106 protein-coding genes and 1 pseudogene (2 of these 107 cut by a window edge) are annotated in these 113,691 nt (G+C 73.7%); 42 read left to right on the plus strand and 65 right to left on the minus strand.

Annotated elements, in window-relative coordinates:
- The 5 genes from GA0070560_RS02030 to GA0070560_RS02050 form a co-directional block, all read right to left on the minus strand.
- Positions 1–249: the 5' portion of a complex I subunit 4 family protein gene (locus GA0070560_RS02030; RefSeq protein WP_091290414.1), read on the minus strand. Its footprint begins 1,254 nt before the window's first position; the window shows 249 of its 1,503 coding nt (coding positions 1–249); it begins with the start codon at positions 247–249; the stop codon falls past the left edge of the window.
- A gap of 175 nt (positions 250–424) precedes the next feature.
- On the minus strand, positions 425–2,353 hold the full coding sequence (locus GA0070560_RS02035) for an NADH-quinone oxidoreductase subunit 5 family protein (RefSeq protein ID WP_091290417.1): 1,929 nt from the start codon (positions 2,351–2,353) through the stop codon (positions 425–427).
- Positions 2,350–2,763: an NADH-quinone oxidoreductase subunit NuoK gene (nuoK, locus tag GA0070560_RS02040; protein ID WP_245675311.1), complete on the minus strand. Its 414-nt coding sequence runs from the start codon at positions 2,761–2,763 to the stop codon at positions 2,350–2,352. The genes GA0070560_RS02035 and nuoK overlap by 4 nt, the downstream gene beginning before the upstream one ends.
- The gene (locus GA0070560_RS02045) at positions 2,760–3,296 is read right to left on the minus strand and encodes an NADH-quinone oxidoreductase subunit J family protein (protein WP_091290420.1); all 537 of its coding nucleotides are present in this window, start codon (positions 3,294–3,296) and stop codon (positions 2,760–2,762) included. Before GA0070560_RS02045 ends, nuoK begins: the two co-directional genes overlap by 4 nt.
- The gene (locus GA0070560_RS02050; protein ID WP_091290422.1) at positions 3,293–3,886 is read right to left on the minus strand and encodes a NuoI/complex I 23 kDa subunit family protein; all 594 of its coding nucleotides are present in this window, start codon (positions 3,884–3,886) and stop codon (positions 3,293–3,295) included. Before GA0070560_RS02050 ends, GA0070560_RS02045 begins: the two co-directional genes overlap by 4 nt.
- Before the next feature lie 185 nt (positions 3,887–4,071).
- Between GA0070560_RS02050 and GA0070560_RS02055 the strand changes: the two genes are divergently transcribed.
- Together GA0070560_RS02055 and GA0070560_RS02060 are read left to right on the plus strand one after the other, a co-directional pair.
- Positions 4,072–4,647 (plus strand): Uma2 family endonuclease, encoded by a 576-nt coding sequence (locus tag GA0070560_RS02055; RefSeq protein ID WP_091290425.1) that lies wholly within the window; start codon positions 4,072–4,074, stop codon positions 4,645–4,647.
- A gap of 112 nt (positions 4,648–4,759) precedes the next feature.
- Positions 4,760–5,758, plus strand: a complete 999-nt coding sequence (locus GA0070560_RS02060) for a glutathione S-transferase family protein (RefSeq protein WP_091290428.1) — start codon at positions 4,760–4,762, stop codon at positions 5,756–5,758.
- Positions 5,759–5,883: 125 nt separating this feature from the next.
- Here GA0070560_RS02060 and nuoH read toward each other — a convergent pair whose 3' ends face one another.
- Both nuoH and GA0070560_RS02070 read right to left on the minus strand, forming a co-directional pair.
- Positions 5,884–6,846 carry an NADH-quinone oxidoreductase subunit NuoH gene (nuoH, locus tag GA0070560_RS02065; RefSeq protein WP_091290430.1) on the minus strand — a complete coding sequence of 321 codons (963 nt, stop codon included), beginning with the start codon at positions 6,844–6,846 and terminating at the stop codon, positions 5,884–5,886.
- Positions 6,846–7,601, minus strand: coding sequence for an NADH-quinone oxidoreductase subunit C (locus GA0070560_RS02070; RefSeq protein ID WP_091290433.1), 756 nt, complete (start codon positions 7,599–7,601; stop codon positions 6,846–6,848). The genes nuoH and GA0070560_RS02070 overlap by 1 nt, the downstream gene beginning before the upstream one ends.
- A gap of 104 nt (positions 7,602–7,705) precedes the next feature.
- Between GA0070560_RS02070 and GA0070560_RS02075 the strand changes: the two genes are divergently transcribed.
- Positions 7,706–8,755, plus strand: coding sequence for a glucose 1-dehydrogenase (locus GA0070560_RS02075; protein ID WP_091290435.1), 1,050 nt, complete (start codon positions 7,706–7,708; stop codon positions 8,753–8,755).
- Between the two features lie 28 nt (positions 8,756–8,783).
- On the opposite strand, the gene GA0070560_RS02080 is transcribed toward GA0070560_RS02075, so the two are convergent.
- Together GA0070560_RS02080 and GA0070560_RS02090 are read right to left on the minus strand one after the other, a co-directional pair.
- On the minus strand, positions 8,784–10,100 hold the full coding sequence (locus tag GA0070560_RS02080; protein WP_091290437.1) for a DUF2252 domain-containing protein: 1,317 nt from the start codon (positions 10,098–10,100) through the stop codon (positions 8,784–8,786).
- Positions 10,101–11,072: 972 nt separating this feature from the next.
- Positions 11,073–11,675 carry an NADH-quinone oxidoreductase subunit B gene (locus GA0070560_RS02090; RefSeq protein ID WP_091290440.1) on the minus strand — a complete coding sequence of 201 codons (603 nt, stop codon included), beginning with the start codon at positions 11,673–11,675 and terminating at the stop codon, positions 11,073–11,075.
- Between the two features lie 238 nt (positions 11,676–11,913).
- On the opposite strand from GA0070560_RS02090, the gene GA0070560_RS02095 reads away from it, so the two are divergent.
- Complete coding sequence (locus GA0070560_RS02095) at positions 11,914–12,462, plus strand: SigE family RNA polymerase sigma factor (protein ID WP_091290442.1); 549 nt, start codon at positions 11,914–11,916, stop codon at positions 12,460–12,462.
- A complete protein-coding gene (locus GA0070560_RS02100) occupies positions 12,455–13,660 on the plus strand; it encodes a hypothetical protein (RefSeq protein WP_091290445.1) in 1,206 nt (401 codons plus the stop codon). Before GA0070560_RS02095 ends, GA0070560_RS02100 begins: the two co-directional genes overlap by 8 nt.
- A gap of 97 nt (positions 13,661–13,757) precedes the next feature.
- Here GA0070560_RS02100 and GA0070560_RS02105 read toward each other — a convergent pair whose 3' ends face one another.
- From GA0070560_RS02105 to GA0070560_RS02115, 3 genes are read right to left on the minus strand one after another with little or no spacing between them, the layout of a single operon-like run.
- Entirely contained in the window at positions 13,758–15,251 is a 1,494-nt protein-coding gene (locus GA0070560_RS02105) for a pyridoxal phosphate-dependent decarboxylase family protein (protein ID WP_091290448.1), read from the minus strand.
- On the minus strand, positions 15,248–16,672 hold the full coding sequence (locus GA0070560_RS02110; protein ID WP_091290450.1) for an MFS transporter: 1,425 nt from the start codon (positions 16,670–16,672) through the stop codon (positions 15,248–15,250). The genes GA0070560_RS02105 and GA0070560_RS02110 overlap by 4 nt, the downstream gene beginning before the upstream one ends.
- A gap of 32 nt (positions 16,673–16,704) precedes the next feature.
- Entirely contained in the window at positions 16,705–17,019 is a 315-nt protein-coding gene (locus GA0070560_RS02115; protein ID WP_091290888.1) for an MGMT family protein, read from the minus strand.
- A 13-nt stretch (positions 17,020–17,032) separates the two neighbouring features.
- Between GA0070560_RS02115 and proB the strand changes: the two genes are divergently transcribed.
- The 8 genes from proB (at position 17,033) to GA0070560_RS02155 (ending at position 22,643) form a co-directional block, all read left to right on the plus strand.
- The gene (gene proB / locus GA0070560_RS02120; RefSeq protein ID WP_091290452.1) at positions 17,033–18,190 is read left to right on the plus strand and encodes a glutamate 5-kinase; all 1,158 of its coding nucleotides are present in this window, start codon (positions 17,033–17,035) and stop codon (positions 18,188–18,190) included.
- Between the two features lie 96 nt (positions 18,191–18,286).
- Entirely contained in the window at positions 18,287–19,531 is a 1,245-nt protein-coding gene (locus GA0070560_RS02125; RefSeq protein ID WP_091290515.1) for a glutamate-5-semialdehyde dehydrogenase, read from the plus strand.
- 90 nt (positions 19,532–19,621) lie between these two features.
- A complete protein-coding gene (locus GA0070560_RS02130; RefSeq protein ID WP_091290516.1) occupies positions 19,622–20,020 on the plus strand; it encodes a YbaB/EbfC family nucleoid-associated protein in 399 nt (132 codons plus the stop codon).
- 2 nt (positions 20,021–20,022) lie between these two features.
- Complete coding sequence (locus GA0070560_RS02135) at positions 20,023–20,346, plus strand: WXG100 family type VII secretion target (RefSeq protein ID WP_091290518.1); 324 nt, start codon at positions 20,023–20,025, stop codon at positions 20,344–20,346.
- A gap of 22 nt (positions 20,347–20,368) precedes the next feature.
- Positions 20,369–20,863 carry a WXG100-like domain-containing protein gene (locus tag GA0070560_RS02140; protein ID WP_091290520.1) on the plus strand — a complete coding sequence of 165 codons (495 nt, stop codon included), beginning with the start codon at positions 20,369–20,371 and terminating at the stop codon, positions 20,861–20,863.
- Positions 20,856–21,485 (plus strand): hypothetical protein, encoded by a 630-nt coding sequence (locus GA0070560_RS02145; RefSeq protein ID WP_091290522.1) that lies wholly within the window; start codon positions 20,856–20,858, stop codon positions 21,483–21,485. The genes GA0070560_RS02140 and GA0070560_RS02145 overlap by 8 nt, the downstream gene beginning before the upstream one ends.
- The gene (locus GA0070560_RS02150) at positions 21,482–22,099 is read left to right on the plus strand and encodes a hypothetical protein (RefSeq protein WP_091290524.1); all 618 of its coding nucleotides are present in this window, start codon (positions 21,482–21,484) and stop codon (positions 22,097–22,099) included. Before GA0070560_RS02145 ends, GA0070560_RS02150 begins: the two co-directional genes overlap by 4 nt.
- A gap of 28 nt (positions 22,100–22,127) precedes the next feature.
- On the plus strand, positions 22,128–22,643 hold the full coding sequence (locus tag GA0070560_RS02155) for an SUKH-4 family immunity protein (protein WP_091290531.1): 516 nt from the start codon (positions 22,128–22,130) through the stop codon (positions 22,641–22,643).
- Here the strand turns inward: GA0070560_RS02155 and GA0070560_RS02160 are convergent.
- From GA0070560_RS02160 to GA0070560_RS02180, 5 genes are all read right to left on the minus strand, one after another.
- The gene (locus GA0070560_RS02160; RefSeq protein ID WP_091290891.1) at positions 22,636–23,460 is read right to left on the minus strand and encodes a prenyltransferase/squalene oxidase repeat-containing protein; all 825 of its coding nucleotides are present in this window, start codon (positions 23,458–23,460) and stop codon (positions 22,636–22,638) included. The two genes, GA0070560_RS02155 and GA0070560_RS02160, sit on opposite strands and share 8 nt — an antisense overlap.
- 174 nt (positions 23,461–23,634) lie before the next feature.
- The gene (moeZ, locus tag GA0070560_RS02165) at positions 23,635–24,816 is read right to left on the minus strand and encodes an adenylyltransferase/sulfurtransferase MoeZ (protein ID WP_091290533.1); all 1,182 of its coding nucleotides are present in this window, start codon (positions 24,814–24,816) and stop codon (positions 23,635–23,637) included.
- A gap of 111 nt (positions 24,817–24,927) precedes the next feature.
- A complete protein-coding gene (locus tag GA0070560_RS02170) occupies positions 24,928–25,665 on the minus strand; it encodes a DUF3152 domain-containing protein (RefSeq protein WP_091290537.1) in 738 nt (245 codons plus the stop codon).
- 259 nt (positions 25,666–25,924) lie between these two features.
- Positions 25,925–26,899 (minus strand): alpha/beta fold hydrolase, encoded by a 975-nt coding sequence (locus GA0070560_RS02175; RefSeq protein WP_091290540.1) that lies wholly within the window; start codon positions 26,897–26,899, stop codon positions 25,925–25,927.
- Between the two features lie 43 nt (positions 26,900–26,942).
- Positions 26,943–29,660, minus strand: coding sequence for a hypothetical protein (locus tag GA0070560_RS02180; RefSeq protein ID WP_091290542.1), 2,718 nt, complete (start codon positions 29,658–29,660; stop codon positions 26,943–26,945).
- A gap of 149 nt (positions 29,661–29,809) precedes the next feature.
- Here GA0070560_RS02180 and GA0070560_RS02185 point away from each other — a divergent pair, with 149 nt between their 5' ends.
- Complete coding sequence (locus GA0070560_RS02185; protein ID WP_091290545.1) at positions 29,810–30,448, plus strand: TetR/AcrR family transcriptional regulator; 639 nt, start codon at positions 29,810–29,812, stop codon at positions 30,446–30,448.
- Positions 30,449–30,513: 65 nt separating this feature from the next.
- Positions 30,514–30,741 (plus strand): DUF3107 domain-containing protein, encoded by a 228-nt coding sequence (locus GA0070560_RS02190; protein ID WP_088976183.1) that lies wholly within the window; start codon positions 30,514–30,516, stop codon positions 30,739–30,741.
- An 83-nt stretch (positions 30,742–30,824) separates the two neighbouring features.
- On the opposite strand, the gene GA0070560_RS02195 is transcribed toward GA0070560_RS02190, so the two are convergent.
- On the minus strand, positions 30,825–31,472 hold the full coding sequence (locus tag GA0070560_RS02195) for a ferritin-like fold-containing protein (RefSeq protein WP_091290548.1): 648 nt from the start codon (positions 31,470–31,472) through the stop codon (positions 30,825–30,827).
- A 286-nt stretch (positions 31,473–31,758) separates the two neighbouring features.
- On the opposite strand from GA0070560_RS02195, the gene GA0070560_RS02200 reads away from it, so the two are divergent.
- From GA0070560_RS02200 to GA0070560_RS02210, 3 genes are all read left to right on the plus strand, one after another.
- Positions 31,759–33,429, plus strand: a complete 1,671-nt coding sequence (locus GA0070560_RS02200; RefSeq protein ID WP_091290551.1) for a DEAD/DEAH box helicase — start codon at positions 31,759–31,761, stop codon at positions 33,427–33,429.
- A 217-nt stretch (positions 33,430–33,646) separates the two neighbouring features.
- Positions 33,647–34,804 carry a class I SAM-dependent methyltransferase gene (locus tag GA0070560_RS02205; RefSeq protein WP_091290554.1) on the plus strand — a complete coding sequence of 386 codons (1,158 nt, stop codon included), beginning with the start codon at positions 33,647–33,649 and terminating at the stop codon, positions 34,802–34,804.
- A 179-nt stretch (positions 34,805–34,983) separates the two neighbouring features.
- Positions 34,984–35,400: a helix-turn-helix domain-containing protein gene (locus GA0070560_RS02210; protein WP_091290556.1), complete on the plus strand. Its 417-nt coding sequence runs from the start codon at positions 34,984–34,986 to the stop codon at positions 35,398–35,400.
- A gap of 121 nt (positions 35,401–35,521) precedes the next feature.
- Here the strand turns inward: GA0070560_RS02210 and GA0070560_RS02215 are convergent, their stop codons facing one another.
- From GA0070560_RS02215 to GA0070560_RS02255, 9 genes are all read right to left on the minus strand, one after another.
- Entirely contained in the window at positions 35,522–36,499 is a 978-nt protein-coding gene (locus GA0070560_RS02215; RefSeq protein ID WP_245675313.1) for a hypothetical protein, read from the minus strand.
- A 232-nt stretch (positions 36,500–36,731) separates the two neighbouring features.
- On the minus strand, positions 36,732–38,870 hold the full coding sequence (locus GA0070560_RS02220; protein ID WP_091290560.1) for a RecQ family ATP-dependent DNA helicase: 2,139 nt from the start codon (positions 38,868–38,870) through the stop codon (positions 36,732–36,734).
- A 115-nt stretch (positions 38,871–38,985) separates the two neighbouring features.
- Positions 38,986–40,095, minus strand: coding sequence for a branched-chain amino acid ABC transporter permease (locus GA0070560_RS02225; protein WP_091290563.1), 1,110 nt, complete (start codon positions 40,093–40,095; stop codon positions 38,986–38,988).
- A complete protein-coding gene (locus tag GA0070560_RS02230; RefSeq protein WP_091290566.1) occupies positions 40,092–40,982 on the minus strand; it encodes a branched-chain amino acid ABC transporter permease in 891 nt (296 codons plus the stop codon). The genes GA0070560_RS02225 and GA0070560_RS02230 overlap by 4 nt, the downstream gene beginning before the upstream one ends.
- A complete protein-coding gene (locus GA0070560_RS02235) occupies positions 40,982–41,743 on the minus strand; it encodes an ABC transporter ATP-binding protein (protein ID WP_091290569.1) in 762 nt (253 codons plus the stop codon). The genes GA0070560_RS02230 and GA0070560_RS02235 overlap by 1 nt, the downstream gene beginning before the upstream one ends.
- A gap of 55 nt (positions 41,744–41,798) precedes the next feature.
- Positions 41,799–42,542 (minus strand): ABC transporter ATP-binding protein, encoded by a 744-nt coding sequence (locus GA0070560_RS02240; RefSeq protein ID WP_091290572.1) that lies wholly within the window; start codon positions 42,540–42,542, stop codon positions 41,799–41,801.
- 3 nt (positions 42,543–42,545) lie between these two features.
- Positions 42,546–43,745: a substrate-binding domain-containing protein gene (locus GA0070560_RS02245; protein WP_091290575.1), complete on the minus strand. Its 1,200-nt coding sequence runs from the start codon at positions 43,743–43,745 to the stop codon at positions 42,546–42,548.
- 217 nt (positions 43,746–43,962) lie between these two features.
- Positions 43,963–44,232: a hypothetical protein gene (locus GA0070560_RS02250; RefSeq protein WP_091290577.1), complete on the minus strand. Its 270-nt coding sequence runs from the start codon at positions 44,230–44,232 to the stop codon at positions 43,963–43,965.
- Positions 44,229–44,531 (minus strand): DivIVA domain-containing protein, encoded by a 303-nt coding sequence (locus GA0070560_RS02255; RefSeq protein WP_091290581.1) that lies wholly within the window; start codon positions 44,529–44,531, stop codon positions 44,229–44,231. Before GA0070560_RS02255 ends, GA0070560_RS02250 begins: the two co-directional genes overlap by 4 nt.
- Before the next feature lie 306 nt (positions 44,532–44,837).
- On the opposite strand from GA0070560_RS02255, the gene GA0070560_RS02260 reads away from it, so the two are divergent.
- On the plus strand, positions 44,838–45,068 hold the full coding sequence (locus tag GA0070560_RS02260) for a GntR family transcriptional regulator (RefSeq protein ID WP_091290585.1): 231 nt from the start codon (positions 44,838–44,840) through the stop codon (positions 45,066–45,068).
- Positions 45,069–45,442: 374 nt separating this feature from the next.
- Here GA0070560_RS02260 and GA0070560_RS02265 read toward each other — a convergent pair whose 3' ends face one another.
- Complete coding sequence (locus tag GA0070560_RS02265) at positions 45,443–46,573, minus strand: glycerophosphodiester phosphodiesterase (RefSeq protein ID WP_091290587.1); 1,131 nt, start codon at positions 46,571–46,573, stop codon at positions 45,443–45,445.
- Positions 46,574–46,715: 142 nt separating this feature from the next.
- Here GA0070560_RS02265 and GA0070560_RS02270 point away from each other — a divergent pair, with 142 nt between their 5' ends.
- Both GA0070560_RS02270 and GA0070560_RS02275 read left to right on the plus strand, forming a co-directional pair.
- On the plus strand, positions 46,716–48,050 hold the full coding sequence (locus tag GA0070560_RS02270) for a TrkH family potassium uptake protein (RefSeq protein WP_091290589.1): 1,335 nt from the start codon (positions 46,716–46,718) through the stop codon (positions 48,048–48,050).
- Positions 48,040–48,708: a potassium channel family protein gene (locus GA0070560_RS02275; RefSeq protein WP_091290591.1), complete on the plus strand. Its 669-nt coding sequence runs from the start codon at positions 48,040–48,042 to the stop codon at positions 48,706–48,708. Before GA0070560_RS02270 ends, GA0070560_RS02275 begins: the two co-directional genes overlap by 11 nt.
- A 9-nt stretch (positions 48,709–48,717) precedes the next feature.
- Here GA0070560_RS02275 and GA0070560_RS02280 read toward each other — a convergent pair whose 3' ends face one another.
- The 7 genes from GA0070560_RS02280 to GA0070560_RS02310 form a co-directional block, all read right to left on the minus strand.
- Positions 48,718–50,373 (minus strand): serine/threonine-protein kinase, encoded by a 1,656-nt coding sequence (locus tag GA0070560_RS02280; protein ID WP_091290593.1) that lies wholly within the window; start codon positions 50,371–50,373, stop codon positions 48,718–48,720.
- Between the two features lie 71 nt (positions 50,374–50,444).
- Complete coding sequence (locus GA0070560_RS02285) at positions 50,445–51,998, minus strand: fused MFS/spermidine synthase (RefSeq protein ID WP_091290595.1); 1,554 nt, start codon at positions 51,996–51,998, stop codon at positions 50,445–50,447.
- Positions 51,999–52,034: 36 nt separating this feature from the next.
- Positions 52,035–53,048, minus strand: coding sequence for a coiled-coil domain-containing protein (locus GA0070560_RS02290; RefSeq protein WP_091290598.1), 1,014 nt, complete (start codon positions 53,046–53,048; stop codon positions 52,035–52,037).
- A 216-nt stretch (positions 53,049–53,264) separates the two neighbouring features.
- Positions 53,265–54,074 (minus strand): inositol monophosphatase family protein, encoded by an 810-nt coding sequence (locus GA0070560_RS02295; protein ID WP_091290601.1) that lies wholly within the window; start codon positions 54,072–54,074, stop codon positions 53,265–53,267.
- Positions 54,067–54,519: a response regulator gene (locus GA0070560_RS02300; RefSeq protein WP_088976209.1), complete on the minus strand. Its 453-nt coding sequence runs from the start codon at positions 54,517–54,519 to the stop codon at positions 54,067–54,069. Before GA0070560_RS02300 ends, GA0070560_RS02295 begins: the two co-directional genes overlap by 8 nt.
- A complete protein-coding gene (locus GA0070560_RS02305) occupies positions 54,516–56,267 on the minus strand; it encodes a sensor histidine kinase (protein ID WP_091290604.1) in 1,752 nt (583 codons plus the stop codon). Before GA0070560_RS02305 ends, GA0070560_RS02300 begins: the two co-directional genes overlap by 4 nt.
- Positions 56,264–57,508: a PP2C family protein-serine/threonine phosphatase gene (locus tag GA0070560_RS02310; protein WP_170839242.1), complete on the minus strand. Its 1,245-nt coding sequence runs from the start codon at positions 57,506–57,508 to the stop codon at positions 56,264–56,266. The genes GA0070560_RS02305 and GA0070560_RS02310 overlap by 4 nt, the downstream gene beginning before the upstream one ends.
- Before the next feature lie 239 nt (positions 57,509–57,747).
- On the opposite strand from GA0070560_RS02310, the gene GA0070560_RS02315 reads away from it, so the two are divergent.
- A complete protein-coding gene (locus GA0070560_RS02315; protein ID WP_091290607.1) occupies positions 57,748–60,135 on the plus strand; it encodes a M28 family peptidase in 2,388 nt (795 codons plus the stop codon).
- Positions 60,136–60,341: 206 nt separating this feature from the next.
- Positions 60,342–61,268 carry a 5'/3'-nucleotidase SurE gene (gene surE, locus GA0070560_RS02320; protein WP_211565728.1) on the plus strand — a complete coding sequence of 309 codons (927 nt, stop codon included), beginning with the start codon at positions 60,342–60,344 and terminating at the stop codon, positions 61,266–61,268.
- 123 nt (positions 61,269–61,391) lie between these two features.
- Here the strand turns inward: surE and GA0070560_RS02325 are convergent, their stop codons facing one another.
- The 3 genes from GA0070560_RS02325 to GA0070560_RS02335 form a co-directional block, all read right to left on the minus strand.
- Positions 61,392–61,646: a Smr/MutS family protein gene (locus GA0070560_RS02325; RefSeq protein WP_013736060.1), complete on the minus strand. Its 255-nt coding sequence runs from the start codon at positions 61,644–61,646 to the stop codon at positions 61,392–61,394.
- 116 nt (positions 61,647–61,762) lie between these two features.
- Positions 61,763–62,131 (minus strand): tetratricopeptide repeat protein, encoded by a 369-nt coding sequence (locus GA0070560_RS02330; RefSeq protein WP_091290614.1) that lies wholly within the window; start codon positions 62,129–62,131, stop codon positions 61,763–61,765.
- A gap of 91 nt (positions 62,132–62,222) precedes the next feature.
- Positions 62,223–62,990: an ROK family protein gene (locus tag GA0070560_RS02335; protein ID WP_091290617.1), complete on the minus strand. Its 768-nt coding sequence runs from the start codon at positions 62,988–62,990 to the stop codon at positions 62,223–62,225.
- A gap of 92 nt (positions 62,991–63,082) precedes the next feature.
- On the opposite strand from GA0070560_RS02335, the gene GA0070560_RS02340 reads away from it, so the two are divergent.
- From GA0070560_RS02340 to GA0070560_RS02350, 3 genes are all read left to right on the plus strand, one after another.
- A complete protein-coding gene (locus GA0070560_RS02340; protein WP_091290901.1) occupies positions 63,083–64,720 on the plus strand; it encodes an ABC-F family ATP-binding cassette domain-containing protein in 1,638 nt (545 codons plus the stop codon).
- Between the two features lie 39 nt (positions 64,721–64,759).
- Positions 64,760–65,077 carry a hypothetical protein gene (locus GA0070560_RS02345; protein WP_091290620.1) on the plus strand — a complete coding sequence of 106 codons (318 nt, stop codon included), beginning with the start codon at positions 64,760–64,762 and terminating at the stop codon, positions 65,075–65,077.
- Positions 65,078–65,249: 172 nt separating this feature from the next.
- Entirely contained in the window at positions 65,250–65,975 is a 726-nt protein-coding gene (locus GA0070560_RS02350; protein WP_091290623.1) for a methyltransferase domain-containing protein, read from the plus strand.
- Between the two features lie 21 nt (positions 65,976–65,996).
- Here the strand turns inward: GA0070560_RS02350 and GA0070560_RS02355 are convergent, their stop codons facing one another.
- On the minus strand, positions 65,997–67,013 hold the full coding sequence (locus GA0070560_RS02355) for a LacI family DNA-binding transcriptional regulator (RefSeq protein WP_091290625.1): 1,017 nt from the start codon (positions 67,011–67,013) through the stop codon (positions 65,997–65,999).
- 144 nt (positions 67,014–67,157) lie between these two features.
- Between GA0070560_RS02355 and GA0070560_RS28980 the strand changes: the two are divergent.
- The 4 genes and pseudogenes from GA0070560_RS28980 to GA0070560_RS02370 all read left to right on the plus strand — a co-directional run.
- A pseudogene (locus GA0070560_RS28980) lies at positions 67,158–67,747 on the plus strand (alpha-L-arabinofuranosidase); the annotation flags it as partial.
- The gene (locus GA0070560_RS28985; RefSeq protein ID WP_245675328.1) at positions 67,742–68,245 is read left to right on the plus strand and encodes a family 43 glycosylhydrolase; all 504 of its coding nucleotides are present in this window, start codon (positions 67,742–67,744) and stop codon (positions 68,243–68,245) included. The pseudogene GA0070560_RS28980 and the gene GA0070560_RS28985, both read left to right, overlap by 6 nt.
- Before the next feature lie 217 nt (positions 68,246–68,462).
- A complete protein-coding gene (locus GA0070560_RS02365; protein WP_091290628.1) occupies positions 68,463–70,124 on the plus strand; it encodes a glycoside hydrolase family 10-like protein in 1,662 nt (553 codons plus the stop codon).
- A 176-nt stretch (positions 70,125–70,300) separates the two neighbouring features.
- A complete protein-coding gene (locus GA0070560_RS02370) occupies positions 70,301–70,843 on the plus strand; it encodes a phospholipase (protein ID WP_091290630.1) in 543 nt (180 codons plus the stop codon).
- 82 nt (positions 70,844–70,925) lie between these two features.
- Here GA0070560_RS02370 and GA0070560_RS02375 read toward each other — a convergent pair whose 3' ends face one another.
- Together GA0070560_RS02375 and GA0070560_RS02380 are read right to left on the minus strand one after the other, a co-directional pair.
- On the minus strand, positions 70,926–73,754 hold the full coding sequence (locus tag GA0070560_RS02375; RefSeq protein WP_091290633.1) for an ATP-binding protein: 2,829 nt from the start codon (positions 73,752–73,754) through the stop codon (positions 70,926–70,928).
- Positions 73,755–73,897: 143 nt separating this feature from the next.
- Entirely contained in the window at positions 73,898–74,122 is a 225-nt protein-coding gene (locus GA0070560_RS02380) for an FmdB family zinc ribbon protein (RefSeq protein ID WP_091290636.1), read from the minus strand.
- 38 nt (positions 74,123–74,160) lie between these two features.
- Here GA0070560_RS02380 and GA0070560_RS02385 point away from each other — a divergent pair, with 38 nt between their 5' ends.
- From GA0070560_RS02385 to GA0070560_RS02395, 3 genes are all read left to right on the plus strand, one after another.
- A complete protein-coding gene (locus tag GA0070560_RS02385) occupies positions 74,161–75,408 on the plus strand; it encodes a lytic transglycosylase domain-containing protein (RefSeq protein ID WP_091290639.1) in 1,248 nt (415 codons plus the stop codon).
- Positions 75,409–75,480: 72 nt separating this feature from the next.
- Positions 75,481–76,497 carry a GNAT family N-acetyltransferase gene (locus GA0070560_RS02390; protein ID WP_091290642.1) on the plus strand — a complete coding sequence of 339 codons (1,017 nt, stop codon included), beginning with the start codon at positions 75,481–75,483 and terminating at the stop codon, positions 76,495–76,497.
- Positions 76,498–76,592: 95 nt separating this feature from the next.
- On the plus strand, positions 76,593–79,862 hold the full coding sequence (locus GA0070560_RS02395; protein WP_091290644.1) for a lamin tail domain-containing protein: 3,270 nt from the start codon (positions 76,593–76,595) through the stop codon (positions 79,860–79,862).
- A gap of 60 nt (positions 79,863–79,922) precedes the next feature.
- On the opposite strand, the gene GA0070560_RS02400 is transcribed toward GA0070560_RS02395, so the two are convergent.
- The 9 genes from GA0070560_RS02400 to GA0070560_RS02440 form a co-directional block, all read right to left on the minus strand.
- On the minus strand, positions 79,923–80,558 hold the full coding sequence (locus tag GA0070560_RS02400) for a helix-turn-helix transcriptional regulator (RefSeq protein ID WP_091290646.1): 636 nt from the start codon (positions 80,556–80,558) through the stop codon (positions 79,923–79,925).
- A 610-nt stretch (positions 80,559–81,168) separates the two neighbouring features.
- Complete coding sequence (gene hemB / locus GA0070560_RS02405; protein ID WP_091290649.1) at positions 81,169–82,152, minus strand: porphobilinogen synthase; 984 nt, start codon at positions 82,150–82,152, stop codon at positions 81,169–81,171.
- An 18-nt stretch (positions 82,153–82,170) separates the two neighbouring features.
- Complete coding sequence (locus GA0070560_RS02410; RefSeq protein WP_091290652.1) at positions 82,171–83,751, minus strand: bifunctional uroporphyrinogen-III C-methyltransferase/uroporphyrinogen-III synthase; 1,581 nt, start codon at positions 83,749–83,751, stop codon at positions 82,171–82,173.
- On the minus strand, positions 83,748–84,743 hold the full coding sequence (hemC, locus tag GA0070560_RS02415) for a hydroxymethylbilane synthase (RefSeq protein ID WP_091290655.1): 996 nt from the start codon (positions 84,741–84,743) through the stop codon (positions 83,748–83,750). The genes GA0070560_RS02410 and hemC overlap by 4 nt, the downstream gene beginning before the upstream one ends.
- Entirely contained in the window at positions 84,740–86,083 is a 1,344-nt protein-coding gene (locus GA0070560_RS02420; protein ID WP_091290658.1) for a glutamyl-tRNA reductase, read from the minus strand. Before GA0070560_RS02420 ends, hemC begins: the two co-directional genes overlap by 4 nt.
- Complete coding sequence (locus GA0070560_RS02425) at positions 86,080–86,850, minus strand: redox-sensing transcriptional repressor Rex (protein WP_091290660.1); 771 nt, start codon at positions 86,848–86,850, stop codon at positions 86,080–86,082. Before GA0070560_RS02425 ends, GA0070560_RS02420 begins: the two co-directional genes overlap by 4 nt.
- Before the next feature lie 354 nt (positions 86,851–87,204).
- A complete protein-coding gene (locus GA0070560_RS02430) occupies positions 87,205–87,855 on the minus strand; it encodes an HAD family hydrolase (RefSeq protein ID WP_091290904.1) in 651 nt (216 codons plus the stop codon).
- A gap of 20 nt (positions 87,856–87,875) precedes the next feature.
- Positions 87,876–88,130: a glutaredoxin family protein gene (locus GA0070560_RS02435; protein WP_091290664.1), complete on the minus strand. Its 255-nt coding sequence runs from the start codon at positions 88,128–88,130 to the stop codon at positions 87,876–87,878.
- Positions 88,120–89,772 (minus strand): AMP-binding protein, encoded by a 1,653-nt coding sequence (locus GA0070560_RS02440; RefSeq protein ID WP_091290666.1) that lies wholly within the window; start codon positions 89,770–89,772, stop codon positions 88,120–88,122. The genes GA0070560_RS02435 and GA0070560_RS02440 overlap by 11 nt, the downstream gene beginning before the upstream one ends.
- A gap of 364 nt (positions 89,773–90,136) precedes the next feature.
- On the opposite strand from GA0070560_RS02440, the gene GA0070560_RS02445 reads away from it, so the two are divergent.
- From GA0070560_RS02445 to GA0070560_RS02455, 3 genes are all read left to right on the plus strand, one after another.
- Entirely contained in the window at positions 90,137–91,075 is a 939-nt protein-coding gene (locus GA0070560_RS02445; RefSeq protein WP_091290670.1) for an ECF subfamily RNA polymerase sigma factor, BldN family, read from the plus strand.
- A gap of 272 nt (positions 91,076–91,347) precedes the next feature.
- Positions 91,348–92,217 carry a DUF5667 domain-containing protein gene (locus tag GA0070560_RS02450; RefSeq protein ID WP_091290907.1) on the plus strand — a complete coding sequence of 290 codons (870 nt, stop codon included), beginning with the start codon at positions 91,348–91,350 and terminating at the stop codon, positions 92,215–92,217.
- 107 nt (positions 92,218–92,324) lie between these two features.
- Entirely contained in the window at positions 92,325–93,197 is an 873-nt protein-coding gene (locus GA0070560_RS02455; protein ID WP_091290673.1) for an HAD family hydrolase, read from the plus strand.
- 49 nt (positions 93,198–93,246) lie between these two features.
- Here GA0070560_RS02455 and GA0070560_RS02460 read toward each other — a convergent pair whose 3' ends face one another.
- The 9 genes from GA0070560_RS02460 to GA0070560_RS02500 all read right to left on the minus strand — a co-directional run bounded on the left by GA0070560_RS02460 (position 93,247) and on the right by GA0070560_RS02500 (position 102,401).
- The gene (locus tag GA0070560_RS02460; RefSeq protein ID WP_091290910.1) at positions 93,247–94,146 is read right to left on the minus strand and encodes a lysophospholipid acyltransferase family protein; all 900 of its coding nucleotides are present in this window, start codon (positions 94,144–94,146) and stop codon (positions 93,247–93,249) included.
- 281 nt (positions 94,147–94,427) lie between these two features.
- Complete coding sequence (locus tag GA0070560_RS02465) at positions 94,428–95,501, minus strand: NAD-dependent epimerase/dehydratase family protein (protein ID WP_091290675.1); 1,074 nt, start codon at positions 95,499–95,501, stop codon at positions 94,428–94,430.
- Positions 95,502–95,624: 123 nt separating this feature from the next.
- Positions 95,625–95,726 carry a 30S ribosomal protein bS22 gene (locus tag GA0070560_RS02470; RefSeq protein ID WP_007465623.1) on the minus strand — a complete coding sequence of 34 codons (102 nt, stop codon included), beginning with the start codon at positions 95,724–95,726 and terminating at the stop codon, positions 95,625–95,627.
- Between the two features lie 208 nt (positions 95,727–95,934).
- Positions 95,935–96,144 carry a helix-turn-helix domain-containing protein gene (locus tag GA0070560_RS02475; RefSeq protein WP_091290679.1) on the minus strand — a complete coding sequence of 70 codons (210 nt, stop codon included), beginning with the start codon at positions 96,142–96,144 and terminating at the stop codon, positions 95,935–95,937.
- A 217-nt stretch (positions 96,145–96,361) separates the two neighbouring features.
- Complete coding sequence (locus GA0070560_RS02480) at positions 96,362–97,546, minus strand: ABC transporter permease (protein ID WP_091290682.1); 1,185 nt, start codon at positions 97,544–97,546, stop codon at positions 96,362–96,364.
- Positions 97,543–98,502: an ABC transporter ATP-binding protein gene (locus GA0070560_RS02485; RefSeq protein ID WP_091290685.1), complete on the minus strand. Its 960-nt coding sequence runs from the start codon at positions 98,500–98,502 to the stop codon at positions 97,543–97,545. Before GA0070560_RS02485 ends, GA0070560_RS02480 begins: the two co-directional genes overlap by 4 nt.
- The gene (locus GA0070560_RS02490) at positions 98,499–99,878 is read right to left on the minus strand and encodes an efflux RND transporter periplasmic adaptor subunit (protein ID WP_091290687.1); all 1,380 of its coding nucleotides are present in this window, start codon (positions 99,876–99,878) and stop codon (positions 98,499–98,501) included. The genes GA0070560_RS02485 and GA0070560_RS02490 overlap by 4 nt, the downstream gene beginning before the upstream one ends.
- A gap of 50 nt (positions 99,879–99,928) precedes the next feature.
- On the minus strand, positions 99,929–101,365 hold the full coding sequence (locus tag GA0070560_RS02495) for a hypothetical protein (RefSeq protein ID WP_211565730.1): 1,437 nt from the start codon (positions 101,363–101,365) through the stop codon (positions 99,929–99,931).
- A 115-nt stretch (positions 101,366–101,480) separates the two neighbouring features.
- Entirely contained in the window at positions 101,481–102,401 is a 921-nt protein-coding gene (locus GA0070560_RS02500) for a proline dehydrogenase family protein (protein ID WP_091290690.1), read from the minus strand.
- Positions 102,402–102,533: 132 nt separating this feature from the next.
- Here GA0070560_RS02500 and GA0070560_RS02505 point away from each other — a divergent pair, with 132 nt between their 5' ends.
- Genes GA0070560_RS02505 through GA0070560_RS02515 form a run of 3 tightly spaced genes read left to right on the plus strand, consistent with a single transcriptional unit; the run spans position 102,534 to position 104,578 of the window.
- Positions 102,534–102,812, plus strand: a complete 279-nt coding sequence (locus tag GA0070560_RS02505) for a hypothetical protein (RefSeq protein ID WP_245675314.1) — start codon at positions 102,534–102,536, stop codon at positions 102,810–102,812.
- A 1-nt stretch (position 102,813) separates the two neighbouring features.
- Entirely contained in the window at positions 102,814–103,980 is a 1,167-nt protein-coding gene (locus GA0070560_RS02510; RefSeq protein WP_091290697.1) for a glutathionylspermidine synthase family protein, read from the plus strand.
- Between the two features lie 19 nt (positions 103,981–103,999).
- Positions 104,000–104,578, plus strand: a complete 579-nt coding sequence (locus GA0070560_RS02515; protein ID WP_091290700.1) for a CGNR zinc finger domain-containing protein — start codon at positions 104,000–104,002, stop codon at positions 104,576–104,578.
- Positions 104,579–104,705: 127 nt separating this feature from the next.
- Here GA0070560_RS02515 and GA0070560_RS02520 read toward each other — a convergent pair whose 3' ends face one another.
- Complete coding sequence (locus GA0070560_RS02520) at positions 104,706–105,512, minus strand: sugar phosphate isomerase/epimerase family protein (RefSeq protein ID WP_170839243.1); 807 nt, start codon at positions 105,510–105,512, stop codon at positions 104,706–104,708.
- Positions 105,513–105,588: 76 nt separating this feature from the next.
- The gene (locus GA0070560_RS02525) at positions 105,589–106,533 is read right to left on the minus strand and encodes a Ppx/GppA phosphatase family protein (protein WP_091290707.1); all 945 of its coding nucleotides are present in this window, start codon (positions 106,531–106,533) and stop codon (positions 105,589–105,591) included.
- Between the two features lie 74 nt (positions 106,534–106,607).
- Between GA0070560_RS02525 and GA0070560_RS02530 the strand changes: the two genes are divergently transcribed.
- On the plus strand, positions 106,608–107,417 hold the full coding sequence (locus GA0070560_RS02530; RefSeq protein WP_170839244.1) for a DUF3109 family protein: 810 nt from the start codon (positions 106,608–106,610) through the stop codon (positions 107,415–107,417).
- Between the two features lie 16 nt (positions 107,418–107,433).
- Here GA0070560_RS02530 and GA0070560_RS02535 read toward each other — a convergent pair whose 3' ends face one another.
- Positions 107,434–108,117 carry a response regulator transcription factor gene (locus GA0070560_RS02535; protein ID WP_091290711.1) on the minus strand — a complete coding sequence of 228 codons (684 nt, stop codon included), beginning with the start codon at positions 108,115–108,117 and terminating at the stop codon, positions 107,434–107,436.
- Between the two features lie 21 nt (positions 108,118–108,138).
- Entirely contained in the window at positions 108,139–109,431 is a 1,293-nt protein-coding gene (locus tag GA0070560_RS02540; RefSeq protein ID WP_170839245.1) for a sensor histidine kinase, read from the minus strand.
- A 200-nt stretch (positions 109,432–109,631) separates the two neighbouring features.
- Between GA0070560_RS02540 and phoU the strand changes: the two genes are divergently transcribed.
- On the plus strand, positions 109,632–110,285 hold the full coding sequence (gene phoU / locus GA0070560_RS02545; protein ID WP_091290714.1) for a phosphate signaling complex protein PhoU: 654 nt from the start codon (positions 109,632–109,634) through the stop codon (positions 110,283–110,285).
- Positions 110,286–110,333: 48 nt separating this feature from the next.
- Here the strand turns inward: phoU and GA0070560_RS02550 are convergent, their stop codons facing one another.
- The gene (locus GA0070560_RS02550; protein ID WP_091290922.1) at positions 110,334–111,101 is read right to left on the minus strand and encodes a phosphoglyceromutase; all 768 of its coding nucleotides are present in this window, start codon (positions 111,099–111,101) and stop codon (positions 110,334–110,336) included.
- Positions 111,102–111,252: 151 nt separating this feature from the next.
- Here GA0070560_RS02550 and GA0070560_RS02555 point away from each other — a divergent pair, with 151 nt between their 5' ends.
- Positions 111,253–112,545, plus strand: a complete 1,293-nt coding sequence (locus GA0070560_RS02555; RefSeq protein ID WP_091290716.1) for an MDR family MFS transporter — start codon at positions 111,253–111,255, stop codon at positions 112,543–112,545.
- A gap of 504 nt (positions 112,546–113,049) precedes the next feature.
- On the opposite strand, the gene GA0070560_RS02560 is transcribed toward GA0070560_RS02555, so the two are convergent.
- Positions 113,050–113,691 carry the 3' portion of a hypothetical protein gene (locus GA0070560_RS02560; protein WP_091290719.1) on the minus strand. It continues 282 nt past the right edge of the window, so the window shows 642 of its 924 coding nt (coding positions 283–924); its start codon lies off the right edge, out of view — the gene reads right to left on this strand; its stop codon occupies positions 113,050–113,052.

Here is a 113,691-nt window from a genome sequence, read left to right on the forward strand (position 1 = left end):
GAAGCGCAGGTCCAGGCCGGGCACCCAGGGCACGTCGAGCCGGTGCCACGGCTGCACCGCGGGGGCCGGGCCGTACCCGAACCAGCCGTGGTCGCCGAGCACCAGCAGCGCGGCACCGACCAGGGTCAGCCCGGCGACGACCGTGCCGACCACCCGGGCGGCCCGGTCCCGGGGCGTGGCCGCCACCGCGACGGCCCCCAGCGCCGGCAGGGCCAGCACCGCGACCAGCAGGAACTCCCCGAGCCTCACGACATCTCCTCGGTTCGTGACTGCGGGGCTCGCAACACCGGCTCACTCCTCGCGCTCACCGCCGCCACCTCAGCTCGCGACTGCGGGGCTCGCAACACCGGCTCACTCCTCGCGCTCACCGCCGCCACCTCAATTCGCGACTGCGGGGCTCGCAACACCGGCTCACTCCTCGCGCTCACGGTGCCCCTCCGATCAGCAGGACCGCGGCCAGCCCGACCAGCAGCGCGCCGGCCAGCACCGCTGCCGCCGCGCGGGGCAGCGCCGCGCGGTGCAGCGCGGCCAGCACGCCACCAAGGCCGACCGTGCCCCGGCCGACGCCCTTCACCACGCCGGCGACCACCATCTCGTCGCCCACCTGCGCCACCCAGGCCAGATCGATCGTGGGGTGCACGACCAGGGCCTGCTGCACGTCGTCGAGGCGGAACGCGGTGGTGAAGACCGGGCGGAGCGGACCCAGCGCGCGGGCCGGGTCGGCGGCCGGGTTCCGACGCCAGCCGGTCCAGGCCAGCGCGGCCCCGGCGAGCAGCAGCACGGTCGGCAGCAGCAGCGCCGGACCGAGGTGGACGAGCACCTGCTCCCCGGGGGCGGGCGCCGTCGGGAGGAACAGCCGGTGCGCGAAGAACTGGGTGAAGCCGGCCAGGCCGAGCAGCGCGGCCGGCACGGCGAGCAGCAGCACCGGCCACCGCATGGCGGCCGGCGGGTCGTGCGGATGCAGCAGCGGCATCCGGCGTTCCCCGAGGAAGGTACGCAGCAGCAGCCGGGTGGCGTACCAGGCGGTGACCACCACGCCGAGCAGCCCGGCCAGCCAGACCAGCCAGCCCACCCAGGCGGGCGCGGGACCGGCGCCGTCCAGCGCCGCCGCCTGGGCGACCGCGAGCACGCCGTCCTTGCTCCAGAAGCCGGACAGCGGCGGCACCCCGGCCAGCGCGCCGAGCCCGATCACCGTGCACCAGAAGGTGACCGGCATGTCGCGGCGCAACCCGCCCATCCGGGACATCAGCGTGGTGCCCACCGCGTGGATCACCGCCCCGGCCGCGAGGAAGAGCAACGCCTTGAAGGCGGCGTGGGTGAGCAGGTGGAACAGCGCGGCGGCAGGCGCGCCGACCGCCAGCGCCCCGGTCATGTAGCCGAGCTGGGAGACCGTCGACCAGGCGAGCACCCGCTTCAGGTCGTCCTGGGCGGTGGCCGCGAACGCGCCGAGCAGCAGGGTGACCGACGCCAGCACGCCGAGCACCGCCAGCACGGCCGGGGTCGCGACGAAGAGCGGCCAGAGCCGGGTCACCGCGTACACGCCGGCGGCGACCATGGTGGCCGCGTGGATCAGCGCCGAGATCGGGGTGGGGCCGGCCATCGCGTCGGGCAGCCAGGTGTGCAGCGGGAACTGGGCGCTCTTGCCGGCCACCCCGGCGAGCAGCAGCAGGCAGGCGGCGGTGAGGGTGCCCGTCGAGTGGTCGTGGGCGAGCACGTCGGCGATGGAGAAACTGCCCGCCGAGACGCCGAGCAGCGCGATGCCGAGCAGGAAGCCGACGTCACCCACCCGGGTGACCAGGAACGCCTTCATCGCGGCGGCCGGGGCCTCGGGCAGCCGCCGGTCGTGGGCGATGAGCAGGTAGGAGCAGAGCCCCATCACCTCCCAGCCGACCAGCAGCATGACCAGGTCACCGGCGACCACCACCACCAGCATCGCGGCGGTGAAGAGGCTGATCTGCGCCGCGTAGGGCGGGTAGCGGTGGTCCACCTCGACGTCATCGTGCGGGCCGCGCCGCAGGTAGGCGGTGGAGTAGACCTGCACGGCCAGGGCGACCGCCGCGACCGCCACCGCGACCAGCGCGGCGGCGCCGTCCAGCCGGACGCCCAGGGTGACCCGCAGGCCGCCGAGGTCGATCCAGGTGGTGGAGGTCTCCACCGGGTCGCCGACCCGGACGAGCAGGAGCACCGCGATCAGCAGCGCGCCGGCCGCGCCGGCCACCCCGAGGACGGTCGCCGCCCGACGTGCCCGGTCCTCCCCGGTGGTCGCACCCTTCGGCGACGGTGGCAGCAGCAACCCGGTCAGGCCCGCCACCAGGGGTACGGCCGGCAGCGCGGCCCCGAGCAGCCCGGTCACCTCTCCCCCTCCGGTCCGTCCACACCCGAGCCGGCCGACGGCCGGTCGACGCCGACCGTGGTGGCCGGCCGCTCGACCACGGTGGTGGCCGGCACCGGCACCGGCGGCTCGGTCAGCGGCACCTCGTCCACCGCGACGCTGGCCCGCAGCCGGTAGAGCTGGAGCACGATGGCCAGGCCGACACCGATCTCGGCGGCGGCGAGCACGATCACGAAGAGCGCGAAGACCTGCCCGCCGTGTGGCAGGGCCGCCTTCGCCGTGGTGTCGGCGGTGACCAGGATCAGGTTGACCGCGTTGAGCATCAACTCGACCGCCATCAGCACCAGTACGGCGTTACGCCGGCGCAGCACGCCGTAGACGCCGAGGCCGAACAGGAGCGCGGCGGTGACGTACGGGATGACCGGTCTCACGCGCGACCACCCTCGTCCGTGGACGCCGTGTCGGGGCGGCGGCCGATGTCGGGGCGGGACAGCACGATCGCGCCGACCAGGGCGGCCAGCAGCAGCACCGAGAGCACCTCGAACGGCAGCACCCAGGAGCGGAAGACCTGCTCGCCGAGGCGCTCGGCGGTGCCCGCCGCCGGCAGCTCCACCCGGGTCCAGCGGAAGGCGTCCACCAGCAGCACGGTCAGGCCCAGCCCGGCGCCCCCGCCGATCAGCGCGGCCGGCCAGCCGGGACGGTCCAGGTCGTCGGAGGCGCCGATCGGGGCGCGGGTCAGCATCACCGCGAAGAGCAGCAGCACCACCACCGCGCCCACGTAGATCAGCACCTGCACCCAGGCGACCAGCTCGGCGGTGAGCACCAGGTAGTCGCCGGCCAGCGCGCCCAGGCAGACGACCAGGTAGAGGCCGGCCCGGACCAGGTGCCGGGTGGCGACCACGAGCACACCCGCCCCGACCGCCACCGCGCCGAGGGCGAGCAGCAGCACGTCCGCACCGGTCATGCTGGCGTACCCCCGTCGGGGGCGGGGCCGGGCTCGGGGCGTACCACGGTGGGGCGGGCGGCGGAGCTGGACGGGGCGGCGGCCTTGCGCGCGGCGGTGGCCTCCTCCTTCGCCGGCTCGCCGTTGCGGTCGTGCGCCGGCGGCGGCGGGACGGTGGCCATCCACTCGCCCAGGTGGTCCTTGTCGTGCAGCAGGTCCTTGATGTCGTACTCGGCGTACTCGAACTCCGGCGACCAGTAGAGCGCGTCGAACGGGCAGACCTCGACGCAGATGCCGCAGTACATGCAGAGCGAGAAGTCGATGTCGAACTTGTCGAGCACGTTGCGCTGGCGGGGGCGGGCGGCGCCGGGCACCGCCACCTCTTCCTTGTGCGAGTCGATGTAGATGCACCAGTCCGGGCACTCGCGGGCGCAGAGCATGCAGACCGTGCAGTTCTCGGCCAGCAGCGCGATCACGCCCCGGGACCGGGGCGGCAGCTCGGGGGCGACGTCCGGATACTGCTGGGTGGTCGAACGGCGGGTCATCGTTTTGAGCGTGACCGCCAGCCCCTTCACCAGCCCTTCGCCGGGAATGCCGCTGCGCTCGCTCACGCCGTCGCCCCGCTTCGCTCGCCGACGCCGGGCGGCCCTTCCGCGCCGAGCCGGCCGATTCGCTCGCTGCGCTCGCTCATGCCGCTCATCCTGCCCTGTGCCCCCGGCGAGCGCGACCACCACCCGGCTCTTCCCGGCGGTACGGTGACCGGTGGGGAGGACGACGCACCGGAAAGGACCGACCGATGACCGCCGCGCTGCAGAGCGACTATCCGCCCGAGGGCGGGTGGACGACCGACGATCTGGACGCGCTGCCCGAGGACGGCCGCCGCCGCGAACTTCTCGATGGAGTGCTGATCGTGTCCCCCTCCCCCACTCGTGTGCACCAGACCATCGCCGGGCGTCTCATGGTCGCTCTGGAAGAGGTCTGCCCCGACGAGTACGACGTGACCCAGGCCGTCGAGGTGCGGATCAACCGCACCCGTTCCTTCTTCCCTGACGTGCTGGTGACCACGTCGGTCGCCGCGGCCCGGGAGCCGTCGAGGTACGAGCCGCACGAGGTGGTGCTGGCCGTCGAGATCGTCTCCCCCAGCACCCGCTCGATCGACCGGGTGCTGAAGCCGGCACTGTACGCGCAGGCCGGCATCCCCTTCCACTGGCGGATCGAGGTCGAGGACGGTACGCCGGTGGTGCACACCTACAAGATCGACCCGGTGGACGAGGTCTACACCGAGACGGGCCGGTGGGCCAAGTTCGTGGACACCGGGGAGCCCTTCCCGGTCAACCTGTCGATCAGCCGGCTCACGCCACGCCACCGCTGACCGGTCTGGCCCTCCGCCGCCCGCCCGACACTCTGTCGCCCGCCCCACTCACTCCGCCGGCTCGCCGGGCCGACCGGCCGGTGATCGGCCAGGATAGGACGGAGAGCGACGGATCCGAGGGGGCGACGTGGGCGGGACGACAGGCGGGAAGTACGTGGAGCCGGGCGGGGAGTTCACCCGCGATCAGCGCTACATCGCCACCCGGATCACCGCCGACGGTCGGGACGGCTGGCCGGTGGAGCCCGGGCGGTACCGGCTCGCGGTCAGCCGGGCCTGCCCGTGGGCGAACCGGCTGATCATCGTCCGGCGGCTGCTCGGCCTGGAGGACGCCATCTCGATGGCCGTGGCCGGCCCCACCCACGACGCCCGGAGCTGGACGTTCGACCTGGACCCGGGCGGGCGCGACCCGGTGCTCGGCATCGAGCGCCTCCAGGAGGCGTACCTGCGGCGCTTCCCCGGCTACGAGCGGGGCATCACCGTGCCGGCGTTGGTGGACGTGCCGACCGGGCAGGTGGTCACCAACGACTACGCGCAGATGAGCCTGGACCTGTCGACCGAGTGGACGGCGTACCACCGGCCGGGTGCGCCGCAGCTCTACCCGGAGCACCTGCGCGCGCAGATCGACGAGGTCAACGCCCTGGTGTTCCGGGACGTCAACAACGGCGTCTACCGGTGCGGTTTCGCCGGCTCCCAGGAGGCGTACGAGAAGGCGTTCGGGCGGCTCTTCGACCGGCTCGACCGGCTGAGCGAGCGGCTGGCCGGGCAGCGTTACCTGGTGGGCGACACGATCACCGAGGCGGACGTGCGGCTGTTCACCACGCTGGTCCGCTTCGACCCGGTCTACCACGGCCACTTCAAGTGCAACCGGCAGAAGCTGACCGAGATGCCGGTGCTCTGGGCGTACGCCCGGGACCTGTTCCAGACCCCCGGTTTCGGGGACACGATCGACTTCGACCACATCAAGCGGCACTACTACCAGGTGCACCGGGACATCAACCCGACCGGCGTGGTGCCGCTCGGCCCCGACCTGTCGGGCTGGCTCACCCCGCACGGCCGGGAGGAGCTGGGCGGCCGCCCGTTCGGCGACGGCACCCCGCCGCCCCGGCCCTGACCCACCCCCACGCGGCGATCTCCGGCCCTGACCCACCCCCCCATGCGCGGCGATCTTGCACTTACGGCCCTCAAAGAGGGTGACATGTCGCGTTTGTCGAGGCCGCAAGTGCAAGATCGCGGCGATCAGAGGGCGAGGCGGACGGCGGCGGTGAGGACGAGCTGGGCCAGGGCGACAGGGACAAGGACCAGCCAGCAGAGGCGCTGGAGCTGGTCCTCGCGCAGGCGGGGGTAGCTCACCCGCAGCCAGATGATCACGAAGGAGACCGCGAAGACCTTCACCAGCGTCCAGAGCCAGCCGAGCTGCGCGTCGGCGAACGGGCCCTGCCAGCCACCGAGGAAGAGCACGGTGGTCAGCGCGGCGATCACCACGATGCCGACGTACTCGGCGAGCAGGAAGAACGCGAACCGCAGGCCGGTGTACTCGGTCAGGTAGCCGAAGACCAGCTCGGAGTCGGCGATCGGCATGTCGAACGGGGGCCGCCGGATCTCGGCCAACCCGGCGACGAAGAACACGATCATCGCGGGGGCCTGCCAGAGCAGCCACCACGGCCGCCACGCCTCCACGATGCCGCCGAGGCTGAGCGTCCCGGCCGCCATCGCCACCGACGCGGCGGCCAGCACCAGCGGCAGCTCGTAGCCGAGCAGCTGGGCCGCACCCCGCAGGCCGCCGAGGAGGCTGTACTTGTTGGCCGAGGCCCAGGCCGACATCAGCACCGCCACCACGCCCACCCCGACCACGGCGAGGACGAAGAAGAGGCCGATGTCCAGCGGCTGCCCGACCAGGTCGTCCGGGCCCAGCGGGATGACCAGCAGCACCAGCAGGTAGGGCACGAGCGCCACCACCGGGGCGAGCCGGAACACCGCCCGGTCCGCCTCACGCGGGGTGACGTCCTCCTTCTGCACGAACTTGATCCCGTCGGCGACGAGCTGCGCCCAGCCGTGGAAGCCGCCCGCGTACATCGGGCCGAGCCGGCCCTGCATGTGCGCCATCACCTTGTGCTCGGCCTGGCCGACCACGAGCGGCAGGGTGAGGAAGGCGACCAGCACGCCGCCGACCCGGATCACCAGCTCCAACCAGGTCGGCATCAGGCCGTACCCCCCTCGTCGTCGCCACGGCCCGCCGCCGGGTCGTCGCCGGCCGCGCCGGCCCGGGGGGTACGCGCCGGACGCGTGCCCGGGGCCGGGCGGGCCGGACGCTCCCGGGCCGGGCGGGCCGGCGTACCCCCGCGCGGTCCCTCGCCCACCCCGGCCGCGCCGGCGGGCGTGGGCGTCGTCCCCCACTCCCCCGGCGCGGGCACGCCCGGCGGGCGGACCGCCCGACGACCGCCACCGGCCTCGGACTCGCCCGGTTCCTTCGCGCCCGGCCACGGCTTCGCCACCCGGGAGGCGAGCACGAACTCCTTGCGCAGCGGGTGCCCCTCGAACTCCGGCGGCAGCAGCAGCGGAGCCAACCCGTGGTGGCCGGCGAAGTCGATGCCGAACATCTCGTGGGTCTCCCGCTCGTGCCAGGCCGCGCCGGGGTAGAGGTCGACCACGGAGGCCACGACGGGCGTCTCGCGGGGTACCCGGGTACGCAGCAGCACCCCGTGCCGGTGCCGGGTGGACCAGAGGTGGACCACCACGTCGAAACCGGCGGCCAGCTCGTCCACCGCCGACAGCCAGTCGAAGAAGTCGCAGGCCAGCTCGGCGTCGTCCCGGGCCGCCCGCAGCGCGTCGGCCCAGCTCGACAGCGGTACGTCGACGGTCGCGCGGGCATGCGACCGGCCGTCGGAGACCGACGCGGTGGCCTCGACCGGCGCGAGCAGCGCGACCACCCGCCGGCCGACCTCTTCCGGAGTCATGCCGCTGATCCTATGGCCGACGGCCGCCGGCCGTGTCGGGCCGCCCGTGCGGGCATCTGCCGCTTTGCCCGGCACGGGGCGGCGCAGCGGGGAAAGATGAAGCCGTGCGCGCTGTGACTGTGGCTCCCGGGGTCCCCGATTCGCTGCGCCTGGACCAGGACTGGCCCGAACCCGCCGCCGAGGAGGGCGCGATCCTGGTCGAGGCGCTCGCGGTGGGCATCTGCGGCACCGACCAGGAGATCATCGAGGGGCACTACGGCGAGGCGCCGCCCGGGCAGCAGCGGCTAGTGCTCGGCCACGAGTCCCTCGGCCGGGTGTTGGAGGACCCGACCGGCACCCTGCAGGCCGGTGATCTGGTGGCCGGCATCGTCCGGCATCCTGACCCGCTGCCCTGCCCCAACTGCTCGGTGGACGAGTGGGACATGTGCCGCAACGGGCAGTACACCGAACACGGCATCAAGGCGCTGCCCGGCTTCGCCCGGGACCGGTGGCGGGTGCAGCCGAAGTTCGCCGTGGGGCTGGACCCGGTCCTCGCCCCGGTCGGCATGCTGCTGGAACCGGCCAGCGTGGTGGCCAAGGCGTGGGACCACATCGAGCGGATCGGCGCCCGCTCGGAGTGGAAGCCGCAGAGCGTGCTCATCACCGGCGCCGGCCCGATCGGCCTGCTGGCGGCGCTGCTCGCCACCCAGCGCGGGCTGTCCGTGCACGTACTGGACCGCAACACCACCGGCCCGAAGCCGGACCTGGTCCGGGCGCTCGGCGCGACGTACCACACGGAGACGGTGGGCGAGCTGGACCTGGAGCCGGACGTGGTGGTCGAGTGCACCGGCGCGCCGGGGGTGGTGCTGGACGTCATGTGCAAGGTCGGGCCGAACGGGATCGTCTGCCTGACCGGGGTGTCCAGCGGCGGCCGGACGATCGACTTCGACGCGGGCGCGCTCAACCGGGCCCTGGTGCTGGAGAACAACGTCGTCTTCGGCTCGGTCAACGCCAACCGGCGGCACTGGGACCAGGCCGCCGAGGCCCTCGCCCGGGCCGACCAGTCCTGGCTGGGCTCGCTGATCACCCGCCGGGTGCCGGTGGCGGAGTACGCCCGGGCGTACTCCTCGGGCGGCGGCGAGGACATCAAGGTGGTGCTCGACTTCACCGCCTGATCCGACGCGGTCGGGCCGGGCCGGCCGGTCAGATCCCGGGCAGCCGGCCGTTGCGGAACAGGTCGACGAAGAGCTGGTGGTCCTCTCGCGCCCGCACCCCGTACGCGTGGGCGAAGTCGACCAGGTGCGCGACGAAGCCGTCGACGTCGTCCCCCACCGCCGCGACGATCGACTCCTCGGTCGAGTAGTCGACCAGGTCGTGGCTGGACTCGTCGTCGGCGACCGAGTGCATCCGGGCCACCGCCCGGCCCAGGTCGGTGAGCACCCCGGCCAGTTCCTCCGGCTCGTTGACGTCGGCCCAGTCCAGGTCGGCGGCGTACGGGGAGACCTCCGCGACGAGCTGGCCCGCCCCGTCCAGCTCGGTGAAGCCCAGCCACGGGTCGGCGTGCGCCTGCAACGCCCGCTGCGACTCGGCCGTCCGGTGCCCCTGGTGCCGGAAGTAGCCGCGGACCCGCTCGTCGTCGATGTGCCGGGCCACCGCCGGCACCTGCGCCTGCTTCATGTAGATGACGACGTCGTTCTCCAACGCCTGGGTGTGCCCCTCCAGCAGCAGGTTGTACGAGGGCAGCCCGGCCGAGCCGATCCCCACGCCCTTGCGCAGCACCACGTCCTTGACGTGGGCGGCGACCGGACGGAGCCGGGTGGTGGGTTCGGGGAGCGTGCCGAGGTAGTCCTCGAAGGCGGCGCAGACCTTCGCCCGGGTCTCCGGGTCGACCTGGTACACGCCGTCGCCGAGGGAGAACCGCCGCTCGTAGTTGTCGACGGTGGTCTGCGTGGCGAGCAGGTCGACCCGGGTGTTGAGCCGGGCCTGCTGGAGCACCCGGCGCAGCACCCCGTCGGCGTTGTCCAGGGTGATCGAGCCGATCGCGTCGTCCCCACCGGCGGCGATGGCCCGCAGCTCGGTCAGGTACGACCGGGCGAACCCGTCGACCAGGTCGCTGATCACCCGGTCGGAGAGGGCCTTGGCGTAGCAGAGCAGGGCCACGCTGGCCGCGAAACGCTTCAGGTCCCAGGAGAACGGCCCGACGTACGCCTCGTCGAAGTCGTTGACGTTGAACACCAGCTGCCCGGAGGCGTTCATGTAGGTGCCGAAGTTCTCCGCGTGCAGGTCGCCGTGGATCCACACCCGGCTGGTCCGCTCGTCCAGGAAGCGGTCGTCGGCGAAGTCCCCGAGCTGGTCGGCGTAGAAGAGCGACGCGCTGCCCCGGTAGAAGGCGAACGGGGTGGCGGCCATCTTTCGGAACTTGCGGCGGAAGGCCACCGGGTCGAGCGCCATCGACGCGCCGAACTCCTCGGTGAGCACGTCGATGATGAAGGCGGAACGCTTGTCCGCAGACTGGTTCATGGCCCGCAGGCTAATCCCAACCCGCCACCGTCCCGCCTACCCCCTGGGTCGCGCCCAGCCGGTGAAGCGGTCAGCCAGCGCTGTCCGAGGTCGCCGCCTATCTGGGCGTCTCACGCCAGCGCGCCGCGATCCTGGTCGACCGGCCCGACTTCCCGGCCCCCATCGACACGCTCACCGTCGGGCGCATCTGGGACGCCGCAGAGATCCGGACGTACGCCGAACGCCGCAACCGTCCCCTGTCGGAAACCCACCTGACCCACCCTCACCCACCCTCACCCACCCTCACCCCGCCCGCCCACCCGCGCCGATCTTGCACTTGCGGCCCCCGAGAAGGGCGTTTCGCCCGCTTTGCCTGGGCCGAAACTGCAAGATCGCGGGGGTGAGGGCTGCGCTAGGGGCGCATCGTGCGCGGGGGGAGCGGGAGGGGGTAGATCTTGGAAGTTCTCGGGTCCCAGAGGGGCCGTCCGCTTCCAAGATCTGTGAATTTCGGGGCGGGTGGCGTCGCAGGAGGGCTGCGGCTTGGGCAGGGGTGCGAGATCACGCTCGATCCCGGAAAGGGTGGCCTCCTCGCCGCAACAAGGCCACGCGTTCACTGATCGAGCACGATCTTGTTGTGCTGGCCCACGTCAGGCGTTCCAAAGAACCCACCCATGCGGGCCGCGGTGGGTCGGCTTCGACACCGGCTCCAGCTACTCAGGAGTGACCCGTCCGGTTCGCCGCCGTCAGTCGGGGCTCACCATGTCCCGTCCCGCCGGGGCGTCCCCGACAGAGCTGGCGCCTCGGTGGCGAGAACGACCGGTATACCCACACAGGGTCCTCGACAGGGACGCGCCGGTCATGGATGCGTTCCGGAACATCGAGCTTCAACATGGCTGATTGTGCCGGGGCAGGGCACGCGCGAACCGGGGCCCGGACACGGTGTCCTGCCGAGGCCCGCATCCATCACGCGCGCTCGGTCGGTCGGGGCGGGACTCAGTCGGGGCGGCGCATCGGTGGGGCGGTCAGCGACTCCACCGAACGGGAGGACCGGCCGCCGGCCGGTGGGGCCCCGGCGTCGGCCGGGGAGGCCAGGGGGTCGGCCGGGGAGGCCAGGGGGTCGGGGCGGGTCACGCCGCCGACGCCGGACTGCTCGGCGGCGATCTTCTCCTGGAGGCGGAGGATGCCGTGCAGCAGCGCCTCCGGCCGGGGCGGACAGCCGGGCACGTACACGTCGACCGGGATGAGCTGGTCGACGCCCTTGGTCACCGAGTACGAGTCCCAGTACGGGCCGCCGCAGTTGGAGCAGGCGCCGAAGGAGATGACGTACTTCGGCTCGGGCATCTGGTCGTAGAGACGCTTGATCGCCGGGGCCATCTTGTCGGTGACCGTGCCGGAGACCACCATCAGGTCGGCCTGCCGGGGGCCGTGGGCGAAGGGGATCACGCCCAGCCGCATGAAGTCGTGCCGCCCCATGCTGGTGGCGATGAACTCGATCGCGCAGCAGGCCAGACCGAAGTTGAAGACCCAGAGCGAGTAGCGGCGGCCCCAGTTCAGCACGAACCGGATCGGCTCACCGAGCACTGCCGGCAACTGCACGACCGCCTCCTCACCTGTCTCCCACCGGACAGTCAACCACAGCCGTGGGGCGCAACCCGGCGGGCCGGCATCGGCTCTCACCCGTGTGACGACGGGCCGTACCGGGCCGGCGGTGCGCGTCCGGCCCGGCTGTCGGACCCGACGGCATCGACGTCGATCGGACGCAACCACGCGCCCGGTCCAGCCGTGTGACCCGTGCCGGTGGGCACGCACCGCCGGCACCCACGGGGGAGGACGAGTGAGTGTGACGAAAGACAGGCGGCTCGGCGGTCCACCGCCGGACCCCGGCCCCGAGCCGCCGGAACTGACCTTCGACGAGTTCTACCACGCCCACTTCCGAGGGCTGGTCGTCCAGCTCACCGCGTACACCGGGGACCTGGGGCAGGCCCAGGACCTGGTCCAGGAGGCATTCTGCCGGGCGTACGCGCGGTGGGACCGGGTCGCCGGCTACGAGGACCCGCTGGCCTGGGTCCGCAAGGTCGCCTGGAACCTCGGCCACAGCCGCTGGCGACGGCTGCGGACCGCCCAGTCGTGGCTGGTGCGACAGCGCGAGACGCACGTGGCCGGGCCGAACCCGGACCGGGTGGCGCTGGACGCCGCGCTGACCCGGTTGCCGGCGAAGCAGCGCCGGGCGGTCGTACTGCACTACCTGGCCGACCTGTCGGTCGCCGAGATCGCCAGCCAGGAACGGGTCGCCGAGGGGACGGTCAAGTCCTGGCTGCACCGGGGCCGGACGGCGTTGGCGGCGCACCTGCGCGACACCACCGAGGAGGTGCGGGATGCCTGAGCGGGAGACGAGCCTTCTCGGCGAGGAGTTCGACCGCTACCGCCGTACGCTGCTGGCCGAGGTCGTGGCGCCCGGACCCGCCGCCGTCCGGCGGACCGTACGACTGCGCCGCCGCAAGCACCTGGTGGCCGCCGCCACGGCAGCGCTCGCGCTGCTCACCGGCCCGGCCCTCGGGTACGCGGCGCTGCACGAGCCGGCCCCGCCCCCCGGTCCGGTCGACCCCACCCCGAGCGTGACCGTGTCGCCGACGCCGAGCGGGTCGGCCAGCCCCACGCCGGCACCGTCGGCGGGCAGCGGCAGCCCCACCCCGATCCCGCCGGACGGCCGGATCAGCCGCTCCCAACTGCTCGCCACGCCGGTGACCCTGCCGGCCTGGCGCGCCGGGCCGGGCTGTCCGACAGCCGGCGTGCGGCTCACCGGCGACGGCCGGGAGGGCACCAACCACCTGCTGGCCCTCGCTCACGGCGACGTCGACTCCGACGGGGCCGCGGAGACGGTGGCGCTGGTGCGGTGCGCGCTCGGCACCGGCGGGCCGCAGCAGGTGGTCGCCTTCGACCGCGACGCCGGCGGGACGGTGGTCACCGTCGGCCGGGTGGTGGCCAGCACCATCGACAGGCCACAGTGGCTGGTCGCGGTGGACGTGCGCGACGACGGCGTGGTGCGGGTGCAGGTCGGCGACATCCATCCGGGCGGGGGCTGGCCGGGCGAGTGGTCGCAGCGACAGTGGCGGGGCTACCGCTGGAACGGGGAGTCGTTCAGGCAGGTGTCCGGGCCGACCTCGTTCGGGCCGAACCCGCACCAGGCGGACGTCGCGGTCACCGCCACCGACCTGGTGCTCACCGATGCGCCCGACGGCTCCCGCACCGGCAGCGTCACCATCGTGGTCCGCAACACCGGCGACACGGCGGTGGCGTACGTGGCGCTGCGGCTCGACCTGCCGTCGGCGCTGCGCCCCGACGGCGCCGGCTGGGCGGTCTGCCGCAACGACCCGGGGACCACGGGCCGGCCGGTGACCTGCGACCTGAGCCGGCTGGACACCGGCAAGGAGCGTCGGCTCACCCTCGGCTTCCGGGCCGCCGCCGGGGCCGGCGTCGGCGCGGGGACGGCCGAGGTGGACGTGCGGCCGATGGACGAGGGGTTCGACTTCCTGCCCGACGTCGGTCCCGCCGACAACACGACCCGGATCGGCTACCGGTGACGGGCGGGGTACGCGGCCCGGGCGGCGTACCCCGCGCCGGCCCGGCCGTCGCCGGCACCCCGCGTCGGGTGCCGGCGTGGGGCCGGGCCGGGGCCGTTCACCAGGCCGGGCGTTGCAGCAGGCTCACGAACTCGACCAGCAGCCGCTCCCGCAGCGCCGGTGGGGCGGCGTCGAGCAGGGTGTTGACCACGGCCATCCGCTCCGGCGTCGGCGCTCCCGTGCCGCCGGCCCGCCCCGACCCGGGGGCCGGCGTCGCCGCGCCGAGGCCGAGGCCGGCGGCGAGCCCGGCGACCAGCTCGGGGGTGAGCGCCTCCGGGGTCAGCGAGGTCGCCAGCGCCAGCAGCTCGGGCGGGAGCCGGACCGGACCGGCCGCCCGGGCCGCCGCCACCGCGTCCGCCAGCGCCGGGCCGAACTCGGCCACCCGGGGCGCGACGGAGGCGGTCACCGTCAGGTGCACGCTGGGCAGCAGGTCGGCGTACCGCAGTTGCGGCTGGGTGTGCCAGCCCCGGGCGGTCAGCTCGTCGACCAGCACGAACAGGTCCAGGTCGGGGTCGGTGGCGGTGAAGCAGACGACGGTCGACTCCGGCTCGGCCATCAGCCGCAGCCCGGCCACGTCGCGGACCGCCCCGGCGAGGGCGGTCACCGCGTCCCGGGTGGCGGCGGCGAGCCGCAGGTAGCCGGCGTCGCCGAGGTGCCGCAGGGTGGCGTACGCGGCGGCGATCGGGCCGCCCGAGCGGGTGGAGGCCAGCACCGGGTTGATCATCGTGTACCCGGGCCAGTCGGCGTACGCGAAGTACTGTGCGGCGCGCAGCGACGGATCGCGGTGCAGCAGCACCGACACCCCCTTCGGGGCGTACGCGTACTTGTGCAGGTCCACCGAGATCGAGGTGACCCCGTCGACGGAGAGGTCGAACGGCGGCACCGGCACGCCGAGGCGGCGCAGGTACGGCAGGGTCCAGCCGCCGAAGCAGGCGTCCACGTGGCAGCGCACCCCGGCTGCCGCCGCGACGGCGGCGATCTCCGCGACCGGGTCGACGACGCCGTGCGCGTACGAGGGGGCGGAGCAGGCCACCAGCACGGTCTCCGGGCGGATCGCGGCGGCCACGTCGGCCGGCGCGGGGCGCAGCGTCACCGGGTCGACTCCGACCGTGTCGAGGGTGACCCGGAGCAGGTGGGCGGCTTTGGCGAAGGCGGCGTGCCCGCTCGCCGGCACCACGATCCGGGGCGTGGTGATCTCGGGGCGGGCGTCCCGGGCCGCCTTGACGGCGAGGATCAGCGACTCGGTGCCGCCGCTGGTGACGCTGCCGACGACGTCCGGGGCGGCGCTGCCGGGGCCGCCACCGAGCAGCCGGGCGGCTGCGGCGACCAGCGCGTTCTCCATCGCCAGCAGGGACGGGAAGGCGGTCGGGTCGAGCCCGTTGACGTGGGCGCTCTGCGCGTGGGCGGCGGCGGTCAGCTCGTCCAGCCCGGGCACCGCAGGGTCGTAGACGTAGGCGAAGAGCCGCCCGCCGTGGGTGGGCCGGTCCGCGGCGCGCAGCGCGCGGATCTCGGCCAGTACCTCGTCGGCGGGAAGCCCCTTCTCGTCGATCATGATGCGTCCTCCGGGTCGGGGTGCAGGGTCCAGCCGCGCAGCAGCAGCACCGCGCCGCCGACCAGTGTGGCGGGCAGCACGCTGAAGCCGAGCAGCACGCCGAGGCGGGCGGTGTCGGACTGGGCCGCCGCGGTGCCGGTGTCCGAGGAGACGTACCCGGTGAGCGCCAGGACCAGGCCGTAGATGCCGGGGCCGAGGGCCAGCCCGAAGGTCTCCCCCGCCGTCCACAGGCCGGTGAAGACGCCCGCCTGCCGCCGCCCGGTCCGCGCGGTCTCGTCGGCCACGCAGTCGGGGAGCAGGGCGAGGGCGAAGACCTGCTGGCCGGCGTACCCGACGCCGAGGAGCGCGACCACCGCGTAGACGGCGGCGGCGGGGAGCACCGGCGCGGCGACCAGGACCGCCGCCCCGACGGCGAGCAGCACCGACGCGGCGACCAGCGCGGTCCGTTTGCCGAGCCGGGCGCCGATGCGGGTCCAGAGCGGCATCACCAGCAGCGCCGGCCCGACGAAGCAGGCGAACAGCAGGGTGGGGCCGTTGGCCGGGTCGCGCAGGATCTGGTCGGCGAAGTAGCTGACCCCGGCCAGGATGGTCGCCACCCCGGCGGACTGGATCACGAAGCAGAGCAGCAGCGCCCGGAAGGGCCGGTGCCGGCCGGCGACGGCGAGCTGGGCGCGCAGCGACGGCTCGGTCTCGGTCACCACGCCGGCGGACGCGGAGCGGGTGCCGAGGAACGCGCCGAGCGCGCCGAGGGCGATCAGCGCGGCGACGAAGATCCCCATCCAGCGGTGCCCGGCGACCCCGTCGCCGCCGGCGGTCACCACCATCGGGGCCACCGCGCCGGAGACCAGGATGGCCAGCGCCAGCACCGCGATCCGCCAGCTCATCATCCGGGTACGCTCCGCGCGGTCGCCGGTCAGCTCGGCCGGCATCGCCACGTACGGTACCTGGAAGAAGGCGAACGCGGTGGCGGTGGCGAGGAAGGCGAGGGCCACGTACGCCCCGGCGGCCGGCCCGCTGCCGAACGGCGCGGCGAAGATCGCGGCGAAGAGCACGGCGAGCGCGAGCCCGGCGCCGAGCAGCCAGGGCCGGCGCGGCCCCCAGCGGGAGCGGGTGCGGTCGGAGATCCGCCCGGCGACAGGGTTGACCAGCACGTCCCACGCCTTCGGCAGGAGCACCAGCAGGGCGGCCACCCCGGCGGCCACGCCCAGCGTGTCGGTGAGGTACGGCAGCAGGAGCAGTCCGGGCACGGTGCCGAACGCGCCGGTGGCGAGCGAGCCGAGCGCGTAGCCGGCGTGCACCCGCCGGGGCAGCGGGGACGGGGCCGGGCCGGCGGCGGCGACCGGTGGGGCGTCGGCCCGGGGAGGCGGCGGGGCGGCCCCGGCCGGGCCCGGGGAACCGGCTGCGGCCGGCGGGGCGTCCATGCGGCCGAATGTTACTCATGTTATGGCCCGGGTCACATCCCCTCTTCCGGCCACCAGCTCGCCGCCGCCAGGTCCACCCCGGCGGCGCGCAGCGGGCAGCCCTCGGCGCGCAGCCGGGCCCGCGCCTGGACCTCGTGCCCGGGTGGCAGCCGGCCGGCGGAGTTCACCACCCGGTGCCAGGGCACCCCGCCGCCGTGCCGGGCCATGATCGAGCCGACCAGCCGGGCCGAGGCCCGCCCGGACCGCTCCGCGAGGGCGTCGGCGACCGCCCCGTACGACATCACCCGGCCCGGTGGGATCCGCTCGACCAGCGCGAGCACCGCCTCGACGTACTCATCAGGCGTCACGAGCTGCCACACTATGGGAACGCGCCGAGGTCCGGCGGGACCGACCGCGCAGAATGGTCGGGTGCGCGAAGCAGTCACCCAGGCCCGGCGGGTCGTCGTCAAGATCGGGTCGTCCTCGCTGACCACCGCCGCCGGTGGGCTGGACGACGCCCGGGTCGACGCCCTGGTGGACACCCTGGCCGCGCTCGCCGACGCCGGCCGTGAGGTGGTGCTGGTCTCCTCCGGCGCGATCGCCGCCGGCCTGGCCCCGCTCGGGCTGGCCCGGCGCCCGCGCGACCTGGCCACCCAGCAGGCCGCCGCCAGCGTCGGGCAGGGCCTGCTGATCGGTCGGTACGCGGCCGGCTTCGCCCGGCACCGGCTCACCGTCGGGCAGGTGCTGCTCACCGTCGACGACGTGACCCGGCGGGCGCACTACCGCAACGCGTACCGGACCCTGCGCAAGCTGCTCGACCTGCGGGCGGTGCCGATCGTCAACGAGAACGACACGGTCGCCACCGAGGAGATCCGGTTCGGCGACAACGACCGGCTGGCCGCCCTGGTCGCCGCCCTGGTCGACGCCGACCTGCTGGTGCTCCTGTCGGACGTGGACGCGCTCTGGACCGGCGCCCCGACCCAGCCGGGCAGCAGCCGGATCACCGAGGTGCGCGGCGAGGGCGACCTGGCCGGCATCGACATCGGCGGGGCCGGCCGGTCCGGGGTCGGCACCGGCGGCATGGTCACCAAGGTCGAGGCGGCCCGGATCGCCACCGGCTTCGGCATCCCGGTGGTGCTCACCGCCGCGCCGCTGGCCGGCGACGCGCTGGCCGGCGAGGCGGTCGGCACGTACTTCCACCCGAGCAGCCGCCGACCCGCCGCCCGGCTCTTCTGGCTGGCCCACGCCACCGCGCCCCGGGGCCGGCTGCACCTCGACCCGGGGGCGGTGCAGGCCGTGGTGGGCCGGCGCAAGTCGCTGCTGCCCGCCGGGATCACCGCCGTGGACGGCGCGTTCACCGCCGGCGACCCGGTCGACCTGGTGGACGCCGAGGGCGCGCCGGTGGCCCGAGGGCTGGTCAACTACGACGCGGTGGAGCTGCCGGGGCTGCTCGGCCGCTCCACCGGAGAGCTCGCCGCGGCGCTCGGCCCGGCGTACGAACGGGAGGTCGTCCACCGTGACGACCTCGTGCTGCTGTGAGGAGTTGCGGATGAACATGAGCGAGCGTCAGCGAGCGAATCATCAGTCCAGCGCGGCGGTGCCTCATGGCGGCACGGAGCGAAGCGGAGTGCCGGCATGAGCGTCAGCGAGCAGGCCCGCCGGGCCCGGGAGGCGGCGGGGGAACTGGCCGTGGTCACGCGTACCGCCAAGGACGCCGCGCTGCACGCGATGGCCGACGCGCTGGTGGCGCGTACCCCGGAGATCCTGACCGCCAACGCGGCGGACCTGGCGGCCGGGCGGGAGGCCGGGCTGAGCGCGGCCGTGCTGGACCGGCTCGCCCTCGACGCGGGCCGGGTGGCGGGCATCGCCGAGGCGCTGCGCCAGATGGCCGCCCTGCCCGACCCGGTGGGCGAGGTGGTCCGCGGCTCGACCCTGCCCAACGGCCTGGAGCTGCGCCAGGTCCGGGTGCCGTTCGGGGTGGTCGGCATCATCTACGAGGCCCGCCCGAACGTCACCGTGGACGCCGCCGGGATCTGCCTGAAGTCCGGCAACGCCGCGCTGCTGCGCGGCTCCTCGTCGGCGGCACACTCCAACGCCGCCCTGGTCGCGGTGCTGCGCGACGCGGTCGCCGGGGCGGGACTGCCGGCGGACGCGGTGCAGCTGCTCGACGCCACCTCGCGCGACTCGGTCAAGGAGCTGATGCGCGCCCGCGGCCTGGTGGACGTGCTGATCCCACGCGGCGGCGCGTCGCTGATCCGCACCGTGGTGGAGGAGTCGACGGTGCCGGTGATCGAGACCGGGGTCGGCAACTGCCACGTGTACGTCGACGCCGCCGCCGACGTCGCCAAGGCGGTGGCGATCACTCTGAACGCCAAGACCCAGCGGCTGTCCACCTGCAACACCGCCGAATCGCTGCTGGTGCACGCGGCGGTGGCGGACGCCTTCCTGCCGCCGGTGCTGGCCGCGTTCGCCGACGCCGGGGTCACCGTGCACGGTGACGCCCGGGTGGCCGCCCACTCCGACGCCGTCGTCCCGGCCACCGACGAGGACTTCGCCACCGAGTACCTGTCGGCCGACATCTCGGTGGCCGTGGTCGACTCCCTGGACGCGGCGGTCGCGCACATCCGCCGGTACGGCACCGGACACACCGAGGCGATCGTCACCGACTCCCAGTCGGCGGCGCGTGAGTTCGTGGCCCGGGTGGACGCGGCTGCGGTGATGGTGAACGCCTCGACCCGGTTCACCGACGGCGGCGAGTTCGGCTTCGGCGCGGAGATCGGCATCTCCACCCAGAAGCTGCACGCCCGCGGTCCGATGGGCCTGCCCGAGCTGACCAGCACCAAGTACGTCGTCACCGGGGACGGCCACCTGCGCGGCTGAACCTCTTCTGTGGAGGGTCGCCCTGGGGGGTCGCACCGGGTCGCTAGGCTGGTACGCGGATTTCGGCACGGCTTGTCTGGGGGAGGCGGCATGCTGGACGACAGCGCCCTGGAACAGCAACTGACGCAGGCACGGGCCGCGCTGCGGGAGGCATCCCGCAGCGCCGTCCCACGGGAGCGGGCGGAGTCGGTGGCGGAGGCCGCCGACGGGCGGATCCGGGTCACCCTCGGCACCGACGGGCGACTCAGCGCGGTCGAGATCGACCCCCGGGTCCTGCGCGAGGGCTCGGAACACCTCGCCGACGAGCTGCGCCGGGCGGTGAACGCCGCGCTCGACGGGCAGGACCCGGGCGTGGGCGCCGAACCGGTGCCCGACCTCGCCGCGATGAGCGCGACTCTGGAGCGCCTCCAGGACCAGGGCCTGCGCCAGATGCGGGAGATCAGCACCACGATCAGCGAGACCATGCGCAAACTTCAGCAGCGGAGCTGACCGTGGAGCCCCTCGACGTCGACGTCGACGCGCTCACCCGCGGCGCGGAGCAACTGGCCGAGGCGAAGGAGAGCGTCCGGCAGACCTTCGAGTCGTTCCAGGCGGCGGTCGGCGCGTACGAGCAGGCCTTCGGCGGCGACGAGATCGGCATGCTGCTGGGCGTCGCCCACCAGGCGTGCGTGGAGGCGCTGACCGAGTGCCTGAGCACCAACATCACCGAGCTGGAGAGCTACGCCGAGGGCCTGCGCGGGATGGCGGAGAGCTATCGGGCCGTGGAGGACGGGGTCACCGACGCCTTCCGGTCGATCCTCGGCAAGCTGGGCTGAGCCCAGGAAGAGAGGAGTCACCGTGGGCCTGACGCTCCCGGGTGAACTGGCGTCCCTGCTGTCGATGCTCGGGTACGACTGGCCCGAGTCCGACGAGACGGCGTTGTTCCGGCTGGCCGGCGAGTGGACCGGCATGGCCGACCGGATCAACGGCTCGGTGGCGCAGCTGGAGTCGGCGGCACGGTCGGTGCTCGACACCAACCGGGGCGAGAGCATCACGGCCTTCGCCAGTGAGTGGAACGACAAGGAGTCGGCGGCCCGCAACGTCGCCGACGCCGCGAACCCGGCCACCGTCATCGGGATCGGGCTGATGGCCGCCGCCGGTGTGGTGCTCGCCCTGAAGATCAACGTGATCATCCAGCTCGTGGTGCTGGCGATTCAGATCGCCCAGGCGATCGCCACGGCGGTGGTCACCTTCGGCGCGTCCCTGCTGCAGATCCCGATCTTCAAGATGATCACCGGGCTGATCGTCGACCAGCTCATCGGACTGGCCGTGGACACGGTGCTCAATGGCTAAGAAGCGCACCGCGCCGTCCCGGCGGACGCAGGCGAAGGGCGCCAAGATCGTCTCGGCGCACCTGGAGAACGCCGACGTGTTCCGCACCGCCAAGGCGGCCGGCACCACACCCCGCGGCCCCGCCGTGCTGGTCCTGCGCAACCGCCCGGACTTCGACAAGCGCGACTTCGACCGTAAGGCCAGGGACCTGGTCCGGCTCGGCCGCGAGGGCCGGCTGAGCAAGGCGAAGTCGGACCGGACGGCCAACAACGTCTACCACCGGGGAGGCCGGGGCACCAAGCCGGGCACCCGGACCCGCACCAACGTCTTCCGGGACCGGGTGATCCGCCGACTGACCAAGAACGAGCGGCTCACCCAGCAGCACGGCACCCCGGAGACCAACCAGTACGTGGCCAACAAGGGCCTCGTCGATCGCCTCTACGACGGCCGGGGGCCGATCACCGCCCGGGGCCAGGGACTGGACCCGGACCACGTCCACGAGCTACAACTCGACGGAAAGGACGAATACGCTAACCTCAGGCTGATGGACGCCTGGACCAACCGCCAGATCGGCAGCGACATCTCCGTGGCGTTGCGCGACGTCCCCGAGGGCACCCCGATCATCGTGAAGGTCCTGCCGTGACCGGTGCGGACCCCGCCGTCCTGACCCGGATCGCCGAGAAGCTGGAGCTGCTCACCCGGGTCGAGTCCGAGCACGGCTTCGGTGTGCGCATCGAGGGGCCGGCGCCGCTGGAGCCGATCGCCGACCTGCCCGGCGTGGCCGAGGTCTACAGCCTGTTCCAGCGGTTGGAGGGCGACAACTTCCGGTTCCACGCGCCGAAGGAGATCCTCACCCCGCAGGCCTGGGCGGAGCACGAGGTCGACCCGGACGACCCGATGGGCACCCCGCTGATCGTCGGCTACGAGATGGACAGCGTCCCCCGTGGCCTACGCGCCGAGATCCGCGGCGGCGACCCGATCTACCTCGACCTGGAAGACCTGGACGTCTACTACATGGAGTCCAGCGCCTACGTCCACCAGTACGAGCACCCCGACGAGGACGTCGAGTTCACCATCATCGCCCCCGACGTCGCCACGTTCTTCGACGAACACGTGCTCGGCCCCCGCTACCCCGAGCTGACGGCCGTCGTCTTCGGCCCCGCCGCCGCAGAGCAGCGGCTGCGCAAGGGCCGGCACGCAGGCGAGTACGCCGACAACTGGCGGCGGCTGCTGATCGCCGCCGGCCTGTCCTCCTGACCCACCGTCGACCCTGCGAAGGACCGTCATGGCAGCTGATCCCCGGTTCACCGCACTGTGGAACTCCGACGAGCTCATCCCGTACCCGCGTGAGGCGTGGCTGGAGGGCGGCTTCGCCCCGGACATGCTCCCGGCCGGCGACGAGATCCCGCTCGACGTGGAGGTCGTCTACACCGCCTTCCTCGAAGGCGACATCGAGCTGTACGACACCATCCAGCTCACCACCGAGGACGGCTCGCTGGACGTCCGGCTGATCGTGGTCGGGGCGGTCGCCGACAACACCGACCTGCTCTACGTGCTCGACCCGCGCACCGGCGAGATCCTCCAGTTCGATCTGGAGCAGCAGGACATCCAGCCGGTGAACAGCACCTTCCGCACCTTCGTCGAGTTCCTCTACCAGTTCGCGCTCTTCGTGGAGGCCGACGAGGGCAAGCCGGGCCGGGCCGAACGCGCGGAACAGCTCCGGACGGTCCTGGAGAGCATCGACCGGGCCGCTTTCGCCCCGGACGGCTGGTGGCCGCTGGTGATCAGCCAGCTCAAGTGACCGCCGGGCGGCACGCCCGGATCGCGGTCAGCGTGGTGTGCACGTCGAACTGGTGCCCGTCGTCGCTGTCCCAACCGCCGTCGCTGCGCTGGGTCTCGGCGAGCCGCCTGCGGGCCGAGACCAGCAGCCACTGCTCCTCGCCCACCTCGACCCGGCGCAGCGTCGCGGCCAGCCAGGCCGCGTCCGCCGGGGACACCTTCGGCACCCGTTCGGCCAGCACCGCCTGGATCCGCGCCGACTCGTAGTACATCTCCTGCCGGTGCAGCACGGCGGCGCTCAGCCAGCCGGCGGGCAGGAAGGACGGCCAACTGCCGTCCGGGGCGAGTTGCGTGGCCAGCGCGTGCGCCGCCGCCTGCACCACCCCGGCGTACGCCCCGCCCACCCGGTGGTCGAGCGGGCCGGCGGCCCGGGCGTCGAGCCCGGCGACAGTCAGCCAGAAGCCGGCGTTGGCGGTGAGGTAGAGCCGGGCCTCCGGGTCGCCGGGGCGGGCCCACTCCGGGGCGAGGCCGGCCAGTCGCGGGTCCTCCTCCCAGCCACCGTCGGGCAGTTGCCGGGTGGCGAGCCAGTCCAACGCGCGTCGGGCGGCCGGGCGGCCGAGGGCACCCAGGTCGTCCAGCTCCGCCAGGCGGAAGCAGGTCGCGTCGACCGAGGCGACCTCACCACCGAGCACGGCCGGCCAGCCACCGTCGGGCGTCTGCCCCGCCTCGGCCGCGTCGAGCAGCTCGTCCGGCACCGGCGCGCCGGTGCGCAACCGGGACAGTCGGGCGCGGTCCACCGCGTCCCCGTGAGCCACGACGAAGCCGATCGCGGCGTCCATGTCGACCACGGCGGACACGCTACCTGCGAAAAGGTGATCGCGCCTCCGGCGGACGGCCCGGCCGGGTCCACCGGGCAGCCACACCGACCGGCGTGCCGTACGGACCGGTCCGCCGTCCGGCTGTGGTACGCGAAGGCCCTCCCGCAGCGGCGGGAGGGCCTTCGGTCCGACCGGTCAGTACGCGGGCAGCGACGGGTCGATCTGCTTGATCCAGGAGAGCACGCCGCCCTGGACGTGCACGGCGTCGGAGAACCCGGCAGCCTTGAGCGCGGCGAGCGCCTCGGCGGAGCGGACGCCGGACTTGCAGTGCAGCACGATCTGCCTGTCCTGCGGGAGCTTCGACAGCGCCTCACCCGAGAGGATCTCGCCCTTGGGGATCAGCGTGGCGCCGGGGATCCGGACGATCTCGTACTCGGCGGGCTCGCGGACGTCGACCAGGAAGATGTCCTTGCCTGCGTCCTGCCACTCCTTGAGCTCGACGGCGGTGATGGTGGAGTCGACCACCGCCTCCTGCGCCTCCTCGGAGACCGCACCGCAGAAGTCCTCGTAGTCCTCCAGCAGGTCGGTGACCGTCGGGTTCTCACCGCAGAGCGCGCAGTTCGGATCCTTGCGGACCTTGATCTTGCGGTAGCTCATCTCCAGGGCGTCGTAGACCATCAGCCGGCCGACCAGCGGCTCACCGATGCCGGCGAGCAGCTTGATCGCCTCGTTGACCTGGATCGAGCCGATCGACGCGCAGAGCACACCGAGCACCCCACCCTCGGCGCAGGAGGGAACCATGCCGGGCGGCGGAGGCTCCGGGTAGAGGCAGCGGTAGCAGGGGCCGTGCTCGGCCCAGAACACCGACGCCTGGCCGTCGAAGCGGTAGATCGACCCCCAGACGTACGGCTTGCCGAGCAGCACCGCCGCGTCGTTGACCATGTAGCGGGTGGCGAAGTTGTCGGTGCCGTCGACGATCAGGTCGTAGGAGGAGAAGATCTCCCGGACGTTGTCCCGGTCCAGCGCGGTGTTGTGGATCTCCACGTTGACCAGCGGGTTGATCTCGCGGATCGAGGCGGCGGCGGACTCGGCCTTGGAGCGGCCGACGTCGGAGACGCCGTGGATGATCTGGCGCTGGAGGTTGGACTCGTCGACGGTGTCGAAGTCGATGATGCCGAGCGTCCCGACACCGGCGGCGGCGAGGTACATCAGGGCCGGCGAGCCGAGGCCGCCGGCGCCGACGCAGAGGACCCGGGCGTTCTTCAGCCGCTTCTGCCCCTCCACCCCGACGTCCGGGATGATCAGGTGGCGCGAGTAGCGGCGGATCTCGTCAACGGTCAGCTCGGCGGCGGGCTCGACGAGCGGGGGCAACGACACGGTGGACTCCCCGGGATCGGCTGGTGGCGAACCGGGCCATTGTCGCTCGCTGCACCGGAGGTCGGCCATGAGCAGGGACACCCTGCCCGACATGCGGGAGCGGGAATAACCCTAGAGGCCCTCGGTCGGCTCGCCCTCGTACCGGATGCCGTCGACGTACGGCCAGGCGTTGGCGACGCAGCCGTCCAGGCCGTACGTCTGCTGTTGCATGACCGGCGCCGGCTCCGCGGCGCCGGGGCAGGCCTGGTGCTCCTCGCCGAACTCGTGCCCGACCTCGTGGTTGACCACGTACGTCCGGTAGGTCTCCAGCCCGGCGCGGTAGTGCGGCACGCCGTCCAGCCAGCGGGCCAGGTTGATGATCACCTGGCCGGGCAGCCGGCACGAGGTGTACCGCTCGGTGACCAGCCCGCCCAGGGCGCACATCCGCTCGGAGGTGGCCGGGGTGGCCAGGTAGACGGTGAAGTCGGCGGCGGCGGCCTCGGGCACCCGCTGCACCCGCAGCTCGCCGGAGCCGATCCAGCTGCGCGGGTCGCCGAGCACCTCGTCGACCGTGGCGGCGAAGGCGTCGACGTCCTGGCCGGTCCCTTCCTCCACCGCCACCCGGTAGCGGCGCAGCGGGCCGTCGACGCCCCGCACCGGGGAGCGGCCGTCGGCGGCGGCGAACCGGCCGGGACCCTCGACCGGGTACGCGGGCGGCGCGATCCGCCCGCCCGCGCCGAGCCCGTACGCCGTGTGCCCCTCGGCGGGTGGGGTGGGCGCGTCGCCGGCCCGGACGAGGGCGACCCCGGCGATCGTCGCGCCGAGCGACACCAGGCCGAGCAGCGCGGCCCGCCGACGTCGCCGCCGCATCCGGACCAGGCCGGGACGGGGACCGGTCGGCGCCGGGGCGGCTGCCGGCCGACCGCCATCGGGCGGTGGGAAGGGTTCCACTCCGCCAGCATCCCAGATCAATCGGGCATATCCCCGCTTTTGCCGCAACTATCGCGAGAATGTTTCACAACAGCCGGGCCGGCTCAGAGCGGACGACCCCGGTACCGCCGGCCCTCACTGCGCCACCGGTCCAGGTTGACGATCACCTTCCCCGGCCGGAAGGAAGTGGGCATCCAGCTCAGCCTGCCACGTCCGGCCGCGACACGCCGTGCCCCGACTCGACGAGCAGGTGCAGAACGGCGCGCGCCACAGTGCGCGGCACCTCCACCTGGGCCACGTGCCCGACCCCGGCCAGCATCATCAGCCGGCTGTCCGGGATCACCCGGGCGGTCTGCGGCGCCACCCGGACGTCCACCAACCGGTCCTGCATGCCCCCCACCACCAGCGTCGGCGCCTGGATCGACGCGGCGATCCGCCACATCGACCTCGGGCCCGGCAGGTACGACCGCAGGAAGCTGGAGACCAGCCCACGGAACGTCCGGACGTACGCGGCGGCGTAGTGGGCGGCCTCGTAGCGCACCCGGATCTCCTCCAGCGCCTCCTGCCGGCGCTGCTCGCTGATCCGGCTCAGGTCGGCCACGCACGCCTCCATCGCCTGCCGGGCCATCACCTCCGGGGCGATCTGGGCCAGCCGCCACGCGGCCAGCCGCTCCCCGCGCGGGATCGCCAGCAGCGGCAGCATCCGCCCCTGCAACGACCGGTGGAACCCCAGGAACGGCAGGGCCGGCGAGATCAGGGTGAGCGTCCGCACCAGGTCCGGACGCAGGCCCGCCACGTACACCGAGACCGCCCCGCCCAGCGAATTGCCGAACAGGTGCACCGGCCCCCGCCCGGAGTGCTCGATCCACCGGATGACCCGCTCGGCGAAGGCCGGGATGGTGTAACTGAGCCCCGGCTCGCTGCGCCCGAAGCCGGGCAGGTCGATGGCCTGCCCGTCGAGCCGGCCGGCGAGCAGGCCGGCCAGGTCCGTCCAGTTCTGCGACGAGCCGCCCAGCCCGTGCACGTACAGCGCCGGCTCGGCGTCCGGGCCGTCGGCCGGGGTGTCCCGGACGTACGTGACGGTGCCGTCGAGGCGTACCGCCCGGCCCGGCCAGGGCGGCGGGACGTGGTGCGGGGGCAGCAGGTGGTCGGGCCAGAGAGCGGCGCGCTTCATGCCTGCCAGTCTTCCCCGCACGATCCGCGCCGACACCGCCGACTCAGGCGAGCAGGGCCTCCAGGCGACGGTTCACCGCGGCCAGCGTGGCGCGTACCACCGCCTGGCGGGGGTCGCCCGCGACCAGCGCCGAACCGGCGAGCTGCTCCACCCAGCCGTCGCAGACCAGCAGCACCACCACGGTGGCCACCTCGCAGTTGCCGAAGGGCACCACCGCCGCGTGCTCGACGAAGCAGCGTCCCCGCTCGGCGGTGCGCCCGCCACCCCGGAGCAACTGGTCCACCGCCGCCGCGGCGGCCACCGCACAGAGTCGCAGGACGTACCCGTCCACGGCCGGACCGGTCGCGTGGCCGGCCGCGGTCTCACCGGCGGCCAGCAGCCGCACCTCGACCGTGGCGTCGAGACCGAAGGTGCTCACCTGGACGTGGTCGATCACCACCCGGGGCCCCGGCACGCCGCCGGTGTCCAGCGGGCGGGAGGGCGCGGTCTCCGTCGTGGTCATCTGCCCACCGGAGTACGACGTGCCGGCCGTGACCGGGCTGCCGGTGGCCGTCGGAGCGGCGGACAGGGCCGCCTCCTCCACACTGGCCCGGCCCCGGTGCGGGGCGGTCTGCCGGCGGCGACGGGGCACCCCGCCGACCGTGCCCGGCTCCTCCTCCTGGCCGGGGGCGCCGGGGCGCTCGGCGGCGGGGTCGACCCGTGGGGCCGGCTCGGTGGCCCGCGAGCGGCCCACCGGCGCCGACCCCGGCTCCGCCGCACGCGCGTCGCCGGAGCGGGGCTCGGTCGGGGTGCCCTCCGGGCCGGGCGTGGCGCGGGTACGACCCTCCGCCGGCCGGGGTTCGACCGACCGACCCGGGGCGCCCCTGCGCCGCAGTGGCGCGGGGGCGGCAGCGGGCAGGTTCTGCGGGGCTGCCGCCAGCCCCATCCGCTCCTGGAGCAGCCGGGCCACCATCCGGCTCACCTCGGCCGGGTCGGCCCCGTCGGCGAGGTCCAACCGGAGGCTGTGTGCGCCGGCCGGGGTACGGCGCAGCGCGGCGTCCCGCACGCCGGCCACCTCCCGTACGGCGTCCAGGATGGCGTTGACGTCGAAGCCCTCCGGCCGCTCCTGCGGCGGGGCGGGCTCGTCGTCGCGGCGCAGGTGGGTGGCGATGCGGGCGAGTTCCGGGGTCTCGGCGGGTGGCTCCACGGCTGGCGGCTCCGGCACGACGGGCACGTCCGGCTCGGCGGGGACGCGCTGCGGCAGCACCGCCGCGTCGGCGTCCGGGGCCTCGTCCCCGGCGGCCGGCGGGGCCGTGGGCACGGGATCGGGGGCGGAGCGGCGGGCCGCGTAGGGGGGTGCGCTCGTCGGGGCGGGCGCGGACGGCGTGGGGCCCAGACGACGCGGCCCGCTCGTGGCGGGTGCGGTCGCGGTGCCGGGACCGGCGGGGGCCGGCGGCTGGCCGGGCAGGTCCGCAGGCGCGGTGGGCTCCCCCGGTACGGACCGGAGCCGGAACGGCGGCGCGGCCCGCTCGGTGATCGTGGCGGCACCGGCCGGCTCTTCCGCGACGGCGGGCGGCGCGCTGGCCGGGGCGAGCGCGGGCGGGGCGCTGCGGGGCGCGACGGCGGGCGGGGCGCTGCGCGGTGCTGCGGCGGGCGGGGCGCTGGCGGGCGCCGGGGCGGACCGACCGGCCCACGCCGGTCGGTCGACGGGGCGTACCGACGGCTCCGGCTCGGAGCGGGTGACCTCGTACGGCCGGGGCAGCTCGGAGCGGAGGGGCTCGTACGGTCGGGCGGGCTCGGCCCGGACCGGCTCGTACCGCCGGGCCGGCTCGGCCGGCCACTCCGCTGCCCGCTCCACCCGGGCGCGGCGGCCGGACGGCGGCTCCTCCTCGCGGGCCCCGCGCAGGCCGGGCGGCTCCTCCTCGCGGGCCCACGACGGGGCCCAACTCCCGCCCCAGCTCGGGCGGTTCCAGCTCGGCCCCGACCAGTCCGGTTCGTCGGCCGGGCGGCCGGCGACCGGCGACCCGGTGGGCGGCTCCGCCTCGACGGGCTCCGGCGGGAAGCGGTCGGCCCAGGCCGGGGGCTCGCCGGCCGACGGTCCCGGCTCGGCACGGTCGGCCCAGGCCGAGGGCTCGCCGGCCGACGGCCCCGGCTCGGCACGGTCGGCACGGGGGGCGCGGAATCCGGGCGGCACCTCGAAGCCGGAGGGGGCGGTGCCCACCGGCGGCACCTGGACGGCGGGCGGCGCGGAGGCGGGGAAGCCCTCGTCCGACCAGCGGCCCGCCCGGGGCGGGTCGTCCGAGGAATGCCGTGCGGGGCCGGCCTCGGGGTCGTGCTGCTGCTCGGCCGGGGGCGCGGGCCGCTGGGCCGGCACGATCAGCCGGTCGCCGTCGGCGTCCCGGCGCGCGTCGGCGCCGGACCAGGCTTCGGCGGGCGGGGCGCTGACCGGGGCGGGCCGGCCGGCCGGTGGTTCCTCGCCCGGGTGGCTCGTCCCGTTGAGGTGGGGCCGGCCGTTGCGGGGCGCCGGTTCCCCGTCCGACCGTGGGTCGGGCACGGGGGCCGGCAGATCGCCGTGCCCGGGCGAGGAGGCACCCCAGCCGGACGGCTCGGGCCGGTGCCAGGGGGAGGTCGTCTCGCGGTACGCCGGGGCGTCGACCCCGCCGGACCATCCGGCCCCCGGAGGTGCCCACCCGCTGCCGGAGCGGGCCGGATCGTCGTGCCGACCCGTCCCGTCACCGTGCTCTCCCGGGGTGGCGGCACCGGGTTGCCCTGTTTCACTCACCGCGCGCTCCTTGGTCGCCCCCGCTGAGGCTACCGTGTGGTGACAGTGGCGATAAGTTACAGCGGCGGGCCAATTCCGGGGCCGGGGTGGATGCCCTGACCGGTACGGGGTAAAAGTGCCGGCTCGTACGGAGAAACTCGGAGGTTCCCATGACCGCTGTGGGGAACGGTGCGCAGACCGCCGGCCGGCCCACCCGGCTACCCCGCTCGGCACGCCGTAAGCAGCTGCTCGCGGCGGCGCAGGAGGTGTTCGTCGCGCAGGGCTACCACGCCGCCGCGATGGACGACATCGCCGAACGGGCGGGGGTCTCCAAGCCGGTGCTCTACCAGCACTTCCCGGGCAAGATGGAGCTCTATCTCGCACTGCTCGACACGCACTGCGACGCCATCGTCGCCAAGGTGCACGACGCGATGCGCGGGACGAGCGACAACAAGGAGCGGGTCGGCGCGTCGGTACGCGCCTACTTCGACTTCGTCGACCACGAGAGCGAGGCGTTCCGCCTGGTCTTCGAGTCGGACCTGCGCAACGACCCGGCGGTCCGGCAGCGGGTGGAGCGGGTCGAGCAGGGCTGCATCGCGGCGATAACCGACACCATCATCTCGGACACCGGCGTCAGCCGGGCGCACGCCGAGCTGCTCGCGTCCGGCCTGGTCGGGGCGGCGGAGACGGCCGCGCAGTTCTGGCTGGCCGGCGGCCGCCAGGTGCCCAAGGCCGAGGCGGAGGCACTGGTCGCGGCGCTGTCCTGGCGGGGGATCGCGAGCTTCCCGTTGCAAGGTGAGTCAGCCTGAACATCCGGCCCCGAGATCGGATAGCCTTCCCATCGGCGGCTCTTTCGCCCACCTGAGGAGGCACAGTGGAGGTCAAGATCGGCGTGCAGTACGCGCCGCGCGAGCTGGTTCTGGAGAGCGCGCAGTCGCCGGCCGAGATCGAGCAGATCGTGACCGACGCCTTCGGCAAGTCCGAGGGGACCCTCTCCCTGACCGACGAGAAGGGCCGGCGGGTGATCGTGCCGGTCGGCAAGGTCGCCTACGTCGAGATCGCCGAGGCGTCGCCGCGAGCGGTGGGCTTCACCGTCCGCTGAACCGGTCCGGCCCCTGCGGCGGCTCAGCCCGCCGCGGGCCGGATCCGGGCCGTCCCCCCTCCACCGGCGCGGGGTGATCCGGCTCAGTTGTTGAGGCCGGCCGCGGCCATCCGGGCGGTGTGGTTGGCGGTCAGCCTGCGGAACAGCGCCGGCACGTCGACCTCGTCCCGCCCGATCAGGGCGGTGAGCGCGCCCCGGTCCGCCGCGGCGACCCGCCCCGCCTGGGAGAGCGCCTCTCCGACCAGCCGTCTCGCCCACATGGAGAGCCGGTTGGCCACCCGGGGGTCGACCTCGATCGCGGCCCGGATCTCGGCCACCGCGAACTCGGCGTACCGGGACTCGTGCAGCACGTCCCGCACCAGTTGCCGGTACGGCTCGTCCAGCCGGTCGGCCATCTCGCCGAGGAAGTCGTCGGTGATGCCGTCCCCGACGTACGCCTTGGTGACCGCCTCCAGCCAGTCCTTCGGCTCGGTCGAGTCGTGGTACGACTGCAACGCGTCCCGGTAGGGCGCCATCACCTCGTCCGGGCTGGCCCCGAGCGCGGTGAGCCAGTCGGCGAGCCGCCGGTAGTTGCCGATCTCCGCCGCCGCCATCTCGCTCAGCGCGGCCCGGCGACGCAGGTCGGGGGCGAGCCGGGCGTCGGCGGCCATCCGGTCGAAGGCGAGCAGTTCGCCGTAGGCGACCAGACCGAGCAGGTCGACCACGGCTTCGGGGCTTGTCGGGGCGGGCACGAGCGCAGGGTACCGTCCGGGGCGTACGACCGTTTTTTGCGTGATCCAGATCACAATTATTACCCCCGGGGGAGGGTCGGTCAACGGGCTTCGGAGCGAAACCCTGCTGCTCGGTTAAGATGGAGCAGTTGCCGTGGGCGCCGATCCGATCGAAGTCCTGCCTACGGCGCGCGTGCGGCCCGGTCCGGCTCGGCGAACACCGCCCCCGACCGCGTGGCCCGCGCCATACCGATCGCGCCCTGAGGACAAGACGGGGCGCACCACGAGAGGGCACCCCCAGATCCAGATGAGCGAACAGATTCTCGAAGAGCTGGAGGGCCACGAACTGGCCCCCACCGCCCCGGTCCGTCCGGAGGCGCCCACGTTCGCCGCGCTCGGCGCGCGGCCGGAGACCGTCGAGGCGCTGGCCGCGGCGGGCATCACCCGCGCCTTCGCGATCCAGGAGTACGCGCTCCCGATCGCGCTGCGCGGCACCGACCTGATCGGCCAGGCGCCGACCGGCACCGGCAAGACCCTCGGCTTCGGCGTACCGCTGCTGGAGCGGGTCTTCGCCCCCGACGAGGGCAGCGACGGCGTGCCCCAGGCCCTGGTCGTCGTCCCCACCCGTGAGCTGGGCATCCAGGTCGCCAAGGACCTCGCCGCCGCGGGCAAGACCCGGGGCGTGCGGGTGCTGCCGATCTACGGCGGGGTGGCGTACGAGCCGCAGATCGACGCGCTGCGCAAGGGCGTGGAGATCCTGGTCGGCACGCCGGGCCGACTGATGGACCTGCAGAAGCAGAAGCACCTGCGGCTGGACCGGGTGCGCGCGCTGGTCCTCGACGAGGCCGACCGGATGCTCGACCTGGGCTTCCTGGACGACGTCGAGAAGATCCTGGCGATGCTGCCGGAGGACCGGCAGACCATGCTCTTCTCGGCCACCATGCCGGACCCGATCGTCACGCTCTCCCGGCGCTTCCTGCGCCGGCCGGTGACGATCCACGCCGGGCACACCGCCGAGACCGGCCCGTCGCCGCAGACCAAGCAGCTGGCGTACCGCACCCACTCGATGAACAAGATCGAGATCGTGGCCCGGATCCTCCAGGCGGAGGGGCGCGGCCTCACCATGATCTTCACGCGGACCAAGCGGGCCGCCGACCGGGTCGCCGAGGACCTCGACTTCCGCGGCTTCGCGGTCGCCGCCGTCCACGGCGACCTGGGCCAGGGCGCGCGGGAGCGGGCGCTGCGGGCGTTCCGCGCCGGCAAGATCGACACGCTGGTCGCCACGGACGTGGCCGCCCGGGGCATCGATGTCAGCGGCGTCACCCACGTCATCAACTACGACTGCCCCGAGGACCAGGACACCTACACCCACCGGATCGGCCGTACCGGCCGGGCCGGGGCGACCGGCGTCGCGGTGACCTTCGTCGACTGGGACGACATGCCCCGCTGGCGGATCATCGACAAGACGCTCGGCCTGGACATGCCGGAGCCGCCGGAGACGTACCACACCTCCCCGCACCTCTACACCGACCTCGACATCTCCACCGAGATCACCGGCACCCTGCCGACCGCCGAGCGGACCCGCGCCGGGCTCGCCGCCGAGGTCGAGGAGGACCTGGGCGGACGGTCACGCCGTGGCGAGGGTGGCCGGGGCTCCCGGCGCGGCGAGAGCCGGGGCGAGAGCCGCGGTCGGGGTGAGCGTCGCCGGGGCCGCTCCGGCTCCGACACGCCGGACGCCGAGGCTCCGGTCGAGGCCGCCGCCGAGGAGGGCACCCGCACCCCGCGCCGCCGGCGTCGCCGCCGGGACGGCGAGACGGTCGCGGGCGAGCCGACCGCGGTGATCTCCGCCGACGCGGGCGCCACCGAGCCGGCCGCCGTCTCCGCCGACGGCGAGCAGCCGTCGAAGCCGCGCCGCCGCCGACGCCGCCGTGGTGGCGCTTCCGGCGTGGGTACGCCGGCCGAGGCCACCGCCGACTGACCCCGTGACACCCGGACATCCCCCGCACCGCTCGCCGGTACGGGGGATGTCCCCTTTGGTGACCGCCCCGTCCCGCCGGAGCCGCTCCCGGCGACCCGGATCGGCGGGAGCACGTCGCCCGCCCGCGGCGACGCAGGTCACCGGTCGACGTGCGGCGCGGGCCACCCCGGCCCGGGGCGCGCACCGCCACCCGCCCGCGAAGAAGGATGATGCAACGATGCCCGAACCGTTGGACGCCGCCCTGACCGAGGTACGGACGCTGCTGCTCGACCCCACACTGACCCGGGCGGTCGCCGCCGGCCGCCGGCGTGGACAGCGGCCGTCGGTGGTCCGCGCCGAGCTGCGCCCGGTCGTCCTCAAGGCCGGTCCACGGTTGCAGATCTCCACCTCCGACGGCAGCCGGCCGTACACCCGCAACGTGGCGCCGGGGACGGAGGCCGGGTCGGCGGTCGACGCGCTGCTGGCCGAGCCGTTCGGCAACTGGCACGTGGAGACCGCCGACGCCACGCTCCAGCTCCGGGTGACCAAGTCCGGCGAGGCGCAGGTGCACCGGGCCGCGGCGACCCGGACGGCGGCGGAGCCGGTCGGGCACGACCGGGCCAAGGAGTACCTGCTGGACCCGGGCGACCCGATCTTCGCCGAGATCGGCGGCTCGGCCGCCAAGCGACGCCAGGTGGACGCCTTCCTGCGGGCGCTCGCCGCCACCCTCCCGGAGGAGCTGACCGGGCCGCTGCGCGTGGTCGACCTGGGCTGTGGCAACGCGTACCTGACCTTCGCGGCGTACCGGTACCTCGCCCGGCGCGGCCTCGACGTCGAGCTGGTCGGGGTGGACGTCCGGGAGGACCAGCGGCGGCGCAACACCGAGCTGGCCGACCGGCTCGGCTGGGCCGGCCGGGTCTCCTTCGTCGCCGGCACCATCGCCGACGCGGTGGTCGAGCCGGCACCGGACCTGGTGCTGGCGCTGCACGCCTGCGACACCGCCACCGACGAGGCGCTGGCCCGGGCGGTGCGGTGGAACGCCCGTTGGGTGCTCGCCGCCCCCTGCTGCCACCACGACCTGGCCGCGCAGCTGCGCTCCCGTCCGGCCCCGGCCCCGTACGAGCTGCTGACCCGGCAGGGCATCCTGCGGGAACGCTTCGCCGACGTGCTCACCGACGCGCTGCGTGCCGGCCTGCTCCGGCTGCACGGCTACCGGGCGGAGGTGGTGGAGTTCGTGGACTCCCGGCACACTCCCCGGAACCTGCTCATCCGGGCCCGCCGGACCGGCGCCGCGCCCACCGAGGGCCAGCGGGCCGAGTACCGGGAACTGGTCGACCAGTGGCAGGTCACGCCCCGGCTGGCGGCCCTGCTGGCCGGGGACGCCCCGAACACCTGACCGCCGTACCACGGAAGGGGCCCGGCACGGCCGGTGGGCACCACGGGCCCGGGGTGGATCCGGGGTCCCGGGCGGGACACAGGGGTCGATCGGTCAATTGCTCCGACGCATCGTCGTACTACCCTGGGGAGGCGCGATCGACACCGCGCCCGGTTCGAGAAAGGGACCACCCCGCAGGAATGGGCTCCGCAGAGGTATCACCGCAGATGGCCTTCGCACGCTTCGTGCGACGTGCCATCGACGACGCCCGGGATGAGCGGGGTTGGACGGTGAGCGACCTGGCGGCGCACACCGGGGTGGGGCGGTCCACCGTCTTCCGCTGGCTGGCCGGCGACTGGCAGGACTACCCCGAACTGGCCAAGGTGCGCGGCTTCTGCGCCGCCCTCGACCTGCCGGTCGCGGCGGCGTTCCGGGCGCTCGGCCTGCCCGACGCCGGTCCGGCCCCGCGTCGCCGCGCCGACGACGCCCCGGTCGAGGCGGACGTGCGGGTCATCCTGGAGCGGCTGGCCGACCCCACTGTGCCGGCCGAGGAGAAGCACCACATCCGCGACCTGCTGCGCTACCTCGCCCGCCGCCCGGTCCGCCGGGCCGGCTGACCCCGCTCGCCCGCCGCCCGGTCCGCCGGGCCCGCCCCGCCGACGCGGGCCGGCCAGCCGGCGACCGTCCACCACCCCAGCCCTCGGCGACAGTGCGGGGGCGGGCTTCCGGCGGCGGCGGTCAGGCGACGGTGACGGTGAATTCGGCGGTCCGCACCACGCCGGCCACCTGGAAGTCGAGGTACATCCGGTAGCGGCCCGGCCCCGGCGCGGTGACCCAGAAGGTGACCGTGTCGCCGGCCTGCGTCGGCTCCGGGTGCACGTGCAGGTAGCCGAGGTCCCCCTCGCGCAGCGCGACGAGGTGCCCGTACGCGCCGAGGTAACGCTCCAGGGCGGCCGGGGCGGCGCCGTCGCGTACCCGGAAGCGCAACGGCAGCGCCCTGCCGACCTCGGGCACACCCTCGTGGTCGACGGTGAACCCGTCGACCGTCGTGGTGGTCGCCGGGGCGGGCAGCGGCCGGGGCGCGTACTCGCCGGGGGCGGTCAGGTCCACCCCGAGGGTGACCGGCGTCTGCCGCCCGTCGTCGGCGACGGCGACGAAGTCCGCGTACGCCCGCCAGACGCCGGGCTGTGCCAGGGTCAGCGGCACCGACCAGGTGCCGTCGGCGGCCATCGTCGGGTGCAGGTGCTGGTAGCCGGTGAGGTCCCGGCGTACCACGATCAGGTGCATCGGCTTGTCGTGCACCACGGCGAACCGGGTGACCGCCTGCCGCCGGTCGTCGTGGATCCGGAAGCGGAAGTCCCCGGCCCGGCCGGCGACCAGGTCCCCTGCCGACGGGGTGAGGGTGTAGCCGGACGAGGTGACCGAGAGCCCGCCGGCCGCGGTCGCGGCGTCCCCGCCCGCGCCGTGGTCGTGCGCGCCGGTGCCGGGCGCGTGGGCGTGCTCCCCGGTGGCCGCCGCGGCGACGCCCGTCCCGCCCGGTGTGGCCGGCTTCGGGTTGGCCCGGCCCAGGCCGAAGCCGAGCAGGACGGCGAGCACCAGCCCGCCCACGGTCAGCGCCAGCCGCAGGGTGCTCCGGTCCGGCCCGACGGGGTGGGCGTCGGTCGCCGACCCTCCGTCCGGGTCGACCGCCGCCGTGACGGATCGCTGCTCGGCCATGCGCCCACGGTACCGCCGTCCCCGGTGCCGGTCGGCTCTCGGCCGACCACCGTGGCGACGGTCGCAATCCGGCGTCGCCGGGAACTTTCCGCCCGGTCCGGCCCGGGACGGACCCAGGCGGGTGTCCGCGGCTCCCGAGCCGGCGCGGACCGCGGGCGGGAAGCCGTACCGCAGGTCGGCCCGGCGACCCCGATCCGGGCCCGACGCCGAGCCGGGCGGCGGGCCCGGGGCGTCAGCCGGCCACGGCGAGGGCGAGGGGCAGCACGTCCGGCGCGCCGGCCCGGCGCAGCAGCCGGGCCACCATGGCCATCGTCCAGCCGGAGTCGACCAGGTCGTCGACGAGCAGCACCGGCCCGTCCAGCCCGGTGAGGGCGTCGGCCAGGTCCGCCGGCACGGCGAAGGCGTCGTGCAGCGTGCGTACCCGCTGGGCGCTGTTGCCGCGCGGCCCGCCGGCCCCGGTCGGGCCGGTGGGGACGACCTGGCCGAGCAGTGGCAGCCGGCCCACGGTGGCGATCCGCTCGGCGAGCGAGCCGACCAGTGTCGGGCGGGTGCGGGAGCCGACGGCGACCACACCGGCCGGCCGGCGCGGCCACGGGTCGTCGCCGTGGGCCCACGCCCTGAGCACGTCGACCACCGCCGTCGCCACGTCGTCCGGGACCGGGCCGTCCGCCGCGTCCGGCCCGACCAGGGCGCGCAGCCGGCCACCCCAGCCCAGGTCGGACAGCCGTCCCACGGCCCGCCCGGGCAGCGCCTGCTCCGCCGGGGGGATCCGTCCCTTCAGGGGTACGCCCACCGCGTCCAGCCCGGTCGGCCAGAGCTTCTTCGGCGGGACCTGGACACCGGGGCGGCCGAGGAAGGTCTGCGCGGTGCTCAGCGCGGTGTCGGAGACCTCCGGGGTGAACAGCGGACCGGCGCAGTTGTCACAGCGACCGCAGTCGGTCGCCCCGGTGTCGTCGAGGCACTCGCGCAGGTACCGCATCCGGCAGCCGGACGTGGCCGCGTACTCCCGCATGGCCTGCTGCTCGGCGGTGCGCGCCTGGGCGACGCGGCGCAACCGGGCCTCGTCGTAGACCCAGGGCTCGCCGGTGGCGAGCCAGCCGCCGCGCACCCGGCGCACCGCGCCGTCCACGTCGAGCACCTTGAGCATCAGTTCCAGCCGGGCCCGGCGCAGGTCGACCATGGGTTCCAGGGCCTGGGTGGAGAACGGCCGGTCGGTGTGCAGGGCGGCGAGCACCGCCCGGACCTGCTCCTCGGGCGGGAAGGCGAGCGAGGCGAAGTACCGCCAGATGGCCGCGTCCTCGACGCCGGGCAGCAGCAGCACCTCGGCGTGCTCGACGGCCCGACCGGCCCGGCCGACCTGCTGGTAGTACGCGATCGGCGAGGGTGGCGCACCGAGGTGCACCACGAAGCCGAGGTCCGGCTTGTCGAAACCCATGCCGAGCGCGGAGGTGGCGACCAGCGCCTTGATCTTGTTGTCGAGCAGGTCCTGCTCGGCGGCGCGGCGGTCCGCGTCCTCGGCCTGGCCCGTGTAGGAGGCCACCGACCAGCCGCGCGAGCGCAGGAACTCGGCGGTCTCCCCCGCCGCCGCGACGGTCAGCGTGTAGATGATCCCGGAGCCGGGGAGCCGGTCGAGGTGGTCGGCGAGCCAGCCCAGCCGGTGGGCCGGGCTCGGCAGGTCGAGTACGCCCAGCCGCAGCGACTCCCGGTCCAGGGTGCCGCGCAGCACCAGCGCGTCGCCGCCGTCACCCGTGCTGAGCTGTTCGGCCACGTCGGTGGTGACCCGGGCGTTCGCGGTGGCGGTGGTGGCCAGCACCGGGGTGCGTTCGGGCAGGCCGGCGAGGAAGGTGCGCAGCCGGCGGTAGTCCGGCCGGAAGTCGTGCCCCCAGTCGGAGACGCAGTGCGCCTCGTCGACCACCAGCAGGCCGGTGGTGGCGGCCAGCCGGGGCAGCACGCCGTCCCGGAAGTCCGGATTGTTGAGCCGTTCCGGGCTGATCAGCAGCACGTCCACCGCGCCGGCGTGGATCTCGGCGGTGATCTCGTCCCACTCGTCGAGGTTGGCGGAGTTGATGGTGCGGGCCCGGATGCCCGCGCGGGCCGCCGATTCCACCTGGTTGCGCATCAGCGCCAGCAGCGGCGACACGATGACCGTGGGGCCGGCGGCGTCGGGGCGTTCCCGCAGCAGCGCGGTGGCGACGAAGTAGACCGCCGACTTGCCCCAGCCGGTGCGCTGCACGCAGAGCACCCGACGCCGGTCCACCACCAGCGCCTCGATCGCCCGCCACTGGTCCTCGCGCAGCGTGGCGTGCTCGCCGGCCAGCCGGCGCAGCACCGCCTCGGCCCGCTCCCGTACCGCTGCCCGATCCTGGCTCATCCGGCATTTCTACCAGCACCGGCCCGCGATCCAACCCGTCGATCATGAAGTTGTCGCCTACGCCGTCCGGCGTGTCGTGGCGACAACTTCATGATCGACAGGGCCCGAGCGGAGGTCAGCGTGGGGGGCGGAGGGCCTTGCGGAGGGGGGCCAGGCGGGTGGTGAGGCTGGCCAGGCCGCCGGGGAAGAAATAGACGGCCAGGATGAAGACGGTGCCGAGCACGAACAGAGGCTGGCTCAGCGGGGCGCTCAGCACGGCGGGCAGGGCGTCGACCGCGTCGCTGGCCCCGAAGGCGGTGAGGCGGTGGTCCAGGTACATGTAGAGGACACCGCCGAGCACCGGGCCCCAGCGGGTGCCGGGCCCACCCAGCACCACCATGACCAGCAGCGACAGGGTCAGCTCGGACGAGGTCACGTGCGGGCTCGCGCCGCCGACGATCAGGCAGTAGACCACTCCCCCGGCCGAGGCGAGGCCGCCGGACAGGGTGAACGCCACCAGCTTGAACCGGTACGGGTCGAGCCCGAGCACCCCGATCCGCCGCTCGTCGTCGCGCAGCCCGGCCAGCACCCGCCCGGTCGGCGAACCGGAGACCCGGTGCACCACGAACACCACCAACGCCAGGTACGCCAGCGCCAGCCAGTACAGGTTGACCGTGTTCGTGACGCCGACCAGGGCCGGTGGCAGGCCGGAGACGTCCAGCGGCAGCCCCTCCTCGCCACCGGTCCAGCCGCCGAAGTTCCGGGCCACCAGGATCGCCCCGACCTGGGCGAAGGCGAGCGTCACCATGGCGAAGGCGATCCCCACCGTCCGCAGCGCGACCGCCCCGAGCAGCGCCGCGAGGGTCGTCGCCCCGACGACGGCGAAGAGCCCGGCCTGCCACAACGGCAACCCGGCCCGGGTGACCAGGATGTCGGTGCCGTACACACCGGCGGCGAAGTAGAGCGCGTGCCCGAAGGAGAGCATGCCGGTACGGCCGAACAGCAGGTCGTACCCGGCGGCGAGACCACCGAAGACCAGGCAGACGGCGAGCAGTTGCAGGGTGCCCGGCGAGTTCAGCGGCCCCTCGAAGATCCCGGGCAGGACGAGCGTCGAGTACGGCACGATCGCGGCCACCGCCAGCGCCACCAGCGGCAGCCACGGCCGCAGCCCGTGCCAGCGCGAGTGCCCCGGGGTCAGTTCCGCCGGCACCGCGGCCGGGGGTGCGTCGACCATCTGGTCGGTCATGCGTGAGCCACCTTTCCGGCCAGGCCCTGGGGCCGCAGCAGCAGCACCACGGCGAGCAGGCCGACCACGCAGATGTCGCCCAGCCCGGAGACGCCGTAGTAGTTGACGAACTGTTGCAGCAGCCCCACCACGACCGCCGCGTACGCGGACCCGACCACCGAGCCCATTCCGCCGATCACCACCACGATGAACGCGAAGATCAGCAGCGAGCCGCCCTGCCCGGGTGAGACGGTGCCGAAGTAGACGCCGCCGAGCGCGCCGGCCAGCGCGGCCGCCGCCCCGCCGATGGCGAAGACCAGGGTGAACGCCTTGCGCACGTCGATGCCGAGCGCGGTGACCATTTCCCGGTTCTCCACCCCGGCCCGGATCACCAGCCCGTACCGGGTCCAGCGGAGGAAGGCGAGCAGCGCGCCGAGCACCGCCACCGCGGCGACGATCAGCAGCAGCCCGCCGTTGGGCACGCTCGCGCCGAGCACCGAGGTCACCTGGCGGGTCCACTCCGGGCGCGGGAACGGCCGGGCGTCCGCGCCCCAGGTGGCCTGCAGCAGCGCCACCCCGGCCAGCGAGAGGCCGACGGTGACCAGCACCTGCTCGATGGTGCGCGAGTAGAGCGGCCGGATCAGCACCAGCTCCACCAGTACCGCGACCAGCGTGCCGGCAGCCACCCCGAAGAGCACCGCGAGCACGAAACCGAGGCCGTCCGGGCCGGCGCCGGGCAGGTTCTGCGCGGCCCACCAGGTCGCGTACGCGCCGACGCCGAGGAAGAGCCCGTGCGCGAAGTTGAGCACGTCGGCCAGACCGAAGACGAGGGAGAGCCCGGAGGCGACCAGGAAGTAGAGCGCCGCCAGGCCCAGCCCGGTCAGCGTCAGCAGGATGACCGTCCCCATCAGCTTCCGTCCTTCCGCGCCGCCGTCGGGGCGGTCTCGTGCCCGCCGCCGGAGCCGACCCCGAGCAGCGACTTCGTCAGCCCGGTCTCCAGCAGCAGTTCCTTGGCGTCGCCGGTCCAGGCCACCTGGCCGGCGGCGAGCACCACGGCGTCGTCCGCGAGCCGCCGGACCACGGCGAGGTTCTGCTCGACCAGCAGCACCGGCACCGACTCGGCGACCCGTTGGAGCACCTCGGCCACCTCGGTGACCACCTTGGGCGCCAGCCCCTTGGTCGGCTCGTCGACCAGCAGCAGCCGGTTGTCGTTGAGCAGCACCCGGCCGATCGCCAGCATCTGCTGCTGCCCGCCGGAGAGCGAGCCGGCCCGTTGCCGTCCGCGCCGGTCCAGCTCCGGGAAGAGCGCATAGACCTTGTCGTACGCCGGGGTGCTGCCGCGCCGTTCGGCGAGCCGCAGGTTCTCCGCGACGGTGAGGCCGGCGAACACGCAGCGGTCCTCCGGCACGTAACCGAGGCCGCCGCGGACCAGTCGGTGGGTGGGGCGGGCGAGCAGGCTCTGCGCGCCCATCCGGATGGTGCCGCGCACCTCGCCGTTGCGGGGGGTCAGGCCGACGATCGCGCGCAGCGTGGTGGTCTTGCCGACGCCGTTGCGCCCGAGCAGCACGGTCACCCCGGTCGGGGCGACCGTGAACGACACCCCCTGGAGGATGTGCAGCCCGGCGATCCGCACCGACAGGTTCTCGACACTCAGCACAGGTTCACTCACCGCGCCGCCTCCCTTCGCGACTGCGGGGCTCGCAACCCCGGCTCACTCCTCGCGCTCACAGTGACTCCCCCAGGTACGCCTCCTGCACGGTGGCGTTGGCCATCACCGTGTCCGGGGTGTCGCAGGCGAGCAGCGCGCCGTGGTGCATCACGGCGATCCGGTCGGCCAGCTCCAGGATCACGTCCATGTGGTGCTCGACCATCAGCACCGACCGGCCGCTGTCGCTGGTGAGCGACCTGATGACGTCGACCAGTTCGGGCACGTCCTCGGCACTGACCCCGGCCATCGGCTCGTCCAGCAGCATCACCCGGGGCTCCCCGGCCAGCAGCAGGGCGATCTCCAGCTTGCGCTTCTCGCCGTGGGCGAGGGTGCCGGCGAGCGCCGCACCCCGGTGGTGCAGGCCGACCCGGTCGAGTGCCGCGTCGGCGGCGGCGGCCACCTCCCGGTCGGCCGCCGCCCGCCGCCACAGTTTCATCGAGCCCCCGCGGTGGGCCTGCACCGCGAGCCGGACGTTCTCCCGCACGGTGAGCGAGCCGAAGACCGAGGACGCCTGGAAGGTACGTCCCAGTCCGAGGCGGGCCCGCCGGTGCGGCGGGAGGGTGGTGACGTCCTCGGAGTCCAGCGTGATCCGGCCCTCGGTGGGCCGACGCAGGCCGGTGATCAGGTTGAACAGGGAGGTCTTGCCGGCGCCGTTCGGCCCGATCACGCCGAGGAACTCCCCGGGCGCGAGATCGAGGTAGACGTTGTCGACGATGGCGACCTCTCCGATCCGCCAGGTCAGACCGCGGGTGGCGAGCACTTCTCAGCCCTTCATCGGGGTGACCGGCGGGGCGGTCTCGTCGCCGGTCAGGGTCTTCTGGGCGGCGGCCGTGAAGGTGGTGCCGCTGCCGGAGAGCTTGGCCTGGTACATCGGCTGGAGCAGGGCGTGGTCCTCGGCGCGGATGGTCATCTTGCCCTTCACCCCGTCGAACGTCCAGCCTTCGAGCGCGGTGACCATCTTGTCGACGTCGTCGCCACCCTCCTGCGCGGCCTGGACGACCATCTGCGCGGCGGCGAAGCCGTCGGGGTGGAACAGGTCGATGGTGCCCACCTTGCTCTTGAGCGCGGTGGCGGCCTCGGTGTCGCTGGCCCCGTCGAAGTAGTGCGACAGGAAGGAGATCTTGCTGCCGGCGGCGCCGAAGGTGGGCCAGGAGGCGCGGATGTCCAGGCCGGTGACGACCGTGGTGGAGGTGAGGACGCCCTGCTGGTCGAGGGTCTGCCACATGGCCGGGGCGGTGGTGCCGGCCCAGGCGACGAAGAGCAGGTCCGGCTTGGCGGCCTTGATCTGGCTGGCGAACGGGGTGAACTCGGTCGCGCTGGCCGGGGCCCGGACGCTGCTCACCGTGGCGCCCGCGCCACCGATGACGGCCTTGACGGCGGCCTCGTTGGCGTCGCCGAACGCGCCGTCCTGGGCGAAGACGACGACCTTCTTGCCGGCCGGGTCGCCGATGAACGACTTGGCGGTCACCACGTCCTGGTACGACTGCCGCCCCGAGCGGAAGGTGTACTTGTTCGCGCCGGTCACCGCGTCGGTGGCGGCCGGCCCGGAGATGAAGAGGACCTTGTTCTGCGCGGCGATCGGGGCGACCTGGAGCGCCACCCCGGAGGCGGTGGAGCCGGCGATGATCTTCGTACCCTTGCCGATCAGGTCCTTGGCGGCCGAGACCGCCTTGGCCGGGTCACCGGCGTCGTCGACCTCGGTCACCTCGATCTTCCGGTCGCCGACCTTGCCGGTGCCGCCGGTGGCGTGGTCGAGGCCGGCCTTGAATCCTTCGATGTACTGCTTGCCGTAGCTGGCCAGGGGACCCGACTGGGAGTAGACCAGGCCGACCTTGACCGGGGCGGTGGCGTCACCGCCGCCGGAGGCGGTTTCCTGCGGGCTGCCGCAGGCCGTGGCGGCGAGCGCCGCAGCCATCATCGTGGCGGCGGAGAGGAACGCCCGCCGCGTGTGCCGGACCGTCATCGCGACTCCAGGTGAGGAGGACAGGAAGCATGTGTCGGCTCACGCTAGAAGTGACGTCACCCACGGGCTATGTGGCGGAAACACACAAGTGATAGGGACGAGGTGGCCGGTCGTAACAATCCCCGGCTCGGTCGGGGCCGCACGCGCGTCCCTGGTGGCCGCGGTCGCCACCGCCCCGGCCGCCGCTGTGTCGCCCCCCGCCATCGCCACCCGTCGCTCACCGCGTCCCGCGTCGGGCGCCGACCGGTGGACCGCAGCCGCCGTCGTGGTCCGCCGGTCTCGGACAGCGCCGGCCGCCGTCGAGCAACCGGTCGCAGAAGACCCAGTGGCGTACGCCCTGCGCGTCCTCGGCCGAGACGGTCGACCCGCCGCCGTCCACCTCGGGCAGGAACCCGAGCGCCCGGGTGACCGCCCGGGCGAGGCGCAGCGCGGCGGCCAGGTCGGTGGCGACGACGGGCAGGTGGACGACGAAGCGCTCCGGGCTCACCCCCGCGCGCCCGGCGCGAACCGGGACTGCCAACTGCGCAACGCCCGCTTGATCCGGATGTTCTCCTCGGTGACCATGGCCAGGTCCCGCCGGGTGTTGGCCAGTTCGCCGGCGACCCGGTGCAGGAAGGCGTGCACCTCGGCCGGGTCGAGCCCGCGTCGCACCTGGTGGAACTGCCGTTCGCGGATCTGCCCGGCGGTCAGCGGCCGGCAGGAGCCGGAGCGGTACCAGCCGGCGTTCGCCGGGCGGGACGGACGACGCCGCGCGGCGCGGCGGAACCGGGCGAGGACGTTGCGCATGGGCCACCTCTCGGGTCACGTGTGCACTGGTCACGTCGTGTGTGCGCTGGAAGGCGACCCGGCCCGCCGATAGGGGACGCGGACCGGGCCGCCGGCCCCGGAACCGCAGCCCTGCTCGGCGGTACGGCCCCGCGGCCAACTGTGGCGTCCGCCCCCGAGGCTTGCCGAACCAACCGGAGCCGGACACCCAGCAACTTACGCCACTAAGTGGCGTGAGTCTAGCCCTCCGTGCCGGCGCGGCAACTTATTGCAGATGCTGGTGCAGGTCCGGCATGATCGGGGAGCCGAACCAACCGGAGTCCCGCCATGCCCACAGCACAGCCTTCGTTCCGCCGCATCGTCGACGACATCGCCGGAAAGATCAAGAACGGCGAATTGAAGCCCGGAGACAAGCTGCCCTCAACCAGCCAACTCGCCGACATGTATGGCGTCAGCAACAACACCGCCTATCGGGCTTTGGTCATCCTGCACGACCGGGAACTGATCATCGGTCAGCAGGGCCGGGGCACCTACGTGGCTGAGCGACCGAGCACCTGAGGTCCACCGACGCTACCGACCTGATCGCACAGATGGATCAGCACCGCCCGAGCAAGAGATCGTGCAAAATCGTGGAAGTAGTGGCCTCCGCCCACCGGCAAGGCCACTACTTCCATGTTCGAGCAGGCTCACCGGTTCCCATGTTCGAGCAAGGCTCACCGGGGCTGCGCCCCCGGGAGCGGGCCGACAGCGGTGATCCATCTGTGCGATCAAGTCGGTAGTCACCCGACAGCACCTCCGGCCCTCGACCGGCACGACAAACGACGGTGGGGCGTCCGGTGGAACCGGACGCCCCACCGGGCTCACGGGAGGCGGCAACCGCAGGGCCGCCCGGGAGGGGTCGCTCCGCCCCTGGACCAGATCACCTGCGACGGTCAGTGTCGGGACAGGCCGGCGCGGGCCGCCACAGCGGTGTCGGGCTGGTCGGTGAAGACGCCGTCCAGGCCGAGGCCGTAGAAGAGCTCGTACTCGGCGGTGACGTCGCCGCGGGCGTTCGGGTCGGCGCCGATCCGGAAGTCGGCCGGGAGGAACTGGTTCTCGGCACGGAACGTCCAGGCGTGCACCACGAGCTTCTCCCGGTGCGCGTCCCGGATCACCGTGGTCGGCGCGCGCAGCCTGCCGGCGGCGTCCCGGGGGACGATCAGGTTCTTGTTCACGCCCACCCCGTCGGCGTAGCCGGCGATCCAGCGCAGACCGGCCGGCGTGGCCAGGTCGGCGTAGCTGCGGGTGTCACCGGCGGCGGTGAAGTCGTACGGGCGGCCGGAGGCGTCGAGGAGCTGCACCAGCGGCACGTCGATCATCCGGTCCAGCTTGCGCAGGTTGGCCGTCTCGAAGGACTGCACGAAGACCGGGGCGCCACGGTGGGCCAGCTTGTTCCTGCGCAGCACCGCCACCAGCGGCTCCTCCAGCGGCAGCCCGATCGAGGCGAAGTAGCTGGGGTGCTTGGTCTCCGGGTAGACGCCGATGGTCCGACCCCGGTTCCGGCTCTCCGCCCGGGCCAGGTCGACGACCTCCTGGAAGGTCGGCACCTCGAACCGCCCGTCGAAGGCGGTGTTCGCCACCCGTACCTGCGGCAGCCGCTCCTTGGCCCGCAGCGTCTTCAGCTCGGCCAGGGTGAAGTCCTCGGTGAACCAGCCGGTGACGGTCACCCCGTCGATGGTCTTCGTCGCCTTGCGAGCGGCGAACTCCGGCCGGGCCGCCACGTCGGTCGTACCCGAGATCTCGTTCTCGTGCCGGGCGACCAGCACGCCGTCCTTCGTCGGCACCAGATCCGGTTCGATGTAGTCGGCGCCCGTCCGGATCGCCAACCGGTACGCCTCCAGGGTGTGCTCCGGGCGGTAGCCGCTCGCGCCACGGTGGCCGATCACGATGGGCCGATGGGTGGCCCGCTCCGCGCGGCCCGCGCGCTGGGAGTCGTCCTCACGGGCGGACGCCGCGCCGGGCACGGCGACCGCCACCGCGAGCAGCGTGCCGGCCAGGCCGAGGGCGGAAAGGGTACGTCGCAACGCCGTCTCCTGTCGTCGATGGGTCGCGCTCAGCAGACCGGCCCGGGCTGACCGCCAGTTGGTCGGCGACTGACCACCGGATGAACCCTCCGGGATGCGCCATTCACCGACCCCGGACCGCCAGGAAACAGAAGATTGTCTGGTGCGCCGGTTTCTTCGTCATCCCGTCCGGCTGGTGCCGTTGGGGTTCCTGGCGGCGATCGCCCTCGGCACCGGCCTGCTGATGCTGCCCTGGGCGACCAGCGACGACCGCTACACCCCGTTCACCCAGGCACTGTTCACCGCAACCTCCGCCGTCTCGGTCACCGGCCTGTCGGTGGTCGACACCTCGACGTACTGGAACACCTTCGGGCTCATCATGATCACCGTGCTGACCCAGGTCGGTGGCCTCGGCATTCTCACCGGCGCCACCCTGGTCATCCTGGTGGTCGCGCGGCAGCTCGGTCTGCGCAACCGGATGCTGGTGCAGGCCGAGACCGCCGAGTTCGGCTCCGGCGACGTACGCCGGCTGCTGCTGCGCATCGCGGCGCTCGCCCTGGTCAGCGAGGTGCTGTTGACCGCGATCCTGGCCGGCCGGCTCTGGTGGGCCTACGACTACCCGGTCGGGCGCGCGCTCTGGTACGGGCTGTTCCACGCCGTCCAGGGCTTCAACAACGGCGGCTTCTCACTCTGGCCGGACAGCCTGGTGAGCTTCGGCCGCGACCCGTGGATCTGCCTGCCTCTCGTGATCGGCACGATCATCGGCGGGCTCGGGTTCCCGGCGCTGTTCGAGGTCGCGCGGGCGTGGCGCCGGCCCACCTCGTGGGCGGTCTCCACCAAGCTCACCGTCTGGGGCAGCCTCACCCTGCTCGTGGTCGGTTTCGTCGGCCTGCTCGCCACCGAGTGGGCCAACCCGAACACCCTCGGCGAGTACGACTGGCGAGGCAAGATGCTGGCCGCCTTCACCCAGACCGCGGTCGTCCGCACCGGCGGCTTCAACACCGTCGACACCAACCAGCTCGACGAGGAGACCTATCCGCTGCTCATCTCGCTGATGTTCGTCGGCGGCGGCAGCGCCAGCACCGCCGGCGGGATCAAGGTCTCCACCTTCTTCCTGCTCGCCTTCGTCATCTGGGCCGAGGTGCGGGGCGAGCCCGACGTCACCGTCGGGCGGAGCCGGATCGCCACCGCCAGCCAGCGGCAGGCCCTCACCGTGGCCCTGCTCAGCGTCGCGCTCGTGGTCGCCGGCACGGTCGCGCTGATCATCATGACCGAGGGCGTGCGCTACTACCGGGCGCTGTTCGAGGTGACCTCGGCCTTCACCACCACGGGCCTCTCCGTGGGCAGCCCGGACGACTACGGCACCCCGGGCCACCTGACGCTGACCCTGCTCATGTACATCGGGCGGATCGGCCCGCTCACCCTCGGCTCGGCCATCGCGTTGAACACCCGACGACGCCTGTACCGCTACCCGGAGGAGCAACCCATTGTCGGCTAGGCGCACGGACCACAGCGGCATCGTGATCATCGGCCTCGGCCGGTTCGGTTGCCACCTGGCCGGATCCCTCACCCAACTCGGTCACGAGGTGCTCGCCGTCGACCGCAGCCCGGACCGGGTGCAGCGCTGGTCGGCGCAGCTCGACCGGGTGGTGCAGGCCGACGGCACCGAGGAGGCCGCGCTGCGACAACTCGGCGTGACGGACTTCGACCGGGTGGTCGTCGCGATCGGCGCGTCGGTGGAGGCGAGCGTGCTGTCCGTACTGGCGCTGGCCGAGTTGGGCGTGCCGCAGATCTGGGCCCGGGCCACCTCGGAGAAGCACGCCAAGATCCTCGCCTCGGTCGGTGCGCACCACGTGGTGTTCCCCGAGGCGGAGACCGGGGAGCGGGTGGCGCACCTGATCGTCAGCCGGATGCTCGACTTCATCGAGTTCGGCGACGACTTCGCCATCGCCAAGGTGCCCGTGCCGTCGAGCCTGATCGGCCGGCCGCTGCGCGACCTCGTCCCGACCGAACGCTACGGGGTGATGGTGGTCGGCGCGAAGCTGCCCGGGGAACGCTTCCGGTACGCGGGCCCGGAGACGGTGCTCATGCCGGAGAGCGTGCTGATCGTGGAGGGGACGATCGACCAGGTGCAGCGGTTCGCCACGCTCAGCTGACCCGCCCCGTCAGTCGTCGTCGCCTCCGTCGTCGTCATCGTCGTCCCTTGCCACGGGCGCCGCGGCTTTTTTTGCGCCGTCACCCGCCCCCTTGCCGGACTTCGCCTTCGCGCCCCCGCCGGAGCCCTTCCCGGAGGTGGCGGTGGAGCCGCCCTTGCCGGTCGCCTTCTTGGCCGGCGCCTTGGCCGGGGCGGTCGTCGGCGTGGAGCCGGCCACCCCGGACACCTGGACCGCACAGGTGGCGTCGCCCAGCCGGAACTCCACCGGCAGCGGGTTCGCCCCGGTGTACGAGCCGGTCATCGCGACCTTCTCCGAGGCCCCCGGCGCGAGCGCGGCCCCGCCGGCCGCAGGCTGGACGACGACCGTACGCCCCTGCTGGCGGGCCACCGCCGGGCTGGCCTTGGTCACCTTCTGGGTGCCGGGGAAGGCGAAGCTCATGCTCCAGTCCCGCAGTTCCTGCTTGCCGGTGTTGGTAAGCGTCACCTCGGCGGTGAAGTCCTTGCCGGAGTCCTTGCGCAGCACGTACGAGACGCCGCAGAGGTTCTGCTGCTGGAGCCCCATCCGCGCCTCGGTGGGCTTGTCCACGCCGCCGCTGGCGGGGCTCTTGGAGGTCACCCCCCACATCGCGGCGGTCACCGCGACCAGGCCGGCGGCGGCCACCCCCGCCTCGGCCTTGCGCCGGCGCGCCGCCGCCCGGCGGTTGCGGGTCCGGCCGGAGAACGGCAGCGCATCGGTGTCGGAGGACCAGGGCAGGATCGTGGTGCCGGCGTTGGCCAGCAGCGCCGGGTCCGCGATGCCGGGCGCCGGAGAGACCGGCACGGCCGCGATCATCCCGGCCGCCTCGGCCAGGGTACGAGCCACCTCGGCGGTCTGCGGCCGGTCCTCGGGCTGCTTGGCCAGGCACCGGCTCACCAGCTCCGCCACCTCGTCGGGCAGCCCGGTCACCTCGGGCATCGGCTCCGGGTCGTTGTACATGTGCGCGCGGAGCATCTCGGTGGTGGTGCTGGCCTGCCACGGCAGCCGGCCGGTGAGCATCCGGTAGAGCAGCAGCCCGACGGCGTACACGTCGGTGGCCGGGGAGACCTGGCCGTTGTCCAGCCGCTCCGGGGCCAGGTAGGCGGGGGTGCCGAGCAGGGCGCCGTCCGGGCCCTTCTCGCTCTCCCCGACCAGCGCCGAGATACCGAAGTCGACCACCTTCACGCCGGTGGAGGTGAGCATGACGTTGCCCGGCGTGACGTCCCGGTGCACCACGCCACGGGCGTGCGCGGTGGCCAGCGCCGAGGTGACCTCCGCGCCGATCGTCACCGCCTCCCGCCAGGGCAGCTTGCCGTCCCGGCCGAGCCGCGCGGTCAGCGGGCCGCCGTCGACCAGCTCCATCACGACGTACGGCACGGTCAGCCCGACCTGCTCGGACTCGCCGTAGTCGTACACGTTGGTGATGTTGGGGTGGCAGAGCCGCGCGGCGGCCTGGGCCTCGACCCGGATGCGGTGCCGGAACGCCCGGTCGGCGGCCAGCCGGGAGGCGAGCACCTTCACCGCGACCTGCCGGCCGAGCACCTCGTCGTAGCCGCGCCAGACCACGGACATGCCGCCCGCGCCGAGCTGCTCGATCAGCCGGTACCGCTCACCCAGCAGTTGCGCGCCGTTCCGGATCGCTCCACCCATGGTCGAACGTGTTGCCCGAGTCGGGGCGGGCTACACCTGGATGGTCGTAATCGGTCAGCAATGTCACCCGATCAGGCGGTCGCCAGCAGCTGGTCCACCGGGGCGTAGTCGTCGGTGAGCACCAGCGCGTCGCCGACGAAGGCGGTGAACTCCGCCCCGGCGAGCAGGTCGGGCACCGTGTCCAGGGCGCCGAGGCGCTGGTTGAGCGCGTCCAGCGGCAGCGGCGCGTCGGAGGCGACGACGAGGAAGTTCGACCCGACCTGCCCGGCGAGCGCCGCAGGCGGCGCGACCACCGCGACGTGCCGGAACTCGGCCGCGACGGTGGCCAGCTCGCTGCGGATGAACCGCCCCGGCGGGTAGTCGATGACGTTCTGCACGTAGAGCCCGCCGGGACGCAGCACCCGCCGGACCTCGGCGGCCATCTCCCGGGTGGCCAGGTGCCAGGGCACCACCAGATGCCCGAAGGCGTCCCCGACGACGAGGTCACGGCTGTCGGCCGGCTCGCCGGCGACCAGGATCCGGGCGTCACCCACCACCGCCCGCAGCCCCGGCCCCGGGCGTACGCCCAGCTCACGCCGGTCCAGCTCGACCAGCCCGCCGTCGATCTCGAAGACCACGTTGTCGGTGCCCGGCCGGGTGGCGCTCAGATAGCGCGGCACGGTGAACCCGCCCCCGCCCAGGTGCAGCGCGTCCAGCCGCTGCCCCTTCGGGGCGAGCACGTCCGCCGCCGCGCCGATCCACCGGGTGTACTCGAACTCCAGGTGGGTCGGGTCGGCCAGGTCGACGTACGAGTGCTGGGCCGAGTTCAGGTACAGCACCCGACCGCTGGGCCGCGACGGGTCCTCGGCCACCCGGGCGCAGTGGTACGCGGTCTCCACGTCGCACGGGTTCGGCGCGACCGCGCTGAGCCCCGCGCCGAGCAGCCCGAGCACCGCCAGGGTGGCCTTCGCCCGGGCCGGGCCGGGCAGCCCGGCGCCCCGCTGCCGGCGCAGGTACGCCCCGAGGGCGAGGCCGGTGACGCCGAGCAGGGCCGCCAGCGCGATCAGGATGACCGTGCTGGGCAGCGCCGCCACCAGCACGAAGCCGGTGACCAGGGTGGCGGTGATACCGCCGAGGGTGCCGATGCCGGAGAGCCGGCCGACCACCTGCCCGGTGCGCCGCAGGTCGGCCAGCTGGAGCTTCACCACCAGCGGGGTGACCGCCGAGAGCAGGGCCGCCGGCACGAAGACGGCCGCCGCGACGAGCAGCAGGATGGCGGCAGCCGCCCCGCCGCGCAGCACCTCACCGGCGTACCGGACCACCGGCAGGGTGACCGCGGCGGCGATCCCGGCCAGCACCAGCGCCGGGGCGAGCAGGCCACGCGGGTCCCGCCGGTCGGCGAGCCACCCGCCCGTCCACGCCCCGTACGCGATGGCGGCCAGCGCGATGCCGATGACCGAGCTGGTCACCTGGAGGGTCACCCCGACGTACGGGCCGACCAGGCGCAACGAGACCGTCTCCAGCACCAGGACGGCGCCGCTGGAGAAGAAGACCAGGAACGCGGCGAGCCCGTTGGGCAACGCGCGGGAGGTGGCCGGCGAGGCGGGTGCCGTCTCGTCCACGACGTCGGAGGATGAGCTGCTCACCGTCGCGATGGTACGCAGCGTTCCTGGCCGCCCGGGTCAGTACATCGAAAGATGAACATGGTTCGTGTGGTCGGCGGCCGGGCTGCCGGAACCGCTGTACGCCCGCCACCCGGTGTTCGGCATCCAGATCTGCCGGTACCAGATCACGTAGAGCACGCCGAGCCGGCTGGCGTTGTTCTTGTAGTAGTTGGCCAGACTGTCGCCGTACGCCTTGTCCCCGCCGGTCGCCGTCTCGTCCTTGAACGTGCTGGTGGCGGCGGAGAAGTCACAGGCACGGCCCTTCGGGTGCTCACCGTCGCCGCCGGTGCGGAAGCACTTGACGTACCGCTTGTAGCCGGCGGCCTGAGCCTGCTGGAGGGCGTGCAGGGTGCGCGGGGTGATGCACCCGTCGGTGGTCGGGTCGTTGACCGAGCACCTCTCCGACGGCCAGGAGCCGTCCGGGTTGCGCGGCGCCGGCTTCGCCGACGACGACCCGCCGCTGAAGCCGGAACTGACCCCGGAGCTGACGGTGGCGAGCGCACGCTCGGCGTCCCGCTTCCGCTTGGCCAGGGCGGCGACCTGCTTCTGCTGCTCGCGCACCTCGGTGTCGATGGCCACCTTGGCCTGCGCGGCGGTCTGCTTGGCCTCAACGAGGTCGCGCAGCTTCCTGGCGTCGCGCTGGCCCATCACGTCGAGCTCGGCGGCGCGCTGCAAAAACGACTCGGGGCTGGCGCTGTTGAGCAGCGCCGAGGTGGGGGTGAGCCGACCCAGCCGGTACGACTGCGCGGCCACCTGGCCGACCTGGGCGTTCAACCCGACCAGCCGCCCCTCGACCGCCTTCAGCTCCCCGGTGAGGGCGGCCTGGCGGCGCTTGGAGTTGTCGAGCTTGGCCTTGGCCTCGATGTGGCCCTTGGCGGCGGCCTCCAGCGCGTCGCGCAGCTTCTTGGTGCCGCCCTCGTTGGGCTCCGCGGAGGCCGGCACGACGCCCCCGCCGAGCAGCAGCGCCACCACGGCGAGCAGCACGATCAACGGCCGGCGTACGCGCGGCCGGGTGCTGGTGGTCCTGGGCACGAAGGTGTCCTTCCCTCTCCCCCACGGGGCCCGGTCGACCCCTGCGCGGCGGTGGCCCCGCCGACGAAGCAGGTGGCCCGCTGGCGGGAGACCGCCGGACACGATACCGGACGCAGCCCGGTCGACCGGGCCCGTGACCACTCGGCTCATCGAGCATCGACACAGCGTTCCGACGCCGTCGCACAGCGCCGCGAAACCGGCGGCCGGCGCGGGCGCTCAGCCCCCGATCAGGGTGTCACGCACCTCGGTCCAGGTGTCCTCGTCGGCGGCGACGAGCAGCCCTCGGCCGTCGTCGGCCGGGTGGTAGTCGGTGCCGTCGAAGCGGCGGGCCACCCCGCCGGCCTCCCGGACCAGCAGCACGCCGGGAGCGTGGTCCCAGGGCAGGGTCCGCCAGAAGAGCACGAACTCCTGCTCCCGGGTGAGCAGGTCGAGGTACTCCCGGCCGGCGCAGTGCTGCCCGGGGAGCAGTTCGCCGATCCGCTCACCGCCGGCCTCGATCCGTTCCCGGGTGCCGGGGGGCAGGAACCGGGTCATCGCCGTGCCCCGCAGCCCGCCCGAGGCGACGGCAAGCTCGGCGACCCGCACCGGCCGGCCGTCCAGCCGGCTGCCCTCGCCCCGCCGGGCGTCCGCCAGGGTGTCGGCGAGCGGGTCCAGCACCCAGGCGGCGGTCAGTTCACCGTCGGTGAGCAGGGCGACCATCAGCGCGAACGGGCTCCGTCCACCGGCGAAGTTCCCGGTGCCGTCGACCGGGTCGACCAGCCAGACGTCGCCACCGTCGCGCAGGTGCCGCAGCAGCGACGGGTCCTCGGCGACCGCTTCCTCGCCGACCACCGCGGAGCCGGGCCGCAGCTCACGCAGCGCGGCGGAGATCTTCGCCTCCGCCCGCTGGTCGGCCACCGTGACCAGGTCGCCGGGGGCCTTCTCGGTGACGTCGGCGTCGTCCAAGTGGCGGAACAGGGGCAGCACGACCTCTGCCGCGGTCTCCCGCAGCAGCTCGCCGACCTGGTCCCGCAGCCGGTCAGCCACGCGGCGGGAGCTTGACCACGCTGACGAAGAACTCGTCGATCTGCCGGACCACCGAGATGAAACGCTCGAAGTCCACCGGCTTGGTCACGTAGGCGTTGGCGTGCAGCTGGTAGCTGCGCAGGATGTCCTCGTCGGCCTGGGAGGTGGTGAGCACGACCACCGGGATCCGGCAGAGCTGATCGTCCTTCTTGATCTCCTCCAGCACCTCCCGCCCGTCGCGGCGCGGCAGGTTCAGGTCGAGCAGGATCAGATCGGGCAGCACCGCGTCCGCGTACTGCCCCTCGCGCCGCAGGTAGGCCAGCGCCTCGGCGCCGTCGGAGACGACGGTCAGCCGGTTGCGGAGCTTGTGCTCCTCGAACGCCTCCTGGGTCATCAGCACGTCGCCCGGGTCGTCCTCGACGAGCAGGACCTCGATCGGGCTGTTGCCGTCCGCCGGCACCGTCATCCCACCGTCTCCCTCATGCCACCCGTTGTACCCTGCTCCGACGTCCCGTCGGGCGTACTCCCGTCCGCCGCGCCGTCCGGCTGCCGGTCGACCGGGGCCGACGCGTCGGCCGGGGCCGCGTCCTCGGCGCCGTCGGCGTCCACCGGGACGTCCCCGGTCGACTCCTCGGCCGCGGCGGCCTCGGCCTTCGCCGCCTCGACGTCCTCGGGGCGCGCCGGGAGGGTGAACCGGATCGCGGTGCCCTCGTCGACGGCGGTGTCGACCCAGACCCGGCCGCCGTGATACTCGACGATCTTCTTGACGATCGCCAGGCCGATGCCGGTGCCCGGGTACGCGTCCTTGGAGTGCAGCCGCTGGAAGATCACGAAGATCTTGTCGGCGAACTCCGGCTCGATCCCGATGCCGTTGTCCTGGCAGCTGATCTCCCACTCGTCGTCGACCAGCCGGGCGGAGACGTGCACCTTCGGGGCGACGTCGGGCCGGCGGAACTTCACCGAGTTGCTGACCAGGTTGGCCAGCAGGTTGGTCAGCAGCGGCTCCTCGCCCCGGATGGTGGGCATCGGGCCCCAGGTCAGCTCGGCGTCGGCGTACTGGCGGGCGGCCTCGGTCTGCCCGGCCACGTCGCCCATCACCTTGTCCAGGTCGACCTCGGTGAAGCCGCTGGTGAGGCGGCCGATCCGGGAGAAGGCGAGCAGGTCGTTGATCAGGCGCTGCATCCGCTGCGCGCCGTCGACCGCGAAGGCGATGTACTGGTCGGCCCGCTCGTCGAGCTGCCCGGCGTAGCGCCGCTGGAGCAGCTGGCAGAAGCTCGCCACCTTGCGCAGCGGCTCCTGGAGGTCGTGCGAGGCGACGTACGCGAACTGCTCCAGGTCCCGGTTGGAGCGGGTCAGCTCCTCGGCCTGCTTCTGCAGCTGGCTGTTGACCCACTCGATGTTCTGGCGCGCCTCGCGCACCTCGTCCAGCTCCCGGGCGATCTTCTGCCGCATGGCGTCGACGTCGTCGGCGAGCCGGCGGAACTCCGGTGGGCCGGACCCCTCGATGTGGTGCCGGTAGTCGCCACCGGCGACCTCCCGCACCTGCAGGGCCAGCCCGGTCAGCGGCCGGATCACCATCCGGTCCAGCGAGAGCACCAGCAGCACGCCGGCGACCGCGATCACCACCGCCGCGATGATCAGCAGGACGACCAGGAAGTTGCTGCTCTGGTAGACCTTCTGCGCGGTGCGGTTGCGCTCGGCGAAGATCTCCTCCTGGAGCACCTCGGCCGAGGCCCGGATGTCGTCGAACTGCTGCCGGGCCTGGTCGGTGATGAGCGCCTGCCCGGCCTCCGTGCCGTCGCGTTCGGTCGTGGCGATCACCGGCTCGGCGATGGTCCGTCGCCAGTCGGCCGACTGCTGCTCCACGACCCGCAGCTCACGCTGGATGGCCGGGTAGTCGCCGATGAGCTTGTTCATCGCGGCGACCGTGTCGCGTTCCTGCCTCAGACCGGTCTCGTACGGGGCGAGGTCGGCCCGGTCGCCGCTGACCGCGTAACCCCGGACGGCGGTCTCCTGGTCGAGCAGGGCGTTGAGCAGCTCCTGGCCCTGCACCCGCAGCGGCCCGGTCTTGATCAGCACCGCGTCCATGTTCTGCCGGGTCTTGGTGGCCAGCGCGGCCTCCGCCGCCGCCAGGCCCAGCAGCAGCGCCACCACCACGGTGAGCAGCGCGAGCACCCGCCGCCGCAGGGTCCAGCCCTGGCGGTAGGTGTTCACCGGCCACCACCCCGGGTGACCAGGAGCATGGCGACGTCGTCGGCGAGCGGACCACCGTTGATCTGCTCCGCCCGGCCGACCAGCCACGCCGGCAGCTCGGCCAGCGGCACCGTGTGGTTGGCCGGGTCCTCCAGCAGACCGGCGAGCCCCGGCACGTCCAGCCGGTCGTCGCTGTCGCCCACCCGCCCCTCGATCAGGCCGTCGGTGTACATCAGCAGGGACCAGTCATCGGTGTCGAACTCCAGGTCGAACGCTACGGGCCGGCGCGGTCGTACGCCGAGGAGCAGGCCGCCGGGCGCCGGAACGGGCGCGACCTTGCCCCCGAAGAGCAGCAGCGGCGGCGGGTGACCGGCCAGCCGGACGGTGGCCCGGTTGGCGTCCAGGTCCAGCCGTACGGTGGCGACGGTCGCGAAGATCTCCTGGAGCCGACGCTCGCTCATCAGCACCTGTTCCAACGCCGGCAGCACCTCGTCGTCGGGGACACCGGCCAGGATCAGCGCCCGCCAGGCGACCCGGAGCTCGACGCCGAGCGCCGCCTCGTCCACGCCGTGCCCGCAGACGTCACCGACGATCAGGTCGACCCGGTCGGGCCGGGTCTGCACGACGTCGAAGAAGTCCCCGCCGATCAGGGCGGCGTGCCGGCCGGGACGGTAGAAGGTGTGCACCGACACCTCGTCGGTGGACATCAGCGGCTGGGGTAGCAGGCCGCGTTCCAGGCGGGCCGACTCGGCCTGGCGCAGCTCGACCTCGCGCAGCCGGCGGGCGTTCTCGTCGGCCCGCTTGCGCTCCACGGCGTAGCGCAGCGCCCGGGTCAGCAGCACCCCGTCGACCTGGCCCTTGACCAGGTAATCCTGCGCGCCCTCGGCGACCGCGACGATGCCCAGGTGCTCGTCGGAGCGGCCGGTCAGCACACAGACCGCCGCGCCGCTGGACATCTCCAGCACCTTGCGCAGGCCGTCCAGGCCCTGCGCGTCCGGAAGCCCGAGGTCGAGCAGGACGCAGTCCACGCCGGCCACCCGCTGGCGCGCCTCGCTCAGACTGGTGGCGACCAGCAGGTCGATCATCGAGTTGGTCTCGGCGAGCAGTTCACCGACCAGGAAGGCGTCACCCTCGTCGTCCTCGACCAGCAGCACCCGCAGTCGCTCACCGGGCGGCAGGTTCGGGTTACGCCCGAGACCGCCCTGCGGGTACGGCGCGACTGAGGGACCGGCCGTGCCGGGCCCCCGGTGCGGCCGGGTCACCGCCGCGAGACGCGGGAGTTCGCTGGTGATGTCGGGCTCCTTCCGAGTGCCCTGCTGATCCTGTATCAGACAACGGTCGCACACAACATGAGCACGACGGCACGGGCGTACCCGGGCAAGGCAGTCACCGAGTGAACGTTCGGGCGGACGACCGGTCACGGATCGGCACCGGGTGTCGCGGATCACTGTGCGGCGGTGCAGGATGGGCCCACCCCCGCCCCACCGGAGAGGAGTCCGCCGTGGGCGTACCCCGAGTCCCCGCCGCCGACCGGGCCCTGGCGCGCCCGCGTCACCGGCCGCTCGCCGCGCTCGTCGCGCTGGTCGCGCTGCTCGCGGTCGGCGCCGCCGTCCTGGTCGACCTGCGGACGCCCGCACCCCGACCGGCGGACGCCCCGGCCGGGGAGTTCAGCGCCGGGCGGGCGTACCGGACGGTGGAGACGATCGCGGCCCGGCCGCACGTGGCCGGCAGCGCCGCCAACGACCAGGTACGCGAGCACCTGGTCGGCGCGCTGCGCGGGTTGGGCCTGGAGACCGAGGTGCAGGACACCGTGGCCGACGAGGCGGGTCAGCTCAGCGGGGCGGCCGCCGGGGCCACCCTGGCCCGGGTCCGCAACGTGGTGGCCCGGCTGCCCGGAACCACCCCGACCGGCCGGGTGTTCCTGGTGGCGCACTACGACTCGGTGCAGTCCGGGCCGGGCGGCAACGACGACGGCGCCGGCACCTCCACCATTCTGGAGGTGGCCCGCGCGCTGGCCGCCGGCCCCCGGCCGCGCAACGACATCGTCTTCGTGCTGACCGACGCCGAGGAGGCCTGCCTCTGCGGGGCGTCGGCGTTCGCCTCGCAGCACCCGCTGGCTGCGGACGGCGGGGTGGTGCTCAACCTGGAGGCGCGCGGGTCCACCGGACCCGTGATCATGTTCGAGACGTCCCGGGACAACGCGAAGCTGGTGGACGTCTTCGGCCGGGCCGCCCCGCACCCGGTGGGCACCTCGTTCGCGGTGGAGATCTACCGGGCACTGCCCAACGACACCGACTTCACCGCGTTCCTGGACGAGGACTTCGTCGGGCTGAACTCGGCGTACATCGACGGTGGGGCGATCTACCACACCCCGTTGGACACCCCGGCGAGCATGGACCGGGGCAGCCTCCAGCAGCACGGGGACAACGCGTTGGGGCTGGCGCGGGAGTTCGGGCGTACCGACCTCACCGCCCTGCGCGCCGGGCACGACGCCACCTACTTCCCCGTCCCGGGTGGGCTGGTCCGCTACCCCGGCTGGCTGACCTGGCCGCTCGCCGGGCTGGCGGTGGCGGCGGTGCTGGGGCTGGCCTGGCGGGCCCGGCGGCGCGGCCGGGCCACGGCCGGCCGGCTGGCGGCCGGTTTCGGGCTGGCGCTGGTGCCGGTGGTCGCCGCGCCGCTCGCCGCCCAGCTGCTCTGGGCCGGGATCACCACGCTCCGCCCCGGCTACGCCGAACTGCTCGACCCGTACCGGCCGGTCTGGTACCGGCTGGCCGTGGTGGCGCTGGCCGCCGCGATCCTCTTCGCCTGGTACGCGCTCACCCGCCGCCGGGTCGGCCCGGCCGCCCTGGCGGTCGGCGGGCTGGGCTGGCTCGCCCTGATCGGGGTGGCGCTGGCCGCGACCGTGCCGGGCGGGGCGTACCTGGCGATCCTGCCGGCCCTGGCCGGCGCGGTGGCCGGCCTGGTCGCGCTGGCCACCCGGGTCGACGGCCCGTGGCCGGTGGCCGCGGTGACCCTCGCCGGCGCGGTGGCCGTGGTGATCCTGCTGCCGACGGTGGTGCTGCTCTTCCCGGCCCTCGGCATGGGGATGGGCGGGGTGGCGGCGCTCTTCGCGGTGCTGCTCGGCCTGGCCGCGCTGCCGGTGGTGGACCTGCTGCACCCGGCGGCCGGCGGCCAGCGCGGCACGGTCGCCGGCCGCGCCCGCCGGGCGGGCGCGCTGCCGGCGCTCGCCGCCGGGCTCGCGGCGGTGGTGCTCGCCGGGGTCGGCCTGCGGGTGGACCGTTTCGACGCCGCGCACCCGGTGCCCACCCATCTGATGTACGCCCTGGACGCCGGCACCGGGCAGGCCCGTTGGCTCAGCCACGAGGAGGACCCGCAGCCCTGGACGGACGGGTACGTGGACGAGGTCGAGACGGTCGAGGACTTCCCGGGGCTCGGTGACGCCGAACTGCGCGCCGGTGCCGCCCCGGCGGCGAATCTGCCCGCACCGAAGCTGGAGGTGCTGGCCGACACCACGGCCGGCGCAGAACGGACCCTGCGCCTGCGCCTGGTGCCGCAGCGGTCGGTCCGGCTGGCCTCGCTGCACGTGGAGACCGCCGGTCCGGGTGGCGCGGACGTCACCGCGGCGACGGTGGCCGGCAGGCCGGTCGAGATCGAACAGCGGCACCTGGACGGCCGCTGGTGGGGCGTGGTGTTCCACGCACCGCCGGCGGAGGGGGTCGAGGTCACCCTGACCCTGCGACCACGCGGTGGGCAGGTGCGGCTGCGGGCGATGGACGCCAGTGACGGCCTCGACGCGCTGCCCGGCTTCCGGCCCCGCCCGCCGGACGTCGGGGTGGTCGGCTCGCACAGCTCGGAGATGCTGGCGGTGGCCCGGACGTACCCGCTCTGAGCGACTCGGTACCGGTCTGCCCGGCGATGGCGCAGGTCCTGCTCGGCGCCCGCTCGTCGCCCGCCCCACCCGTCACGACTGACCGTCTACACTCGACACTCGCCCACCGTGTACACCCCGGGGCATTCGCGCCTACTGCTGTCAGCCGCACGCCCCTGGCACGGGGTGGTGTCCGGTCCGGGGTGGAACCTCGAAGAGGAGTTGCCTTGAGCACAACTCGTCGTCTCGGCCCCCTCGTCCTCGCCCTGGCCGTCGCCGCGGTCGCGTCGTTCGACGCCGCCGCCGTCGCCCAGCCCAGTCACGAGTCCGGCCAGCAGTCCGACCACCGCCGCCTGCGGATCCTCGTCACCAACGACGACGGCTGGATCGGACCGGGCGGATCGAGCACCCCACTGATCGCGGCACTGCGCGACGCCCTCGTCGCCGACGGCCACCAGGTCACCGTCGTCGCCCCGGCGACCAACCAGAGCGGCACCGGAACGTTGATCACCTATCCGACGGTGAACCTCGCCAACCCCGAACCCGGCGTGTGGACCGTGACGGGCACGCCCAGCGACGCGGTGATCGTCGGCCTCGACGCCCTGTTCCGGAGCGAACCACCCGACCTCGTCGTGTCCGGGATCAACCCCGGCGGGAACTACAGCTCAATCGTCAACCACTCCGGGACCGTCGGCGCAGCGACCATGGCCCTGGAGAACGACGTTCCCGCGATCGCCGTGAGCATCGACGGCAAGACCCGCGAGCAGTCCGTGGCGCTCAAGGACCAGGTCGCCGAGTACACCAGTGACGTCGTGGCGGCGCTCGCCCGACGCGCCCGGGACGGTGCCGTCCTTCCCGCGGGGCTCGGCCTGAACATCAACTACCCCGGAACCGCCGCGGCCAGGGGCACGAGCCTGACGCACGTCGACCCGAACAGTTACCTCCGTTTCGGATTCACCAACACCACCGGGGCGCCCGGCCAGCCCGGGACGTACGCCCTGACGCTCGGCGGGCCCACGGGCACGCCTGAGCCCGGCAGCGACTGGAGCGCACTCCAGGCCGACAAGGTCAGCATCACCCCGATCGACGCCGACCTCAGCGCGAACCCACGCGACGTGGCCCGCGTGCAGTTCCTGGAGCGCGTCGCTCCCTGACCGCTCAGCCGTCCGCCGCAGCCCAGGTGACAACGCCCACCCGTCCCACCGGGCCGGACAGCTCGAGGCTCGGCCCACGACTGCGCGGGCCGAGCCTCGTCCTCCGGCGCGGAAGGAGGATCGTCACTTCCAGCGGAAGTGCACGAAGAGGCGGCCGAAGTTCTTCGAGTCCTTCTCGACCCGGTGGTAGAGCTGCTTGACGTCCTTCTGGTCGAGGAACCGCAGCACCCGCTTCTTGAGCTGGCCGGAGCCCTTGCCCGGGATGATCTCGACCAGGGTGGCCTTCTTCGCCACCGCCTCGTCCATGATCCCGCGCAGCGCCCGGTCGATGTCGTGGCCCTTGTTGAAGATGTCGTGCAGGTCCAGCTTCAGCTTCATGCCCCGCCCACCCCCGGCTCAGGTCCCATGACCGCCATCGTATTCCGGCCCGCCGTTCGGCCCCGGACACGCGTCGGGGCAGCCCCGCAGGGCTGCCCCGACCTCCGCGTCGCCGCTCAGCGACCGCCGCCGACCCGGCTCTCGACCCGGCGCAGCGCGGTCGCGTAGTCGTCGTTGGTGGAGTGCATCGCCGCGGCGATCCGCAGGTGCCGCAGCGCGTCGGCGTGCCGGTTCAGCCGCTCCAACGTCCGGCCCAGAACGTGGTGGGCGTAGTGGTCGCTCGGGTCCCGCTCGACCAGCTCGCGCAACTGCTCCTCGGCCCGGCCCAGCTGGGCCGACTGGAAGTACGCCCGGGCCAGCAGCTGGCGTACCGAGGAGTTGCCGGGCTCGGCCTCGACGATCGGTTCGAGCAGCCGGGCCGCCCCGGTCGGGTCACCTGATTCGAAGAACATGGTCGCCCGCCGGTAGTCCGCCAGAAGATCCATCCCGACCCCTCCTCGTGTCACGCCGCCCTGGGTTCGACGCTGGCACAACACCGGCCGGACCGCGAGTGTTCCTGCGCGGGAAACGCCCGGGTCAGGGGGTCGGACGGCGGTCGCCGAGCAGGTCCCAGGCCCGGACACCGCCGACGATTCCGGCCGTGTTCGGTACGACCACGACGTCGTCGCCCATCCGGGCCAACTGCTCCGGACGGATCAGCCGGGAGTTGCCGCCACCCAGGTAGAGCCGGTCCCAGCGGAAAACCGGGCGCAGCCCGTCCACCACCTGCCGGATCCGGCGGGACCAGAACGCGTCACCCAGCCGGCGGCGCTCCGGCTCCCCCACGTACGTGTCGTAGGTGGTGCCCCAGCGCACCGGGGCGTGGGACAGCTCCAGGTGCGGGGCGAGCACACCGCCGTCGAAGAGCGCACTGCCCAGCCCGGTGCCGAGGGTCAGCACCAGCTCGCAGCCGGTCCCGGCGACCACCCCCGCGCCGTGCACCTCGGCGTCGTTGAGCACCAGCGTCGGCACCCCGAAGGTGTCGGTCAGCGCGGCGCGGGCGTCGTACCCGGACCACTCGGCGACCAGCTCCGGGTCGACCCGGCTGCGCGGGCCGGAGCGGGTGACGTAGTGCGGGGTGGCCACCACCACGCCGTGCCGGATCATGCCGGGCATCCCGACGGTCACCCGGTCCGCCGCCGGCAGCCGCCCGCCCAGCTCGACGAGGGTCTTGACGAAGAGCGCCGGCGGCAGCGGGTACGGCGTGGGCACCCGCAGCGGGCGGGCCCGCATGGTGCCGGCCGCGTCCAGCACGGAGGCCTTGATCCCGCCGCCGCCGCAGTCGATCGCCAGAGTGGTCACCACGGGAGTGAGTGTGCCTCGCGTCCACCGACCCCGTGCGGCGGGCCGGTTATCCGGTCGGCCGGCCCGGACCGCCCCGGTACGCTCAGCTCCTCATGAGCGCCACGCTGATCGCCAAGGGTCTCGCCGCCGGCCACGGCGACCGCCTCCTCTTCTCCGACCTCGACCTGGTCGTCGCCCCCGGCGACGTGGTCGGGCTGGTCGGCGTCAACGGGGCCGGCAAGTCGACGCTGCTGCGCACCCTCGCCGGGCTCCAGCCCGTCGAGCAGGGCGGCATCTCGCTGAATCCGCCCACCGCCACCGTCGGCTACCTCCCCCAGGAGCCGGAGCGCCGGCCGGGCGAGACGGTCCGCGACTTCCTCGCCCGGCGAACCGGGGTGACCGCGGCGCAGGCGACGCTGGACGCCGCCACCGAGGCGCTCAGCGTGGGCGCGGCCGGCGCCGACGACGCGTACGCCGAGGCGCTCGAACGCTGGCTCGACCTCGGCGGCGCCGACCTGGACGAACGCGCCGAGCAGGTCGCCGCCGAGCTGGGGCTCACCGTCGACCTGGACCACCTGATGACCGGTCTCTCCGGCGGCCAGGCGGCCCGGGCCGGGCTGGCCTCGCTGCTGCTCAGCCGGTACGACGTCTTCCTGCTCGACGAGCCCACCAACGACCTGGACCTGGCCGGCCTGGAGCGGCTGGAGGGGTTCGTCACCGGGCTGCGCGCCGGCACGGTGCTGGTCAGCCACGACCGCGAGTTCCTCACCCGCACGGTGACCCGGGTGCTGGAGCTGGACCTGGTCCAGCAGCAGATCCGGCTCTACGGCGGCGGCTACACCGCGTACCTGGAGGAGCGGGAGGTGGCCCGCCGCCAGGCCCGCGCCGAGTACGAGGAGTACGCCGACACGAAGGCCGGGTTGGAGGCGCGGGCCCGGACCCAGCGGTCCTGGATGGAGAAGGGCGTGAAGAACGCCCGGCGCAAGGCCACCGACAACGACAAGATCGGCCGCAAGTTCCGCGCCGAGGCGACCGAGAAGCAGGCGGCGAAGGCCCGGCAGACGGAAAAGTTGATTGAGCGGCTGGACGTGGTGGAGGAGCCCCGCAAGGAGTGGGAGCTGCGGATGGAGATCGCCGCCGCTCCCCGGGCCGGCGCCGTGGTGGCCGCGCTGCGCGGCGCCGTCGTCCGCCGGGGCGGCTTCACCCTCGGCCCGGTGGACCTCCAGATCGACTGGGCCGACCGGGTGGCGATCACCGGGGCGAACGGCTCCGGCAAGAGCACACTGCTCGCCGCGCTGCTGGGTCGGCTGCCGCTCGACTCCGGGCACGCCTCGCTCGGCCCCGGAGTGGTGGTCGGCGAGGTCGACCAGGCCCGCGGGCTCTTCCTCGGCGAGCAGCCCCTGCTGGACGCGTTCGGCGCGGCCGTACCCGAGCTGGCCCCGGCGGACGTCCGCACGCTGCTGGCCAAGTTCGGCCTGCGCGCGGCGCATGTGCTGCGGCCGGCGGCGACCCTGTCGCCGGGCGAGCGGACCCGCGCGGCGCTGGCCCTGTTGCAGGGGCGCGGGGTCAACCTGCTGGTGCTGGACGAGCCGACGAATCACCTGGACCTGCCGGCGATCGAGCAGTTGGAGTCGGCCCTGGCGCACTACGCCGGGACGCTGCTGCTGGTCACCCACGACCGGCGGATGCTGGACGCGGTGAGCGTCAACCGGCGGCTGCGGGTGGACGCCGGACGGATCGCCGAGGATTGATCCCGTGCCGACCTGCTCGCGCGGGGTGACAATGACTCCATGCTCAAGTGGGAGTACGCGCTGCTGGTCCGCCGCCGCCAGGCGGCCACCGACGACACCGGCTGGGAGATCGTCTTCATCTGGTACGGCCCGGACGGCTCGATGGTCGACGTGACACCGTACGGAGACACCGCGCTGGCCCACCTCAACCGGGCCGGCGACCAGGGCTGGGAACTCGTGGCGATGAGCGAGGACCCGTCCCTGCCGGGCAACAACGAGCTGCACCGGTACCACCTCAAGCGACCCAGGACGATCGCCGCGCCGCGCCAGCGGATCCGGGGTGGCGTCCGGGCCCCCCGGCGCACCATCTCCGGCTGATCCGTCGCACGCCGCGTCGCGCCGCCGCGTGATCCACTCCGGTTCGGCGACATGGCGGTGTCCGAGCGACGCGGATACCGCCATGTCGCCGCACTGGAGTCGTTACCGACTGGGTCCGGGCCGGGCGGGCATGTCCGGCGGATTTCGGGGTAACGCGGCCCGGGAGGTGGCCATGGTCGCGCTGGCTCAGACACCGCCCTCGGCCGAGCGGCTGCGGGCGATCGACGGATTCCTGGCCGAGTCCTGGGCGGACCAGGCCCGGCACGACGAGCGGCTGCGCCGGATCGCGGTCGAGGTGCGGTTCGACCGGGGGGTGGCCCACCTGACCGGCGAGGTCGCCGAGGCGGCAGACCTGCGCCTGGTCCGGGACCTGGTCGGCCGGCTGGCCGGTGTCTACGGGGTCTGGGACCGGGTCCGCGTCGCCGGGCGGGACCCGGTGGTGGTGGACCTGGGCTGCGGCGGCCAGAAGCAGTACCCCACCAACCTCGGGCTGGACATCTTCCCCGCGCCCGGGGTGGACGCGGTGGCCGACCTGTCCGGCTCGCTGCCGCTGGCCACCGACTCGGTGGACGCGCTCTTCGCGGTGCACATCCTGGAGCACCTGATCGACTTCCTGCCGCTGGTGGACGAGTGCCACCGGGTGCTCCGCCCCGGCGGCGTGCTGCATGTGATGAGTCCCTGGTGGGGGCACGTCAACGCGGTCGCCGACCCGACCCATGTCCGGCTGCTGGACGTGCAGACCTTCAAGGGGATCTGCGGCCAGCGTCCGCCGGGCACCCCGCGCTGGTACCCGCTGCACGCCGGCTGCGACGGCGCGTCGATCTTCGCCGACCTCACTCCCCTGCCGCCAGGGGCCGACCCACCCACCCCCACCCACCTCGCCCGCTTCTTCGACTGACCACCGGCTCCGGGGCTCCGGTCAGGCCTGCGCCCGGCCCTCGGTGGACTCGCGCAGTTCGAGGCGGTACGGCACCGACAGCTCACGCGCCGGGGCGGCACGCTCACCGGCGAGCCGGCCGGCGAGGAGTTCCACCGCGAGGCGGGCGATGACCTCCTTGTCCGGCGAGACGGTGCTCAGCGTGGGGACGGAGAACCGCCCGTCCTCGACGTCGTCGAAGCCGGCCACCGCGACGTCGTCGGGGACCCGCAGCCGCGCCTCGTGCAGGGCACGCAGCGCGCCGAGGGCGAGGGTGTCGTTGAAGCAGAAGACGGCGTCGGGCCGGGCACCGGAGGCGAGCAGCCGCCGCATCGCGGCCGCCCCGTCGGCCCGGTGCCAGGCGGCGGCCGGGGCGACCAGACTCTCGTCGTAGGGCAGGCCGGCGGCGGCCAGTGCGGCACGGTAGCCCTCCAGCCGGAGCCGGGCGCTGGCTCCCTCGGGGGTGCGCTGCGCGCCGATCGCGGCGATCCGACGCCGCCCCAGGCCGATCAGGTGGGCGGTGACCTCGCGTGCGGCGGCCACGTTGTCGACCGCCACGTGGTCGGCGGGGCCGTGGTCGACCCGCTCCCCGACCAGCACCATGGGTATTCCGTCCAGGCCGGTGAGGTCGTCCGCCGTGAGCGCCAACGGGCTGAAGATGAGCCCGTCGATCATGTGGTCGCCGATGCCCGAGGCGGCCACCCGCTCCTGTTCCGGGCCGCCGCCGGTCTGGTCGACCAGCACCGTCCAGCCGTGTACGCCGGCGGCGGTGACCACGTGCCGGGCCAGCTCCGCGAAGTACGGCATGTCCAGCTCCGGGACGGCGAGGGCGATCACTCCGGTACGCCCCGTGCGCAGGTTGCGGGCGGACAGGTTGGGCCGGTAGTTGAGTTCGGCGATGGCCTCCTCCACCCGGGCCCGGGTGTCCGGTCGCACGTGCACGTAGCCGTTCACCACGTTCGACACGGTCTTGACCGACACGCCGGCCCGTTCGGCCACGTCCTTGAGCCTGTGTCGCACGACCTCGTCCTCCCGCGGGTGCCGGGTGCCAGGCCCGGACTCTACCGCGCGACGGCATCTTTACAACGTTGGTTACAACGTTGTACAAACCTGGGGTACGGCGTGACCGGCGTCACCCGACACCGGTGAGGAAAGGTGGCACCCTTGCGCAGCGCCCAGCTGACCATCGACCCGGCCTTCGCGATCGGCCCGGCCGACCGGCGGATCTTCGGCTCCCTCGTCGAGCACATGGGGCGCTGCGTCCACGGCGGCGTCTACGAGCCCGGCCACCCGCACGCCGACGAGCGCGGGCTGCGCCGTGACGTGCTCGAGCTGACCCGCGAGCTGGGCGTCTCGGTGGTCCGCTACCCCGGCGGCAACTTCGTCTCCGGATACCGCTGGGAGGACGGCGTCGGCCCGGTCGGCGACCGTCCGCGCCGGCTCGACCTGGCCTGGAAGACGATCGAGACCAACGCCTTCGGGCTGAACGAGTTCATGGCCTGGGCCGGCGAGGCCGGGGTGGAGCCGATGATGGCGGTCAACCTGGGCACCCGGGGCGTCCAGGAAGCCTGCGACCTGTTGGAGTACGCCAACCATCCGGGCGGCACCCACCTGTCCGACCTGCGCCGCGAGCACGGTGTCGAGCACCCGTACGGGGTGCGGCTCTGGTGCCTCGGCAACGAGCTGGACGGCCCCTGGCAGGTCGCGCCGACGAGTACGGCCGGCTCGCCGCCGAGACCGCCCGCGCCATGAAGCTCTGGCTGCTCTGGAAGAACGACGGCAACGCCGTCGGGGCGGACACCTGGATCTGGTCGCAGCGGCTCTCCGCCGACGGGCTGCGCCTGGTGGGGGAGCCGACGAGGCTGCTGCGGCAGACCGAGCCCTGGGAGGGTGCCCTGGTCGAGGGGCCGTTCCTGCACCGGCAGGACGGCAGGCTGTACCTCTTCTACGCGGCGAACGCCTACGACCAGGCCCGTTACGCCGAGGGTTACGCGGTCTGCGAGAGCCCCGCCGGCCCCTGCGTGAAGGCGGCGGAGAACCCGATCCTCAAGGCCAACGGGGTCGCCACCGGTCCCGGCCACGCCTCGATGGTGGTCAAGGACGGCCGGACCTGGCTGGTCTACCACGCCTGGCCGCCGGGCCGGGAGGGCAGCACCGACCCGGGCCGCCAGGTCTGGCTCGACGAGGTGATCTGGACCGACGGCAGACCGGTGGTGCGGGGCCCGAACGCGGATCCCCAGCCGAGGCCGTGATCCACTCCGGCCACGACCCGGCGTGTGGAACCAGTCACCCTCCGGGGTACGAGTGGGCCGCCGGGGACGGCAACCCCCTGCAGTATCCGGACATCCAGGTCAGACCCTTGCGCGGAGGCCGGACGGTGTGAAAATTTCCTACCAGCGGTAGATAGCTTGCGGCGAATGTTGCCGCCATCGGCCGCGACACCGGGAGCCCGACGAAGGGACACACCGCATGAAGGCAACTCGGCTCCGAGCCGCCGGGCTGGCCGTGGCACTGCTCGGCGCGCTGGTCGCCGGCACGCCCGCGAGCGCCGCACCGGACACCACCGCCACCCCCACCACCATCGACTGCACGACCGACCCGGCCACCCCCAAGCGCCAGTTCCGCGCCATGTGGATCGCTTCCGTGGTCAACATCGACTGGCCGACCAAGGCCTCCCAGACCGCGCCGGACCGGATCGCCAGCCAGCAGGCCGAGTACCTGGGCTGGCTCGACCTGGCACAGCAGCTGAACCACAACGCCGTCGTGGTGCAGGTCCGCCCGACCGCCGACGCGTTCTGGCCGTCGCCGTACGAGCCGTGGTCGGAGTACCTGACCGGGGTGCGCGGGCAGGACCCGGGCTGGGACCCGCTCGCCTTCCTCGTCACCGAGGCGCACAAGCGCAACCTGGAGTTCCACGCCTGGTTCAACCCGTACCGGATCTCGATGCCGGCCCCGGGCGGAGCCGGCGCGGACATCGCGAAGCTGGCACCGGACCACCCGGCCCGCCAGCACCCGGAGTGGACCTTCGCCTACCCGCCGGCCGGCGTCGCCGGCAGCCGGCTCTACTACAACCCCGGCCTCCCCGAGGTCCGCGAGTTCGTCCAGACCGCCATGATGGACGCGGTCCAGCGGTACGACATCGACGGCGTGCACTTCGACGACTACTTCTACCCGTACCCGAGTGGGACGCACCAGGTGCCGGACGACGCCACGTTCGCCGCGCACCACCGGGGCTTCACCGACAAGGCGGACTGGCGGCGGGACAACATCAACCTGCTCGTCCGGGAGATGGGTGACCGGATCAAGGCGGCCAAGCCGTGGGTGAAGTTCGGGGTCAGCCCGTTCGGCATCTGGCGCAACAAGTCGGTCGACCCGCTCGGCTCGGACACCACCGGCTCGCAGTCGTACGACATCATCTCCGCCGACACCCGTAAGTGGATCAAGGAGGAGTGGATCGACTACGTGGTGCCGCAGCTCTACTGGTACATCGGCCAGTACCCGGCCGCGGACTACGCGCGACTGGTGCCGTGGTGGGCCGAGCAGGTGCGCGGCACCCGGGTGCAGCTCTACATCGGCCAGGCCGACTACAAGAGCGGCGAACCGGCGTACGGGTCGTACTGGATGAACCCGCGCGAGCTGTCGGACCACCTCACGCTCAACCGGTCGTACCCGGAGGTGCTCGGCAACGTGCACTTCTCGGCCGTGCAGGTGAAGGCCAACCGGCTCGGGGCGACCGACATCTACGCCGCCGAGCACTACTCCCGGCCGGCACTGCCACCGACGATGACCCACCTGCCGGCGAAGCCGCTGCTGCATCCGGTGGTGACACGGACCGAGCGGTCCGCCGACGGGGTGCGGCTGCACTGGTGGCAGCCGGCCGACGGCCAGGGCCCGCTCGGTACGGCCACCTCGTACGCGGTCTACCGCTTCGACGGCGACGGCCCGGTCGACGCCTGCGACTTCGCCGACGCGGCGCACCTGGTCGGCACCGTGCGCGCCGACCAGGTGGCGGGCGCGCAGTCCTGGCTGGACGAGACGGCGACGCCGGGCGCGACGTACACGTACGCCGTGACGGCGCTGGACCGGCTCTGGAACGAGAGCGCGCCGAGCCCGGTACGGGTGGTGCGCTGACCGATCCGCGAATGCCCCGGGCGACCCCGCCCGGGGCATTCGTCTGTTTCGACGCCTGTCACCAATAATTCGTATCCGCCACGGCCGGCCGCCGCGAACCCGATCGACACTGACCGACATCCCGTGACCCACCGGCAACCCGCCACCACACCGCACATCCCCCAGCGGAGGAAAACGTGACCAGACGCCTCGCCACCCTGCTCGCCTCGGGCACTCTCGCGCTGCTCACCGCGCTCGGCCTCGCCACCCCGGCGACCGCCGCGGTCAGCACCCAACAGAAGCTGACCGTGCTGAGCAGCTGGACCCAGACCAGCGCGACCAGCTACAACGCCTGGAACGCGGCCCGGCTGGACAAGGCGGCCTGGTCCGGGTACGCCTTCAACTGGTCGACCGACTACTGCTCGTCCAGCCCGGACAACCCGCTCGGCTTCAGCTTCAGCCTCTCCTGCTACCGCCACGACTTCGGCTACCGCAACTACAAGGCGATGGGGCAGTTCTCGGCCAACAAGTCCCGGCTCGACAGCGCCTTCTACGCCGACCTGAAGCGGGTCTGCGCCCGGTACAACGTCGTCGTCCGGCCCGCCTGCTACAGCCTCGCCTGGACGTACTACGAGGCGGTCAGCACCTTCGGCTCGGTGGCCGCCGTGCAGCAGTCCGACATCGACCGCGCCGCCCGGATGAAGGCCGACGCCGAGCGTCGGGCCGCCCTGCGCGGCTGACCCCGCCCGGCACGCGCGGCTGCGGTCACCAGCAGCCGCGCGTGCACGTCGGCGCCGTCCAGGCGGACGGCGGCCCACGCGGTCAGGCCCACTCGCAACGACCCAGCTCCCACCGGGTCGGCCCGGCCGGACGCGGCGTCGCCGTCCCGGAGGGACGGAAGCGCACCGAGCCCTCCCCCAGGTCGGGGTGCTCCACCGACAGGGCCAGCGCCGCCGCCTCCTCCAGGCCCAACAGTCCACCCTCGCCGTACGCCGCGTCGAACGCCGCGTCCCCGATCCTCCGGCGCAGCGTGGACTGCTGCTCCAGCCAGTACGGCCCGTAGATGCCGGGGGTGGCCCGCAGCCGCGCCCGGGTGGCCTGGGCCGCGCCGAAGAGTCGGGCCGCGGTGACCGGGTGGTCGGTGGCGCAGCGCACCGCCACCGCGCTGACCGTGTCGCAGGCCCGCCCGTGGTAGCCGTGGCTCATCCGGGAACGCAGCGCCACCAGCAGGTGCTCGTGCGCCGCGACCACGTCGCCGCGGGCCAGCGCCACCATGCCGAGCAGCATGTCCACCGACCGCCGGCCCCGCTCGACCGGGCGGGCCGCCTCCACCGGGCGGGCCCCGCCCAGCAGCTCGGCCGCCTCGTCCAGCGCGTCCCGCCGCCACAGCAGCTCGGCCAGGAGGTAGACGGCGAAGAGCGCGTCGCCGGCCACCTCCTGCTCGTGCGCCCAGTCGATGACCTCGCGGCAGACCCGCTCCGCCTCGGCGAACTGCCCCATGTCGATCAGCGGGGCGGCCCGCCCGGCCAGCACCCGGGCGAGCAGGCCCACGTCCCCGGCCTGCCGGGCCGCCGCCTCCGCCCGCTGGGAGAAACGCAGCTCCTCGGCGAACTCGCCGTCCGCCCCGGCGTGCAACGAGTGCAGGTGGTACGCCGCCGCCAGCTCCGCCTCCGGGATCCGCTCGCCGGTCTCGGCGATCCGCCCGTACAGCCGGAACAGCCAGAGCCGGGCCTCCCGGGACAACCCACGCTCCCGCCACCACTGGTCCAGGCCGCCGGCCAGCCGCAGCCCGGCCCGGGCGCTACCACCGGTGGCGCACCAGCGCAGCGCTGCGCGCAGCTCCCCGGCCAGCGGGTCGAGCGCGTACAGGGAGAGGGTGACCGGCCGCCCGTCCGGCCCGAGATGGGCCTGCTCCAGCGCGTACGACGACCAGGCCACGTGCCGGTCCCGCGCGCCCTGTTCCTCGCCCGCCTCGGCCAGCCGCCGGGCCGCGTACGCCCGGATCGGGTCGAGCATCCGGTACGTGCTGCCCGCCGGCGACGGCTCGGCCAGCACCATCGACTTGTCCACCAGCACCGACAGCGCGTCGAGCGGGTCGTCGTCGAGCAGCCACTCCACGCTGGACAGGCTGACCGGCCCGGCGAAGACCGCCAGCCAGCGCAGCAGCCGCGAGGCGCGCGGCCCCAACGTGCGGTACGACCAGGTGACCGTCGCCTGCATGGTGAGGTGCCGCTCCACGGCGGAACGCTGCACGGCCCGGTGCGCCGGTGACGGTGGCGTGCCACCGGCCGCCGCGGCGACCAGGTCCACGGTGTCCTGCTGGTTGCCCGTCCAGCCGTGCTCCACCGGCGGCGTCGGATCGACCCGACCGGCGTCCAGCGCGCCCAGCACGTCGTCGAGGCGGGCGGCGAGCTGCCCGGCGGAGAGCACCCGCAGCCGGGCGGCGGCCAACTCGATCGCCAGGGGCAGCCCGTCCAGCCGCTGCACCACCCGGTGCAGGTCGCCGACCTCGGCCCAGTCCGGCGGCCGGCCGCCCCGGGCCGCCGCCGTACGGTCGAGCAGCAGCGCCACCGCGTCGCTCTCCGCCCGCCCCGGCTGCGGGTCGACCGAGAGCGGCGGGATCCGCCAGACCACCTCGCCGGGCAGCCCGAAGGACTCCCGACTGGTGGCCAGCACCCGCACCCCGCCACCGCCGGCGAGCAACCGGGAGATCACCTCGGCGCAGGCGGCGGGCTGGGCGTCGCAGGTGTCCAGCACCACCAGCATCCGGCGGGCGGCCGTGTACTCGACCAGGGTGTCCAGCATCGGACGACCCGGCTCCGGGCGCAGCCCGAGCACCGCGGCGATCGCGAACGCCACCAGCCCCGGGTCGGTGACCGTGGCGATGTCGACGAACCACACCCCGTCCGGGTACGCCTCGACCAGCCCGGAGGCCAGTTCCACGGCCAGCCGGGTCTTGCCCGCGCCACCCGCCCCGAGCACGGTGACCAACCGGTGCCTGCGGACCAGCAGGTCCAGCTCGGCCCGCTCGGCCCGCCGGCCGACGAAGGAGGTGACCTGGGTGGGCAGGTTGTGCGCCACCGCGTCGGCGGTCCGCGGCCGGGGGAACTGCCGCTCCAGCCCGGGCGCGACGAGCTGGAAGAGACGTTCCCGGTCGTCGAAGCCACGCAGCCGGTGCAGGCCGAGGTCGAGCAGGGTCGCGCCGGACGGGAGCGGGTCGGCGAGGCGGGCGGTCGACGCCGAGCAGAGCACCTGCCCGCCGTGCGCCGCGGCGGCGACCCGGGCGGCCCGGTGCACCTCCGGGCTGGCGTACTCGCCGTCGCGGGGTTCCGCGTAGCCGGTGTGCAGCCCCATCCGGACGCGCGGCGTGGCGTCCTCGTTCGGCCAGTCGTGGGTGGACAGCGCCCGCTGCGCGGTCAGGCAGGCGGTCAGCGCCTTGGCCGCGTCGGGGAAGGCGAGGAAGAACGAGTCCCCCTCGGTCAGCAGCTCCGCGCCGTCGGTCACGGCCAGGGTGTCCCGGAGCAGCCGACGATGCTCCCGCAGCACGGGGCGGTACTCCGGTCCGAGCAGCTGGGCCAGCCGGGTCGAGCCCTCGATGTCGGTGAAGACGAAGGTCACCCAACCGCTCGGGAGGTGGATCCGTAGCGACATGCGTGGAACCTCCGCCCTGACGTCGGGTACATGCTGCCCTATGGTCGCGTCGTCACGCATCGTGAGAACGGCCGGGCGACGTCCGACTCAAGGTGCCATCCGACCAGGCAGCCGGCAAGGTGGTCGATCAGGGAGCGCGGCGGTCAGCCGCAGCAACCGCCACCGCAGCAGCCACCACCGCCGGACGGCGCCGGGGCGGCGGAGGGCGTTCCCGCCCCACCTCGGCCGGTGACCGCGACGGTGGAGAGGAGTTTGACGGTGTCGGCGTGCCCCTGGGGGCAGGACGCCGGTTCACCGGCGTGGGCCATCGGGCGGTTGACCTCGAAGGTGTCGCCGCAGGCGCGGCAACGGAACTCGTACCGGGGCATGCCTCCAGCGTACGACCGGGCCTGACGCTCCGGCGGGCATGGGTGATACTCGACGGGTGAGCGGCGAGGAGAGTGCGACGGTGCGGCCCCTGCGACCCGCGACACCGCCCGACGGGCCGCTCGGCAGCTCCGGCGCCGCGCCCGAGCCGGCCCCGCTGCCCCGGCCCCGCCGACCCGTCCCGGACGACGGCGACACGGCAGGCGCCGCCCGGCCCGACGGCGCGAGGCCCGAGCCGGCCCCGGGTGAGCCTGCCGGGGGCGAACCGGCAAAGATCGGCACGGCGGAGAGCGACCCGGCCGACGCCGGCACGGCGAAGGGTGCGCCCGGGAGGCGGCGGCGGATTCCGTTCGCGCACGCGGTCCGGCTCCCCCCGCCCCGGCAGGCGGTCGCCGGCGCGGCCCGGGCCACCCGGGCCTGGTCCCGCCGGCCGAGCGGCCGACTGACCCTGCCCGGGCTGTTCCTCTTCGCGCTGGTCGCCGCGACCGGCGCGGTCGGCGCGGTCGTGGTCCCGTCGGCCGTCCGGCAGACCAGGCCGGTCGCCGTGGACGCGACCGAGCCGGGCGCCGTCGTCGTACCCGCTCCGGGCGCGCTGCCCGGCGCCACGGTCGCGCCGGTGCCGCCCGGGGTGACCCCGCCGGTCGGGCTGCCGCCCACCACGCCGCCGCCGGGCGGCGCGACACCGACCGCTCCGGCGGCCGGGCCGGTCACCGGACGCCCGGCGGACGCCCTCGCCGCCTGGGCGCAGACCACCGGCGCGAAGGTCGGCGTCTCACCGGTGGCGATGCAGGCGTACGGCTACGCCGAACTGGTGCTGGCCGAGACGAACCGGAGCTGCCAGCTCAGCTGGACCACGCTCGCCGCGATCGGGTACGTCGAGTCCCGGCACGGGCAGGCCAACGGCGCCCGGCTCGGCTCGACCGGCCGGGCCGAGCCGGAGATCATCGGTGACCCGCTGGACGGCAACGGTGGCCGGATGCTGATCCGGGACACCGACCGGGGTCTGTTCGACCGGGACACCACCTACGACCGGGCCATCGGGCCGATGCAGTTCATCCCGACCACCTGGCAGGAGATCGGCGCCGACGCCGACAACGACGGCCGCAAGGACCCGCACGACCTGGACGACGCGGCGCTGGCCGCCGGGAAGTACCTGTGCAAGGGTGGCCGGAACATGACCGTCCCCGGCGACTGGTGGGGCGCGATCCTGTCCTACAACGACGTACGCCGCTACGCCACCGACGTGTTCGACAAGGCCAACGAGTACGGCCGGGCCAGCCGTACGTGACGTGATCGTCCGCGTACTTTGCCGGACCGGACACTTCCCCCGGGCAGCCGTTACCGGCAAGCTGTACGGGTGATGGTGCGCGAGTGGGATCCCCGGACCGCGTCGTCCGACGAGATCGCGTCCGTGCTGGACACGCTGAACGCGGTCCTGGCGGCGGATCTCCCGCAGGACCCGCCCTGGCGGGAGAGCTCCCTGCGGGAGTACCTCTCCGAGGTGATGCCGGGCGAGCGGCGGATCTCCTGGGTCGCCGAGGGCGATCCCGGCCCCGACGGCGCACCCGGTCCGATCCTCGGCCACGTCCACGTGCTGCTCCTCGGTGACATCGGCGTGCTGGAGGTGCTGGTGCACCCGGCGGCACGCCGCACCGGCCTGGGCCGCCAGCTGGTGCTGACCGCGGCCCGCCGGGTCTACCAGGAGGGCTTCCAGTCGATCGGCGTCGAGGTGGTCGGCGACACCCCCGCCGTCGCCTTCTACGAGTCGCTCGGCTTCCTTCGCGAGTACGTGGAGACCCGCAGCGTGCTCGACCTGCGCACGGTCGACTGGCCGACGCTGACCGAGATGGCCGGCGGCGTGGGCGCCGGTTACCACCTGGAGTTCTGCCCGGGCGGGCCGCCGGACGAGCTGATCGAGGCGTACGCGCGGGCGAAGGCCGAGGTGCGCGACGTCGACGACGGCGAGCTGCGCCCCAGCTCGTACGACCCGCAGCGGCTGCGGGACAGCCTGGACACGCTGCACCGGCGCGGCATGAAGCCGTACATCGTGCTGGCCCTGCACGAGCAGACCGGGCAGGTGGCCGGGCTGACCGAGGTGGTGGTGCCGGCGCAGCACCCCACCCGCGCCGACCAGTACGACACCATCGTGGTGCAGGATCACCGGGGCTACGGCATCGACCGGGCGATCAAGGCCCGGATGCTGCTGGAGCTACGCTCGGCCGAGCCCGAGCTGGGTGAGGTGCAGACCTGGAACGCCCAGGCCAACGAGGCGATGCTGAAGGTCAACGCCGAGCTGGGCTACCGCCCCGACCGGGAGTGGTGTGAATACAGCGTGGACGTCGCTGAGCTGGTGCACCGGCTCGACGCCTCCCGCTGACCACGAATTCACCACACCGCCCCCCGGGGGATGGACGGCGGCCAGCACCGACCCTTAACGTGCGTTAGTTCACGTCCACCCATCGTGGAGGCCTCATGCGCCCGCGCCGCAGATTCGCCGCGCTCGCAACCGCCGCCGCCGTCACCATTCCGGTCATCGGCGTCGCACCGACCGCGGCCAGCGCCGCGCCCACCGACCTTTTCATCTCCGAGTACGTCGAGGGCTCGTCCTACAACAAGGCGATCGAGCTCTTCAACGGCACCGGGTCCCCCGTCGACCTCACGGCCGGCGGCTACCAGCTCCAGTTCCACTTCAACGGCTCCACCACGCCGACCAGCGTCGCGCTGAACGGCACCGTCGCCGCCGGTGACGTGTTCGTCTTCGCCGCCTCGTCGGCCGCCCCGACGATCCTCGCCCAGGCCGACCAGACGTACGCCGCCTCGCTGTTCAACGGCGACGACGCGGTCGTGCTGCGCAAGGGCGGCGGCGTGCTCGACTCGATCGGCCAGGTCGGCGTCGACCCGGGCACCGAGTGGGGCGCCGGGCTCACCGGCACCGCCGACAACACGTTGCGCCGGCTGCCGTCGGTCTCCACCGGGGACACCGAGCCGTCCGACGCCTTCGACCCGGCCGTGCAGTGGGCGGGCTTCGCCACCGACACGTTCGACGGTCTGGGCAGCCACGCCGTGGGCGACGGCGGCCCGGTCGACCAGCCGGCCGCGCTGAACTGCGGCACGCTGACGCTGGAGGCGGGCGCGACCGCCACCCGCGAGGTCACCGCCACCGACGCCGACGACACCGTCGTCGACCTCGCCGTCACCGCGGTCAGCCCGACGCCCGCCACCGGCTCGATCAGCCGTACCGCGTTCACGCCGGCCACCGCCACCGGCGGCACGGCCACCGCCACGGTCACCGCCACCGGCCTGCCCGGCGGAACGTACGCGGTCACCCTGACCGCCACCGACGCCGACGGCGGCACCGCGACCTGCACGCTCACCGTGCGGGCCACCACCGTGCTCTCCGTGGGCGAGGTGCAGGGGCGCACCGGTGACGAAGAGAACGGCCACACCGACCGCTCGCCGCTCGCTCCGGCCAGCGGCAACGGCACCAGTTCCACGCTGTACGACGTGCGCGGTGTGATCACCCAGAAGTCGCTCGCCCGCACCTCGTCCGGCGCCGACCAGCACGGCTTCTACCTGCAGAGCCGCATCGGCACCGAGGACGGTGACCCGCTCACCTCGGACGGCGTCTTCGTCTTCATGGGTTCGTTCACCACGCTGATCGGCGGCTACGCGCCGACCGTCGGCGACGAGGTGGTGCTGCGCGGCCGGGTTTCGGAGTACTTCAACCAGACCCAGCTCTCCAGCGCCTCGCTGGTGCGCAAGCTGGACTCCGGCCTGGACGTGGACACCGCCGTCGCGGTGGCCGACGCGGTCCCGCCGGCCGAGGTGGCCGACGCGAACCGGTTCTGGGAGCGGCACGAGGGCGCCCGGCTGCGGGTCCGCGCGGGCAGCGGCGTGACCGGCCCCCGGGACGTCTTCGGCTCCACCGCCGACTCGGAGGTCTGGGTGGTGGACCGGGAGGACCCGCTGATGAAGCGGACCGACGCGTACGCCCGCCGGGTCTTCCGTGACGCGCACCCGCTCGACGACGTGTCGGACCGGCTCTTCGACAACGGCAACGGCCAGCGGATCCTGCTCGGCGGCGGCGGCGTCAAGGCCACCGCCGGTGACTCGACCACGCTGCTCCCACCGGCCCGTACCTTCGACACCCTCGCCACCGACGCGTACGGCGCGGTCTCCTACGGCTTCAGCAAGTTCAGCGTGCAGCCGGAGACGCTCTCCCTCACCGCCGGTGCCGACCCGTCGGCGAACAACCCCCCGAAGCCGGCCGACCGGCAGCGGGAGCTCACCGTCGCGACCTACAACGTGGAGAACCTGTACGACCACCGGGACGACCCGTTCGACGGCTGTGACTTCGCCGGCAACGCGGGCTGCCCGGGGGTGCGTCCGCCGTTCAACTACGTGCCGGCCGGCGAGCAGGAGTACCGGGACCACCTGGCGGCACTCGCCGACCAGATCCGCAACGACCTGCACGGCCCGGACCTGATCCTGGTGCAGGAGGCCGAGGACCAGGACATCTGCTCCGTCTCCGGCACCGAGCTGGTCTGTGGTGACACCAACGACGCCGACGGCGCTCCGGACACCCTCCAGGAGTTGGCGCTGGCCGTCGCCGCCGCCGGTGGCCCGGCCTACGCGGCCGCGTACGACCGGACCGGCGCGGACGAGCGCGGCATCGTCTCCGCGTTCCTCTACCGCACCGACCGGCTGTCGCTGGCCGGGGCGACCGCCACGGACCCGCTGCTCGGTGCGACGCCGACGGTGCGGTACCGCGCGGCGGGGCTGCCGTCCAACGCGGACGTGCAGAACCCGAAGGCGCTCAACGCCACGCTGCCGGCCGACACCGACACGTCGACCGGCAAGGACGGCGACAACGTCTTCACCCGTGCGCCGCAGCTGGGCAAGTTCGTGGTGAAGGCGACGCCGGGCGGGTCGGAGTCCTACCTGCTGTACGCGGTCACCAACCACTACTCGTCCGGCCCGGACAGGAGGGTCGGGCAGCGCACCGAGCAGGCCGCGTACGGCGCCGCGATCGTCACCGCGATCGAGGAGTCGGACCCGAACGCCCGGGTGGTGTACGGCGGGGACCTGAACGTCTTCCCCCGCCCGGACGACCCGATCGCCACCGGAGCGGACCCGACCCCGTCGGACCAGCTCGCCCCGCTCTACGCGGCCGGCATGCACAACCTCTGGGACGACCTGGTCGCCGACGTCCCGTCGGCGGCGTACTCGTACAGCTTCCAGGGCTCGGCGCAGACGCTGGACCACCTGTTCGTCAACGAGGCGCTGCACGACGACCTGGTGCAGGTGCGGGCCGCGCACGTCAACGCCGACTGGCCGGCCGACTTCACCGGTGACGGGTCGCGTGGTGCGAGCGACCACGATCCCCAGGTCGCGCGGTTCCGTTCGCAGCCGTCGTTGCGGGTCGCCGACGCGTCGGTGGTCGAGGGCGACAAGGGCGACAGCACGCTGACCTTCCAGGTCACCGTTTCCCGCCCGCTGTCGCAGCCGACGACGCTCTGCGCCGCCGCGGTCGGCCTGACCGCCACGGCCGGCGCGGACTTCGACCCGTACATCGGTTGCCGGGTGCTGCCCGCCGGGCAGACCTCGCTGGCGTTCCCGGTGACCGTCCGAGGTGACCGGAAGGTGGAGGCGAACGAGAGGATCGCGTTCGCGGCCGCCGGGCCGCTGACCCTGCGGTTCGCCGACCCGCTGGCGATCGGGACCATCACGAACGACGACTGACGGTCCGAGGTACGACGACGGCCCGTCGTCCGGGGGTGTGCACTCCCGGACGGCGGGCCGTCAGTCGTCGGGGCGCGGCACGCGGGGCGGTGGTGGCACGTTCCGGTACTTCGCGACGCGGACCTCCCACTGGCTGCGTCGGCGCATCGCGTCCCGCACCGCGCGGTTGCGGTAGTACGTCTCGGGCGGCCGGGCCAGCCCGTAGACGTCCGCCCACCACTCGCCCGGCTCCGGGTCGAGGATCGTGTCCAGGTGGGAGGGGTATCGCCGCCCGGCGCCGTCCCGGGTGTCGTCGCGGTCCCGCATCGGACGCAGCACCCGCCCGGCCTCGTCGACCACCACCAGCCGGAGCCCGGCGACCGCGAGGACCCGGTGCAGCACGTCGAGGCTCGGGATCAGGCCACCGGCCTCGATCCGGCCCACCGTCGCGTGGTGCAGTCCCGCCGCGCGGGCCAACTCCCGTTGACTCGCGTCGGCCCGCCGCCGGACCGCGCGGACGATGCCGGCGACCGACCAGGGCACCTCCGCCGCTCCCCGTCCGGGCCGGCCCGGCAGCGCATCCTGACCCGGCTCGACCGGCTGGTCGCCCGGATCTGCGGTCGGATCGTGCCCTGCCGCGCCGCCCTCGTGGTCCGCACCGCTCCGCTCGCCCGTGCCGTCACCCTCGTGGTCCTTCCCACCGCTCCGCTCGCCCATGCCGTCACCCTGGTGGGCCGGGGTGCGCCTCCGCCACCCCGGGTCAGCGGCCTGTGGACAACGTCGGGCGCTGTGGATATCGCCGGGCGCTGTGGAACCTCGGCGCCACCGTCGCGGCACCACGGGAGATGGTGGCTTCCCCCGGTCCGCTGAGCCACGCCGCCACTGACATCCCGGCACACCTCCCCACACCCAGTTGTCGACGAGGCAGCGCCATTGGCATCACTTTCCGTGACAGCCGACCCCACAAGGTGCGCTGACACTCTGCGTGATCGGCCGAGTCGGCTGCTTGATCTCAACGGTGACCACCACTGGCGTCTTCACCGCCGTGAGCAGCAACAACCGGAGTGGAGCTAATCCGAGCCGGTGATACCTGGGAGACGCTTTGCTCTGCACCCATCAACGCGCCGGTCACCTGGCGTGACCGGTGCGTCTGCGGGTGCAGAGCAAAGCGTCCGAAGGACAGTGTCCCCCCGGACGGAGAAGGTGACGGTGAGTAGTCAAGGTGTCCCCAGCACAGGCGAACGGGGAGGTGCCCCTCGGCCCCAGCCGCCGAACCCGCCGGACACACGGCTGTGGTCAGCTACCGGCAGGCCGGCTCGGCGGTGGCTCAGTAGCGCTCGCGGAGCAGTTGGGCGGCCTCGACGGCCCAGTAGGTGAGGATGATCTGCGCGCCGGCCCGGCGGATCGAGGTGAGCGTCTCCAGCATCACCCGCTCCCGGTCGACCCAGCCGTTCGCGGCGGCCGCCTCGACCATCGCGTACTCGCCGGAGACCTGGTAGGCGGCGACCGGTACGGCCACCGCCGCGCGGACCGCCGAGACCACGTCGAGGTAGGGCAGAGCCGGCTTGACCATCACCATGTCGGCGCCCTCGGCAACGTCCAGCTCCACCTCGCGCAGCGACTCGCGCAGGTTCGCCGGGTCCTGCTGGTAGGTACGCCGGTCCCCCTCCAGCGCGGACTCCACCGCGTCCCGGAACGGGCCGTAGAAGGCCGAGGCGTACTTGGCCGCGTACGCCAGCACCGCCACGTCCTGGTGGCCGGCGGCGTCGAGCGCTCGGCGTACGACGCCGACCTGGCCGTCCATCATCCCGGAGGGCCCGACCACGTGGACCCCGGCGGCGGCCTGGGCCACCGCCATCTCGGCGTACGCCTCCAGCGTGGCGTCGTTGTCCACCGCACCGTCCGCGGTCAGCACGCCGCAGTGCCCGTGCGAGGTGAACTCGTCCAGGCAGAGGTCGCTCATCACGACGGTGGCGTCGCCCACCTCGGAGACGACGTCGGAGATGGCGACGTTGAGGATGCCGTTCGGGTCGGTGCCGCCGGAGCCGCACTCGTCCCGCGACGCCGGCACCCCGAAGAGCATGATGCCGCCGACCCCGGCCTGGACCGCCTCGACGGCGGCCTTGCGCAGCGAGTCCCGGGAGTGCTGCAACACCCCCGGGAGCGACGCGATCTGCCGCGGCTCGGCCAGCCCTTCCTTGACGAACATCGGCACGACCAGCTCGGCCGGGTCGATGCGGGTCTCGGAGACCAGCCGCCGCACGGCCGCGTTACGACGCAGCCGGCGGGGCCGGATCTCGGGGTACGGCATGCGGAGCCTCCCTGTCCGTCAGCGGAACCTCAAGGCGGTCGGCCCCTGCACCTTCGAGCCGCGGCGCTGCTTGGCCGGCATGGCGGCCAGCTTCTCCCGCAGTTCGACGGCGTAGGCGGCGAGCGCCTCCACCAGGTCGGGCACCGAGGCGTGCGGGGGCTGCACGTCGACCCGCAGGCCGAACTCCGTCGCAGTCTCCGCCGTCTTGGGTCCGATGACTGCAACAACGGTACGGGCATGCGGCTTGCCGGCGATACCTACCAGGTTGCGTACGGTCGAGGAGGACGTGAAGAGCACCGCGTCGAACCCGCCCGACTTGATCGCATCGCGGATCTCGGCGGGCGGCGGCGCGGCCCGCACCGTCCGGTACGCGGTCACGTCGTCGACCTCCCAGCCGCGCTCGGTGAGCCCGGCGGCGAGGGTCTCGGTGGCGATGTCGGCGCGCGGCAGCAGCACCCGGCCCACCGGGTCGAGGATCTCGTCGTGCGGCGAGAACTCGGCCAGCAGGCCCTCCGAGGACTGCTCGCCGGACGGGATCAGCTCCGGCTGGATGCCGAAGGCGCGCACCGCGTCGGCGGTCGCCTCGCCGATGCAGGCGATCTTGACGCCGCCGAAGTGGCGGGCGTCGAGGCCGTGCTCGGCGAACTTCTCCCAGACCGCGCGGACCGCGTTGACCGACGTGAAGATCACCCAGGCGTACCGGCCGTCGACCAGCCCCTTGACCGCCCGCTCCATCTGGGCCGGGGTACGCGGCGGCTCGACCGCGATGGTCGGCACCTCGCACGGGATCGCCCCGTACGCGCGCAGCCGGGCGCTCATCGCGCCGGCCTGCTCCTTGGTCCGGGGAACGAGCACCTTCCAGCCGTACAGCGGGCGGTTCTCCCACCAGCTCAGCTTGTCCCGCTGGCCCACGCCCTCACCGACGGTGAGCACCACCCGGCCGGTGAAGCCGAGCGCCGCCGCGACGAAGGAGTCCACGGTCGACGTGGTGGTGTACTGGGTCTCGCCGGTGCCGTCGCCGGTCACCCCGACGCCGGTGGTGCCGTCCACCCCGGCGGCGAGCAGGCCGTCCCGGATGGCGGCCAGGTCGCCGGCGTCCACGGCCAACGCCAGCGAGCCCCGGCCGACGGCGGCGGCGAGCGCGTCGAAGTCCAACGTGCCGACGTCCTCGACGTCGGCGGCGGTGCGTACGCCCGGCAGCGGCACACCGGCGTACGTGGCGACGCCCTCGGCCTGCCCGACGCCCGGGACCACCTCGAAGTGCGCGGCGGTACGCGCCACCGCCTGCACCTCCTTGACCACCGAGTCGTGGCCGAACGGGTCACCGGCGACCAGGTGCACCGCGTTCAGCCCGGAGCGGGCCGCGGAGATGAGCACCTTCGCCACGTCACCCGGCACACCCTCGGCGGGGGTGAACTGGGCGTCCTCCTTGGCCTGGGCGCGGACGACGTCGAGCAGCGACTCGGGGACTCCCCGGTCGTACACCACCTGGTCGGCGTCGACCAGGGCGTCGTGCGCCCGGCGGGTCAGCAGGCCCGGGTCGCCGGGGCCAGCCCCGACGAATGCGATCCGGCCTACGGGCTTACGGGTGCGGGTCATTCTGTGCTCCCAAATTGCTGGGTCCCCGGGCCGGTGCTTCCGTCGTGGCCGAGGATCGAGTCGGCGCCGAGGTCGAGGAGTTCGGTGGCGAGTGCCTTGCCGATCTCCGCCGCGTCGGCGGGCGTTCCGGTGCGGGACAGCCGCAGGTCTCGGGTACCGTCCGGGCTGATCACCGCCCCGCGCAGGTAGATCTCCTGGACGACGTCGCCTTCGGCACCCGAGCCGGTTGGCTCGCCTTCGGCGACGACGGCGTAGGCGGCGACCGGAGCGGAGCATCCGGCCTCCAGGGTGGCCAGCAGCGCCCGTTCCGCGACGACCGCGGCCCGGGACGGTGCGTGGTCGAGCACCGCGAGCAGCTCGACCAGGTCCGTGTCGTCGGCCCGGCACTCCACCGCCAGCGCGCCCTGGGCGGGCGCGGGCAGCATCAGCATCGGGTCGAGCGTCTCGGTGATCTCGTCGGTCCGTCCGAGCCGGGCCAGACCGGCCCGGGCCAGGACGATCGCGTCGAGATCGGCGTCCGGGCCGAGCACCCGCCGCAGGCGGGTGTCCACGTTGCCCCGGATCGGGGTGACCTCCAGCTGCAGGCCGAGGGCGTGCAGCTGGGCGATCCGGCGCAGCGCGCCGGTGCCCACCACCGCGCCCGGCGGCAGCTCGGCGAGGGTACGACCGCCCTTGGCGACCAGCGCGTCGCGCGGGTCCTGGCGGGGCGGCACCGCCGCGATGTGCAGCCCGGCCGCCGCGGCGGTGGGCAGGTCCTTGTAGGAGTGCACCGCGAAGTCGATGGTGCCGGCGGTCAGCGCGTCGCGCAGCGCGGAGACGAAGACGCCGACGCCGAGCCGGTGCACGGGGGCCGAGGAGCGGTCACCGGCGGTGAGCACCTCCACCAGCTCGACCGGGCGGCCGGTGGCGGCGGTCAGGGCCTCGGCGATCTGGCCGGACTGGGCCATCGCTAGAGCGCTGCCCCGGGTACCGAGGCGCAGGGGACTGCTCATCGCTCACCTCCGGTGTACGGGGTGGTGTCGGTGTCGACCACGTCGGGCACCGTGTCCACCGGGGAGGTCTGTGGCACCTCCAGGTCGAACAGCTCGCGCAGCAGCGCGGCGTACTGGTCGCCGCCGGGTTCCGCGGCGAGCTGGCGTACCCGCACCGTGGGCTGGTGCAGCAGCCGCTGCACCACCCGGTGCACGGTCCGGGCGACCTCGGCGCGCTGGTCGTCGCTGAGGTCCGGTCGGCGCTGGGCGAGCCGGCGCAGCTCGGCGCCGACCACGTCCTCGGCCCGGCCACGCAGCGCCGCCACGGTCGGTGCCACGTCCGCGCCGCGCAGCCAGCTCAGGAACGCCTCGACCTCGCCGGTGACGATCCGGGTCACCTCGGCGGCGTCGGTGGCGGCCGGGCCGTCGGCAAGCAGGCCGGCCATCCGGTCGATGTCGATCACCTCGACACCGGCCAGCCCGGCCACGCCCGGCTCGACGTCGCGCGGCACGGCGAGGTCGAGCAGGACCAGCGACCCCCGGTCGGGGTCGCGCCGGGCCAGCGCCCGGGTCACCACGTCGTGGGTGAGGACCGGTTCGGCGGCCGCCGTGGCGGCCACTACGATGTCCACTGTGGAGAGCGCGTCGACGAGTTCGGCCATCGGGACGGCGTTCGCCCCGTACGACTCGGCCAGGCGTACCGCCCGGTCGGCCCCCCGGTTGGTGACGGTGAGCGGGCCGGCGCCCAGCCGGGAGAGCGTCGCCACGCTCAGCGCGCCCATCGCGCCCGCCCCGACCACCATGGCCGGCCGGCCGGAGAGGTCACTGTCGAGGTGATCGGCGGCCAGATCCAGCGCGGCGGTCACCACGCTCTGCCCGGCCCGGTCGATGTTGGTCTCGGCGTGCGCCCGTTTGCCGACCCGCAGCGCCTGCTGCATCAGCTCGTGCAGCAGCCGTCCGGCGGTGTCCGCGCCGCTGGCCCAGTGGTACGCGTCCCGCAGTTGGCCGAGGATCTGCGCCTCGCCGACCACCATCGAGTCCAGCCCGGCGGCGACCCGGAAGACGTGGTCGACGGCGGCGCCGTCGTAGTGCACGTAGAGGTGGTTGGCGAGTGTCGCCGGCGGGGCGCCGGCCTGCTCGGCCAGGACGGCGCAGATGTCGCCCAGGCCACCGTGGAAACCGGACACGGCGGCGTAGACCTCCACCCGGTTGCAGGTGGAGACCAGCACGGCCTCGGCGACGTACGGCTGGGCGACCAGCCGGTCCAGGGTGCGGGTGAATTCGGCGGGGGCGACCGCCAACTGCTCCAGGGTGGCGACCGGAGCGGTGCGGTAGGACGCGCCGACGACGAGCAGTTTCACGTGCCGATCGCCTCCTGGGTGTCGGGGGCCGGGAGCCCACCTGGCAGGGCGGTGAGCGCGGACCCGCCGGTGGCCGGCAGCGCGGTCAGGGACGCCTTGCGGTGCTCGTGGAACGACAGGATCTGGAGCTCGATGGCGAGGTCGACCTTGCGCACGTCGACGCCCTCCGGCACCGAGAGTACGCACGGAGCGAAGTTGAGGATGCTCGTGACACCGACGGCGACGAGTTGGTCGGCCACCGCCTGGGCGGCCGGGGCGGGGGTGGCGATGACGCCGATCGAGATCTGCTCCTCGGCGGCGACGTCGGCCAGGTCGTCGACGTGCCGTACCACCAGGCCGTTGATGATCTCGCCGACCCGGGCGCGGTCGGCATCCAGGAGAGCGGCGATCCGGAAGCCGCGGCTGGCGAAGCCGTCGTAGCCGGCCAGGGCGTGACCGAGATTACCCACGCCGACCAGGGCGACGGCCCGCCGCTGGGTGAGCCCGAGCACGAACTCGATCTGGTCGACCAGGAGCCCGACGTCGTAGCCGACGCCCCGGGTGCCGTACGAGCCGAGGTGGGAGAGATCCTTGCGGAGCTTGGCCGAGTTGACCCCGGCGGCGCCGGCCAGCCCTTCGCTGGAGACCGTCTCGTGACCGATCTCGGCGAGGTGGTGCAGGGCACGGAGGTATTCGGGGAGCCGCGCGACGGTCGCCTCCGGGAGGTCCGGGAGCGCCGGTACGGCACCGGCGCTGCCGGACGCGCCAGGGTGACGGTGCTGACTCATGAGACTCCGTGCGGTGCGATCCTCGGCCGGTGACCGACCGTTTCGGGACTCCCGCTGGCGACCGAGATTGCCGGCTGTGCTAGCAGGGCGCGTCGGAACTACAGGGTAGGCGCTTGTGAAGACGTGCACAAATCGCGATCTTGCTGGTTCGCGACGCGCCTCCACCAGGCCCTCCATTCTGCAAGATCGATCCGGCGGCCTTGGCCCGCGCCGCTGCGCGATTATTGCTCAATCCCGACTTCTCTGACCAATCACGCGCGCTCCGCGATGACGTGGCGTACCCCTCATCACCACGTACGGTGGCCCCACCCCCGAGGGCCCGCCCGACCGCGGGCGGCCGAGAGGGAACAGGAGTCAGGACAGGGTGGTGGCGAGGGTCACGGCCTCGGTCAGGGTGTCGGCCACCGGGTGACCGGAGGCACGCAGACCGGCCGGGTCCGACAGGCCACCGGTGTAGAGGACACAGTGCGCCCCCACGCTCACGGCGGCGTCGGCATCGTCGATCGAGTCGCCGATCAGCACCACCTCGCGACCGTCCAGGCCCAGCTCGGCCAGGTGCTTGGCCAGCCACTGCGCCTTGAAGCCGCCACCGACCGCGGCGCGCAGCCCGTCCACCCGGGTGAAATGCGGGGTCAGCCCGTACGTGTGCACGGTCGGCACCAGTTCGTCGTGGAACCACATGGACAGCAGCGACTGGGTGCCCGGCCAGGCGGCGATCGCCGTGGTCGCGTCGTCGGCCAGCGCACAGGAGGTCAGCCCGGCCCGGTACGCGTCGTGGAAGATCCGGTCCAACGCGCCGAACGCCTCGGCGTCGACCGCCCGGCCGAGCATGTCCGCGTAGTAGGCGGCGATCGGCCGCCGGAACCGGGCCCGGTGCTCCTCCACGGTCACCGAGGGACCACCGACGCTGGCGAAGGCGACGTTGGTGGCCTCCACCACCAGGCCGAGGTCGTCGAGCAGGGTGCCGTTCCAGTCCCACACCAGGTGTCCGCGCGTCGGAGTCATCGATGCACCGTAGACGCCGGTCACAGCTGCGGGGTGGTCAGGTCCCGCAGCAGCCGCTCCTCCTCCACCCGCCAGTAGCCGTGCTCCTTGCCGTCGAGCAGCACCACCGGCAGCCGGTCACCGTACTCACGCTCCAGCTCGATGTCGTCGGTGACGTCCTTCTCCACCCACCGGTCGCCGGTCACGGCCACCACCCGGTCGAGCGCCGCCTTGGCGTCCTCGCAGAGGTGGCAGCCGGGCCGGGTGATCAGGGCGAGCCGGGCGTCACTGGACATCGGGCACCTCCGGGGAGCGGGCGGCCGGGACGGACCGCAGCTGGGTCTTGCGTACCTTGCCGATCACCGAGTACGGCAGTTCGTCGACGAACTCGACGGCGGTCGGGCACTTGAACCGGGCCAGGTTACGCGCGCAGTGGGCGAGCAGGTCCTCGCCGGTGACCGGCTGCCCGGCCGCCGGCACCACGTACGCCCGCACAGTCTCACCCGTACGGGGGTGCGGCACACCCAGGACGGCCGAGCCGGCCACCCCCGGGTGCGCGTCGAGCACCAGCTCGACCTCGTGCGGGTAGACGTTGAAGCCGTTGACCAGGATCAGCTCGCCCAGCCGGTCGACCAGGAAGAGGTCGCCGTCGGAGTCGGCGTAGGCGACGTCCCCGGTCGCCCACCAGCCGTCAGCGTCCGGTCCACCCCGGCCGTCCGGCCAGTAGCCGGTGAAGAGGTTCGCCCCGCGTACCACGATCTGGCCGGGGTCGGTGCCGGGCGAGGAGTCGGCGAGCCACGGCTCGTCGGGGTCGTCGTCCGGCTCGGCGACGCCGTCGCGCCACAGGTCGGCGGAGTCCGGGCCGACGAGGCGCACCTCGACGCCGGGCAGCGGCCGGCCGATCGAACCGGGCTTCGGCTCCCCGCCGACCAGGGTCGAGGTGAGCACCGGCGCGGTCTCGGTCAGGCCGTACCCGACGTGCACCGGATGCCCGGTGACCTCGGTGAAGCGCGCCGCGGTGGCCGGGTCGAGCGGCGCCGCGCCGCAGACCGCGACCCGCACCGACGCCAGCGCCGCGACGACCGCGTCGGCGTCCGCCGCCGACCAGGCGAGGAACATCGACGGTACGCCGACCAGCACGCTCACCCGGTGCCGGGCGATCTCGTCGAGCGCGCACGAGGGCCCCGGCTCGTCCACCAGCACCCCGGTCGCGCCATGGTGGACGACGGCGCCGAGCCCCGAGTTCAGCCCGTACGCGTGGAACAGCGGCAGCGCGAGCAGCACGGTGTCGTCCGGGCCGACCACCGGGGGCTCGATCCGGTCGATCTGGTCGTGGTTGGCCGCGAGCGCCCGGTGCGACAGCATCGCGCCCTTGGGCCGCCCCTCCGTGCCGGAGGTGTAGAGCAGTACGGCGAGGTCGCCCCCACCGCGTGCCGGTGGCTCCCCCGACTCCTCGGGCAGGGTGGTGTGCACGGCGCGCAGCGCCGGCAGGTCGGCGGCGACGGTGGCCACCCGCTCGGCGACCTCCCCGGTCGCCAGGAGCAGCGCGGCGCCCGAGTCGGCGAGCACATGCCGCAGTTCCCGGGTGGTCAGGCCGGGGTTGACCGGCACCGCGACCAGCCCGGCGCGCAGCGTGGCGAGGAAGGCCACCACGAAGTCCGGCGTGTTGGGCAGGGCGATCGCCACCCGGGCCGGCACGGTGTCGGCTCCGGCGGGATCGGACCGGGCCGGCACGGCGCGGGCCAGCGCCCGGGCCACCGCGGTCACCCGCACGTCCAGTTCGGACCAGGTCAGCGTGGTCTCGCGCCAGTGCAACGCGGGGCGGTCGCCGTGCTCGGCGGCCGCGCGGCGGAGCCGGTCGGCGAGGTGGGGCGCGGTGCTGTCGGCGGCATCCTGCACGGTGGCTGAGTCTGGCACAGCACCACCCCGTCGGACCATGCCCGCAGGACGTTCCACTCCACATCAAGTCGTGACGTGAAAGTCAACCGCACACGACGGACAACCGGTCCGCCATCGGTGCGACGCAGGGGGAAATACTTCGGCCCTGTGTAACGGACTTGCCACGCGCGGGTGACGTTGGCCCTATCATCACTCGGGTCGGCTCACCCCATTTGCCGTGAGTCGACACCCCTCAGCCCGAGGAGGCCCCCGTGCCTGTGAGCGCATTGGACCAGCACCTCAAGGGGATCTGCCGCCCGTCGGCACCTCCCCGCACGGCCCTGCCCGTTCCCGGCGGACCGGACGCCGCAGCGACCTGTCGCCGACCCGCCCGGCCGGCCGCGCAGTGGACCCGGGAGGCGCGATGACCACCTTCGGCTACGCGGAACGGCCCGCCGGGCTCACCGGCCCGACCCCCCGGACATCGCCGAACGAACGGCTGGAGCCAGGTCGCGGCACGGACCCCGGCTCCCGCCGGCTGCACCACAACGAGGCGGCGACCCGACCGGCCGTGCCGGGCGGCAACGCGACGCCCGCCGGCCGGATCGTCGCACCGAGCCGGCCCACCATGCCGGCGCAGAGTCGCCGGGTCGGCGAACCGTCCGCCGTGACCGACCCGGCCGGCGCCGAGACCGCGGTGCTCCCGGCCGTGCCGGCCGGCGACACCGCCGTCATCCCCGCGGTGCCCGCCGCCACCAACCCGAGCACCGGTTTCCCGAGCCGGCCCGACCCGTCCGACCCGGCCACCGAGGTCTGGGCGCTGATCGAGCGCGCGCAGGCCGGCGAGGCCGAGGCGTTCGGCCTGATCTACGACCGGTACGTCGACACCGTCTTCCGCTTCGTCTACTTCCGGGTCGGCAACCGCCAACTGGCCGAGGACCTGACCTCCGACACCTTCCTCCGGGCGCTCAAGCGGATCGGCAGCTTCACCTGGCAGGGCCGGGACCTCGGCGCCTGGTTGGTCACCATCGCCCGGAACCTGGTCGCGGACCACTTCAAGTCCGGCCGGTACCGGCTGGAGGTGACCACCGGCGACGTGCTCGACGCCGACCGCGAGGACCGCGGGCCGGAGGGCAGCCCGGAGGCGGCGGTGGTGGAGCACATCACCAACGTCGCCCTGCTGACGGCGGTCAAGCGGCTCAATCCGGAGCAGCAGGAGTGCATCGTGCTCCGGTTCCTGCAGGGCTTCTCGGTGGCGGAGACCGCCCGCGCGATGGGCAAGAACGAGGGAGCCATCAAGGCGTTGCAGTACCGGGCCGTCCGCGCCCTCGCCCGACTGCTCCCGGACGGCTTCCAGCCCTGACGCGGCCCTCACGCCGGCCCCTGCCCGGGGCCGGCGAACGTCCGGGCGTCCGTGACGACGATCACTCTTGGTGATTTCGCCTCCGCCGCCCCGTAACCGGCACCCGGCGCGGTCCGTTTCTCCGGGTGCGACCCGTGGTTGTCCCGGCGTCCCCGGGCCACCCGGTCCGGCCCGGACGGTCGGCACCCGTGCCGTCCGTCGGCGTCACGCTGCCACCGGTCGCTGGCGACGACCACGGCCGACCGGCCGGACAGCGAGAGGGGGTGCCTGCGGTGGACAGCGACCTCTTCTCCCGTCGGCGGGCCGCACGCTTCGCCCAGCTTCTCGACGAGGCGAACGGCGGCCGGCGTCACCACGTCCGGTGCCGCGCCGACGACCAGCTCGCCGCCCTGGTGGCGGTCGGGCGGCAGCTCACCGAGGAACGGCCGGACGTCGAGGTCGACACCGAGTTCCGGACCGGGCTGCGCGCCATGCTGGTGGCCACTGCGGAACGGGAGGGCGTCGGCCGGGCGTCGGCGACCGCGCCGGAGACCGCACCGGCCGGCACCCGGGCCTCGCTGCTCGGCGCGGTGACCGCCCGTCAGGTCCGCGCCCGGGGCGCCATCCTGGTCGGCATCGCCGCCGGTGCCGTCGCGGTGTCGGGCATCTCCGCCGCCAGTGAGGACGCGGTCCCCGGTGACGCGCTGTACGGCATGAAGCGCTCCACCGAACGGGCCCAGCTCGCCCTGACCGGCTCGGACCTCAGCCGGGGCCAGCTCTTCCTCGACTTCGCCCGCACCCGGCTGGACGAGGCCGCCTCCCTGCGCGGCGACCTGACCGGCTTCCGCGCGGTGATGGACGACATGGACGCCGACACCCGCCAGGGCGTACGCCTGCTCACCACCGCCTCGGCACAGCGGTCGGACACCGCCGGGCTGGACGCGGTGAACACCTTCGTGGCCGGGCAGCGCCAGGCGGTCAGCGGGCTGCTCGACGGGGCCGACCGCGCCGAGCGGGAGCGGACCCGGCGGTCGCTGGCCCTGCTGGACGCGATCCGCAAGCGCTCCGACGCGCTGCGCTCCGCCATCGCCTGCGGGCTGCCCACGCCGGTCGGCACCGACGCCCTCGGCCCCGCCCCGGCCACCTGCCCCGTCGGCCGCTGAGCGCGCGGAGCAGTTCACGCCACAGTTGCGCCTTCGGGCGACCGCCCGTCACGGACCCCCGACTAGGCTCAGGGACAGGCGCGGTCGTCGTACGGAGGGAGGTCGCCGTGGTCCGGTCCCGCAAGGTCACGGTCAGCACCGACGTCCACGGGCACACCGCCGGCTGGGCGGAGGCCGAGCCGGCCGTCCCGGTGGCCCCCGATCCGAGCGCCGCGGCCTTCTTCGACGTGGACAACACGATGATGCAGGGCGCCTCGATCTACTGGTTCGCCCGCGGGCTCGCCGCCCGCAAGTACTTCACCACCGCCGATCTGGCCCGGTTCGCCTGGCAGCAGGCCCGGTTCCGGCTGCTCGCCACCGAGCACGCCGGGGACATGTCGCAGGCCAAGGAGGCGGCCCTCGCCTTCATCGAGGGCTGGCGGGTGGACGAGATCGAGCGGCTCGCCGAGGAGATCTTCGACGAGCTGATGGCCCCCCGCATCTGGGCCGGTACGCGCCGCCTCGCCCAGCGGCACCTCGACGCGGGTGAGCGGGTCTGGCTGGTCAGCGCCGCCCCGGTGGAGATCGGCCGGGTGATCGCGACCCGGCTCGGCCTGACCGGCGCGATCGGCACGGTGGCCGAGGTGGTCGACGGCGCGTACACCGGGCGGCTGGTCGGCGACCTGATGCACGGCCCGGCCAAGGCGGAGGCGGTCACCCAGCTCGCCGCAGTGGAAGGGCTGGACCTGTCCCGCTGCGCGGCCTACAGCGACTCGGCGAACGACCTGCCGATGCTCTCCACCGTGGGCCGGGCGGTGGCGATCAATCCGGACGGGACGCTGCTGCGGCAGGCCCGGGACCGGGGGTGGGAGGTGCGGGACTTCCGGACCGGCCGGCGGGCGGTCAAGATCGCCGTACCGTCGACCGCCGCGGCCGGGCTGCTCGCCGGCGCGGTCAGCGCGGGGATGGCCCTGCACCGCCGCCGACGCGCCGGGGTCTGACCGACCACGCGGGTGACCGGGCCACGACCCGCGCCCGCACTGCCCCGGGTCAGGGGCCGAACGGGTCGGGGCGGCGTTCCAGCAGCTTGTGGAGGGTGTGCTGGATGGTCTCGCGGACCTGGTCGGCGAGGTTGAAGACGACCAGCGGGTCGTCGGCGGAGTCGGTCAGGTGCGCCGTCGGGATCGGCGGGCAGAACTCGATCAGCCACTTGCTCGGCAGCGGCACCATGCCCAGCGGGCCCAGCCACGGGAAGGTCGGCGTGACCGGGAAGTACGGCAGCTTGAGCAGCCGGGCGAGCGGCTTGATGTCGGCGAGCATCGGGTAGATCTCCTCGCCCCCGACGATGGCGACCGGCACGATCGGGGTGCCGGTACGCAGCGCCGCCGACACGAACCCGCCCCGGCCGAAGCGTTGCAGCTTGTACCGGTCGGAGTAGAGCTTGCCGATGCCCTTGAAGCCCTCCGGGAAGACGCCGACCAGTTCCCCGCCGCCGAGCAGCCGCTCCGCGTCCGGGTTGCAGGCGACCGTGCCGCCGGTCTTGCGGGCGATCTCGGAGACCACCGGCATCCGGAAGACCAGGTCCGCGCCGAGCAGCCGCAGGTAGCGGTGCCCGGGATGCTGGTCGTGCAGGGCGGTGGAGAGGATCATCGCGTCCAGCGCCACGGTGCCGGAGTGGTTGCCCACCACCAGGCCGGCACCCTGGACGGGCACGTGCTCCAGGCCGGTGACCTCGGTGCGGAACCAGTCCCGGTACAGCCGGCGCAGCAGCGGATGGAAGACCGCGTCGGTCAGCTCCGGGTCGAAGCCGAACTCGTCGACCTCGTACTCGCCGGCGAGCCGTCGCCGCAGGAACGCCAGCCCGGCGGCGACCTTCCGGTCCCAGTGGTCCCCCGCCCGGTCCGGCACCGCCGGCCCCTCCGGCGACCCACCGGTCGGCGACTCGTCGATGGCGGCCACCGGCTCCGGCTCGTCGGCACCGGAACCGACCGGCACGTCACGCCCGGGCACCTCGTCCGGGTGCCGATCGGCCGGGTCCGGCCCGTCGGCCGTCGCGGGGGCGCGGACCGGCTCGTCGGTGGCCGAGGTGTCCGGCTCGTCCCGCGCCGCCGGTGCGGGGGCGGCGGCCTTCGTGGTGCGCCGGTGCCCGTTGCGCCGCGCCGGCTGCGCGTCCGGCCCGGCCACGGTCAGCGGTACGTCGTACCGGCCCTCGGGGCGCTCGTCGGACCTGCTCACGAACGCTCCTGTACGGCTGAACGGACCTGGCGGATGCTCTCCATCACCAACTGCTCGGCGGCGGCGAGCGTGTCCCGGGTGAGCACCACGCCGCCGTGGTGGGCGCGGATGAAGTCGTCGAACGCGGCGGCGGTGGATCGCGGGGTGAAGCCGTACTCCTGCTCCAGCCGGCTGGTGTCCACCACCCGGCCGTGCACGAAGAGGTCGACCTGGTCGAGGCCGTAACGGCCGAAGCCGAGGTTGCGGGCGAGCGCGGCGGCCCCGGAGAGGCCCGGTTCCAGCACCGGCACGGCGACCCGGCCGGCCCGCCGGATCGCCTGGGAGAGGGAGAGCACCCCCGGCCCGGCGACGTTGTACGTCCCCGGATGGTCCTCGGCGATGGACCGGTGCAGCACCTCCAGGGCGTCGTCGAAGTGCACGAACTGCAGGCGCGGGTCCCGCCCGAAGACGGTCGGGACGAACGGCTGGGAGAAGTAGCGGGTGAGCGTGGTGTCCGCGGTGGAGCCGATGAAGGGCGCGAAGCGCAGCACGGTGGCGGTGACGTCGGGCCGGCGACGGCGGAACCCGCGGACGTACCCCTCTATGTCGAGGATGTCGCGGCCGAAACCGCCGCGTGGCACCTCGCGCGGCTCGGTCTCCTCGGTGAAGACCGCCGGGTCCCGGAAGGACGCGCCGTACGCGGCGGTCGAGGAGCGGACCACGAGCTTGCGCAGCCGGGGTGCCCGCTGGCAGGCGGCGAGCAGTTGCATGGTGCCGATGACGTTCTGTTCCTTCATCGCCGTCCGGCCGCCGTGCTGCGGGTCGGGGGCGCTGACCAGCGCGAGGTGCACCACGGCGTCGACGTCGAGGTCGGCGAGGAGGCCGGCGAGGGAGCCGAGGTCGAGGCGGACCCGCTCGACCCGGTCGAGCAGGTCGGTGAACTCGGGGCCCGGGGTGGTGGGGTCGACGCCGATCACCCGCTCGATGCGGGGGTCGGCGGCGAGCCGGGCGGCGACGTGCGCGCCGAGGTAGCGGCCGACCCCGGTCACGACGACGACCCCCGGAGCACCTGGGGTGCCACCGGGGGTCATCGAGAACGCCTTGACCGGCAGGCGGGACCGAGCCGGGACGTCCGCGGCCTGATCACCTGAGCCTCCGAGGGTCGACGGTTCTGGCAAGTGGTGCCGGATGCCGGGCCGTGGCCCGGCATCCGGTCACTTGCCGAGACGGCGACGCTGGACGCGGGTCTTGCGCAGCAGCTTGCGGTGCTTCTTCTTAGCCATGCGCTTGCGGCGCTTCTTGACCACCGAGCCCATACGACAGCCTTTCAATGCAACGTGCGGGGCGGACGGGTGGCACCACGACGGTGGCGCCGGCGACCGCTTGCGGACAACGGAACCGGACCAGCCTGGTGGCGTCGGGGCACACCGGCGTTGCGGTCACGGTCGACTCCAGGGTAGCCGGAGAGCATCAGCAGGACCAACGCGCCCCCGTCGATGCCCGTTACGTCGCACTCGACACCGGTCAGGCGGTCTCCTGGAACGCGCCCCGGAGATAGTCGTGCACCGCGTGCTCGGGCACCCGGAACGAGCGGCCGACCCGGACCGCGGTCAGCTCACCGCTGTGCACCAGGCGGTAGACCGTCATCTTGGACACCCGCATGACCGACGCCACCTCGGCGACGGTCAGGAACCTGACATCCGACAGCCGACCGTCGGACTGTGACCCGGCCATGGCTCACCCGACCCATCCCATGCCCGGCGCGTGCCACCCGAGGTGGAGATCCCGCCCGGCCGACAACGCGCGTGTAACCAGTACGGTAGCGGGGCGGCTGTGACCGGCGCGATCCCTTCGTACAACTGATCATGCCCGAGCCGTTGTTCACCCGGTCGTGACCTGCCGTCATCCACCCGAAAGCGCGTCCCGTCCCGTTGCCGCGACCGGCGGCGGGTCACTCGGCACGCAACGCGACCACCGGGTCCAGGCGACCGGCCCGTTGCGCCGGGACCACCCCGAAGACGATGCCCACCGCCGCGGAGACCCCGAAGGCGAGCGCCAGCGACCACCAGGTGATCGCCGCCGGGATCGGCGAGACGGCGTCCACCAGCAGCGCGGCGCCCACCCCGAGGGCCATGCCGGTCAGCCCGCCGATCGCGGTGAGCAGCACCGCCTCCAGCAGGAACTGCACGCCGATGTCCCGGGGACGCGCGCCGACCGCCTTGCGCAGGCCGATCTCCCGGGTCCGCTCCCGTACCGAGACGAGCATGATGTTGGAGACGCCGACCCCGCCGACCAGCAGCGAGATGCCGGCGATGGCGGCCAGCACGCCGGTGAGCACGCCCAGGATGTCGCCGAGCACGCCGAGGATCTGCTGCTGGGTGACCGCGCTGAACTCGGTGTCCGGGTGCCGGCGGGACAGTTCGGCGACGATCCGGTCGCCCAACTCGTCGATCCGCTCCCGGTCCGGGGCCTTCACCGCGATACCGTCCACCCGCTGGGTGCCCCAGAGCCGCTGCGCGGCGGTGACCGGCACGTGCACCTCGTCGTCCCGGTCGACACCGAGGCTCTGCCCCAGCGGCGTGAAGACGCCGATCACCCGGAACCGGACCCCGGCGAGCGTCACCTGCTGGCCGAGCGGCTCCCGGTCCGGGAAGAGGGCGCGGGCCACCGAGTCCCCGAGCACGGCCACCCGGCGGCTGGTGTCCACGTCCGCGCCGGTCAGGTAGCGCCCCCGGGCCAGTGACCGGGTGAAGACCGTCGGAGTGGTCTCCAGCACCCCCTGCACGGTCGTGAAGTCGGAGCGGTTGCCGGCGCGGGCGGTCGCGCCGGAGGCGATGGTGACCGCGACCCGGTCGGGGTCACCGACCACCCGGGACACCGCGTCCACGTCCTTGAGCGTCAGCGGCGACACCACCGGGGCGGTGCCCACCTCGATCCGGCCGGGAACCACCAGCAGCAGGTTGGAGCCGAGCCCTTCGACCTGCTGCTCGACCTTCTGCTTGGTGCCGGTGCCGATGGCGACGAGCAGCACCACCGAGGCCACCCCGATGATCACGCCGAGCATGGTCAGCGCGCTGCGCATCCGGTTGGCGCGCAGTGCGTCCAGCGCCACCCGCCAGGCCTCGGCCACCCTCACGCCGCACCCCCGGCCGCCGGCTCGCGCGGAAGGCGCCCGGTGGCTCCGGCGGCGCCACCGGAGCCACCGGACGGGTGCCCCGGGCCGCTTCCGGACGCGGACCGGGGCTCCGCGCTGGGAGCGGCCCCCAGTGTCTCAGGTCCGTCTCCGGCGTCCGACAGCGGTCGATCATGAACGACCGGCCCGGTCGCCCGGGACGGGTCCGCCTCGCCGCGCACCCGGTCCCGACCCGCCGCCTCCTGCCACGTCGTCGCAGGTGACGCCGCGCCGGCGGTGTCCGACACGACCACCCCGTCCCGCATCGCGATCCGCCGCCGGGCCCGGGCCGCCACCTCGTTGTCGTGGGTCACCATCACCAGGGCCACCCCCGACTCGGCGTTGAGCTGCTCCAGCAGGGCCAGCACCGCCTGACCGGTCGCGGTGTCCAGGTTGCCGGTCGGCTCGTCGGCGAGCAGCACCGTCGGGTCGGTGACCAGCGCACGGGCAATCGCCACCCGCTGCTGCTCCCCGCCGGACATCTGGTTGGGCCGGTGCTCCAGCCGGTGCCCGAGGCCGACCCGACCGAGCATCGCCGCCGCCCGAGCGCGCCGCTGCCGCGCGCCCACCCCCCGGTACACCAGCGGCAGCGCCACGTTGTCCACCGCCGAGGTACGCGGCAGCAGGTGGAACGCCTGGAACACGAAGCCGATGGTCTCGTTGCGCAGCGTCGCCAGCTCCGGCGCGGAGAGGGTGTGCACGTCCCGGCCGCCGATCACCAGCCGGCCGCCGGTCGGCCGGTCCAACCCACCGAGCAGGTGCATCAGGGTCGACTTGCCGGAGCCGGACGGCCCGACCAGGGCCACGTAGTCGCCGGGCGCGACGGTCAGCGTCACCCCCCGCAGCGCCGGCACCGACACCCCGTCGAGCTGGTACGTGCGGGACACGTCGACGGCCTCGATCGCAGGAGCGGGGTTCACCGGACTTCCTGGCCGTCGGTGACCCGGTCGGCCCCGCGTACCACCACCTGGTCGCCGGCCTGCACCCCGTCGAGGATCTGCACCAGGTCCGGCCCCTGCACGCCCACGGTGACCGCCACCCGGTCCGCCTGGCCGTCCCGGACCAGCCAGACGGCGTCCCGGCCGTCGGCGGAGAAGACCGCCGAGGCGGGGACGGTGACCGCGTCGGTGGCCTCGCGCACCCGCAGCCGGACCACGGCGTTCATGCCGGGGCGGGGCGCCGGGGCCGCCTCCTGATCACCGAGCCGGCCCGCGCCGAGGGCGAGCCGCACCCGGTAGCTGACCCCACCCCGCGCCGAACTGCTGGGCAGCACGTCGACCGAGCGGACCGTGGCGTCGTACGTGGCGCCGGTGACCGCGTCCAACTCCACCGTGGCGGTCAGGCCGGGACGGACCAGCAGCACGTCCGTCTCGTCCACCTCGGCGAGCAGGCCGAGCGCGCCGGTGTCCACGACGGTGAGGATCGGGGTGCCGGCGGTGACCCGGCCGCCGGCCGGGATCGCGTCGTCCACCCCCGGCGGCGGTCCGGAGCGGGTCGGGCCGAGCGCCGACGGATCGAGACCGGCCGGAAGCTGACCCCCGCCGAGCAGGGCCGACAGATCGGCGCCGCCCCCGGACGGGGTGCCGCCCGGCTGCACCACCCCCGGAATCGGGGCGCGCAGGGTCAGCGCGTCGACGGTCGCCTTCGCCAGGTCGTACGCCTGGCGGGCCTGCAGCCGTTGCGCCGACGACAGCGCGCCGACGGCCGAGTTGAGCCCGGCGACGCCCCGCTGCACCGACCGGACCGCCTCGTCGGCGGTACGCGCGGCGGCGGCGTACTGCCGCTGCGCGGAGGTGACCTGGGCCAGCAGCGCGTCGCGTACCTTCTGGTCGGCGATCTTTCCGGCGGCCTCGCGGGCGGCGTCGAACGCCTCGTCGGCGGCCCGGTCGGTACCGCGCCGGCGGGTGCCCAGGTGGCCGACGGCGACGCCCCGGCCGGCCCGGTCGGCGGCCCGCAGCGCCTCGCGGGCCTGGCGGAGCCGTTCCTGGGCGGACGGCGAACTCACCACGGCGAGCACCTGGCCCCGCCGCACCCGCTGTCCGGGCTGGACGCGGAGGCTGGCCAGGGTGCCGTCGGCGGGGGCGGTGACGGTGGCGGCGGCGCGGGCCGTCACGGTGGCCGGGGCGTCGATCACCTCGGCGACGGCAGCGCGGGACGCCGGGGCGAGCGCGACGTCGGACTTCTCGTCGCCGCACGAGGCGGCGGTGCCGCCGGTCAGGGCGACGACGGCGAGCAGGGCGGTGAGCAGGCGGGGCCGCGTGGCTGTCAGGGGCCGCGGCGAGTCGGTGCGGCGCACCGGCCAACCCTAGCCCGGCGTCGATGCCACCGGCGGAGCGGCCGCCGCCGTCACCCGGCCACCGACCGGACGTACCCGACGCACTCGTCGTGCAGCGTCGACCACCGCTCGCCGAGGACCTGCTCGGACGCCTCCTCCACCGGCCGCCGGTCGTGCACCACGGACCGGAAGAAGGCCAGCACCTGCTGCTCGCCGTACCGGTCGACCAGGTGACGGACGGCGAGGTAGCCGACGCCGTAGCTGCCGCCGACCCGGTCCGCCGGTGCCGTGTCGGCCGGGGCGAGCGCCGCCAGCCGGCCGTCCCAGCCGCCGGTGACCAGTCGCCGGACCTCGTCCAGCCCGTCGTAGCGGCTCACCCGCGCGCCGTCGGCCCCGGCGTACTCGGCCAACCCCTCCACCAGCCACCAGGTCGGCCGGCCGGGATGGCCCCGGTCGGGCAGCGAGGCGGCGTGGGTCAGCTCGTGCCGCAGCAGCTCGCCCCGGCCGGAGGCGGACAGCGCGTCGGCGTTCAGCACCACCTCGTGGTGGCCACCGCCGACGCTGACGGCGTACCCGGCGGTCCACTTCGGGCGACCACCGCCGTACCAGCGTCGCCACTCTGCCCGGCCGGCGTAGAAGACGCGGTACCGGTCCGGGGGTGGGCCGGCCACCGCGTACCGGTCGGCCACCTTCGCCGCCTCCTCCGCCTCGGCGAGCAGGCCGGGCAGCTTCCCCCGCAGCGCCGGGGTGGTGGCGACGACGGTCCGCGCGCCGACGGCCACCACCAGCTCACTGACCTCCCAGGGCCGGGCGCCGGTCCGCGCCGAGCGGGACTCCTCGACGGCGAGCAGCAGCGGCGCGTCGCCGCCCTCCCGCCAACGGGTGGCGGCCAGCACCGGGCTCGGCGTGCAGTCCGGCACCACGAGGCAGTACCGGAAGGCGACCAGTTGCCGCCACTGGCCCGGCCGCCCGGCGACCGGGGTGGGCAGGCCCTGGGGCTCGGCGTGCCAGACGGAGACCCGCAGCGCCCGCAGCGCGGCGAAGCGACGGGTGAGCTCGGCCCGGGCGCCCCGGTCGGCGACCGCGAGGAAGCCGGCCCGGTCCCCGCCGAGCAGCGCGACGGCCTGCCGGTCGAGCTGGGCGGTCAGCCGCTCGGCGACCCGCCGGGCGGCGAGGGTCGCGGGATCGTCCGACGCGGCGGAGGGACGGCCGGTCGCGGAACGGCCGGCGTCCCGGTCCGCCAGCCCGGTCAGCAGTGCCGCCGGCACGCCGCAGGCCAGCAGCACGAGGACCGTCGCGAGCGCCGCCCAGCCCCACCACCGCCGGCGTACGCGCCCGGCCGGCCCAGGGGCCGGGCCCGCAGCCACGTCCGGGGCCGGGGTGGGATCCGGGGCCGGGACGGAGGTCGGGGTTTCGGCTACGGGTGGAGGCGCGTCGATCCGGATGCCCGGCGCGGGCTCGCCCGGCCCCGGCTCGTCCGCCACGTCGGTCGCCGGCCCGTCAGTCACCGGCGAAGGGTACGGCCGATCGGGTGATCCCGGCCAGCGCCACTCGCGTGCCGAATCGGCGGGCGCGTACGACGGCCAGTGGGCGCTGGAGTCGCCGTGCCCCCGGACGTCCGGCCTACGTCCTCGACATCAGGGCCCGGCCGAAGAACATCAGGTTCGCCGGCCGCTCGGCGAGCCGGCGCATCAGGTAGCCGTACCAGTCCTCGCCGTACGGCAGGTAGGTCCGCACCGTGTACCCCTCGCCCACCAGCCGGGTCTGCTCCTCCGGCCGGATGCCGTACAGCATCTGGAACTCGAAGCGGTCCGGGCTGCGGTCGAACCACCGGGCCCGGTCCTCGCCGATGGCGATCAGACGCGGGTCGTGGGTGGCCAGCATCGGGTAGCCGGCCCCGGACATCAGCACGTTCATGCAGCGCACGTACGACTTGTCCACCTCGCGGGCGGACTGGTACGCCACCGACTCCGGCTCCTTGTACGCCCCCTTGCAGAGCCGCACCCGGGACCCGGCGCCGGCCAGCTCACGGCAGTCGGACTCGGTGCGCCGCAGGTACGCCTGGAGCACCGCGCCGGTCGACGGGTGGTCCTTGCGGAGCTTGGCCAGGATGTCCAGCGTCGAGTCGGTGGTGGTGTGGTCCTCCATGTCCAGGGTGACCGTGGTGCCGGCCTCGTCGGCCGCCGCACAGATCGCCCGGGCGTTGTCGTACGCCAGTTGCTCGTCGAACTTCTGGCCCAGCGCGGAGAGCTTCACGCTCACCTCGGCGGCCGGGGTGAGCCCGGCACCGGAGAGCATCCGCAGCAGTGTGAGGTATTCGTCCCGGGTGGCGGTGGCCTGCTCTGCGGTGACGGTGTCCTCACCGAGGTTGTCGAGGGTGACCGCGAGGCCGTCGGCGACGAGTTCGCGGGTCGCGCGCAACGCGTCGTCGGTGCCGCTGCCGGCGACGAACCGGCGGACGACGTCCCGGGTGAACGGGGCCGTCGCGATGAGCCGCTCCACCTGGGATGACCGGGAGGCGGCGAGGATGACGGAACGGAGCATGAGCCGAGCGTAACGCCCGCCGACCGTCGTCGGCCCGGGGGCGGCCGGAGCACCGGCCATCGGGTTCCGGGCGCCTGACAGGCCCCGTTCGGGGGAGCGCGCCGGTGGCATCCATCGGTTACAACCATGAACGTGGAACGACACCCTCGCCGCCGGCTCCGGTCCGCCTCCGTGCAGCTCGGCGCGCTCACTGCCCTGGCGCTCGCCCTGTCCGGCTGCAACATGTCCTCCGACGACGACGATGACGACTGCGCCCTCGGGCCGGTCGGCGGCGGCGGGGACACGGTCGCGCTGGCGATGCGGGTGCCGACCGTCACCGTCGGGGCCGGGCGCACCGAGCCCCGACCCCCGGCCACCGCCGTGCCGGAGCGGGGCGGCTTCGGCACCCACCTCGCCTCCTGCGGCGGCTGAGGTGCGACGCGAGGCGGCCACCCCCCGTCCGGGCTGGGAGGCCACCATCCTCGAACAGGGCCTGGTCTACGCCACCACCGAACTGCCCGACGGCGACACCATGTCGTACTGGGACGAGACGGCGGCGTACGCCTTCGACCTGGCCGAGGTGCTGCGGCTGGAGGAGGCGACCGAGGAGCTGCACCGGATGTCGGTCGCCGCCGCCGAGCACATCGTCGCCCGCAACCGGTACGCCGAGTTCGGCATCCCGGCCTGGGCCGCCGAGGCGGTGGCCCGGTCACTGCGGGAGCAGCCGCCGACCCTCTACGGCCGCTTCGACCTCGCCTACGACGGCAGTTGGCCGCCGAAGCTGCTCGAGTACAACGCCGACACCCCCACCTCGCTGGTCGAGGCGAGCATCATCCAGTGGTACTGGCTGGAGGGGACGCACCCCGACGCCGACCAGTGGAACAGCCTGCACGAGCGGCTGGTCGGGGCCTGGGCCAGGATCGGCGCCGGGCTGCACGACCGGCGGGTGCACGTGTGCTGGTCGAACGAGGAGGAGTCCGGCGAGGACCAGATCACCGCCGGCTACCTCGCCGAGACGGCCCGGCAGGCCGGACTGGACGTGACGCTCCTGCCGATCCAGCACATCGGCTGGGACGGCCGGCGCTTCGTCGACGCCGAGGACCGGCCGGTGACCACCTGCTTCAAGCTCTACCCGTGGGAGTGGATGCTGGCCGAGCCGTACGGCCCACCGGCGCTGGAGCCGGGCACCCCGACCACCTGGATCGAGCCGGCCTGGAAGCTGCTGCTGTCCAACAAGGCGCTGCTCGCCGTGCTCTGGGAGCTGTACCCGGGCCACGAGTACCTGCTCCCGGCGTACCTGGACTCGCCGCGTCAGATGACCGAGTACGTGGCGAAGCCGCTGCTCGGCCGGGAGGGCGGCTCGGTGCGCATCGTCACCGGCGACACCGAGTTCACCAGTCCGGGCATCTACGGCGACGAGGGCTACTGCTACCAGGAGTTCCGGGCGTTGCCGGAGTTCGCCGGCAACCACATGGTGCTGGGGAGCTGGATCGTCGACGGCGAGTCGGCCGGCGTCGGCATCCGGGAGAGCGAGAGCCTCGTCACGGACGGATACGCACGGTTCCTGCCGCACTACATCGACGCGCCGCGCGCCTGTTGAGTCGTCTACGGTTGGTGTCGTGAACTTCGACGCGTACGCCCGGACCGGCGTTGATCTCGTCAACGCCCGTCTGGACGACCTCGACGACCTGCGGGCCCTCTTTCCGGACGAGAACGCGTGGATGCGCGACGAGGTCTCGGAGCGGGATCTGGCGATCTTCCGGCGGGCGCAGAAGCGCCTGCGCGACGTGTTCGACTACGGCACCTCGGGGCGCGACGGCCAGGCGGTGGTCGAACTGAACACCCTGCTGGAGGCGTTCCCGGTGCAGCCGCGAATCTCCGGCCACGACTCCAGCGACTGGCACATGCACGTGACCAGCCGGGGCGCCTCGGTCAGCGCGGAATACCTCGCGGGCGCGGTCTGGGGCCTGTCGGTCTGGCTCTGCGAGTACGGCAGCGCCCGGTTCGGGGTCTGCGCGGACGAGCGCTGCGGCAACGTCTACCTGGACACCTCGTCCAACTGCTGCCGCCGGTTCTGCTCGGAGCGCTGTGCCACCCGCTCCCACGTGGCCGCCCACCGGGCCCGCAAACGCGCCGCCGTCAGCGACCAACTCCCCGTCCCCACCCAACCCGAAGCCCCCCTCACCCCCGTCAGCTGACCCGACCCACCCCCCACCCTGCCGGACAGTGCCGGTGATCAAGAAGTTTGCGTACTCCGGAGGCCCGGAACCGTGCACAAACCTCTTGATCACCGGAGGTACCCAGGGCGGGAGGGCGGGGGCGGGGTCAGGGGGTTACCGGGGAGGGGGCGGTGAGGTTGGCGCGGGCGAATTCGAGGGACTCGCGCAGGTCCGCCTCGCGGACCTCGCGGCTCTTCGCGCCCCGGGTGGTGACCTCGACCGCCACCGAGCCGGTGAAGCCCCGGCCGGCGAGCGAGCGCAGCAGCTCGGCGCAGGGCTGACCGCCCCGGCCGGGCACCAGGTGCTCGTCGCGCCCCTCGCCGGTGCCGTCGCCCAGGTGCACGTGCGCCAGGCCGGCACCCATCCGGTCCGCCATCTCCAGCGCGTCGCTGTGCGACGCGGCGCAGTGCGACAGGTCCAGGGTGTAGGAGGCGTACCCGGCCTCGGTCGGGTCCCAGCCCGGGACGTACGGGACGAACTGCCGGCCGGCCATCCGCACCGGGTACATGTTCTCCACCGGGAAACGCAGGTCGGGATGCTGACGGGCGATCCTGTCCAGCCCGTCGGCGAAGGTGCGGGCGTAGTCGCGCTGCCAGGTGAACGGCGGGTGGACCACCACGGTCGGCGCCCCCAGCGTCTCGGCCAGCTCCGCCGACCTGCGCAGCCGCTCCCACGGGTCGGGGCTCCAGACCCGCTGGGTGACCAGCAGGCAGGGCGCGTGCACCGAGAGCACCGGCACGCCGTAGTGCTCGGCGAGGCCGCGCAGCGCGCCGGTGTCCTGGCTGACGGCGTCGGTCCAGACCATCACCTCGACACCGTCGTAGCCGAGCGCGGCGGCCATCTGGAAGGCCGCCGCGGTCCGCTCAGGAAAGACCGAGGAACTGGAGAGGAGCACGGGGACGCGGGAAGTCACACCCATCAGGGTAACCCTGCCCACCGCACCGCTTCAGGACGAGCATCCGCAAACCGCCCACTTCGGTTGCTGAGCGTCACATCGGCTCCAGCTGATCCAACCGGCGCAGGATCACTCCCTCCCGCAGCGCCCACGGGCAGATGTCCACCGACGCCACGTCCAGCCGGCGCATCACCGCCTCCGCCACCACCGCCCCGGAGAGCAGCTGGTGCGCCCGCTGCGCGCTGACCCCCTCCAACTCGGGCAGCTGGGCCGGCGGGATGTGCCGGATGAAGCCGAGCACCTGCCGCAGGCCCGTCCGGGTGAGGCTGCGCCGGGCCCAGAGCCCCGCGCCGGACGGGGCCGCGCCGGCGAGCCGGGCCAGCATCCGGAAGGTCTTCGAGGTGGCGACCGGCCGTTCCCAGCCCACCTCGGTCAGCTTCTCCACCACCGGATCGAGCAGCTCGTCGACGTACTCCCGCAGCTCCTCCACCGCCTCCGTCGACGGCGGCGTCAGGCCCGACGGGTCGACCCGCAACCGCTCCCGGCTCAGCCGCCCGGCACCCAACGGCAGTGAGATCGCCACGTCGGGATCCTCGTCGATGCCGGCGGCCAGCTCCAGCGAGCCGCCACCGATGTCCATCGCCAGCAGCCGCCCGGCCGACCAGCCGAACCACCGCCGCACCGCGAGGAAGGTCATCCGCGCCTCGTCCGCGCCGGAGAGCACCTCCAGGCGTACGCCGGTGGTGTCGCGGACCCGGGCCAGCACCTCGGCGGCGTTGGTGGCGTCGCGGACCGCGCTGGTCGCGAAGGCCAGCAGGTCGTCGGCGTCCAGCCCGGCCGCGGCGGTACGCGCCATGCCGACCGCCTTGACCAGGCCGTCGGCGCCCTCCTCGGTCAGCGCGCCGTCCGGGCCGATCTGCTCGGCCAGCCGGAGCACCACCTTCTCGGAGTGCGCCGGCCAGGGGTGCGCGCCGTGGTGGGCGTCGACCACCAGCAGGTGCACCGTGTTGGAGCCGACGTCGAGGACACCCAGTCGCATGGTGTCGACCCTAGGGCCAACACATTCGTGCGGCTCACCGGCCGGGCACCGTCACCCCGCGTACGCTGGTCCGGGTGACGAGCCAGGTGGAACTGCACGTGCTGGTGGACGACCCGGACGACCCGCGCAGCCGCGAGGTCGGGCTGGACTTCCCGCGCGAGTGGATCGAGTTCGTCGACCCGGCCGACGCCACGCACGTGGTCCGCGCCGACCTGACCTGGCTGCTGTCCCGCTGGACGTGCGTCTTCGGCCGGGGCTGTCACGGCATCGTCGCCGGCCGGGCCGCCGACGGCTGCTGCTCGCACGGGGCGTTCTTCACCGACGCGGACGACGAGAAGCGGGTCCGCGCGGCGGTCAGGCGGCTCACCCCGGCCACCTGGCAGCACTTCCGCAAGGGCTTCAAGAACTGGACCGAGAACGACACGATCGACGGCGAGAACCCGGCCCGGCGTACCGCCACCCGTGACGTCGACGCGCCGTGCGTGTTCCTCAACGACGCCGACTTCCCCGCCGGGGGCGGCTGCGCGCTGCACGCCCAGGCGCTGCGCGACGGGGTGCACCCGCTGGAGTACAAGCCGGACGTCTGCTGGCAGCTGCCGATCCGCCGGGACCAGGAGTGGCACAAGCGGCCGGACAACACCAAGGTGCTGGTGTCCAGCCTGTCGGAGTTCGACCGGCGGGGCTGGGGCGCGGGCGGGCACGACCTGGACTGGTGGTGCACCTCGTCCACCGACGCGCACGTCGGCGCGGACCCGATGTACGTCTCGTACGGCCCGGAGCTGACCGCCCTGATCGGCGCGCCCGCGTACGCGAAGCTCGCCGAGCTGTGCACGGGCCGGCTGCGGCAGGGCCAGGTCGCCCCGCACCCGGCCAGCGAGGGCTGACCGGGTCGACGGCGGCCTACGGCTCGAACTTGTAGCCGAGGCCGCGCACGGTGACGATGAACTGCGGCGCGGACGGCTCCGGCTCGATCTTGGAGCGCAGCCGCTTCACGTGCACGTCCAGCGTCTTGGTGTCGCCGACGTAGTCGGCGCCCCAGACCCGGTCGATGAGCTGGCCCCGGGTCAGCACCCGGCCGGCGTTGCGCAGCAGCAGCTCCAGCAGCTCGAACTCCTTGAGCGGGAGCTGGACGGGGGCACCGTCGACGGTGACCACGTGCCGCTCGATGTCCATCCGCACCGGGCCGGCGGCCAGCGTCGGCGCGCCCGACTCGGCGACCTCGGGGCTCTGCCGGCGCAGCACGGCGCGGATCCGGGCGACCAGCTCACGCGGCGAGTACGGCTTGGTGACGTAGTCGTCGGCCCCGATCTCCAGGCCGACCACCTTGTCGATCTCGCTGTCCCGGGCGGTGACCATGATGATCGGCACGTGCGAGCGCTGCCGCAGCTGCCGGCAGACCTCGGTGCCGGACATCTCCGGCAGCATCAGGTCGAGCAGGACGATGTCCGCGCCGGTCCGGTCGAACTCGGTGAGGGCGGAGGGGCCGGTCGCGGCGACCGACACCTCGAAGCCCTCCTTGCGAAGCATGTACGACAGGGCGTCGGAGAACGACTCCTCGTCCTCGACCACCAGTACGCGGCTCAACGGGGTGCTTCCTTTCCTTGGTCAGACCTGCCGGAGCTCGGCCGGGCCGGCCTCGATCCCAGCCGACGGCAGTATCGTCTCCAGGTCGTCCGGGGGGCTCGCGGGTAGCCGGAGGGTGAACGTCGAACCCCCGCCCAGGGTGCTCGACACCTCCACCCGTCCGCCGTGGTTGCTGGCGATGTGCTTGACGATGGCCAGGCCCAGGCCGGTGCCACCGGTGGAGCGGGAGCGGGCCTGGTCGGCACGGTAGAACCGCTCGAAGATCCGGTCCACGTCGTTCGGGGCGATGCCGATGCCCTGGTCGGTGACGGCGATCTCGACGTGGTCGTCGTCGGCGTGGGTGGCGACCCGGACGACGGTGCCCTCGCCCGAGTAGTTGACGGCGTTCTCCACGAGGTTCGCCACGGCGGTGGCGAGCTGGCTGTCGCTGCCGTACGCGGTCAGCCCCTTCTCACCCTCGGTGACCACCTGGATGTCCCGGGCGGCGGCCGTGGTCCGGGTCCGGTCGAGCACCTCGGCGAGGACCCAGTCCACGGAGACCGGCTCGGGCGCCGGCTGCGGTTCGGCCCCCTGGAGCCGGGTCAGCTCCAACAACTCCTGCACCAGCCGGCCCAGCCGGGTCGACTCGTGCTGGATCCGCTCGGCGAAGCGGCGGGCGGCGACCAGGTCCTCGGAGAGGTCGGGCGCGGTGGCGGAGGCCGGCTCGGTGGCGTCCAGCAGTGCCTCGGCGAGCAGTTGCAGCGCGCCGATCGGCGTCTTCAGCTCGTGGCTGACGTTGGCCACGAAGTCGCGGCGTACCCGGGCGAGCCGGTGCGACTCGGTGACGTCGACGGCCTCGACGGAGATGTAGCCGGCGCCCAGGCCCATCGCCCGCAGGTGCACCCCGAGCGGGTTCTCCCCGGCGTTGTCGCGGCCGCGTGGCAGGTCCAGCTCGATCTCGCGCCGCACGCCGGTGCGACGCACCTGCCCGGCCAGGGTACGGATCAACGGGTGGGCGGCGATGGAGCCGGGCGTGCCGCCGGTGCGCAGCAGCCCCATCGCCCGGGCGGCCGGGTTGACCAGGACCGGCGCGTCGTCCGGGTCGAGCACGACCACTCCGGCGCGCAGCGAGTCGATCGTCTTGCGGCCGAGTCCGGAGAGCCCGCCCTGCTGGTTGTCGGGAATCGCGAGCCTCCCCATGCTCCATCGGGAGCCGCGGCTCCCCGACGACGCCGCCCGGCGTCGCCACGACCCGAGGGCCCGGGACAGCAGCAGCCCGGCGACCAGCCCGGTCACCAGTGCCAGGGCCACCACGGCGGCCACCACCCATTCCACCCGGCGATCGTAGGGTCATTGTTAACCTGAGGAACGCCCAGACCGGGACGAACCACCCTCACTTCCGCAGAAGTTCACTTTCGGGTCCCGCGTCGTTCACCGGAGTTCACCTCGGGTCCGCTCCCTCGGCCTACGGTGGGCCGCGCACCGCTGACCACACCCGCCGGATCTCCGGCGAACACCGAACCCAGGAAGTGACGATGCGCGACGAGTTCCGGGCCGACCTGCAGATTGTCAGCCAACTGCTGGTGGACATGGCGGAGGGGGTGCGCGCCGCCATGCACCGGGCCACCCGCGGCCTGCTCAAGGCCGACCGCGAGGCGTCGGAGGCCGTGATCGCACGGGACGCCGAGATCGACGACCTCTACCGTCAGGTCGAGGAGCGGGTCTGCGACCTGCTCGCCCGGCAGGCGCCGGTGGCCTCCGACCTGCGCGCCATGATCACCGCGCTGCACGTCGCAGCCGACCTGGAGCGGATGGGCGACCTGGCCGACCATGTGGCGAAGACGGCGCTGCGCCGGCACCCCTCGCCGGCCGTGCCGGCCGAGCTGCGGCCGGTCTTCACCGACATGGCCGCCATCGCCGACCGGATGGCCGAGAAGATCGCCAAGGTGCTGGCCAGCCCCGACGCGGACCTCGCCGCCGAGCTGGACCGTGACGACGACGCCATGGACGACCTGCACAAGAGCCTCTTCGGCGTGCTGCTCGGCGAGGACTGGCCGTACGGAGTGGAGACGGCGATCGACGCCACCCTGCTCGGCCGCTTCTACGAGCGCTTCGCCGACCACGCGGTCAACGCCGGCGAGCAGGTGGTCTACCTGATCACCGGGGAGAGCTCGCCCTCGCCCAACTGACCCGGGCACGACGAAGGCCCCCGGGTCCCGGGGGCCTTCGTCGTCTGGTCAGCGGCCCTGGTTGGCGACCGCGGCGGCGGCGGCCTTGGCGGCCTCCGGGTCGAGGTACGTCCCGCCCAGCACCTGCGGACGCAGGTTCGGGTCGAGGTCGTAGCGCAGCGGGATGCCGGTCGGGATGTTCAGCTTGGCGATCGCCTCGTCGCTGATCTGGTCGAGGTGCTTGACCAGGGCGCGCAGCGAGTTGCCGTGCGCGGCGACGAGCACCGTGCGGCCGGCCAGGATGTCCGGCACGATCGAGTCGTACCAGTACGGCAGCATCCGCTCGACGACGTCCTTGAGGCACTCGGTACGCGGCATCAGCTCGGTCGGCAGCAGCGCGTACCGCGGGTCGCCGACCTGCGACCACTCGTCGTCGTCCGCGATCGGCGGCGGCGGCGTGTCGTACGACCGGCGCCAGAGCATGAACTGCTCCTCGCCGTACTCCTCCAGGGTCTGCTTCTTGTTCTTGCCCTGCAGCGCGCCGTAGTGCCGCTCGTTGAGCCGCCACGACCGGCGCACCGCGATCCAGTGCCGGTCGGCGGCGTTCAGCGCCAGCTCGGCGGTGCGGATCGCGCGCCGCATGACGCTGGTGTGCACCACGTCCGGCAGCAGGCTGTGCTCGCGCAGCAGCTCGCCGCCGCGTCGTGCCTCCTTCTCGCCCTTCTCGGTCAGGTCGACGTCGACCCAGCCGGTGAAGAGGTTCTTGGCGTTCCAGTCGCTCTCGCCGTGCCGCAGCAGGACCAGCGTCCCGACGGTGGGCCCTTCGCTCGCAGTCATGCCGATCATCCTGCCGCACCTCACCGGAGGACACGCGGTCAGCGGTCGTGACGACCACCACGTGGAAAAACCGGTGACCGGTGATTCGGCCGGACACTAGGTTGTAAGGCGCTGAACAGACGGCGGTCATTACCTGAGCGGGGGCGCGGGCGTGCGGACGATGCGGAGCTGGTTCCGGGACACGACGGGCGGGCTGCCGAGGACCTTCTGGTACCTCTGGACCGGCACCCTGATCAACCGGCTCGGCTCGTTCGTCCTGATCTTCCTCGCCATCTACCTCACCCGGGAGCGCGGCTTCTCCGACGCCCAGGCCGGCCTGGTGCTGGGGCTCTGGGGCATCGGCGGCGCGGTCGGCACCACCGTCGGGGGCACCCTCGCCGACCGGTGGGGACGCCGCCCCACCCTGCTCACCGCGCATCTCGGCGCGGCCACCATGATGCTGGCGCTCGGCCTGGCCCGGCCGCTGTGGACGGTGGCCGTGGGGGCGCTGCTGCTCGGCCTGTTCGCCGAGGCGGCCCGACCGGCGTTCGGGGCCATGATGGTCGACGTGGTGCCGGCGGCCGACCGGCTGCGCGCCTTCTCCCTGAACTACTGGGCGATCAACCTCGGTTTCGCCTGCGCCGCCGTCCTCGCCGGGCTCGCCGCACAGTCCGGCTACCTGCTGCTCTTCGTGGTCGACGCGGTCACCACGCTGGTCACCGCGCTGATCATCTTCGCTCGGGTCGGCGAGACCCGCCGGGCCACCGCCCCCACCGTGACCAGGGGCGGCCCGGCCCCGGTCGGGGCGCTGCGGACCATCCTCACCGACCGGGTCTTCCTGGGCTTCGTGACGCTCAACCTGTTCGGCGCGCTGGTCTTCCTCCAGCACATCTCGATGCTGCCGATCGCGATGGGCGACTCCGGCCTGAGTCCCGCCACCTACGGCTCGGTGATCGCGCTCAACGGCGTCCTGATCGTGGTCGGGCAACTCTTCGTGCCCCGGCTGATCGAGGGGCGGAGCCGGTCGCACGTGCTCGCCCTGGCCGCGCTGGTGATGGGGGTCGGCTTCGGCCTCACCGCGTTCGCCGAGACGGCCTGGTTCTACGGGCTCACCGTGCTCATCTGGACCATCGGCGAGATGCTCAACTCGCCGTCCAACGCCACCCTGATCGCCGAACTCTCTCCCGCCGAGCTGCGTGGCCGCTACCAGGGCGCCTTCTCACTCTCCTGGCAGGTGGCCGGCGCGGTGGCGCCGGTGGCCGGCGGCCTGGTCCGGGAGCACGCCGGCAACGCCACCCTCTGGGCCGCCTGCGCGGCGATCGGCGGCCTCATGGCGGTCGCCCACCTGGTCTCCGGCCCGGCCCGGGAGCGACATGCCGCCAAGCTCCGCCGGGCGGCGGAGCCGGTCACGCCGGTGACCGTCGTGCGGCCGTCGGCGGCCGAGGCCGCCGCGGCCCCTTCCTGAGTACGCGCACCGCCTCCCCACCCGCCGCCTCGCGGAGGCTCTCGGAGCTCCACCGACGCCATGGCGGCGACATCGCGGATCCGGCCCGCCCGGACACCGCCACTTCGGCGCAACGGAGTCGATCGAGGGGGAACCCGGCAACGGCGAAGCGCCCGCCCCGACCGTGGTCGGAGCGGGCGCTCGCACCGCTTGCCCGGCGGCGGCGGGCGACACTCACCCCCGTAAGCGTCGCCCGCTCGCGCCGCCGGTTCCACGGGTGGCACCGTCCCCCAACGATGTGCTCCACCCGTTCGGCGCCTCGCTCGGTGCATGGATCTGATCGATCCGCCGCTCCCCCGAACGGTTCCGAGCGTGGCGCGGTGCAATAAAGTTAGTTCGCCCGGATTCCGGATTCAACCTGGATCGCTGTCTCGCCGGTCACAGCACCGGCGTCCCGATCGGCCACCCCGCTCCGGGCCTCGGAGGTGGGAAACATGGCGTTCCCGTCGAGCATTCCCCTAAACCTCAGGCGTCCTCCCGGTCGGGTGACTCGGTCCGGAAGAAGTTGCTCTGCCGCCCGTCACGCAGCTGCTCCTGATAGATCAGGTTCAACCGCCGCGCGTCGAATGTCCGGAACCAGTCGTCCCAGGTGATGACCTGCACCCGACTGCTCTCCCGATAGCCCGGGATCTCGAAGGTGAGCACCCCCGGCCGGCCGTTGCGTTCGGTACCGGCGATCGTGGCCGGCCTGGCACCCCGGGCCCGCGCCCAGTTCCGGATCACCTCGTGGTTGGTGGTGACCAGGCTGCGACCGGGGCGCTCCGGACGGTCCGCCGGCGAACTGATCAGCTGCGACGACCGTACCGACCGGGCGGTGGACCGGCCGGTACGCCTGCCCGTCGCCGTGGACGCCGACCGGGCCGGGGCCGCCTTCGCGCGCGACGGGGCCGACTTCGCGCGGGTCGTGGTGGACTTGGCGCGCGACGGGGCCGACTTCGCCGCCTTCGCGGGCGCGTTCTTCGCCCCGATCGTCGCCCGGGTGGTCGTCGACCGGCGGGCCGCCGCCGTGGTGGTCTTCCGGGGGGCCGCCGCCTTGCGGGCGGGAGCCGGCGCGGCCTTCGCCCGGGTCGCCTTCCGGGCACCCGTCGTCTTCGTCGCGGCGGCTTT

The sequence above is a fragment of the Micromonospora halophytica genome, assembly GCF_900090245.1.
Classification (GTDB): Bacteria; Actinomycetota; Actinomycetes; order Mycobacteriales; family Micromonosporaceae; genus Micromonospora; species Micromonospora halophytica.

Excerpts from the sequence above, each read along its gene's own strand:
- GA0070560_RS02170 (WP_091290537.1), bottom strand. The coding sequence starts at position 25,665 with ATGCGGCGGCGACGTCGGCGGGCCGCGCTGCTCGGCCTGGTGTCGCTC.
- GA0070560_RS02400 (WP_091290646.1), bottom strand. The coding sequence starts at position 80,558 with ATGGGCGAGCGGAGCGGTGGGAAGGACCACGAGGGTGACGGCACGGGC.
- hemB (WP_091290649.1), bottom strand. The coding sequence starts at position 82,152 with ATGCCGTACCCCGAGATCCGGCCCCGCCGGCTGCGTCGTAACGCGGCC.
- GA0070560_RS02100 (WP_091290445.1), top strand. The coding sequence starts at position 12,455 with ATGCCTGAGCGGGAGACGAGCCTTCTCGGCGAGGAGTTCGACCGCTAC.
- GA0070560_RS02255 (WP_091290581.1), bottom strand. The coding sequence starts at position 44,531 with ATGCGCAACGTCCTCGCCCGGTTCCGCCGCGCCGCGCGGCGTCGTCCG.
- GA0070560_RS02500 (WP_091290690.1), bottom strand. The coding sequence starts at position 102,401 with ATGCTCCGTTCCGTCATCCTCGCCGCCTCCCGGTCATCCCAGGTGGAG.
- proB (WP_091290452.1), top strand. The coding sequence starts at position 17,033 with ATGGGAACGCGCCGAGGTCCGGCGGGACCGACCGCGCAGAATGGTCGG.
- phoU (WP_091290714.1), top strand. The coding sequence starts at position 109,632 with ATGCGCGACGAGTTCCGGGCCGACCTGCAGATTGTCAGCCAACTGCTG.
- GA0070560_RS02215 (WP_245675313.1), bottom strand. The coding sequence starts at position 36,499 with ATGGCCGAGCAGCGATCCGTCACGGCGGCGGTCGACCCGGACGGAGGG.
- GA0070560_RS02475 (WP_091290679.1), bottom strand. The coding sequence starts at position 96,144 with ATGGCCGGGTCACAGTCCGACGGTCGGCTGTCGGATGTCAGGTTCCTG.
- GA0070560_RS02380 (WP_091290636.1), bottom strand. The coding sequence starts at position 74,122 with ATGCCCCGGTACGAGTTCCGTTGCCGCGCCTGCGGCGACACCTTCGAG.
- nuoH (WP_091290430.1), bottom strand. The coding sequence starts at position 6,846 with ATGCCGACCTGGTTGGAGCTGGTGATCCGGGTCGGCGGCGTGCTGGTC.
- GA0070560_RS02280 (WP_091290593.1), bottom strand. The coding sequence starts at position 50,373 with ATGGGTGGAGCGATCCGGAACGGCGCGCAACTGCTGGGTGAGCGGTAC.
- GA0070560_RS02410 (WP_091290652.1), bottom strand. The coding sequence starts at position 83,751 with ATGACCCGCACCCGTAAGCCCGTAGGCCGGATCGCATTCGTCGGGGCT.
- GA0070560_RS02205 (WP_091290554.1), top strand. The coding sequence starts at position 33,647 with ATGCCCGAACCGTTGGACGCCGCCCTGACCGAGGTACGGACGCTGCTG.
- GA0070560_RS02200 (WP_091290551.1), top strand. The coding sequence starts at position 31,759 with ATGAGCGAACAGATTCTCGAAGAGCTGGAGGGCCACGAACTGGCCCCC.
- GA0070560_RS02350 (WP_091290623.1), top strand. The coding sequence starts at position 65,250 with ATGGTCGCGCTGGCTCAGACACCGCCCTCGGCCGAGCGGCTGCGGGCG.
- GA0070560_RS02340 (WP_091290901.1), top strand. The coding sequence starts at position 63,083 with ATGAGCGCCACGCTGATCGCCAAGGGTCTCGCCGCCGGCCACGGCGAC.
- GA0070560_RS02440 (WP_091290666.1), bottom strand. The coding sequence starts at position 89,772 with ATGGTCCGACGGGGTGGTGCTGTGCCAGACTCAGCCACCGTGCAGGAT.
- GA0070560_RS02225 (WP_091290563.1), bottom strand. The coding sequence starts at position 40,095 with ATGACCGACCAGATGGTCGACGCACCCCCGGCCGCGGTGCCGGCGGAA.
- GA0070560_RS02395 (WP_091290644.1), top strand. The coding sequence starts at position 76,593 with ATGCGCCCGCGCCGCAGATTCGCCGCGCTCGCAACCGCCGCCGCCGTC.
- GA0070560_RS02245 (WP_091290575.1), bottom strand. The coding sequence starts at position 43,745 with ATGACGGTCCGGCACACGCGGCGGGCGTTCCTCTCCGCCGCCACGATG.
- GA0070560_RS02345 (WP_091290620.1), top strand. The coding sequence starts at position 64,760 with ATGCTCAAGTGGGAGTACGCGCTGCTGGTCCGCCGCCGCCAGGCGGCC.
- GA0070560_RS02210 (WP_091290556.1), top strand. The coding sequence starts at position 34,984 with ATGGGCTCCGCAGAGGTATCACCGCAGATGGCCTTCGCACGCTTCGTG.
- GA0070560_RS02445 (WP_091290670.1), top strand. The coding sequence starts at position 90,137 with ATGACCACCTTCGGCTACGCGGAACGGCCCGCCGGGCTCACCGGCCCG.
- GA0070560_RS02435 (WP_091290664.1), bottom strand. The coding sequence starts at position 88,130 with ATGTCCAGTGACGCCCGGCTCGCCCTGATCACCCGGCCCGGCTGCCAC.
- GA0070560_RS02325 (WP_013736060.1), bottom strand. The coding sequence starts at position 61,646 with ATGAAGCTGAAGCTGGACCTGCACGACATCTTCAACAAGGGCCACGAC.
- GA0070560_RS02375 (WP_091290633.1), bottom strand. The coding sequence starts at position 73,754 with ATGTCGCTACGGATCCACCTCCCGAGCGGTTGGGTGACCTTCGTCTTC.
- GA0070560_RS02425 (WP_091290660.1), bottom strand. The coding sequence starts at position 86,850 with ATGAGTCAGCACCGTCACCCTGGCGCGTCCGGCAGCGCCGGTGCCGTA.
- GA0070560_RS02175 (WP_091290540.1), bottom strand. The coding sequence starts at position 26,899 with ATGAAGCGCGCCGCTCTCTGGCCCGACCACCTGCTGCCCCCGCACCAC.
- GA0070560_RS02125 (WP_091290515.1), top strand. The coding sequence starts at position 18,287 with ATGAGCGTCAGCGAGCAGGCCCGCCGGGCCCGGGAGGCGGCGGGGGAA.
- GA0070560_RS02525 (WP_091290707.1), bottom strand. The coding sequence starts at position 106,533 with ATGCGACTGGGTGTCCTCGACGTCGGCTCCAACACGGTGCACCTGCTG.
- GA0070560_RS02155 (WP_091290531.1), top strand. The coding sequence starts at position 22,128 with ATGGCAGCTGATCCCCGGTTCACCGCACTGTGGAACTCCGACGAGCTC.
- GA0070560_RS02105 (WP_091290448.1), bottom strand. The coding sequence starts at position 15,251 with ATGATCGACGAGAAGGGGCTTCCCGCCGACGAGGTACTGGCCGAGATC.
- GA0070560_RS02110 (WP_091290450.1), bottom strand. The coding sequence starts at position 16,672 with ATGGACGCCCCGCCGGCCGCAGCCGGTTCCCCGGGCCCGGCCGGGGCC.
- GA0070560_RS02550 (WP_091290922.1), bottom strand. The coding sequence starts at position 111,101 with ATGACTGCGAGCGAAGGGCCCACCGTCGGGACGCTGGTCCTGCTGCGG.
- GA0070560_RS02260 (WP_091290585.1), top strand. The coding sequence starts at position 44,838 with ATGCCCACAGCACAGCCTTCGTTCCGCCGCATCGTCGACGACATCGCC.
- GA0070560_RS02230 (WP_091290566.1), bottom strand. The coding sequence starts at position 40,982 with ATGGGGACGGTCATCCTGCTGACGCTGACCGGGCTGGGCCTGGCGGCG.
- GA0070560_RS02220 (WP_091290560.1), bottom strand. The coding sequence starts at position 38,870 with ATGAGCCAGGATCGGGCAGCGGTACGGGAGCGGGCCGAGGCGGTGCTG.
- GA0070560_RS02430 (WP_091290904.1), bottom strand. The coding sequence starts at position 87,855 with ATGACTCCGACGCGCGGACACCTGGTGTGGGACTGGAACGGCACCCTG.
- GA0070560_RS02465 (WP_091290675.1), bottom strand. The coding sequence starts at position 95,501 with ATGACCCCCGGTGGCACCCCAGGTGCTCCGGGGGTCGTCGTCGTGACC.
- GA0070560_RS02080 (WP_091290437.1), bottom strand. The coding sequence starts at position 10,100 with ATGAACCAGTCTGCGGACAAGCGTTCCGCCTTCATCATCGACGTGCTC.
- GA0070560_RS02070 (WP_091290433.1), bottom strand. The coding sequence starts at position 7,601 with ATGACTCCGGAAGAGGTCGGCCGGCGGGTGGTCGCGCTGCTCGCGCCG.
- GA0070560_RS02055 (WP_091290425.1), top strand. The coding sequence starts at position 4,072 with ATGACCGCCGCGCTGCAGAGCGACTATCCGCCCGAGGGCGGGTGGACG.
- GA0070560_RS02045 (WP_091290420.1), bottom strand. The coding sequence starts at position 3,296 with ATGACCGGTGCGGACGTGCTGCTGCTCGCCCTCGGCGCGGTGGCGGTC.
- GA0070560_RS02300 (WP_088976209.1), bottom strand. The coding sequence starts at position 54,519 with ATGACGGTGCCGGCGGACGGCAACAGCCCGATCGAGGTCCTGCTCGTC.
- GA0070560_RS02330 (WP_091290614.1), bottom strand. The coding sequence starts at position 62,131 with ATGGATCTTCTGGCGGACTACCGGCGGGCGACCATGTTCTTCGAATCA.
- GA0070560_RS02160 (WP_091290891.1), bottom strand. The coding sequence starts at position 23,460 with ATGGACGCCGCGATCGGCTTCGTCGTGGCTCACGGGGACGCGGTGGAC.
- GA0070560_RS02470 (WP_007465623.1), bottom strand. The coding sequence starts at position 95,726 with ATGGGCTCGGTGGTCAAGAAGCGCCGCAAGCGCATGGCTAAGAAGAAG.
- GA0070560_RS02390 (WP_091290642.1), top strand. The coding sequence starts at position 75,481 with ATGGTGCGCGAGTGGGATCCCCGGACCGCGTCGTCCGACGAGATCGCG.
- GA0070560_RS02385 (WP_091290639.1), top strand. The coding sequence starts at position 74,161 with ATGGGTGATACTCGACGGGTGAGCGGCGAGGAGAGTGCGACGGTGCGG.
- hemC (WP_091290655.1), bottom strand. The coding sequence starts at position 84,743 with ATGAGCAGTCCCCTGCGCCTCGGTACCCGGGGCAGCGCTCTAGCGATG.
- GA0070560_RS02145 (WP_091290522.1), top strand. The coding sequence starts at position 20,856 with ATGGCTAAGAAGCGCACCGCGCCGTCCCGGCGGACGCAGGCGAAGGGC.
- GA0070560_RS02185 (WP_091290545.1), top strand. The coding sequence starts at position 29,810 with ATGACCGCTGTGGGGAACGGTGCGCAGACCGCCGGCCGGCCCACCCGG.
- GA0070560_RS02365 (WP_091290628.1), top strand. The coding sequence starts at position 68,463 with ATGAAGGCAACTCGGCTCCGAGCCGCCGGGCTGGCCGTGGCACTGCTC.
- GA0070560_RS28985 (WP_245675328.1), top strand. The coding sequence starts at position 67,742 with ATGAAGCTCTGGCTGCTCTGGAAGAACGACGGCAACGCCGTCGGGGCG.
- GA0070560_RS02130 (WP_091290516.1), top strand. The coding sequence starts at position 19,622 with ATGCTGGACGACAGCGCCCTGGAACAGCAACTGACGCAGGCACGGGCC.